A 114,183-nucleotide genomic window follows, 5' to 3' on the forward strand; every position below is an offset into this window, starting at 1 on the left:
GTGGGTGCGCTGCTGATGTCGTTGTTCCTCGCGCGATTTGCCGTGGAGCGCAACGTCGGGCGGGTGATGTTCACCGCCGTGGGCATCTTCGGTGTGGCAACCATCGCCTTCGGCCTGTCGACCTCGTTCTGGTTTTCCCTGGCGGTGCTAGTGGTATTGGGCGCGGCAGACATGATCAGCATGGTGATCCGCGCCTCGTTCGTTCAACTGGAAACTCCGGACGAAATGCGCGGCCGGGTCAGCGCCGTGAACGGGCTGTTCATCGGTGCTTCGAACCAGTTGGGCGAGTTCGAATCGGGCCTGACTGCCCATTGGTTCGGCACCGTGCCAGCCGTGGTCATGGGCGGGATCGGCACGCTGGTGGTGACCGGGGTGTGGGTCAAACTGTTCCCGACCCTGGCCAGCCGCGATCGCATGCACGTGGCTAAAGATGAAGAGAAGGAAGAAGCGAAAGCCTGAAGCAGGCTAAACCAACAACTCCCCCGCCACCGCCGCACGTGTGGCTTTTCCGCAGAGCTGTTCCACCAGCGCCAGGGCAAACGCCAATGCGCCAGCCGAACCCTGGGCGGTGATGCAATTGCCGTCGACCACTACCGGTTGATCGACGAAGTTACAGCCCGACAGTTGATGGCTGGCCGAAGGCAGGCAGGTCATGCGCCGTTGACGCAATACGCCAAAGGCTTGCAGCGCCACGGCGGGCGCTTCGGCAATGCCGGCGTACAGGCGACCGGCCGCCGCCTGATCCTTGATCAATTGTTGCAGGGGTTGATGTGCTGCCAGGTGCTGCGAACCCACCGCACCACCGGGCAAGGCAATCAGGTCGAACGGTTGCGCCAGCAAGTCCACCAGCATCGCATCGGACGTCAGCCGAGTGCCGCGAGCGCAGGTGAGCATGCGCCGTCCTTCGATACTGGCCACCACCACTTCTATCTTGGCGCGGCGCAGTACGTCGATCAGGGTCACGGTTTGCAGGTCATCGGTGCCCTCGGCGAGGGCAATCAAGGCTCTAAAGGTCATCAGGATATGTCCAGAGAATGATCTTTTAAGCGTAGTCAGCTTTCCTGACCCTTGTTCAAGACCTGCGGCTACTGGATGTAAAGCTGCGTCGACATCGTATTGCCGGGGGCGTTGATCGAGGTATTGCTGAAAGTCAGCGTGCCTTCCTGCTTGCCCGCCAGATCAAGGGCATACAAATAGCCGACGGTTTTTTCCCCGGGGGTGCAACTGGTCAGGTTGCCGTTCTTGAACGCGCAGACCGGTGTACGGGTGCCGTTCACTTCAAAACCGTCCAGGGCGACATGGGCCTCGCGTCCATAACCCACCTCCAGCACGTACACCGTGATGTTCGGGCCACTGTGATCACAGCGCGTTCGGGTTTGCCCTTCGTCGATGTTCTCGACACCACAGGACGGCGACGCAACTTTGAGTACTTTCAATTGCGTCAGTGGCGGAGCCGATGCCGCCGTGGCCGTTTGTGCCCCGAGCAGCAGCGCCATCAATACGCCGAACACGCTAAACAGACGCCTTTTCATGCAAGACCCATCCACCCCAAAAAACCAGCGCGCAGTATGGCGCACTTGGCTTTGTCGCAAAACATCGACGACGATCACTGCCATAAGCAGCCATATTCCCAAGCTACTGGTATGATGCGCGGCTTTTTCCGGCCCACAGTAATTTCCAGGCGCGTTCTGCTGCCTGTGCTTTGCTGTTGAGGTCGATACATTCACGGCGCCCGGCGCGCCACGGGGAGCAGACATGCTGGAAAGGCTGTTTCAACTCAAGGCACACAACACCAACGTGCGGACCGAGATTCTGGCGGGCGTCACGACCTTTTTGGCCATGGCCTACATTCTGTTCGTCAACCCGAGCATCCTCGGCGAGACCGGCATGGACAAGGGCGCAGTGTTTGTCGCCACCTGCCTGGCTGCCGCCATCGGCTCCACGGTCATGGGCCTGATCGCCAACTACCCGATCGCCCTCGCACCGGGCATGGGCTTGAACGCCTTCTTTACCTACACCGTGGTCCTGCACATGGGCCATACCTGGCAAGTGGCGCTGGGCGCGGTGTTCATCTCGGCGGTGTGTTTCTTCCTGCTGTCGATCTTCCGTATCCGTGAATGGATCATCAACAGCATCCCGCTGCCGCTGCGCTCGGCGATTGCCGCCGGCATCGGCCTGTTCCTGGCGCTGATCGCCCTGCACAACGCCGGTATCGTGGTCAGCAACCAAGCGACCATGGTCGGCCTCGGCGACCTGAAACAACCGGCCCCGATCCTGGCCACCCTTGGCTTTGCCTTGATCGTCGCGCTTGAAGCCCTGGCCGTGCGCGGTGCGGTGCTGATCGGCATTCTGGTGGTGACCATCGTTTCGATCGTCATGGGTTTCACCCCGTTCGGTGGCGTGATGTCGATGCCTCCGTCGCTGGCGCCGACCTTCCTGCAACTGGATATCAAAGGTGCACTGGACATCGGTCTGGTCAGCGTGATCTTCGCCTTCCTGTTCGTCGACCTGTTCGATAACTCCGGCACCCTGATCGGCGTCGCCAAGCGCGCCGGGCTGATGGGCAAGGACGGTCACATGCCGAAAATGGGCCGCGCCCTGATCGCCGACAGCACCGCCGCCATGGCCGGTTCCCTGCTGGGCACCTCGACCACCACCAGCTACATCGAGTCCGCCGCCGGCGTCAGTGCCGGTGGCCGCACCGGCCTGACCGCCGTCGTAGTGGCGATCCTGTTCCTGCTCGCGCTGTTCTTCTCGCCCCTGGCCGCCAGCGTTCCTGCCTTCGCCACCGCGCCGGCCCTGCTGTTCGTCGCCGTACTGATGACATCCGGCCTGGCCGAAATAGACTGGGACGACATTACCGTCGCCGCGCCGGTGGTAATCACCGCGCTGGCAATGCCGTTCACTTACTCCATCGCCAATGGCATCGCCTTCGGTTTCATTGCCTGGACCGCCATCAAGCTGATGTCCGGTCGTGGCCGTGAGCTGAACCCGGCGCTGGTGATCCTGTCGATTCTGTTCGTGATCAAGCTGGGTTGGTTCAACGCATGACTTTTGATTCCCAGGCCTATGCCGTTCAGCTCGAAGAAAAGGTCACGCGTTTGCGTGACCTGCTGGCCCCGTTCGATGCACCGGAGCCAGCCGTTTTCGATTCGCCGCTGAAAAACTTCCGCCTGCGCGCCGAGTTCCGCCTGTGGCGCGAGGCCGGTGAGCGTCACTACGCGATGTTTTCCCAGGAAGACAAACGCACGCCAATCCTGATCGAAGAGTTCCCGATCGCCAGCTTGCGCATCAACCAATTGATGCCGCAGCTCAAGGCAGCCTGGCAAGCCAGCGCCCCCCTGAGCCACAAGCTGTTCCAGGTGGAGTTCCTGACCACCCTGGCCGGCGACGCGATGATCACCCTGTGCTATCACCGCCCGCTGGACGAGCACTGGCATGCGGCAGCGTCGAAACTGGCGACGGACCTGAACGTCAGCATCATCGGCCGCTCCAAGGGCAAACGCGAAGTCATCGGTCACGATTACGTGGTCGAGAAGCTGGAAGTCGGCGGCCGCACCTTCAGCTATCGCCAGCCCGAAGGCGCGTTCACCCAGCCCAACGGCACGGTGAACCAGAAGATGCTCAACTGGGCATACGATGCGCTTGGCGATCGCTCTGATGATTTGCTGGAGCTGTATTGCGGCAACGGCAACTTCACCCTGCCGCTCGCCACCCGCGTGCGTAAAGTGCTGGCCACCGAAATCAGCAAGACATCGGTCAACGCAGCCTTGAGCAATCTCAGCGAAAACGCAGTGGATAACGTCACCCTGGTGCGTTTGTCCGCCGAAGAACTGACCGAAGCCCTGAACGAAGTGCGTCCGTTCCGGCGCTTGCACGGCATCGATCTCAAGAGCTACGAGTTCGGCAGCGTGTTCGTCGACCCGCCCCGCGCCGGCATGGACCCGGACACCTGCGAGCTGACCCGGCGCTTCGACAACATCCTGTACATCTCCTGCAATCCGGAGACCCTGGCAGCCAACATCGCCCAACTGCACGACACCCACCGCATCACCCGATGCGCGATGTTCGACCAGTTCCCGTGGACCCATCACATGGAATCCGGGGTGATGCTGACCCGGCGTTGATGGCGCCTGCCAGGCACAAAAAAGCCGTCTTCACGACGGCTTTTTTGTGGGTACCGGCAAGACAACATCGACCTTGCGCGGGCGCCCGCCTTTCTTGCCATTGACCCGCGCGGCTTCAGACTTTGCGGCACTGCTCTGGCGACCATTGCGCGAAGCGACGAGCGAGGCCGCCATGGCCATCAGCGGCTTGCTCGCAGAAATCATCCCGGCGATAGATACATGCAGGTCCTTGCCTTCATGGCACAGGGCAGTACCCGCGAAGCCTACAGTCAGACTGGCGAAGTCCCCGCCCTCAAAATCATAGCACTCCACGTACCCGCCTCCACATGCGCATGTGGCGGACAATGCTCGTCTCGCAACATGATCACTACCGACAGTCCTTTGTCATTGCATACCTTCATGCCAACCCATCCGTTAGGTTAATGAATCCGGGGATTCGAAGTCCTTTGGAGAATCCGACCGCTGGCATTGGCAGTCGAATCATTTCTTCCGTTCTCAGGCTAGCGTCCTGGCGTTATCCGGCCCTGCGGAACACCGCGCGCAATGGCAAGAAATCCTTTCATTACCGCGCTGGCACCTGATAAATACTGATCCAGCTCCTTCATCTGATCCCCGGTGTCATCAATCATGCAGCGACAATTCGACGATCTTCAGTTGGGCAGCATTGAGCTGTTTTGCCTGGCGGCCGAGTCCGGTAGCTTCACCGCTGCCGCACTGGTGGCTGGGGTAACGCCGGCAGCAGTGAGCCGTTCGGTGTCGCGCATGGAAGAACGCCTGGGCGTGCGTCTGTTTGCGCGCACCACGCGCAGTGTGAAGCTGACCGACAGTGGTCGCCGCTACTACGAAGAATGTCGCCAGGCCCTGGCACAACTGGTCGAAGCCCAGCGCGAGGTCATGGGCCAGCAGCAAGTGCCGTCCGGTACCTTGCGCATCAGTATTCCGACCACCTACGCGCATCATCGAATCCTGCCCCTGTTGCCCGAATTTCGGGCGCGTTTTCCGGCGGTGAAGGTCGAGTCGCATATCAGCAATCGCAACATCGATTTCGTCGGCGAAGGCTACGACATGGCGATTCGGGTGCGAGCCATCCCGGATTCCGGCCTGATCGCCCGACAATTGGAGGATGCAGCTCTGGTGATGATCGCCAGCCCTGACTACCTGAAACGGGCCGGCACTCCGCAGACCCTCGACGACCTCGAACACCACGAATGCATTCAGTACGAACTGCCCAGCAGCGGCCGGCGCATTGCCTGGTTGTTCAACGATGAAGGCGCGCCCCGCGAGATTCTGGCCGAGGGTAACCTCAGTTGTTCCGATGATGTACTGGGCGGAGTGACGCTGGCCAAACACGGGGCGGGGTTGTTTCAGACCTATCGTTTTATCGTTGAAAAGGAACTGGCCGACGGCTCGCTCGTGGAAGTGCTCAAGCCCTATGGCGGACGCTCGCGGCCATTCACGCTGCTATACCCGCAAAGTCGCCACATACCGTTGCGCCTGAGGGCGTTCATCGATTTTCTGGTGGAGCATTTGCCGCGCTGACCAGCGAAAGTGTCCGATCACCGCCCACAAACCGCCAGCGTGTCTGCACTTCAATTGACCGAATTAACCAGTTAGTACAATTTATCTCCACAGGCCGAAAACCTCGGCCGATTCCAAAAATAATAAGTGGAGAGATTCCAATGTCCCCTATCGTTCTGGTGCTCAACGGCCCGAACCTGAACCTGCTCGGCACTCGTGAACCAGCGACTTACGGCCACGAAACCCTGGCAGACATTTCGGCCCTGTGCGCACGTGCCGCCGAAGAGTTCGGCCTGGCAGTGGAGTTTCGCCAGACCAACCATGAAGGCGAACTGCTCGACTGGATTCACGCCGCCCGTGGCCGCTGTGCAGGGATCTTGATCAACCCGGCTGCGTGGACCCACACCTCTGTCGCCATTCGCGATGCCCTGGTCGCCAGCGAACTGCCGGTGATCGAAGTCCACCTGTCCAACGTCCATGCCCGCGAGCCCTTCCGCCACCACTCGTTCGTTTCCGCCATCGCGACTGCCGTGATGGCCGGTTTCGGCAGTCATGGCTATCGCCTGGCACTGGAACACTTCAGCCAACGTTTGAAGGGGTGATCGCCGTGACTCAGAACCACGTGGTACTGGCCGGGCTGATCGGCGCCGGCATCCAGGCTTCCCGCACGCCGGCGCTGCACGAGCACGAAGGCGATGCCCAAGGGCTGCGCTACCTGTATCGCCTGATTGATCTTGATCAGTTGAAACTCGACAGCAATGCCCTGCCCGACCTGTTGATGGCTGCCGAGCGCATGCACTTCACCGGGCTGAACGTCACGTTTCCATGCAAGCAGGCGATCATCCCGTTGCTCGACGAACTCTCACCGGAGGCCCGCGGTATCGGCGCGGTCAACACGGTGGTGCTCAAGGATGGCAAACGCATCGGCCACAACACCGATTGCCTGGGCTTTGCCGAGGGTTTTCGCCGGGGTTTGAAGGGCGTTGCCGTTGAGCGCGTCGTACAGATGGGCGCTGGCGGCGCAGGTGCGGCGGTGGCCCACGCGTTGTTGAGCGAAGGCGTACAACAGTTGAGCATTTTCGATGTGGACATCCGCCGCGCCCAGGATCTGGCCGACAACCTCAATCAGCATTTCGATGCCGGTCGTGCGGTGGCCGGGTATGACCTGCCCAGTGCCATGGCCCAGGCTGACGGCCTGGTGAACACCACACCGATGGGCATGAAAAAACTGCCGGGCATGCCAGTGCCGGTCGAGTTGCTGCGGGCCCAATTGTGGGTGGCGGAGATCGTTTACTTCCCGCTGGAAACCGAACTGCTGCGCAACGCCCGCGCCCTCGGCTGCCGGACGCTGGACGGCGGCAACATGGCGGTGTTTCAGGCGGTGAAGGCGTTCGAGTTGTTCAGCGGCGTGGTGCCGGATGCCCAGCGGATGCTTGAGCATTTCCAGAGCATGAATGACTGAATCGGCAAATTTGCCGATTCGTAGGAGCCGGCTTGCTGGCGAAACAGGCGATGCGGTGTATCAGGCAGGCCGCCATCGCTGGCAAGCCAGCTCCTACAAGGTGTTTGTATCAGGCCTGCAGGTAACGCAACACCGACTCGCAAATCATCTCGCGATGACGCTGCTTTATGCGCTCGTCCGGCAGGTCGATCTGAAAAATCTCACCAAATGTGTGGCGGTTCGAGACGCGATAGAAGCAGAACGAACTGATCAACAGATGCACATCCAGCGGATCAAGACCGGTACGGAACAGCCCCTGCTCGGCGCCGCGACGCAGAATCTCGCCCAGTGAATCGAGGATAGTGTTGTTCATCGCCTTGATCGCATCGGAACGCTTCACGTACTCGGCGTTGTGAATGTTCTCGATACTGACGATGCGCACGAAATCGACGTTGCGATCATGGTGATCGAAGGTGAACTCCACCAGGCGCCGAATGGCTTCGACTGGCGCCAGCTCTGCCAGGTGCAGGCGATTTTCGGTATTGCGGATATCGCCGTAGAGTTTTTCCAGCACCTCGACGTAGAGCTGCTCCTTACTGCCGAAGTAGTAATAGATCATGCGCTTTGAGGTGTGGATGCGCTCGGCGATGGCATCGACACGAGCACCGGAAAGCCCCTGCTGGACGAATTCGACAATCGCCTCCTGCAGGATGTTCTCGCGGGTCTTTTCCGGGTTGTTCTTGCGACTCTTACGCGGCTCGACACTAGGTTCTACGGAGGCTGCGGGGAGTTCTGAGGTCATTGTCATTGCGGGCTCACGGCCATCACTGCACAGGCTGGCGATTATGGGCCGCGCGACACGGTGAGGGAACCCGCGCGACCCACGTTTAATCCCGCGTTTACGAATTTCCTACAACTTCGCCTGACGCAAAGCGCCGCTGCGGGATTTGGCCATGGCCGCCAGACGCACCGCGACGTTGGCCGCGCCATAGCCGGCATAACCGTTTTTACGCTGGATGATCTCGAAGAAGAATCGCCCCTCGAACGGTTCGGTGTACACATGAAACAGCTCACCGCCCTGGGCGTCGCGGTCGTACAACACGTTGTAGTAGGCCAGTTCGCTGAGGAACTCGTCGTCAAAGTCGAACCGCGCCGCCAGGTCATCATAGTAGTTGAGCGGGATATCCAGCAGCGGTACACCTGCCTCTTTCGCACGGCTGACCTGGGCAAAGATGTCATCGCAATCAAACGCGATGTGATGCACACCGGAGCCGCGATAACTCGACAGCGCGTGTGAAATCGCGGTGTTGCGGTTCTCGGAAATGTTCAGCGGCAGGCGGATCGAACTGTCGCGGCTGCGCAAGGCGCGGCTCTTCACCAGACCATAAGGATCCGGCAGCACGACTTCATCGTCCGCCTCGAAATCCAGCAGGCTCTTATAGAACAGCACCCAGCTGTCGAGGCTGTCGGCCGGCAGCGCCATGGCCATGTGGTCGATGCGCTTGAGGCCACCACTGACTGGCGCATCCGCCAGCAGATTGAAGTCGGTGCCGTAGACGTCGGCATCCTGGTCCACCAGATAAATCAGGCTGCCATCCGGCGCACGCACGGCGGCGAGTTCCAATTCATTGGGGCCCACCAGCCCGCGATAGGGCTGGCCCTTGTAGGCCACGGCACGGGCCAATGCGCTCGCGCTGTCCTTGACCCGCACGGCGGTGGCGCACAACGAAGGGCCGTGGGCTTCGAAAAAGCTGTGGCCGAAGGAGTAAGGCTCTGAGTTGAGGATCAGGTTGATGTCACCCTGGCGCAGCAGGCTGACGCTCTTGGACCGATGCTGCCCGGCCTTGACGAAGCCCAGCCGCTCCAGCCAGTGGGAGAGCTTGGCGCCGAGGCTCTCGTCCACGGCGAATTCGAGAAACTCGATGCCGTTGTACTCGCTGGCCTTGGGGGTTTCGAACAGAATCTCAGGGTTGGCCGCAGGCTTGGCTTCCTGGGCCAGACGCTCGCGGGTTTTCTCCTCCAGGTACAACAACGAACGCAAACCATCGGCGGCGTTGGCCCGTGGCGGCGCGGCGCGGAAGCCGTCGTTGAAGATCTCCAGCGACAATGGCCCGGTGTACCCGCTCTTGATGATCGGCGCGAGGAACCCCGGCAAATCGAATTCGCCTTGCCCAGGGAAGCAGCGAAAATGCCGGCTCCACTCCAGCACGTCCATGGCCAGGATCGGCGCGTCGGCCATTTGCACGAAGAAAATCTTGTCCCCGGGAATCTCGGCGATAGCACTCGGGTCGCCCTTGAGCGACAAGGTGTGAAAGCTGTCCAGCAGCACGCCCAGGCTTGGGTGATCGGCCTGACGCACGATGTTCCACACCTGTTGATAAGTGTTCACATGCCGGCCCCAGGCCAGCGCTTCGTAACCGACGCGCAGGCCGCGTGCCCCGGCGTGCTCAGCCAGCAGGCGCAGATCGTCGACCAGAATCTGTTCATCACCGATGGACTCGGCCGAGGCGTTGCTGCACACCAGCACCAGGTCAGTGCCCAGTTCCTGCATCAGGTCGAACTTGCGCTCGGCGCGTTCCAGGTTGCGCGACAGGCGATCGCGACGGCAGCCTTCGAAATCGCGGAAGGGTTGAAACAGGGTGATGGCGATCCCGAGATCGGCGCACATCTGTTTAATTTCCCGTGGACTGCCGTCGTAGTAGAGAAGATCGTTCTCGAAAATCTCGACGCCGTCGAAACCGGCGGCGGCAATGGCTTCGAGTTTTTCCGGCAGGGTACCGCTCAAGGATACGGTGGCAATGGAACGCTGCATATTTCGACTCCCGGTGGTGGAGGCAATCTTGTTAGGGACATCGCACGCTTTTTGTAGGAGCCCGGCGTGCCGGCGATGGCGACTTCGCGGACGCCATCGCCGGCACGCCGGGCTCCTACAGGGATCGCGTTTAGCTTTGAGTGAATTATTGGCTGCGCGATCCCGCACAGCAATTTAAAGTGTACTACCCAGTTAGTTTTGCGTGCGATTATCGAACACAATGGCCGATAGCGAATTGACGATTTTTTGTTCACTGCGCAACATCAACACCACATTGGGTCCGGTCTTGAAATCGTCGGCCCCGGTTAAGAAGACCCAGAACACCACATAAAAATTTCAAAAAACGGGTATACGCTCATGCGCTCATTCAACGCCCTGCTCGCTCGCTCCACCGTCATTACGCCTTGCCTGGCGTCCATCCGAACCTCGCGCACCGCTGGCACAACCGTGCCGCTCGCTGAATAACCCGTCAGCCGACGAACACAGCCGATCAGCCCTTTCGCGCACGCCGCGACAGACCGATTGATCACGCGCCCTTGAAATCACGACGAGCCCCGCTTGTCAGTCATTGAACGGATGGCACACATGATTCCTTCCCAAAGCTCACGCATGGCTCCGGCCATGAACGCCACCGCTGGCGGCATCGGCGACAAGATTCGCGGCGCCATGGCAGTCGGCAAAACCCGTTGGGGCATGCTGGCGCTGGTGTTTTTCGCCACCACCCTTAACTACATCGACCGCGCCGCCCTGGGCGTGATGCAGCCCATCCTGGCCAAGGAAATGAGCTGGACGGCGATGGACTACGCCAACATCAACTTCTGGTTCCAGGTCGGCTACGCCATCGGTTTCGTATTGCAGGGCCGGTTGATCGACCGGGTCGGCGTCAAGCGCGTGTTCTTCTGCGCCGTGCTGCTCTGGAGCCTGGCGACCGGCGCCCATGGCCTGGCCACTTCGGCGGTTGGCTTCATGGTCTGCCGCTTCATCCTCGGCCTGACCGAAGCCGCCAACTACCCGGCCTGCGTGAAAACCACGCGCCTGTGGTTCCCGGCCGGCGAGCGCGCCGTAGCCACCGGTATCTTTAACGCCGGCACCAACGTCGGTGCGATGTTCACCCCGATGCTGCTGCCACTGATCTTGCACGTCTGGGGCTGGCAGGCCGCGTTCCTGTGCATGTCGGCACTGGGCGCGATCTGGCTGCTGTTCTGGGGCCTGAAGTACTTCAACCCGGAAGACCACCCGAGCGTCAAACAGTCGGAACTGGACTACATCCAGAACGAAGTCGAACCGGAACAAACCCGCGTACCCTTCTCGAAAATCCTGCGCATGCGCGGCACCTGGGCCTTCGCCCTCGCCTACTCGATCACCGCGCCGGTGTTCTGGTTCTACCTGTATTGGCTGCCGCCGTTCCTCAACCAGCAATACAACCTGGGCATCAACGTCACCCAGATGGGTATCCCGTTGATCATCATCTACCTCACTGCCGACTTCGGTAGCGTTGGCGGCGGCATCCTCTCCTCGTTCCTGATCGGTCGCGGCGTCAACCCGATCAAGGCGCGACTGATGTCCATGTTCCTGTTCGCCTGCTGCATCATCGGCGTGATCATGGCGGCCGGCTCCAGCAACCTGTGGGTCGCGGTGTTCGCCATCTCCCTGGCCATCGGCGCACACCAGGCCTGGACCGCGAACATCTGGAGCCTGGTGATGGACTACACGCCCAAGCACATGATGAGCACGGTGTTCGGCTTCGGCGGCATGTGTGCGGCGATTGGCGGGATGTTCATGACCCAGTTGGTCGGCCACATCCTGACCGTCACCAACAACAATTACACGGTGCTGTTCACCCTGATTCCGGCGATGTACTTCATCGCGCTGACCTGGATGTACTTCATGGCACCGCGCAAGATTCCGCAAATAGCAGACTGATGTTCCCTCGGCGCAGGCCCGATCCCGGGCCTGCGCTTTTTTTTTTGGTTCCTTCACTGGCTTGGCGGCCACTTCCTTTTCGACTCGGACGCGGTCTCCTGTAGGGGCTGGCTTGTCAGCGATAGTCGTTAACGATGACGCGTGTGAACTGGATAAACGCGGCGCACTTGAGTCCATCGCCAGCAAGCTGGCTCCTACAGTTTGACGTTCACATCATTTCGACTCGGACGCGGTCTCCTGTAGGGGCTGGCTTGTCAGCGATAGTCGTTAACGATAACGCGTGTGAACTGGATAAACGCGGCGCACTGGAGTCCATCGCCAGCAAGCTGGCTCCTACAGTTTGACGTTCACATCATTTCGACCAGGACGCGGTCCCTTGTAGGAGCTGGCTTGCCAGCGATAGTCGTTAACGATAACGCGTATGAACCGGATAAACGCGGCGCACTGGAGTCCATCGCCAGCAAGCTGGCTCCTACAGTTTGACGCTCACACCATTTCGACCAGGACGCGGTCCCTTGTAGGAGCTGGCTTGCCAGCGATAGTCGTTAACGATAACGCGTGTGGACTGGATAAACGCGGCGCACTGGAGTCCATCGCCAGCAAGCCGGCTCCTACAGTTTGACGTTCACATCATTTCGACCAGGACGCGGTCTCCTGTAGGAGCTGGCTTGCCAGCGATGGTCGTTAACGATGACGCGTATGAACCGGATAAACGCGGCGCACTGGAGTCCATCGCCAGCAAGCCGGTTCCTACAGTTTGGCGTTCACACCATTTCGATCAGGACGCGGTCCCTTGTAGGAGCTGGCTTGCCAGCGATGGTCGTTAACGATGACGCGTATGAACCGGATAAACGCGGCGCACTGGAGTCCATCGCCAGCAAGCTGGCTCCTACAATTTCCCAGGACTTCCTGATGAACCTTTGCGGCTTTGCTGCCAGGCCGCGGCCAATCCGCTACAGCAGATCACGGCAATGCCGACGACGGTGGTCAGTGTCGGCGTATGGGAAAACAGCAGCCAGCCAAGCAGACCGGCGAAGATAATCTGGCAATAGCTGAACGGTGCCAGCAGTGCCGGTGCCGCGAGGCGGAAAGCCTGGGTCAGGAACAGGTGAGCCGTCATCCCGCAGGCCCCCAGCGCCAGCATCATCGCGCCATGCACCAGGTTCGGCGTCTGCCAGAAGAACGGCACCAGCGCACTCATCACCAGCGTATTGCACAAGCCTGCGAAGAAGTTGCTGGTGGTCGGGCTGTCGATCTCGCTGAGCTTGCGCGTCAGCAGTTGATAGAAGCAGAAAAACAGTGCCGAGCAAAACGGCAGCAACACCGCCGGGGTAAACAGGTCTCCCCCGGGGTGAACGATGATCAGCACCCCGACAAAACCACAAATCACCGCCAGCCACTGCCCCCGTGTCACGCGCTCGCCAAGCAGCGGCACCGACAGCGCGGTGACCAGTACCGGTGCGAGGAAGTTGACCGACGTGGCCTCGGCCAGCGGGATGTACATCAACCCCGTGGTGAAAAACAGACTGGTGCCCAGCAGGCACAGCGCCCGGATCAGCTGCAGTAACGGCCGTTTAGTACGCAGCACCCCCAGCCCGGATTGCGGCAGGAAAATCCCGGCCATCAGCAAGGTGTGAACCACGTAACGCGCCCAGACCACCATGACAATGGGATAGAAACCGGAAAGGTATTTGGAAAAGGCGTCGTGACTGGAAAACAGGAAGGTTGCGACAACGATCAGCAGGATCCCTTTGAAGGGCTGATTGACGCCGGAAAGCGGGGTGCTGACGGTCATTGGGTTTCCTTACTTGAAGTCAAAAGCATCACATGTAGGAGCGAGCTTGCTCGCGATGGTCGTCAACGATGATGATGTCCGCCTGGACAAACACGGCGCCCTCACGTCCATCGCGAGCAAGTTCGCTCCTACAAGCGATAGGTGCGCAGCACCGATTACAGCCGCGCCAACAATTCCATGGTTTTATCCAAAGCCATCTGCGCCCGATCCAATCCACTCACACCCTGCTCCAGCAACTGCACGGTGGGAATCTCCAGGCTCAACGGAATGTCAGCCGGCAAACCGCGCAACAACCCCGGCAGATCACAATCGCCATCGCCGGGAAAACGCCGCTCGTTACGCGCCTGACGCAAGATCTCCGCCATATCGGTAGGCCGTGGTCCTGCGACATCACACAACTGTGCATACCGTAACCGTGAAGGCGCAACCTTGGCCAGATCTTCCAGGCGCGAGCCCGAACGATCGAAGTGGAAAGCATCCACCAGCACGGCGCCGTTTCCACGTCCGGCGTTTTCCACGATACGCGTGGCTTGTTGGAGATTGCGCGCATCGGTCCAGGGCATGAACTCCAGATGCGGGTGCAGCCCAAAGACTGCCGCCAGATCACAGAGCTCGGCAAAATGCTCTGTCAGCCGCTGTTCGTCAGGATCGTTACCGGCCACCAACAATTCACTGGCGCCGAACTCGGCACCCACCGCCAGGATTTTCTCGAAATCGGCGACGACGGTTTCCGGCTTGAGCCGCAGGATCTCGACGTCCAGCACCCCAATACCGGTATCGCGCAGACGCGCCAGGGTCTGGCGCCGCAATTCGCGGTCGGCTACCAGGGCAAAATGGTGCTCTTCAGGGGTTGCCGGCACCAGACGCAAGCCGACATGGCTGTAACCGGCCCGCGCGGCGACCTCGACCATATCGGGCGGTGACAACTCCAGCACGGTCAGGCTGGCCAGGGAGAAGATACGCTCGCTCATGCTCAACCCTCGATCAAGGATGGCGCGCAGGCACGCCCGGTTTCGGCGGCTTCGCGAATGGCTTCGATCAGCGCCAACGTACGCGCGGCATCGGCGGCGCTCACCAGCGGCTCGACCTCCCGGCGTGCAACACGCACGAAGTGCTGCAACTGTAGACGCAGGGCTTCTTCGGTGCCGAAACGTTCCTGGGTTGCCAACAACGGTTGATGCCATCCACCATCCGCCTCCGTGTACTGCCAGCGTTTGAGTTGCGGAATGCTCAGCGCTCCGCCTGTTCCAGCCAGCAAATAGCACGGTTGCTCAGGGTGTTGCGGATACACCGGATTCTCCCCCGAATCCAGCTCCCAGCTCCAGGGTGCCGCCACCGCATCGGACCCGGTCAAACTGCCCAGCGCGCCGTTGTCGAACTGCAGCAACACCGCCGCGCAATCTTCGTTGGCAAACCCGCGCATGGCGTTGCTGGTAATGGCTTGAACCTGACGCACCTCGCCGCACAAATGCCGCAACAGATCGAGGTCGTGGATCAGGTTGGTCAACAACATCCCGGCACCGGCCTCGCGGCGCCAGGGTGTTTCAAAATAGCTGTCGGGCTTGCGCAACTGCCAGAGCGCCGTGACCGTGGTCAATCGACCCAATGCGCCGCTGTGGACAAGTTCGTGGGCGCGGACGATCAGCGGATTGTGGCGACGGTGATGTCCGACCAGTACCGGAACGCCGCTCGCCTTTGAGGCCGCCACCAGTTCCCTGGCTTCATCCAGGTGCACGCCCACCGGCTTCTCCAGCAGTACCGGCACGCCGGCCGCGAGGCAATCGAGGGCCGTGCTGACGTGCAGAGTGTTCGGATTGGCGACGATGACGGCGTCCGGCTTCGCCTGCTCCAACATCTGACGATGATCGGCGAAATGCGCCACACCCCATTCAGCCGCAAGACTGGCCGCCTGTGGCCCGGGATCGGCCACGGCGCACAAGGTCGCTTCGGTCATGGATTGCAGATGCTGATAATGCTGCTGGCCCATGCTGCCAGCACCGATCAATGCGATGCGAAGGGGCGAATTCAAGATGCGGTCCTCTTGTGAATGTTATTGGAGCGATGAATTCCAATAATTTAGAACCTGGTTCCAGATTCTTACACAGACCTATCCTGAAAGTGTTCGAACAGCGCACAGCTTCTCAAGCTGAACGCTGTTCAAAGTGTGGGAGCAACTGTCATCACCATGACACTCCGCCATCGCTGGCAAGCCAGCTCCTACAGGGGACTGCAGCGAGGCACAAATCCCGGGGTCGCCCGCTCCCACAAGGGATTTCGGCGCTTTTAGTTGAACAACTCCGACGCCAGACTTGCCGCCGACAACTCCTCGGTAAACGCCAACAACAACGGCGCCAGTTCATGCAACCTCGCCCCCGGCATCCGCGCGCTCGGCCCGGCGATGCTGAGCACGCCGATCACCCGCCCATCGGCGGGATGGCGCACCACCGCCGCAATCGCCGAAGTGCCGACCGCCGAGCTCTCCTCGACCCAGGCGTAGCCCTGCTCCCGCGCCAGACGCAGGCGTTCAAGCAATTCGATGTTCGAGCGCGGTGCGTTCGGTCCCACATGCTCCGGCACCTGCGCGCCCTGCCGTTCCACCAGCGACAAGGCTTCGGCATCGCTCATGCACGCCAGCCATGCATGCCCCGAGGCGGTATAAAACAAGGGCGCATCGCGGCCCATGTCCGGGTCGTAGCGCAGACCCGAGCGCGCGCCCTGGGACTTCGCGATCCAGGTCTGACGCTCGCCGTCGATCACACCCAGGCGTACCAGTTCGCCAGTTTCCTGAGCCAGGCGATCAAGCACCGGCTGCACGATATCGGCACCGCTGCTCGACAGGTAGCGGAAGCCCATCGCCACCAGTTTGGTCGAGAGGTGATAACGCAAATTCTCCGGATTCTGCCGCACGTAACCGAGGCGGATCAGCTCGGCCAGCAGGCGATGGGTCGCGCTCTTGGGGATATCCAGCTGCTCCGCCAGAGTCTGCATCGGCAGGCCACGGGGATCGCTGGTGAGGCTTTCGAGCACACTGAAAACACGTTCGATCTGACTGCCGGCCATGGTCGCTTCCACGCAAAATTTGCTCGATTCTAGAAGACATCTGATCGAATGCGAAATCTGGAACTGATCGTTCGATAACCGCCCGCTTTACGCCGTCCAGACTTGTCCGACCTCACCTGCCTCTTATATTTTCTGGAACCAGATTCCAAAACAATAAAACGCCGGAGTTCAAACAATGCCAGCCCAAGCGCACGTTCTTCCCGACATCGACTGCGATGTACTGATCGTTGGCTCCGGTGCGGCGGGACTGTCGGCAGCCGTGACCGCCGCGTGGCACGGACTGAAAGTCATAGTGGTGGAAAAGGACCCGGTGTTCGGCGGTGCCACGGCCTGGTCCGGTGGCTGGGCCTGGGTGCCGTGCAACCCGTTGGCCCGGCGCGCGGGCATCGTCGAAGACGTTGAACGGCCGCGCACTTATTTGGAACACGAACTGGGCGAGCGCTTTGATCCGGCGATGATCGACGCTTTCCTGGAGGCCGGCCCGCGGATGGTGTCGTTCTTCGAACAGTGCACCTCGCTGCAATTCGCCGACGGTAACGCCATTGCCGACATTCATGGCGACACTCCCGGGGCAGGCACCGGTGGACGCTCGGTGATTGCCGCCCCTTACGACGCACGAAAAGTCGGCAAGCTGCTCATGCGTCTGCGCAAAACCATGCGGGAAACTTCGTTCATGGGCATGCCGATCATGGCGGGGGCGGATCTCACGGCATTCCTCAACCTGACTCGTTCGCTGTCGGCGGCCTGGCACGTCACGCGGCGTTTCAGCCGTCACTTGTTCGACCTCGCCGTGCATGGCCGGGCGATGCAACTGGTCAACGGCGTGGCGTTGGTGGCACGCCTGGCAAAATCCGCCGACGACCTCGGCGTGCTGCTCTGGGAGTCTGCCCCCGTGACCCGCTTGCTGCGTGAGAACGATCAAGTGCGAGGTGCCGTGGTCAACACCGCCAAAGGCTCGGTGCGCATCCATGCACGCAAGGCCGTGGTGCTCGCCGCGGGTGGTTTCGCCAATGACATCGCGCGCCGCAAGGCACTGTTCCCCCGCACACCGACCGGGCATGAGCATCTGGCCTTGCCGCCCCTCGGCGTTTGCGGCGATGGTCTGCGCCTGGGCGAAAGTGCCGGTGCCAGGGTCAATACCGACATGGCGTCCGCCGTCGCCTGGGCGCCGGTATCCCAAGTGCCGCACAGCGACGGCAGCTCGGGACACTTCCCGCACATCATCGAGCGTGGCAAACCAGGCATCATCGGTGTGCTGAGCAACGGCCAGCGCTTCGTCAATGAAGCCAACGGCTACTACGACTACGTCACGGCCATGGTCGCCGCCGCCCCGCCGGGTGAAGAAGTAGCATCGTGGCTGATCTGCACCCATGGCTTTCAGCGTCGATATGGCCTGGGCATCTCTCGGCCATTTCCGGTGCCGCTGTCATCCTTCATCCGCAGCGGCTATCTGAAAACCGGCAATACCCTTGAGGAATTGGCGGCAGCCTGCGGCATCGATCCGGTTGGCTTGCGCACCACCCTATCGGACTACAACCACCACGCGCGCAACGGCGAGGATCCGCAGTTCGGTCGTGGTTCCACGCCCTACAACCGCAAGCAGGGTGACGCACTGCAACGACCCAACCCCTGCGTCGCGCCAATCGAACAAGGCCCGTTCTATGCCGTGAAAGTCCAGCCGGGCTGCTTCGGCACCTTCGCCGGGCTCAAGGTCAACCAACATGCCCAGGTCCTGGATGGCGCGGCGCAACCCATCGCTGGCCTGTACGCGGCGGGCGGCGACATGGCCAGCATCATGGGCGGCCACTACCCCGCTGGCGGCATCAATCTTGGCCCGGCGCTGACCTTCGGCTACATCGCCGCGCGCCATATCGCAGGCGTTACTGCTTATGAAAAGGAGATCGACCATGCAGCACATCGTTAACGCACAGGGTTTGAACATGCCGAAACTCGGCCTCGGTACCTGGCCAATGCTCGGCGAGGAATGTACCCGTGCCGTGGAGCAGGCGCTGGCCCTGGGTTACCGGCATATCGACACGGCAGCGGCCTACGACAACGAAGACGCTGTCGGACAGGCGCTGGCGAACAGTCCGACACCCCGTGAGCAGATCCATGTCACGACCAAAGTCTGGTGGGACCAACTGCACCCCGACGCCATGCGCCATTCCATGGACCGCAGCCTCAAAGCCCTGCGCAGCGAATACGTCGACCTGTTCATGCTCCATTGGCCAACCACCGATTGGGATTTGCCGCGCACCCTCGACACCCTGGTGTCATTCAAGGAACAAGGCCTGGCGCGCAACATTGGCGTGGCGAATTTTCCGCTGCCCTTGTTGCGCAAAGTCATTGCGGAACTGGGGACGCCGCTGTCGGCGATCCAGGTCGAGTACCACGTGCTGCTCGGACAAAACGCCCTGCTCGACTACGCCCGTCAACACGATATGGCGCTGACGGCCTACACGCCGCTGGCACGCAACAAGGTGTCGCAGATTCCAGCCATCCAGCAGATCGCCGCGAAACACGGCGTACTGCCGACCCAGGTGGCGCTCAAATGGCTGCTCGATCAACCCAACGTGGCCGCGATCCCAAAGGCCAGCAGCGAGTCCAATCAACTGGCCAACCTCGCGGCGCTGGATGTGCGACTGGATGACGAAGACCGTGCCTTGATCGCCAGCCTGTCCAAACGCGAGCGTCAGGTCAGCCCTGACTTTGCGCCGGTGTGGGATGCATTCGACGAGTAATTCGCAAGACCGGCGATCGTCCTCAGGATAAAAACCCATCGCCTGACGGAATTCGATGGGTTATCCGTGTTCAATACAAGCCTGAATAGTTTTTCGGCAGCCCTTCCCGGGCTGCCGGGAATCAACCTGTGCGCGAGAAAAAGACGGACGACCGGACTGGCGCCACTCCCACTTGGCAGCAACACTCATCGCACCGCTCTTTACCCGGAACAGAAGAGGATTCCCACATGCTATGGAAAAAAGGCCGACGCAGCGACAACGTGGTCGATGCACGTGGTGATGATGTTGGCGGCGGTGGCGGTGGTATGCGCTTCGGTGGTGGCAAGGGCCTGAGCCTGACGGCGATCCTTTTGATCGTCGGTATCGGCTGGATCACCGGCCAGGATCCGCTGCAAATCCTCGGACAACTGACCGGGCAAATGGGCCAACAGTCGGCGCCTGCTACCAACCAGAGTCGCCAGGCACCACCGGCCAATGATGAGAGCGCGGAGTTCGTGCGTTCGATCCTCGGCGACACCGAGGACACCTGGGGTACGATTTTCCAGCAGGCCGGCCGCCAATACAAAGACCCGACCCTGGTGCTGTTCAGCAACCGCGTGAATTCGGCCTGCGGTCTGGCCACCTCGGCAACTGGCCCCTTCTATTGCCCGGCCGACCAGAAAGTCTACCTGGACATGGCGTTCTTCCAAGAGATGTCCCAACGCTTTTCCGCTGCCGGCGACTTCGCCCAGGCCTACGTGATCGCTCACGAAGTCGGACACCATGTGCAGACCCTGCTCGGGGTTTCCGCGAAAATTCAGGCCGCGCGCCAACAAGGCCGGCAGATGGAAGGCGACGGCGGTTTGCTGGTTCGTCAGGAACTGCAAGCCGATTGCCTGGCCGGCGTCTGGGCCAACAATGCGCAGAAGCGCCTGAACTGGCTGGAACCGGGCGACATCGAAGAAGCACTGAATGCAGCGAACGCCATCGGCGACGATCGTTTGCAGCAACAGGGTCAGGGTCGCGTGGTCCCGGACTCATTCACACACGGTACGTCGGCGCAACGGGTGCGCTGGTTCAAAACCGGTTTCGCCCAAGGCCAGGTAAGCCAGTGCGATACCTTTGCGACGAAAAATCTGTAAATGAAGAAGTGGTTGTTGGTTGTTCTGTTTACTTGTGCAACGTCCCAGGCCGCCGAGCACGGGGTCAAGGAACTCAGTTCCGGGCGCCTGCTGTTGAAATCAGGTGAAATTGCGGTGGGCATCAGCCCCGCCCCGGAAAAAATCGAGCGAGTACTGATCCTCATCCATGGGCGCCTGCGCAATGCGCAAACTTATCTGCAAAGCGGCGAACACGCCGCCGAACTGGCCGGACAGAGCGCGACGACACTGGTGATTGCCCCGCAGTTCCTCAATGAAACCGATGTTGCGGTGCATCCGGTGGCCGACACGGTTTTGCGCTGGCAAGGCAATGAATGGATGGCCGGAGGCGAATCTACAGCACCGTTTCGGCTGAGTTCCTACGCCGCGCTCGACGAAATCATCGCCCGCCTGGGTGACCGCCAGCAGTTTCCGCAGGTGAAGCAAATCGTCATCGCCGGGCACTCCGGCGGCGCACAGATGGTTCAGCGCTATGCCGTGCTCGGCCACGCGCAGTCAGGCCTCGATGCGGCTGGCGTACAGGTGCGCTACGTGATCGCCAACCCGTCCTCCTACGCCTATTTCGATGAGCGTCGTCCCGTGGCGTTCAGCCACGCCGGGTGCCCGGATTTCAATCGCTGGAAGTACGGGTTGACGGATTTACCCGCCTACGCTGAAGGGCAAACCGCCACGCAGTTGCAGGAAAGTTACCTCAAGCGTGAAATCGTTTATCTACTGGGGCAGCAGGACATCGACCCAAACCATCCGGCGCTGGACAAGAGCTGTGAGGCCAGGGCGCAAGGGCCGTATCGATTGGCCCGCGGGCGTTTTTACTTTGATTACCTGAAACGGCTGCAACCCCAAGGCTTGAATCAGCAGCTGATTGAAGTGCCCGGGGTCGGGCATAACGGCGACGGGATGTTCACCTCGCCGGAGGGACAGAAGGCTTTGTTTGGGCCGTAGGTTTTGCGCTGTCTGATCTGACGCCATCGCGGGCAAGCCCGCTCCCACAGGGTTCTCGGCAGTACACAACGTTTGTGTTCACTGAAAATAACTGTAGGAGCTGGCTTGCCAGCGATGAGGCCATCAAGCCAACAGCATCTGCCGCAACTCGACACAATCGGCCGCATGCCAATCGGTCAGTTCCGGCCAAGGATTATCCGGCAGATTCACCAGCACGGTGCGTGCCCCCGCTGCCCGCCCGCAATCGAGATCGAAACGGTAGTCGCCAACCATCACCATCTCGCTCGCCGGCACCTTCCACGCCTCAGCCAGTTTCAGCAATCCGCCCGGATGCGGTTTGGGCGGTGCATCATCGCGGCCCAACACATCTTCCAGTGCAAAGCAGTCGGCCAGGCCAATGGCCTCCAGCGTGACATGCGCCAGCTCCCGCGCATTACGCGTCAGAATGCCCAGGCGATAACCGCGCCCGGCCAGCTCGCGCACCAGTTCCACCGCGCCCGGCGCCGGTTTCGACCCGAGGGCCAGGTCCCGCTCGTGCTCCAGCAACCACGCATGTTTGGCAGCGGCTTCATCGGCCGGCAGTGCGGCAAGATGATTCAGGATGTCGTGTTCGGCAGGGATCGCCAACGCCACGCGAATCGCCGCGAAGTCGTGCACGGCCACCGTCAGGGTGCCGTCCATGTCGAACACCCAGTGGCGCACTTCGGCCAGGCTCACGCCCAATCCTTGCGGTGACGGATCAAGCCTTCCTGGGTGACCGAGGCCACCAGTTGCCCGCCACGATTGAACACACTGCCCCGGGAGAATCCGCGGGAATTGCCGGCCCACGGGCTGTCCATCGCGTAGAGCAACCAGTCATCGGCACGCAGATCCTGATGGAACCACAGTGCGTGATCGAGGCTGGCCACCTGCATGTCCTTGTTCCACACCGTTTTGCCATGGGGCTGCATCGACGTGACCAGCAGGCCGAAATCCGAGGCATAGGCCAACAGATACTTGTGCAGTGCCGGCGAGTCAGCCAGGGCACCGTCGGCGCGGAACCAGACGTACTTGACCGGGTCGGACGGCAGCGGGTTGTAGGGATCTTTCTCGGTGATCGGACGGAATTCGATCGGTTTCGGGCACAGCAGCTTTTCGCGCATTTTCTCGGGAATCAGGTGCGCGCGTTGCTGGGTGATTTCCAGCTCCGAGGGCAGATTTTCCGGGCCGACCACGACCGGCATTTCGCTCTGATGCTGGAAGCCTTCCTCGTCGTACTGGAACGAGGCGCTGCACGTGAAGATCGGGTGACCCTTCTGGATCGCGGTGACCCGGCGCGTGCTGAAACTGCCCCCGTCACGTACCCGGTCAACCTGATACACCACCGGCAACCCGGCATCGCCCGGACGCAGGAAGTAGCCGTGCATCGAATGCACATGACGCGCCTCTTCAACCGTCTGACTGGCCGCCGACAGCGACTGACCGAGCACCTGGCCACCGAACAGCTGACGAAAGCCCAAGTCCTGGCTGCGGCCACGGAACAGGTTTTCTTCGATCGGTTCCAGGGTCAGCAGGTCGACCAGATCATCCAACACTTGGCTCATTCAGACTCTCCTCACACAACACATTGCCGTGCAGCCTTGGCTGCGACGGTCGATTCAGTTTCCCGCCAGGGCCATCATGGGGCCATTGTAAACGTCCGTGCCAGCTTATCCATGCAAGGTTTGCAGCCATTGTTCGCGGCTGATGCGATACAGAACATGCCGACGCAACGGATGTTTGGCTTCGAGTCGCGGGTGATCGAAGTCATCCGCCGGATCATGGTGCATGCCGATGGCCTGCATGACTTTCTCTGACGGCAGGTTGGTTTGCGCCGTGAAGGCCACGACCTCTTTCAGCGGCAAGCGGTCGAACCCGCAGCGCAGAGCGGTCCATGCCGCTTCACTGGCATAACCGAGGCCCCAATGCTCGCGGGCCAGGCGCCAGCCGATTTCCGTGGCGGGGGTGAAAGGCGCATCGAACCCGACCACGCCGAGCCCGGTAAAGCCGATGAACTGGCCAGTGTCTTTTCGCTGCAAGGCCCAGAGACCATAACCATGCTCGGCGAAATGACCACGGATTCGGCCGATCAATGATGCGCTTTCCAGCCGGCTCAACGGTGCCGGGAAGTAGCGCATCACCTGCGGATCGGCACACATCGCGGCAAAGTCCGACAAGTCCTCATCGCGCCATTGCCGCAACAGCAGTCGTGCACTTTCAAGCTCCAGTATTGGCTCCATCGTGCCCCGCCCCTCCATTTCAATGTCGCCAGTCTACAACGCTGGTAGGATCCGTCTCTCATTCCCGTCTGAAATCATCATGCCGCTGCCGCTGATTTATCACGAAGACTACAGTCCCGAGTTTCCGGCGGATCACCGCTTCCCGATGGACAAGTTCCGCTTGTTGCGTGACCACCTGGTGGACAGCGGCCTGACCCGCGACGCCGACTTGCTGCGTCCGCAGCTGTGCCCCGCGGACATTCTCGCCCTCGCCCATGACCCTTCGTATATCGAACGCTACATGAGTGGCGAATTGTCCCGCGAAGACCAGCGCCGCCTCGGCCTGCCTTGGAGCGAAGCCCTGGCCCGGCGTACGGTGCGGGCGGTCGGCGGCTCGTTGCTGGCGGCCGAACAGGCGCTGGAGCATGGTCTGGCCTGTCACTTGGCTGGCGGTACCCATCATGCGCACTACGACTACCCGGCCGGGTTCTGTATCTTCAATGACCTGGCGGTGATCAGCCATTACCTGCTGGAAAGCGGCCGGGTGAACCGGGTGCTGATCTTCGATTGCGACGTGCATCAGGGCGACGGGACTGCACGAATTCTGCACAACACCCCGGAAGCAGTGACCGTTTCCCTGCACTGCGAAAAGAATTTTCCCGCACGCAAGGCCGAAAGCGACTGGGACATCCCGCTGCCAAACGGCATGGGCGATGCCGATTACCTGAAGGTGGTGGACGATGCGCTCAACTACCTGCTGCCGCTCTACCAACCGGACCTGGTGTTGTATGACGCCGGGGTCGATGTGCATAAGGACGACGCCCTGGGTTATCTGAAGCTGACAGACGAAGGCGTCGCCGCCCGCGATGAAAGCGTGATGCGCCATTGCCTGGGCCGCGACATTCCGGTGGTCGGGGTGATCGGCGGCGGCTACAGCAAGGACCGCCAGGCCCTGGCCCGCCGTCACGGCATCCTCCATCACAGCGCGCAGCGCGTCTGGCAGTCATCAGGTTGTCACTGAGCTGTGGATGCTTTACCCACAATGCCTGTGGAGCTGCCTGTGGATAACCTGAGTGAAAGGGACTACAGGCCACGCCGCATATAGGCTACAGAGTGGTGGTTGTTTTTTAACCAACCGTCGAATTCACCAACGATCCCTGTAGGAGCGAGCCCGCTCGCGAAAAACGCAACGTCGCCGCTGGGCACCTGGTTTCCCGCGTAATCGTTCAAGACCATCGCGAGCAGGCTCGCTCCTACAGGGGTCTGGGCTGGTAGAATGCCCGGCTTCATTCGCCAAAACCGCAGCGCTTCCCATGACCCGATCTTCGACCGCCTCCCCTTCCCACGTCGCCATCATCGGCGGCGGCCCTGCCGGTCTGATGGCGGCCGAAGTGTTGAGCCTGGCCGGGATCAAGGTCGACCTGTACGACGGCATGCCTTCGGTCGGACGAAAATTCCTCCTGGCCGGCGTTGGCGGCATGAATATCACCCACTCCGAAGCCTACCCGGCGTTTCTCTCGCGCTACGCCGAGCGCGCCCCGCAGATCGCCCCTCTGCTGCGCGGCTTCGGTGCAGAAGCGCTGTGCCAATGGATTCACGAGCTAGGCATCGATACCTTCGTCGGCAGTTCCGGCCGGGTGTTCCCCACCGACATGAAAGCCGCGCCGCTGCTACGCGCCTGGCTCAAGCGCCTGCGTGACAGCGGCGTAGTTATCCACACCCGCCACCGCTGGCTCGGCTGGGACGAGCGCGGCGGTTTGCGCATCGACAGCCCGGAAGGCGAGAAAACCGTTCAGGCCGACGCCACCCTGCTCGCCCTCGGTGGCGGCAGTTGGTCGCGCCTGGGCTCGGACGGTGCATGGATGCTGCCACTGGAGCAGCACGGCGTAGGACTGGCGCCGTTGCAACCGAGCAATTGCGGCTTCGAGGTGCAGGCCTGGAGCGAGTTGATGGTCAACAAATTCGCCGGCGCGCCGCTGAAAAACATCGCCATTGGCCTTAACGACGACGTTCCGCGACTCGGCGAATGTGTGATCACTGCTACCGGGATCGAGGGCAGTTTGATCTATGCCCTGTCGGCACCCATCCGCGAAGCAATCAACCGACACGGTTCGGCAACGATTCATCTGGACCTGCTGCCCGGCCGGCCTGTGGATAAAGTTCAGGCGGCGTTGAGCAAGCCCCGGGGATCGCGCTCCATGGCCAAGCACCTGCACAGCCAGTTGGGTATCGATGGGGTAAAAGCGGCGCTATTGCGTGAGCTGACCAGCGCCGACTGCTTTGCCGACATGGCCTTGCTGGCCCACGCGATCAAGGCATTGCCACTGACACTGGTGCAAACCCGTCCACTGGATGAGGCTATCAGCAGCGCTGGTGGTGTGTTGTTCGAAGCAATGGATGAGCGCTTGATGCTCAAGCAAATGCCTGGCGTGTTCTGCGCGGGAGAGATGCTGGACTGGGAAGCGCCGACCGGCGGCTATCTGCTCACCGCGTGTTTCGCCAGTGGGCGAGCGGCGGGGTTGGGGATGGTGGAATGGTTGAGGCGCCAGGTTTAAAGACCGAGGCGCGCCCTTCCCGAGCAGGCTCGCTTGTATGTTTAGACTTGAAGGGGTGGGTGGGACTAAAGCTCGTCATCTGACTCTGACCAGTACAGACCGTGGGAGACTTCGTCCCACCCCTTCACCTAATGCGCCGATAAGGAATGCATCGGCTCGGACCGACGATAGAAACAAGCCAGCGCAACGGTGAACCCCAACAAGTCTTTAAACCCTAGCTCGGAGGGTGGGCCATGACAATCCTTGATTCTCAGGTGGTCGTTGGTGTGGATGTGGCGAAGGACGAGATTGTTATCTATCGATCCGACCTGGAACGAACCCGAAATGTCGCGAACAAGCGATCAGCCCTGAAGCAATGGCTCAAGACGCTACCTGCGAACAGCGCTATCGCGCTTGAAGCGACCAATATCTATCACCTTGATACAACGGAAATAGCCCATGAAATGGGCCATGACGTTTATGTCATCGATGGCTGTCGCCTCAACAAATACCGCGACGGAATAGGCATGAGGGCGAAAACAGATGCCTTGGATGCCGAACTGCTGGCGCGTTACTTGAGCAGGGAGTCCGACAGACTGAGGATCTGGAGTCCTCCGCCGAAGGCTTACACCCAACTCAAAAGCCTGCTTCGTCGCCGGGCTCAGTTGGTCCGGGGCTGTGTCGCACTCAAGCAAAGCTGGAAAAACGAACCCCTGCTCAAAGAACAGTTCAAGCAGCTTCTGGCCGCCATTGCCCAGTTCGAAAAAACGATTCAGAAAACACTCAAGGAGATTGCTGAGGACGCCGGGATGCAGGATCAGGTGAAGCGCTGCCAGGCCGTCGAGGGTGTCGGGCTCCTGACAGCCACAGCAGCGGCCACAGCGTTTTTGCGTGGAAAATTTGCTAACAGCGACGAATACGTGGCCTTCCTCGGCATGGATCCGCGGGTGAGGCAGTCAGGACAAAAGGATCAAAGGCGTCGACTCTCCAAGCGAGGAGACTCGGAGTTCCGGCGCCTGTTTCACAACAGCGCCATGGCCGCCAGCCGTTCGCCGATCTGGAAACCGTACTACGAGAGTTATCTGGCCAGAGGCCTAAAAGGTACTCAAGCCTTGGTTATCCTGGCACGCAAGCTGGCCAGAGTGATGTTCGCGTTGATGAAAAACCAAAGTGAATACAAGCCTAATTCTATGCTTGGGGGTTCCCCCCAAACATAGAATCTCCCACATTGATCTTCTGTGAACACAGAATTTGTGAACGACACAGATCCAGTGTGGGAGCCTGCTCGCGAAGGCAGTTTGGCCTGCGCTACTGCTGTTAAGGCTTGCGCTTACGCGGCCCGGTATTGAACACCGGCACCTTGCGCACTGGCTTGATCGAAGGCTCCGCCGGCGCAACCTCTCCGCTATCTACCCACTTACCAAGATTACGCTTGCCGCCACCACCGGAAGCCTTGGGCTTCTTCGGTTTTTTTGGCTTCTTGATCACCTGACCACTGGCATCGGTATCCGGCACCCGGTGCTCTGGCTCGAAGTCCGGCTCGCTCTGCCGCTTCAGGGTCTGGCGAGTCAGCATCTCGATAGCCGACAGCAGATTCACTTCATCGGCGCAGACCAGGGAAATCGCCTCGCCCGTCGAACCTGCGCGACCGGTACGACCGATACGGTGGATGTAGTCCTCGGCGACGATCGGCAAGTCGAAGTTGACCACCAATGGCAGGTCTTCGATGTCCAGGCCTCGGGCCGCCACGTCGGTGGCGACCAGAATCTGCACTTCACTCGCCTTGAAGCGGTCCAGTGCACGCTGACGGGTCGCCTGGGGCTTGTCGCCGTGGATACCGTCGGCATTGATGCCCAGGCCCTGGAGTTTTTCCACCAGCGCGTCCACGCCATTACGGGTCTTGGCGAACACCAGCACCTGCTTCCACTTGCCCTTGCGCATCAGGTGCACGAACAGCTCCGGCTTGCGCTTCTTGTCCACCGTCACGATCCACTGCTTGACGGTATTGGCAGCGACGTTGCGCGGGCTGACTTCAATGCTCAGCGGGTCATTGAGCATCTGCCCGGCCAGCAGGCGGATGTCATCGGAGAAGGTCGCGGAGAACAGCAGCGTCTGACGTTTCTTCGGCAGCGCGCGGTAAATGTTCGCCAGCTCCTCGGAAAAGCCCAGGTCGAGCATGCGGTCGGCTTCGTCCAGCACCAGGGTTTGCAGCTGATTGAACTTCAGTGCGTTCTGGCGGAACAGGTCGAGCAAGCGGCCCGGAGTCGCTACCAACAAGTCGACGCCACTGCGCAGCTTCATCATTTGCGGGTTGATGCTGACGCCGCCGTACACCGCGTAAGTGCGCAACGGCAGGTTTTCGGCGTATTGGCGCACGGCTTCGTGAACCTGCTCGGCCAGCTCGCGGGTCGGCACCAGGATCAGTGCACGAACCGAGTTGGCGGTGACTTTCGGCCCTTCCATGGCCAGCAGTTGCAACAGCGGCAGGGCGAAACCGGCGGTCTTGCCGGTGCCGGTCTGGGCCGCGGCCATCAGGTCACGACCGGCCAGCACTGCCGGAATGGCTTGCGCCTGAACCGGCGTCGGAGTCTGGTAGCCGAGCGTCTCAAGGGAGCGCAGCAAGGGTTCGATCAGGCCAAGGGTGGCGAAAGTCATGGGAGTACCGTAGGAAAATTCAGCGCGGTTGTGCGAAACAAGAGTGCAATGGCGCGCAGTTTACCCTAATTCACACGGGATTCTGTCGGCACCACCGTCGGCACTACCTTATCCACTGGCTGCTGCGGCTTACGACGCCACTGTGGCAAACCAATCAACACCACGGCGCTGATGATCACGGCCATCGCCAGGGCTTCTTCGATGCCAATGGTCTCGCCGACGAAAACGATCCCCAGCAACACCGCCACCGCCGGGTTGACGTAGGCATAACTGGTGGCCGCGGCTGGACGCACGTGCTTCAACAGGTACATGTAGGCGTTGAAGGCGATGATCGAACCGAACACAGTCAGATACGCCAGAGCCGCCCAGCCTTCGATCGGCGGCATTTTCTCCAGATGTTCACCGCTCACCGCACTGGCGATCAGCAGCACCACACCCCCCACCAGCATTTCCACGGCACTGGCCATAGCCCCTTGAGGCAACGGCAGGTGTTTGCTCCACACCGAGCCGAAGGCCCAGGTCGCCGCCGCGAACACCAGCAGTGCCGCGCCCAATGGGCTCGACTGCAGGTTGGAACCAAGGTTGAGCATGGCAATGCCGATCAGCCCGAGAACAATCCCGGCCCATTCGAGACGGGTATTACGCGCACCCCAGAAATATCCACAGAGCAAGGTAAACAGCGGCACCGTCGCCACTGCCAATGCGGCGACCCCGGAAGCCACGCCCGTGTGCTCGGCGACACTGACCGCGCCATTACCACAGGCGAGCAGCAACACGCCGATGACCCCGGCAGCTTTCCACTGTGCCCAGGTCGGCGCCGGCGCCCCACGCCAGCGCAGGAAGGCGTACATCAAGGTCCCGGCAATGACGAAGCGGATGCCGGCAAGCAGCAGCGGCGGCCAATACTCCACGCCGATGCGGATCACCAGGTAGGTCGAGCCCCAAATCACATACAACGCGAAAAAGGCTGCGATCAACGGTAAGGGAAAACGACGGAGGCCAGGCATGGGGAGCAGCTCGCAGGCAAGACAAGTGAACGGCTATTCTAGAAAGGCCAACGGCAGAAAATAAGTTACAAAACCTGTTTATCGCACCGGTACACTTTTCAAAACACGGAGATTCTTGCGATAAACCATGTTTTCGAAAGCCAGTCATTTTCAGGAGTCACCCCATGGACAAATACGACCGCATGCTGCTCAGCGCCCTGCTGGAAAACGGTCGCGCGTCCTACGCGGACCTGGCGCGCAAGGTTAACCTGTCTGCCCCGGCGGTGGCCGAGCGCGTGGCCAAGCTCGAATCCAGCGGCGTGATCACCGGCTATCAGGCAAAGGTCGACATGGCCAAGCTCGGCTTGCCCATCCAGTGCGTGATCGAACTGCGCCTGAACCAGCACGGCAACCAGAAAGCCTACGACGATCTGATCAAAATCCCGCAATTGACTGAATGCCATCGGGTGACCGGCGATCCCTGCGTGATCATGCAAGCAGCGGTGGGCTCGATGCCGGAGCTGGAGGAGCTGATCAACCGGATTGCCACGTTCGGGTTCAGCAAGACCTCGATTGTGTTGTCGAGTGCGATAGAGAAGCGGGTGCCGTTGGGGCACATTGAGGGGAATGGCAAGCTTTGATCGAACGCGGAACCTGTAGGAGCGAGCCTGCTCGCGATGATCGCCAACGATATCGCGGGAAACCTGACACCCCGCACTGTTCTCGGGTTCATCGCGAGCGGGCTCGCTCCTACAGGGATTGGCGGAGCTCTTAGAACCCGCGATAGCGCTTGAGGTGCTCGCCCACTTTCGCCGCAGGGACCTTCTGCAACTTGCACAACAGGTCATGGGACAGCTCGCGCAAGCCGTGCTTCTGGCGCAGCTCTTCGGCCAGGTGCGCCGTCAGGTTGGCCGCCATCTCGGCATCGGCCATGGCCCGGTGGGCCTTGCCGGTGTGGGGCAAGTTGGCAAACGTGGTGAGCGTGCCGAGTTTGTGGTTCGGCGCGGCGGGCATCAGGCGGCGGGCCAGTAACAACGAGCAGGCAAAGTTCTGCAGGCGGGTGCGTTTGATTCGCCCCAGCTCAAAGTCCCAGAACTTCTGGTCGAATGCGGCGTTGTGCGCCAGCAGTGGCGTGGTGCCGACGAATTCATTGACCTCGTTCATCACCTGCTCTGCCGACGGGGCGGTGCGCAGCATGGCGTTGCTGATGCCGGTGAGTTGTTCGATGAAGGCAGGGACGCGTACGCCGGCGTTCATCAGGCTCTGGTAACGCTCGACGATGCGCCCCTGTTCAAGAATCACCACGGCAATTTCCGTGGCCCGACAGCTGCTGCTCGGGGAGATCCCGGTGGTTTCAAAGTCGATGACTGCGATGCGTTCCAAACCTGGTTGAACTCCGTAAAAATCAATTCTTGAGCAGCAACGCGCCTTCGATCGGCACGTAGCGGCTGGCGGCGCGGATCAGCGAGTTGGCCGTGAGCCCCGGCACGCCGTAGGCCACCGCCTGTACGCCGTGTTTACTGATGATGCGCTCGAGCAGCATGTCGAAATCGCCATCACCGGAGGCCAGTACGATTTCATCGACATGGTCGGCGGCGTCCATGATGTCCAGGGTGATGCCCACGTCCCAGTCGCCCTTGGCCGAACCATCGCTGCGCTGGATGTACGGCTTGAGCTTCACGGTGAAACCGAGGTTGCGCAGGATCTGCTGGAACTGCTGCTGCTTGCTGTCACCACGGTCGATGGCATAGGCATAGGCTTCGACGATCTCGCCCTGTTTACTGATGTCAGCCCACAGCGCGGCGTAGTTGAAGTGGCAACCATAAGCCTGACGCACGGTGTAGTAGAGGTTTTGGACGTCGGCGAACACTGCGATTTTTTTCACCGGTTTTCCTCAAGGCTGAACCAGGCCCCAGGCCCGAAAAGTCGCCCAGTATGCCAGCCCAGAGGATTGTTCCGCGAATAATCGGCTATGTGGCGAGGGAGCTTGCTCCCGTTGGACTGCGTAGCAGGCCCTTTGGGTTCTAAAGCAAGGGGGCTGCTTCGCACCCCAGCGGGAGCAAGCTCCCTCGCCACAGAGGGGTCAGACGTAGGAATCGTCGTCGCCGCCGAAGAGCGAGTCATCGCTGTAGTCAGCGTCGCTGAACCCGCCCTGATCGTTGCTGTAGGCGTCGTTACCAGCCATGCGCTGGTCATCGCCCCAGCCATTGTTGCCCTGGTCGTTGACCTGGGCCGGCTCTTCCTTGATGACTTCGACGACTTCCGGTTGCTGATTGTGATGGAACAGGCTGCTGATGCCTTGAGCCAGCATCACGCCACCTGCCACGCCGGCGGCGGTTTTCAGCGCGCCACCGAGGAAACTGCTGCCGGCCGCTGCCGGAGCCTGTTGCTGCGGAGCATAGCCCTGCTGTGGAAAGTTTTGCTGCGGGGCACCGAAGTTTGGCTGAGGCGCTTGCGCACCAAACGACGAGCGCCCCGGCTCGCGCCAGCCGCCGCTCGATGGCGGTGCGCTCTGGGTGGGTGCCGGTTGTGGATCACGGGAGGCGCCGCCAAAGATACTCGACAAAAAGCCACCGCTACTCGGTGCCGGAGCCGGGGTCGCCTGAGCCTTGGCCTGTTGCAGTTCGGCCTGCAACTGCTGGACTTGCCGGGTCAATTGCTGGTTCTGTTCATCGAGGCTCTTGATCGCCGCCTCTTGCACCAGAATTGCCTGGGTCATGAAATAACCTGCCGCCGGCTGGCGCGCCAGGTGTTCCTTGATCCGCGCCTCGGCCAAGGCGTCGCGCGGGGCTGAGTCCGTTTCGGCCTGTTGCAGCCGGGAAAACAGTCCATCGATCAGGGTTTGTTCTTCGCTGTTCATGGCGACCTCATAGATTGCCGGGAGAAATCGTTGCCCTTTTCCACGGAGGATAAGGGGCCCGACCTTAATGGATGCTGAAACAGGATGTTTCAATGGCCTTTACCGAACGTTTACGTTTGCGTCCCCCGGCGCTTGATCGGTTAAAGTGAACCACTGCTTCCAACCTGCGATACCAACTGATGAATCCGTTAGATGTCCTGCGTGACTCGCTGTACTTCTTCAAGCGCAATCTGGGCCAGATCGTGCAGCTGTGCCTGCCGCTGGTGATGCTTGAGGCGCTGTTGCAACAAGTGGTCGACCACTCCACGGAGCCGGACAGTTTCCCCGGCATCAGCGTGATTGTCGGCCTGCTGGTTTACCCGCTGTACACCGGCGCGCTGATTCTGTTTCTCGACGCCCGCAGCCGGGGCGAGTCGCCGCGTAACCGCGACCTGCTGGCGATGGCCGCGAGCCTGTGGCCACGCTTCGCCCTGCTCACAGCGCTCAATACCGTGCTGATTCTGCTGGGCCTGTCGCTGTACTTCTTGCCGGGCATCTACCTGATGGTCACCCTGGCGTTTGGCGAATACCTGTTGGTGTTGCGCGGCCTGGCGCCGCTGGCAGCCATGAAGGAAAGCCTGCGCATGACCAAAGGTCACTTCCTGCGCATCCTGCTGTGCATTCTGTGTGTGATGGGGCCGCTGTGGCTGCTCAAGGGCGCTACCCTGGCGGTGTATCCGGAACCGCAAAACCCGGTGATCTCGCTGCTGATCGACAGCGCGCACAGTTTCCTGCAGCTGTTTACCAGCGTGGTGCTGTTCCGCTTGTTCATGCTGATCAATCCGCAGCCTGAGAGAAATGACAACTCGCTCTGACCTTGGGCGCGACCATCGCTCTCGGGTATGCTCGGGAACAATTTTGTAACGCTAATAAGCCGAGCCATGACCCGTCTACTGCGCCACACCTTGCTAGGCCTGCTGATCGCCATCGGCCTGATCGCCGTGATGATCTACAGCCTGACCTGGCGCCCCGACGCCAAAGAAGTTTTACCCATCAGTTGCAGTGACCAGGCACCCACCCTGGTCCCGGGACAGGCGCTGAAGGTGATGACCTGGAACGTCCAGTACCTGGCCGGCAAGCGTTACGTTTTCTGGAATGACCTCGCCGCCGGTGCCGACGAACGCCCCACAGCGGAAGACATGGCCTTCAGCCTCGACGAAGTGGCGCGGGTGATTCGCGACGAACAACCGGACATCGTGCTGTTGCAGGAACTGGACGACAGCGCCAAGGCCAGCGATTACCAGCACCAGTTCAAACTGCTGCAAGAACGGCTCGCCGACTTGTATCCCTGTAGCACCAGCGCCTTCGACTGGAAGGCCGACTTCGTACCGAACCCGCACATCTTTGGCAGCGTCGGCCGGCAACTGGCAACCCTGAGCCGTTACCAGATCGAACATGCCGAACGCTGGCAACTGCCTGTCGCCTCGGGCAATCCGGTCAGCCGCCAATTCAAACCCAGAGACGCCTTGCTGGTGAGCTATTTGCCGTTGAGTGATGGCGGGCAGATCGCAGTGCTCAATACCCATCTGGACCGCGCCACCCAAGCCGACAATGACTTGCAAAGCCAGATGAACGCCGTAGCCAGCGCCCTCGATAAATTCGAAAGCCGTGGCACGCCGTGGTTGATCGGCGGAGATTTCAACCTGTTGCCGCTAGGCCAGTATCGACGCTTGCCCGACGCGCAACGCACGCCCTATTCCGCCGACAGCCCGTTGCACATCTTGTGGGACAAGTACCCGATGATCCCGACCAACAACGAAGCCAGTGGTATCGACCGCGAACGCTGGCTAACCCACTACCCGAACGATCCCGGGCTGAACGGCCCGGACCGGACCGTTGACTACCTGTTCTACAGCCCGCGGATCAAACGAGTCGAGGCGATGGTGCGGCAGGATGATACGTTGCGCATCTCCGATCACCTGCCGGTGATTGCCCGGTTTCTGCTGCCGGCTGCGCCCTGATTCCCAATCAACACAAAACCTTGTAGGAGCTGGCTTGCCAGCGATGACGTAGTGTCAGTCGACATCATTGTTGAATGAAAAATCGCCATCGCTGGCTAGCCAGCGCCTACAGGGAATGTACATTTGCGAATTAATGCACCTCTTCCAGATCATCATGCAGCAACCCGAAGATCTCGCGTTTCATCTCGATGAATGAGCGCTCCATGACCATGTCCAGGTTGCGTGGGCGCTCGATCGGCACATCGAGGATTTGCTTGATCCGCCCTGGCCTGGCGCCCATGACGTAGACCCGGTCGCCGAGCAGAATCGCCTCGTCGATGTCGTGGGTCACGAACAATACGGTCTTCTTGCTGTTGCCCCAGACCCGCAGCAACAACTGCTGCATTTGCAGGCGCGTCTGGCTGTCGAGGGCGCCGAAGGGTTCGTCCATCAGCAGAATCTGCGGGTCATTGGCCAGCGCGCGGGCAATGGCGACACGTTGCATCATGCCGCCGGACAACTGCTTGGCGTAGTTGTCGGCAAAGCCGCTCAGGCCCACTTCGTTGACGTAGTAATCGACGATATCCTTGCGCTCCGCCGCCGGCATGCCCCGCCGCTTGAGGCCAAACTCGACGTTCTGCCGCACGGTCAGCCACGGGAACAGCGTGTAGCTCTGGAACACCATGCCGCGATCCGCACCGGGGCCTTCCACCTGTTTGCCACCGACGTAAATCTCTCCTGACGTCGGCTCGGCCAGGCCGGCGGTGAGGTACAACAGGCTCGACTTGCCGCAGCCCGATGGTCCCACCAGCACAGCGAATTGCTGGTCAGGCACCTCGAACGACACCTCCTGCAACGCGGTAAAGGTTCCGCCATCGGGCTTCTTGTAACGCAGGCTGACCTTGTCCACTTGCAGCCGTGGCGCGTTCACCGGGGCAGTCTGAGGGGCGACAAAACGATGAGTGGCGGCGGTTACTGAGCCCATGCGGTAATCCTCAGGCGTAGGAAACGGAACAGTTGATCGGTGACCAGGCCCAGCAGGCCGATGATCGCGATGGCGAGGAAAATCACGTCCACCTGGAAGCCACGCATGGCCTTGAGGCTCAGGTAACCCAGGCCACTGGAAGCGGCGACCAGTTCAGCCACCACCAGGTAAGTCCAGGCCCAGCCCATGGTCACGCGCAGGGTGTCGAGTACGCCTGGCAGCGACGCCGGGGCGATCACATGCAAGACCGCGTCACGGCGATTCGAACCGAGGGTATAGGAGGCGTTGATCAGGTCCTTGGAGATGCCTTTGGACACGTCCGCGATCATCACCAGTTGCTGGAAAAACACGCCGAAGATGATCACCGATACACGCTGCTCCAGACCGATGCCGATCCACAGGATGAACAACGGTACGAACGAGGTCACCGGCAAATAGCGGATGAAGTTGACCATTGGCTCCAGGAACGCCTGGACGATGCGGAAGCTGCCCATCAACAGTCCCAGCGGCACGGCCACCAGGGACGACACGATGAAACCGACCATCACCACTTCGACGCTGGCCCACACATGCTGGCCGAGGGTGCCGTCGCGACCCAGGCGCACGGCAGCCTCGACCACCGCGCCCGGCGTCGGCAGGAACATGCCTGGTACCACGCCGCCGTAAGACAAGCCGGCCCACAGGCCGACCAACAGCACCCAGGCCAACCCGCTCGCGCTCCAGATCACCGAGACCGGCAAACCGGTCTTGGGCGTGATGCAGCGGCTCAGCCATGAATTGCGCTTGAACATGCAGCCTCCTAGAGCGGGGTTACGAAACGGTTGTCGATAAGGTCGTCGTTGCTGACGTTGTAGGGTTTGCCTTGCAGCTCACTGGCGGTCTCGTTGGCCAGTTTGATCAGCGGTGCGCTATCACCCGGCTTGCCCGGCGCGCCCAACAGTTTTTCGCTCATGGCTTGATCGTAGAAGCGCACGCCCTGGGCGGCCGCTTCGAGCTCTTTCGGATCGGCCAGATAGCCGCCTACACCTTTGGCCATGATTTTGTAGGCTTCCTGTGGGTGGTCCTTGGTGTACTGCACGGCTTTATACAAACCGGCCACCAGGGCCTTGACGTCTTCCGGCTGTTTTTCGATCACGCTGCAGTTCAGTGCGACCACGTCGACGATCACCCCCGGTGTGCTGCTGCTGTCGATCAGCACCTTGCCCTGCTGCTTGTCGCGAACCATCGACAGGTGCGGTTCCCAGGTCACAGCGGCCGGTACGCGGCCGGCAATGAACGCGGTGGCAGCGTCGTCAGCCGTCATGTTCTGCACGGTGATATCGCTCATTTTCATGCCGTTCTTTTTCAGCAGATACGACAACCAGAACTGCGAGGTCGAGCCTTCGTTCACCGCCACGGCCTGGCCCTTGAGCTCTTGCAGGCTCTTGACGTCCTTGCCGACCAGCACACCGTCGCCACCATGGCTATCGTCCAGCGCGGCCACGGCCTTGAAGCAGAATTGCGGACGGTACTTGAGTACCTCGTCGATGGTCGACGCCGAGCCGGACAATTCACCGGACGCTTGTGCGGCCATGTACATCGCCGCTTCTTCGACCACCGGTAATTCGACGGTCAAACCGTTTTCCTTGAAGTAGCCAAGGTCCTGGGCCAGGTACAGGGTGCCGTAGCCGACCCAGGTGGTATGACCGATGGACAGGGTGCCGGCCTGGGCGCTGGTGGCGACCGTCGCGGCGATGGCGGTGACCGCCAGTGGATGGGCAACGCGTGTAAGCAAGGACTTGATCATGGAGCACTCCCAAAGCTGTTGATTTAGTTTTGTCATGGGCAGTACGGCGAGCCCTGAATCGGCTGCAACCTGTGGTCTCTCGGGGACCCTTCGGCGGGCAGCGTTCGGCGGGCTGGCGAGATCGATGTTGGCCCAAGGGCGGGATTAGGAAAATGAGGAAATATGTCGATGCGAACGATGAAAAAACTCGTTAGCGCGCACCGCGAAAGGGCGCTGCGGGCGGGGATGCCCGAGGTGGGTGCAAGACCAGGGAAATGTGTTGAATGTGCAATAGCTATCGCGGGCAAGCCCGCTCCCACAGGGATTTTCTCTGAACACAATATTTGTGAACAACAGAGATACTGTGGGAGCGGGCTTGCCCGCGATGAGGCCCGAGAGAACGCTACACGATCAGAGCCGGCCGTATTCCTGCGCCGTACGATCCATCGCCTTCAACGTCTTGGCGATCAACTCGTCAACCTCTTCACGACTGGCAATCAATGCCGGCGCCATGATGATCCGCCCCAATGTCGAGCGCACGATCACGCCCTCCTCGAAACCAATCGTACGGCAGCGCCACGCGATATCGTTCTCGTTGGCAAAACGCTTGCGGCTGGTTTTGTCTTCGGCCAGTTGCAGCGCCGCGACCATGCCGGTGCCCTGGATATCACCCACCAACGGGTGCTTGCCGAACACTTCGCGCAGGCACTGTTGCAGGTACGGACCGATGTCATCCTTGACCCGCGTCACCACGCCTTCGTCACGCAGCGCCTTGAGGTTGGCAATCGCCACCGCCGCCGCCACCGGGTGCCCGGAATAGGTCAGGCCGTGGGCAAACACACCGCCCTGCTCCACCAGCACCGAGGCCATTTTCTTCGACAGGATCAAGCCGCCCATAGGGATGTAGCCCGAGGTCAGGCCCTTGGCGATGGACAGGGTGTCCGGCTCGAAACCGAAGTACTCGTGGGCAAACCATTCGCCGGTTCGACCGAAGCCGCCGATCACTTCATCGGCACACAGCAGCACATCGTATTTGCGGCAGATGCGCTGGATTTCCGGCCAGTAGCTTTCTGGCGGGAAGATCATGCCGCCGGCGCCCTGGAACGGTTCGGCGATGAAACCTGCGACCTTGTCCGCGCCCAGTTCGAGAATTTTCGCTTCCAGCTGTTGCGCTGCACGCAGGCCGAATTCGGCTGGCGTCAGGTTGCCCTCGTGAGCGAAGAAGTACGGCTCGTCGATGTGTTCGATGTCCGGAATCATGCCGCCCATTTCGTGCATGAATTTCATGCCGCCCAGCGCCGTCGCGGCCAGGGTCGAACCGTGGTAACCGTTCCAGCGGCCGATCATGATTTTCTTCTCGGGCTTGCCGAGTACCTGCCAGTAACGACGCACCGTGCGGATCAACACCTCGTTGGCTTCAGAGCCTGAGTTGGTGTAGATCGCGTGGCTGTAGTGCCCCGGCAGCAGGCTGAACAGCAACTCGGACAGCTCGATCACCTGCGGGTGGGTGGTGTGGAAAAACATGTTGTAGTACGGCAACTGCTCCAACTGCTGGCTTGCCGCGAGGGCCAGGTCCTTGCGTCCGTAACCGAGGTTGGTGCACCACAGCCCGGACATGCCGTCGAGGTAGCGGCGGCCATCGTTATCCCACAGGTGCAGGCGCTCGCCACGGACCATCACCCGTGGCCCTTCGTCGTTGAGGGCTTTCTGATCGACGAACGCATGGATGTGGTGCGCAGCGTCGGCGGCCTGGTAGTCGCGGGTTTCACGTGGTGTGGTCATCGCCGTTTCTCCGTTTTGTTATCAGCGCAATTGAAACCAGGTGGTCTTCAACTGGGTGTATTTATCGAATGAGTGCAGGGACAGGTCGCGGCCGAAACCCGACTGCTTGCCACCGCCAAAAGGGACGGTCACGTCCAGCGCATCGACGCTGTTGACCGACACCGTTCCAGCCCGCAATTGTCGCGCCACACGGTGAGCGCGGTTGAGGTCGTCGGTCCACAGTGACGCCGCCAGACCGTAGACGCTGTCGTTGGCCAATTGCAAGGCGTGGGCCTCGTCGTCAAACGCCGTGACGGCCAGCACCGGGCCGAAGACTTCATCGCGAAACAGCGGCATGTCCGGAGTCACGCCAGTGAAAATCGTCGGCTGGATGAAGTTGTCCGAGCCATTGAAAATCGCCTGCCGACCGCCACAGACCTTGGTCGCACCTTGCTGTTCAGCCTGCTGGATGAACTTCATGATGCGCGCGGTCTGACGGCTGTCGACGATGGCCCCAGCGGCGCTCGACGGGTCCAGCGGATCGCCCGGCAACCAGCGTTCGGCCTGGGCCTTGAGGCGTTCGACGAACTCGTCATGGATTGAGCGCTGCACCAGCAACCGCGAGTTGGCCGAGCACACTTCGCCCTGATTGAAGAAGATACCGAATGCGGCTTTCTGCGCGGCCAGATCCAGGTCCTGGCAATCGGCGAACACCAGATTGGCGCTCTTGCCGCCGCACTCCAGCCACACCTGCTTGAGGTTCGACTGGGCCGAGTACTGCATGAAATATTTGCCGACTTCGGTGGAGCCGGTGAACACCAGGCAATCGACGTCCGGGTGCAGGCCGAGGGCCTTGCCAGTTTGCTCGCCGAGGCCCGGCAACACGTTCAACACCCCGGCAGGCACGCCGGCTTCAAGCGCCAGCTCTGCCAGGCGCAGGGCGGAAAACGGCGACTGCTCGGCCGGCTTGAGGATCACCGAGTTACCGGCGGCCAGGGCTGGGGCGAGTTTCCACGCGGCCATGTCCAGCGGGAAGTTCCACGGCACCACGGCCGCCACCACACCGAGGGCTTCGCGGGTAATGGTCGCCAGCACGTTCTGCGCACTCGGTGCGACCTGGTCGTAGAGCTTGTCGAGGCTCTCGGCGTACCAGCGAAAGACCCCGGCAGCGCCCGGCACGTCGATGTTGTAGGCGTCCGCGACGGGCTTGCCCATGTTCAGCGAGTCGAGCAGTGCCAGCTCTTCACGGTTTTCGAGGATCAAGTCGGCCAGGCGTAACAGCACTTGCTTGCGTTCGGTCGGTGAGCGCGCAGCCCAGGTGCCTGCCTCGTAGACCTGCCGCGCATTGCGCACCGCCTCGTTCACGTCTTCTTCGCCGCAGGCGGCAACGTTGGCCAGGCATTGCCCGGTAGCAGGGTTGATCGCGGCGAAAATCTGCCCCGACTGCGCCGCGCGGCGCTGGCCGTCAATCACGGCCTGATCGGGAAACCGCAGGGAAGCGGCCTTGCGTTGCCAATACTCAAGCTCGAACACGTTCAGATGCTCCGTTGGACATTCTTGTGTATTGGATAGTCGCTCAGGCCCGAGCGGTGGAAAACCAGTAAAAATGTGTTCGCAGGCCAAGAAAAAACTACGTAGCCAATCTCCCTTCTGGCGCAGCATGTGGTTATTGTTCAACCACAACAAATCGCTACCCGAGCGGATAGGGGTGGCGCGCAAATTGCCTGGATGCCTGATCTGTTCTCCCCCCGAGGTTTGCTGTGGCTGCCTACAATCTGCGTCAACTGAAATACTTCATCACCACCGTCGAGTGCGGCAGCGTCGCCGAGGCCTCGCGCAAGCTGTACATCGCCCAGCCTTCGATCTCCACGGCCATCAAAGGGCTGGAAGACAGTTTCGGCGTGCAACTGCTGATCCGCCATCACGCCCAGGGCGTGTCATTGACCCCCAGCGGCGCCCGCTTCTATCGCAAGGCCCAGGAACTGCTGCGCATGGCCAAGGAGTTCGAGCAGAACGCCCTGGCCGACAACGATGTGGTGTCCGGGCAGATCGATATCGGCTGTTTCGAAACCGTCGCGCCGCTGTACCTGCCGCAATTGATTGCGGGATTTTCGGCGTTGTACCCGGGGGTGGAAATCCGCATCCGTGACGGCGAGCAACAAGAGTTGGTGCAGGGCCTGACCTCCGGCGCCTTCGATCTGGCGATTCTCTACGAGCACGACCTCGACGGCACCATCCAGACCGAACCACTGATGCCGGCGCAACGACCGTACGCGCTATTACCAGCGGATCACCGCTTCGCACAGCAGGCGCAAGTGTCGCTGCGGGACCTGTACCTGGAGCCGATGATTCTTCTGGACGTGCAGCCGAGCCGCACCTACTTCGTCAGCCTGTTCGATGAGCTGGGCCTGACCCCACGCATCGCCTTCAGCTCGCCATCCATCGAGATGGTGCGCGGCATGGTTGGCCAGGGGTTCGGGTTCTCGATCCTGGTGACCAAGCCGCATTCGGAGTGCACCTACGACGGGCAAAAAGTGGTGTGCGTGGACATTGCCGAAGACGTCACCGGCTCCGGGTTGGTGGCGGCATGGCTCAAACGCGGGCAGTTGACCAAACCGGCGCAGTTGTTTGCGGACTATTGCCGCGAACAACTCACGGCGAAATCCGAAACCTCGCACCCTCCCCTGTAGGAGCCTGGCTTGCCAGCGATGAGGTCCTTGAGACGTATATCGGCCTTGATGCCGCCATCGCTGGCAAGCCAGCTCCTACAAGGGAATGTGTGCAATGTGATATCGGCGCCGGGAACCGTTGAATCATTTACGGGGTTTGACCCGCGCAGTCGCCTCGGCCACCAACGGATCATCCGGCCAGTAATGCTTCGGATAACGCCCCTTCAAATCCTTCTTCACCTCGGCGTAGGTGCTGCGCCAGAAGTTCGCCAAGTCCTGGGTCACCTGCACCGGCCGCCGTGCAGGGGATAGCAGATGCAGCTTGACCACTTGTCGGCCCCCGGCAATGCGCGGGGTCTCGGCCAGGCCAAACAACTCCTGCAAGCGCACTGCCAGGATCGGCGGTTGTTCGCTGTAATCCAGACGAATCGACGAACCCGACGGTACGCTCAAATGATGCGGCGCCAGTTCGTCCAGCCGCTGCGGCAGCGGCCACGGAAGCAGGTTGTGGACGATGCTCGACAGGTCCAGATTGGCAAAGTGGCTGAGTCGCGAAACCTTGCCCAGATAGGGCATCAACCAGTGCTCCAGACGCTTGAGCAACGCCGCATCGCTGACATCCGGCCACTCGCTCTCGCCCTTGCCGGCCAAGTCCAGTTGACGCAACAAGGCGACCCGCGCCTGCCACTGACGCAGCTCCGGGGTCCACGGCAACAGTTCCAGGCCTTTGCGCCGCACCAGGTTCACCAGCGCCTGGCTGCGGGCGGTTTCGTCGAGGCCGGTCAGCGGCTCACGACTGAGGATCAGTTCACCGACCTTGCGCTGACGCTCGGCCCGCAGCACGCCCTCGCGTTCATCCCAATCCAGTTGATCGACGCAGCGCACCTGCTCGGCCAGCACTGAATCGAAGAGCGCCGGATCGAAGTCCGTCGCCAGATAAATCCGCTCTTCACGCTGGCCCTGACGACTGCCCAGATCGGCGATCACCAACCATGGTTGTTTCATCAGGCTGTCGGCCTCGGCGAACAGGGCGGCACGACCGTTGGCCAAGCGATACTCCGCACCACCGGCACGCCGTTGTTGGGCGACCCGGTCGGGATAGGCCAGCGCCAGCAACGCGCCGAGCCAGCGCGGATGATCCGGATCGCTGACCGGTGCCGAGGCTTTGCCGCGCAGGTATCCACGATATTGCCGCGCCAGTTGCCGCGCACGCTGCACGCCCCCCTGAGCACCCCGTGCGGCGCGTTCTTCGCCAGACAGCAACACCAATCGACTGTGCAAATCCGCCCCGCCGCCGCGCAAGATATCGCGCTCGCCGAGCAGTGCCGCGACGTCGCAGGCCATGTCGGCCAGACCCAGTGCCTGGCCGCGCAACAGCAAGTGTGCGATGCGTGGATGCGCCGGCAGCTCGGCCATGGCCTGACCGTGGCGAGTCAATGCTTCCCCCTCCAGAGCCCCCAGGCGTTCGAGCAGGTCCTGGGCCTGTGCATAAGCGGCGGCCGGCGGCACGTCGAGCCACACCAGTTGCCCGGGCGTCACGCCCCAACGCCCCAGCTGCAAGGCCAGCCCGGCGAGGTCCGCCGAAAGGATTTCCGCACTGCCATAGGCCGCCAGTTGCTCGTGCTGGTCCTGGGACCACAAGCGATAACACACGCCCGGTTCCAGGCGCCCGGCCCGGCCCGCGCGCTGGGTGGCGCTGGCCTTGGAAATGCGCTGGGTGTCGAGACGGGTCATGCCGCTGCCGGGGTCGAAACGCGGCACCCGCGCCAGCCCGGCATCGATCACCACGCGCACGCCGTTGATGGTCAAACTGGTTTCGGCGATGTTGGTGGCCAGCACCACTTTGCGCTTGCCCGCCGGTGCCGGATCGATTGCCGCACGTTGCGCAGCCAGGTCCAGTTCACCGTGCAACGGACAGAGCAGAACCTGTGGGTTGTCGCCCAATGCATCGGCCAGTTGCTGATGCACGCGGCGAATCTCCGCTTGCCCCGGCAGAAACACCAGCACGCTGCCGGTCTCGTCGTTCAAAGCTTCGAGGATGGTCTGCACCAGGCGCGGCTCGATGAATTCACCGGTCTGGAACGGCCGGCCCCAGCGCATCGCCACCGGGAACATGCGCCCTTCGCTGCGCAGGATCGGCGCATCGTCGAGCAACCCGGCCAAGCGTTCGCCTTCGAGCGTGGCGGACATCAAGAGGATTTTCAGCGGCTGATCGTCACGGAACAGTTCGCGGCCATTGAGGCTCAGGGCCAGCGCCAGATCAGCATCGAGGCTACGTTCGTGGAATTCGTCGAAGATCAACAGGCCTACGCCGTCCAGCGCCGGGTCATCCTGCAGGCGCCGGGTGAGGATGCCTTCGGTGACCACTTCGATGCGGGTGTTGGGGCCGACCTTGCTGTCGAGACGGATGCGATAGCCCACGGTTTCGCCGACCTTCTCCCCCAGCTCACTGGCCAAACGTTCCGCTGCTGCGCGTGCGGCCAACCGGCGAGGTTCGAGCATCAGGATGGTCTGCCCGGCCAGCCACGGCTCGTTGAGCAAGGCCAAGGGTACGCGGGTGGTTTTACCGGCGCCGGGCGGCGCTTCGAGCACGGCCTCGTGGCGTGTAGCGAGGGCTTCACGCAGGGCGGGTAAAACTTCATCGATCGGCAAAGAAATCATGCTGGCTCCAAAACAGAGGCGCGAGTATAACGGCGAACTGTTTGACGTAGTCTGGACTCAAACCAGTAACGTACTTGGCGTACTACCCAGGAGATTTCATATGCGTGCTCCCTTTCGCCTGATTGGCGGTGTTCTGGTTGCAACCTTGCTGACTCAAGTGACCGCCTGCGGTTCGATCTTCTACCCCGATCGCCGTGGCCAGATCGAAGGCAAGATCGACCCGGCCATCGCTGTGCTCGACGCCGTCGGCCTGCTGTTCTACATCATCCCCGGCCTGATCGCGTTTGCCGTGGACTTCGCCACCGGCGCAATTTACTTCGAGCCGGGCAAGACCGCCCAGGTCGACCCGCAAAAACTCAAGGACGCCATCGGCCCCGACGGCAAAGTCGATAACCGCAAGTTGCAGACTATTCTGGAAAGCGAACTGGGCCGCAGCTTCCCGCTGGACGATCCACGCCTGATCCAGAGCAAAGGCAGCGCCCAACAACTGGCGATGTTCGGCCTGCAACCGGCCGCGTAATCCCTGCACGCTAAAGGACTCTTCAAGGAACGATGGCCCCTATGACCTCCAGCTCCGAACACGCCCGCCTGCTGCGGCTGGCGACCCGTGCCTCGGTGGCAGTGGCGTGCACATTGATCGTCGCCAAAGCCATCGCCTGGTGGCTGAGCGGCTCGGTGAGCATGCTCGCCGGGCTCACCGACTCTACACTCGACGGCGTCACCTCATTGCTCAACCTGTTGGCGGTGCATTACGCCCTGCGCCCCGCCGACGATGATCATCGCTACGGACACGGCAAGGCCGAGTCATTGGCGGGCATGGCTCAGGCGTTGTTCATTGGTGGCAGTGCGGTGCTGATCGCGTTGCAGGCCTACGATCGGTTGCAGCATCCCGAGCCCGTGGGCGCGCCGTGGATCAGCATCGGTGTGATTGTGTTCTCGCTCGCGCTGACCTTGGCGTTGTTGATGTTTCAGCATCGAGTGGTCAAGGCCACCGGCTCCAACGCGGTACGCGCCGACTCCCTGCACTACCGCTCGGACATGCTGCTCAACGGCAGCATTCTGATCGCGCTGGTGTTGGCCGGGTTTGGACTGCATCAGGTCGACCCCTGGTTCGGTCTGGGGATCGCTGCCTACATTCTCTGGAGCGCGGTGCAGATCGCCCGGGAGAGTTTTGCGGTATTGATGGATGAAGAACTGCCACCGGATGTCAGCCAGCACATGCTGGAATTGGCATGCAGCGTGCCCGGCGTATTGGGTGCCCATGACCTGCGCACGCGGATCTCCGGCAACCAATGGTTTGTGCAGTTGCATCTGGAGCTGCCGGGGGAGCTGACGCTATCCGTTGCCCATGGCATCAGCGACCAAGCGGCCGCCGCCATTCATAGTGCCTACCCGCGCGCCGAAGTGCTGGTGCACGCCGACCCGCAGGAAGTGGTGAAGGCCGCCCGGGCTCAGTAATTCACCTGATAACCGCGACTGCTCAGGCAACTGCCCTGGGCCTGTCGGTATGCTTGCACCACCGACGGGTCTGGCTGGTAGGTGGCGGTGCGTGGATCGAAACCACTTTGCTGCACCGCGTACTGATAACACTCGTAGCCATCCCGACTGACCTGCTCCGGCGACTGACCGTTGGCCGGATACGCCTCCACGTCATAGCCATTACTGGCGGCCGGTGGTTGAGATTGCGTTTGGTCAACCGGCGGCTCGACCACGACGTAATCCTGAGTGTTCTCCTGGTAGGCGTAATACGAACCGGCCGCGAGGAACAACAGCGCCCCGCCGATCCACACCTGCTGCGCGTAATCGGGCAGGTAACTGACGCGAATCCCGCGTGGTGGCTCTACCACTTCATAACGCGGCCCCAGCGGGCGATACCAGTAACCACCGGAATAGAAGTAATCCATGCCACGGTAAGGCACGCGGAAGTTACGCTCGGGGAAGCGGTCGATCACCTGGCCGGGGCGATACCTGGGGCCTGGCCCCCAACCGTTACCGTGTCCACTCGGGCGCCCCTCCCAGTGATTGTCATTGGTCGGTGCACCGATATAGCCGTTCGAGCGCTGATTGTAATTGTTGCGATACGGCTGGTCCTGGTAGTAACCGCGCTGCGGCGGCTGGGTCTGGCGCACGGTGTCGGGACGGGGCTGGATCGGCATGTCAGTGGCTGGCGCCTGCGGCGGTGGAGGTGGCGAGCGAACCCGGCTGTTGAAGTCCGGCACTGGAGGGTTCTGCCACTGGCCATTGTTCTGATGCTGATTCTGGCCGTTGTGCTCGTACTGGCGGTTGTCGTTGTTTTGCGCACGTGGCTGGTTTTGTGGTGGGGTGTTTTGCGGACGCGACTGGTTCTGCGGCGGGGCGTTTTGCGCACGTGGCTGGTTCTGTGGCGGGGCGTTTTGCGGACGTGGCTGGTTGTTGCCGCCATGACCCTGATTGCCACCCTGATTGCCACCCTGGCCATGCTGCCCGCCATCATGCCCACGGTTTTGCGGCTCATCGGCCATCGTTTGCGCAGTGACACTGACACACAGCAAACCAACACCGGCCAAACGCCAGATGCGCGATTTCATGCTTTTCCTCATTGCGGGTTAGGGCCTGTACATAAGACTGGGAAAGCGCTGGCCGGTTCTGCTACAGGTTATCAGTCACGCAACTTATTTATTGAGGCCTGGGGGTCAAATTCCACGCAAGAAAAAGGGGAGACCCGTCGGCCTCCCCTTGAGAACTTCGTCCTGGCTCGACGCTTTTGACGTCGGCTCACCTCACGCCGTCTTCTGGACAGTGTGTAGCTCGGGGGCCGGCACATCCCCGGTGGGGGTGGCGACCGCGGCGGGCCTGATTGGGCGGGCCGCACTGGACTGTTTGTCCGAGCAGTGATTCTGGTGATAAGAATAGGCCGGGAGCGCTGGCAGAGGATTGCGAAGATTGCTTAATTAAACATCACTTGCGCAATTTTTAACCCAAGATACATAATCCTCCGCAATTGTTACGACAAAGGACCGCTTGATGAGCAAGCTCGACCGTTACGACCTGAGTATTTTGGCGGAATTGCAGCGCGACGCACGCATCTCCAACCAGGAGTTGGCCGAGCGCATCGGCCTGTCGCCTTCGCCGTGCTCGCGACGGGTCAAGCAACTGGAGGACGACGGCTACATTTCCCGTCAGGTCGCCCTGCTCGACCGCAAAATGCTCGGCCTGAGCCTGACGGCCTATGTGCTGATCGGCATGGACCGTCACACGCCGGAGCGTTTCGAGAATTTTGAACAGGCCATTCGCACCTTGCCGCAAGTACTGGAATGCAGCCTGGTGACCGGTATGGATGCCGACTATCAACTCAAGGTCGTGGTGCCGGACATGGATCACTACCAGAAACTGCTGCTGGGACATCTGACGCGGATTGAAGGTGTCACCAGCGTGCGGTCGAGCTTTGTGCTGAATCAGGTGCTCAACAGCACTGAGCTGCCGTTGACGCATCTGCGCAGCTGATTGTGGCGAGGGGGCTTGCCCCCGTTCGGCTGCGCAGCAGTCGCAAACTCAGCAAATGCGGTGTGTCAGGTGTAACCTGCTTGCAGATTTTAGGGCTGCTACGCACCCCAACGGGGGCAAGCCCCCTCGCCACAGGTGCGACACACCGACGCAGGTCAATACAGCACGAAGCCTGCGAGGCGTATACTCCCCGCGCCCTTTTAGCCTCGCCCGCGCTGGAGATGTTCGATGGATCCTGCAGTTTTTGAAGAATGGATGATGACCGGTCTGGTCACGATCCTGATCATTTTCATGGGTTTCATCGTCTGGGATTTGGCGAAGAAGTCCAAGGCCGGACGCTTCGGCTCGTTCATTCTGTTCTTCGTGCTGGGCCTGGGCGTGGCGGCGTTCATCATCAAGAGCGTGGTGATCGGCCTGATCGAATCCGGCGCCTTATAAGCGCGCCAGCACTTCTTTCCACTGGCCCTGATCGAGCCCTTCGATCGTCCAGTCACCGATTCTGACCCGCACCAGGCGCAAGGTCGGCAAACCGACCGCAGCGGTCATGCGCCGCACCTGGCGGTTGCGCCCTTCACGAATCACCAACTCCAGCCAACTGGTCGGCACGCTTTTGCGAAAACGCACGGGCGGATTGCGCGGCCACAGCTCGGGTTCGTCCAGTTGCCGCGCCTCGGCAGGCAAGGTCATGCCGTCATTCAATTCAACGCCGTCACGCAAGCGCTGCAATTGCTCGGCACTCGGCTCGCCTTCGACCTGCACCCAATAGGTCTTGGCCAGCTTGTGTTTCGGGTCGGCGATCCGCGCCTGAAGCTGACCGTCGTTGGTCAAGAGCAACAAGCCTTCGCTGTCGCGGTCCAGCCGTCCAGCCGGATAGATTCCAGGAACGTCGATGTAATCCTTGAGCGTCGCGCGCCCTTCGCCGTCGCTGAATTGCGTCAGCACATCGAAGGGTTTGTTGAACAGGATCAGCTTCGGCTCGCTCGGTGGTGCCTTGGCGACACGGCGTGGGGCAGTTGAAGGAGGTTTCGCGCCGGGGCGGCGGGAAACGGGGCGTTGAGGACGGGACATGGCGAAGTGAACATCTAGCGATCAGGGCTGCTAATGCTAGTGCCCTGACCGCCAAATGACCATGAGAACAATCAGCGGAACGGCGGCTCGTCGAAGCTACGCAGTTTGCGCGAGTGCAGCGAGTTGAGCTCGGTGCGCAACAGATCCACCGCCTCGATACCGATCTTCAAATGCTGGCTGACCGCGCGTTCATAGAAGGCGTTGGCCGAACCCGGCAACTTGATTTCGCTGTGCAGCGGTTTGTCCGAGACGCACAGCAACGTGCCGTACGGCACCCGCAAACGATAACCTTGCGCTGCGATGGTGCCGCTTTCCATGTCCACTGCCACGGCGCGAGACAGGTTGATCAGCGGCCGTTCCTGGGCCCAGCGCAATTCCCAGTTACGGTCGTCGTAGGTCAGCACAGTGCCGGTGCGCAGGCGTTTCTTCAGCTCGTCGCCCTTCTCGCCGGTGATGTTTGCCGCCGCTTGCTGCAAGGCCATCTGCACTTCGGCCAAGGCCGGAATCGGGATGTTCGGCGGCACCACCCGGTCGAGAATGCCGTCGCGACGCATGTAGGCGTGGGCCAGCACGTAATCGCCGATCGTCTGCGACTGACGCAAGCCACCGCAGTGACCGATCATCAGCCAGCAATGCGGGCGCAGCACGGCCAGGTGGTCAGTGATGTTCTTGGCGTTGGACGGGCCGACGCCGATGTTGACCAACGTCACGCCGTGGCCGTCGCTGGCGATCAGGTGATAGGCCGGCATCTGGTAGCGGTGCCAGACCACCCCGGCGGCAATCGCCGAGGCTTCGCCGTGATCCATGCTCTTGTCGATGATCACGTTGCCCGGCAGCACCATGCGCACAAAACGCGGATCGCTGCGCAATTGCTCCAGGCCGTGGACGATGAACTGGTCGACGTAGCGGTGGTAGTTGGTCAGCAGGATCCACGGCTGCACATGACGCCAGTCGCTGCCGGTGTAATGCACCAGTCGGCGCAGGGAGAAATCCACCCGCGCGGCATCGAACAGTGCCAGGGGCAGCGGATCGGTGTTTTCCCAATCGTACAGACCGTCGGCAATGCCATCGGTCGCGGCCGACAGGTCAGTACTCGGGAACACCCGCGCCAGCACGGCAGCGGTGACGCCGGAACCGGCCAGTTCATCGCCCTGCTCGACCACATACGGATACGGAATGTTCTGCTCGCTGACACCGACTTCCACGGTCACGGTGAAGTCGTGCATCAGCGGAACTAGCTGCTCCAGCAGGTATTTACGAAAAGCCGATGGATGGGTGACGGTGACGCTGTAGGTGCCCGGCAACTGGACCTTGGCATAGGCACGGGTGGTCTGCGGAACTTCGCCGTGGCAAAGGTAGGTCAGGCGCAGTTCGGGATAACGGAACAATGCCCGTTGCTCGGCATCAGGCTCGACGCGGTCCTTGAGGTAGCGCTTGAGCGCCTGACTCAGCGCGGTGGTTGCACGATTGTGCAAGAGTGCAAGCCGATCCACGGCTTGCTCGGCGGTTTGAACGACAATAAAAGCTTCGGTCACGATCAGCATCCTGTGTTCTGACTTGCAGACCTTCATCTTGCCTGCATCGTCGCGTCACGGGAACAGTGGCATTGACTGTGTACAGAGAACAATTGTGGGAGCGGTGCTGGGTCAATCGTGATCAGAAGCCTTGAGGAGTCGACCGGGCGACAATGGCTTCTACATCCAGACCACGCGGCAATGCGCCGTACACTCGGCCACCGTCCTCCAGACGACTGGCGATGAAGGCATCACTGACCACCGAATTCCCCGCCTCCAGCAACAACTTGGCCTGCAGCCCTAGGGCAATGTCTTCAGTCAGTTGGCGGGCGCGATACTGAATGTCACTGGTGTCCTTGAACGCCGCCTGTATTTGATGGATGTGTGCTGCCAGACGCTTGTCGCCATGACCATCGCCTAACTCGCTGAACAGCGCATCAAGCACGCCCGGCTCTTTAGACAGGGCACGCAGCACGTCGAGGCATTGCACGTTGCCAGAACCTTCCCACGTCGAATTCACCGGCGCCTCGCGGTAAAGCCGCGGCAGGATGCTTTCCTCGACATAACCCGCGCCGCCCATGCATTCGGCCGCTTCGTTGATCATGGCCGGCGCCCGCTTGCAGATCCAGTACTTGCCCACCGCTGTCACCAGACGGGCGAATTTGGCTTCCTGCGAATCGTCCAGATGATCCAGCGCTCGGCCCATGCGCAGGCTCAAGGCCAGTGCTGCTTCGCTTTCCAGCGCCAGATCCGCCAGCACGTTCTGCATCAGCGGCTGTTCGCTGAGCAGCTTGCCGCCCACCGAACGGTGAGCACAGTGATGGCTGGCCTGAGTCAGCGCCTGACGCATCAGCGAACTGGAACCGACCATGCAATCGAAGCGAGTCATGGCGACCATCTCGATGATCGTCGGAACGCCACGTCCCTCTTCACCGATCATCCACGCCAGTGCGCCCCGGAACTCCACCTCGCTGGAAGCGTTGGAGCAATTGCCGAGCTTGTTCTTCAGGCGCTGGATATAGAACTGGTTGCGTGTGTCGTCCGGGCGGTGGCGCGGCAACAGGAAACAGGTCAGCCCCTTGTCGGTCTGTGCCAGTGTCAGGAAGGCGTCGCACATCGGTGCCGAACAAAACCATTTGTGCCCCACCAGCTCATAGGCCTGGCCCGGGCCGCTGGCACCGACCGGATAGGCCTTGGAGGTATTGGCCCGCACATCGGTGCCGCCCTGCTTCTCGGTCATGGCCATGCCGATGGTGACCCCGGCCTTGTGGGCCATGCCGACGTTGCGCGAGTCGTATTCGGTGGCGAGGATTTTCGGCAGCCATTTTTCCGCCAGGTTCGGTTGCAGGCGCATGGCCGGAACGCTGGCGAAGGTCATGGTCAACGGACAGCCACTGCCGGCTTCGGCCTGGCTATGCAGATACGTCATCGAAGCGCGGGCCACATGGGCGCCATCCTGCGGGTGCGCCCAGGGCAGCGAGGTCAAGCCATGCTCGACCGCCGTGCGCATCAATTGGTGATAAGCCGGATGAAATTCCACCAGATCGATACGATGACCAAAGCGGTCATGGCTGTTGAACACCGGCTTGTTCTGATTGGCCAGGAACCCGGCTTCCATCAACGGGCCACCGGCCAGCGCGCCGTAGGCGTCGATCCGCGATTCGGCCCAACCGGCCCCGAAGCGCCGCGACCACTCCTGCAACGGCAAGTCGATGCGGTACAGGTTGGCGCCGTCCAGTGACGGTGGCTGGTTGGTGACTTCGTGGGTTTCGGCGAACTGATGCAGGTTCATGACGGGGCTCCTTTGGTCGGCCAAGGGATTTCAGTTAAGCACCGCCCCTCGGTCGAACAAAGTGTCATATACGCCTAACTGTCGGCGCTTTCGCCCTGTTGCGGGCAGAGCACACGGCGGTAGAGCGCGGCCTGCAAGTCTTCGAATTTCACCGGTTTGCTCAAGTTATCAATCAGCGCGCCGGTCGGGCAGCGTTCTCGGTCACCGCTCAGGGCGATCATGAACAACGGCAGCTCGGCATAGCCCGGCAACGCACGAATCCGGCAGCACAGCGACTCACCGTCCTGTAGCGGCAACTGACAATCGACCAGCACCGCGTCAAACACTTCACGTTGCAAGAGATCGAGCGCGACATCGGCGCTGTCAGCCGTGCGCACGCGGAAACCCAGCTTGAGCAACATGCCGCGCATCACCAACTGGCTGATGCTGTTGCCATCGACCAACAGCACGGCACAATCCTGAGGCAAGCGCAGGCGCGGAAAATCCCTGGTCATCAATGGCGTCACCGGACGTTCGGCCACCGGCAGCCCGACTTCCACATCCAGCTGAAACCGGCTGCCACGTCCTGGCTCGGAGCGATGCGTCAGGCGTCCGCCGAGCAATTCGACCAACTGTCGGCAAATCGCCAGGCCAACGCCCAGGCCACCGTATTCACGAGTCATCGAGCTATCGAGCTGGAAGAACCGCTGATACATCGTGGCCTCCCCCAAATCGGTGAAGCCGATGCCGGTGTCGATCACCGCGAAGGTCAAAGCCAGCCGATCGGGCTCGATGGTCTTGCCGGTCACCCGCAAGGCCAGGCCGCCGACCTTGGTGAACTTGATCGCGTTATCCAGCAGACATTCCAGGCATTGCGCGATCTTGACGTTGTCACCCTGCAAACGATCCGGCACACCCGATGCGATGTCGACCTTGAAGTCCAGCGACTTGCTCGATGCATTGCCCTCGAACTGCGTGTGCAACGCCTCGACCATGCCGCGCAAGCTGAAGGTGTCGGCCGAGGCCTTGAGCTTGCCGGCCTGCAATTCGGTGAGGGTCAGGATGCCGTTGACCATGCGCATCATGTCCCGCGCCGACCCCGAAGCCGTCTGCTGATACTGTTCAAGCTCCGCGTCCATTTCGACCGTCTGCATCAGCTCAAGCGAACCAATCACACCGTTCATGGGTGTGCGCAGTTCGTGAGTCAGGGTGGCCAGGAATTCGTCCTTGAGCTTGTTACTGCGAGCCAGTTGCTGGTTGAGCACTTCAAGTTTCTGGCTGGCGTCGAACAGGGTTTGCGCCTGCTGCTCGCGCATGGCGTTGATGCGGTCGGCCAGCGCCAGGGACAGCAACGCCACTTCGATGGCCGAGCCGATCTGACTGGAATACATGGTCAGGAACACGTTCGGCAGGTAGCCCAGTACCATCAGCGTATTGACGATGCCGCCGAGCAAGAACGCCGACCAGGCAATGATGAAATACCGCGCCACCCGCAGGCCCCGCAGCCAGGCAAAGATCCCGGCGGCAAAAATCACCACGGTGAACGTCAGCGCCAGGGCCGTGGCCAGGCGCAAGGCCAGGGCGTAACTGGTCATCAACGACAGGCCGACCACCAACGCACCGAAGGCAACCAGCGCCAGCAACAAGCGGTCGAGCCAGCGACTGTGGGTAGCCATTTGCAGAAAACTGCGGGCGAACTGACTGCCGAACAACCCCGCACAGCCGATGAAAAACGGCGTCGCGGCGTTGGCCCACCAGGGATTGTCCGGCCAGAAATACTGCACGGCCGCACCGTTTACCGACAGCTGATACAAGCCGAACGAGGCGATATAGAAGATGTAATAGAGGTAACTGGTGTCACGCACGCTGAGGTAGATGAACAGGTTGTAGACCAGCATCCCCAACAGCACGCCGTAAATCAGCCCCAGTACGTAGAGGCGTACGGGCTGCGCTTCGAGGTAGGCGGTGCTTGACCACAAGGTGACCGGTGCCTGGATCGAGCCTTCGCTTTGCAAGCGCAGGAATACAGTTTCGGCCTGGTCAGGTTTGAACGTCAGGTCGAACAAATAGTTGTTCTGACGAATCTCGCGGCTGGCGAACGGCAAGGCATCGCCAGTCTGCCTGACCAACTGATAGTTGCCGGCCGCATCGGGCAAATAGAGATCGAGATGATCGAGGGGCGGATAGGCCAGCTCCAGCAACCAGGTTCGTTGCGCCGCAGGGTTGCCCGGTCGGTAATGCAGGTCGATTTTCAGCCAGAACACCGAACGCGAGTACCCGGCGTTGAGCGTGTCTTTATGGTGCGGTTTGAAGTTGCCGGCCGCCGCTTGCGCACGGATATCCGCGATGGTCGCCTGACCACCTGCATCCTCGTAGACCTGCAGGGTTCGGCCCAAGGGGAGGCTTTGAGTGAACTCATCGAACTCGACGGCGTTTGCCAGGAGGGGCAAACACAACAGCAACATCAACAAATAGCGCATTGAAGCCCCAGCGTGGCCTGTCCGGTTCTGTCAGGAAGCCCCCCATTCCTTTTGAGCAGACGTAAACCGGTATCACCTGTTATTGGTTTGGATCCACTCTAGCATAGCCGTTGATGGCCATTAAACACCATTGAAATATTTCACGAAAAGGCTCTAGGACGGGCGTTTCAGAGCAATAAACAGAAGGTACTCTGTGGTTGACAAGTCACTGTGGCGAGGGGGCTTGCCCCCGTTCGGCTGCGAAGCAGTCGTAAAACCAACCGACTCGATGAACCAGGCAGGTTATTGGGGGCCGCTTCGCGACCCAACGGGGGCAAGCCCCCTCGCCACAATGTATCGACCAACCGCACCACTACAACACCCGAAAAACAGGTTTGGTGGTAAGCTCGCGCACCATGAATATCTACAGCTCTCGCCCCGTTGTCCTCTGTCTCTCCGGCCACGACCCAAGTGGTGGCGCCGGCTTGCAGGCAGATATCGAAGCCCTGCTCGCTCAGGGTTGCCATGCGGCTCCAGCCGTCACTGCCCTGACCGTGCAAGACACCGTCAATGTCACGGACTTCCGCGTCCTCGACCGTGAGTGGGTACTGGCCCAGGCCAATGCCGTGCTCAACGACTCCGAAGTCGCTGCGGTCAAACTGGGCATGCTCGGTTCCCTGGAAATGGTCGACACCGTTGTCGAACTGCTTTCGGCGCACCCGCATTTGCCAGTGGTCTGCGACCCGGTACTGCGCGCTGGCGGCGGCGGACGCCTGGGCAAGGACGAAGTCGGCTACGCCATGCGCGAACGCCTGCTGCCTCTGTCGATCATTGCGACCCCCAACCTTCCCGAAGCCCGGATCCTCGCCGAACTGCCTGAAGGCACCGCGGACGAGTGCGCTGAAAAACTCCTGCCGTTCGTCAAACACCTGCTGATCACCGGTGGCCATGGCGACGAAACCGAAATCCACAATCGCCTGTACAGCCGCGACGGCCTGCGCGAAACCTATACCTGCCAGCGCTTGCCCGGCAGTTATCACGGTTCCGGTTGCACCCTGGCCAGCGCGCTGGCCGGTCGTCTGGCCCAGGGCGAAAACCTCGCCAGTGCCGTACAGACCGCGCTTAACTACACGTGGCGCACCCTGCGCGATGCCGAGCAGTTGGGCAAAGGCCAGTTTGTGCCGCGCCGTTTGCCACTGGATTTCTGTTCGTAACTTCTATTTGTAATGCGGTGAGGCTTGTCCGATGAAACTACGTGGCCTGTACGCCATTACCGACAGCCATTTGCTGGACGGCAAGTTGCTCAAGTACGTGGAGGCGGCGCTGGAAGGCGGCGTCACCTTGCTGCAATACCGTGACAAGAGCAGTGACGACGCCCGCCGCTTGCGTGAGGCCGAAGCCTTGCGCGAGCTGTGCGAACGCTACAAGACGCAGTTGATCATCAACGACGACGCCGAGTTGGCGGCACGCCTGAACGTGGGCGTGCACCTGGGCCAGACCGACGGCCCGCTGACTCCGGCCCGTGCACTGCTGGGGCGTCAGGCGATCATCGGTTCAACCTGCCACGCGCAGCTCGAACTGGCCGAACAGGCTGCCAAAGAAGGCGCCAGCTACGTCGCCTTCGGTCGTTTCTTCAATTCGAACACCAAGCCCGGCGCACCGACCTGCAGCCTCGAACTGCTCGATCAGGCCCGCAAGCAGTTGCACTTGCCGATCTGCGCAATCGGCGGCATCACCCTGGACAACGCCGCCCCGCTGGTGGCCCACGGCGTCGATCTGCTGGCAGTGGTGCATGGCCTGTTTGGCGCTGAGAGTACGGCCGAAGTGACCCGTCGTGCCCGCGCCTTCAACGAATTGTTTTCTATTTAAGTCGCTTAAAATCTGATTTGAGAGCCCGATCATGTCTCGTTCCGAAACGCTGTTTGCCAATGCCCAGAAACACATTCCCGGTGGCGTGAACTCGCCGGTTCGCGCGTTCAAGAGCGTCGGCGGCACGCCGTTGTTCTTCAAGCACGCCGAAGGCGCCTACGTCACCGACGAAGACGACAAGCGTTATGTGGATTACGTCGGTTCCTGGGGCCCGATGATCCTCGGCCACAGCCACCCGGACGTGCTGGACGCCGTGCGCAAGCAGCTTGAACACGGCCTGTCCTACGGCGCCCCGACCGAGATGGAAACGCAGATGGCCGACCTGGTCTGCTCGCTCGTGCCGTCGATGGAAATGGTGCGCATGGTCAGCTCCGGCACCGAGGCGACCATGAGCGCCATCCGCCTGGCCCGTGGTTTCACCGGCCGCGACAGCATCATCAAGTTCGAAGGCTGTTACCACGGTCACTCCGACAGCCTGCTGGTCAAGGCCGGTTCCGGCGCACTGACCCAAGGCGTGCCGAGCTCGGCCGGCGTGCCGGCCGCATTCGCCAAACACACCCTGACCCTGCCCTTCAACGACATCGATGCCGTTGAAGCCATGCTCGCCGAAGTCGGCCAGGACGTCGCCTGCATCATCGTCGAGCCAGTGGCCGGCAACATGAACTGCGTGCCACCGGCACCGGGTTTCCTCGAAGGCCTGCGGACCCTGTGCGACAAGCACGGCGTAGTGCTGATTTTCGACGAAGTGATGACCGGTTTCCGTGTCGCCCTCGGCGGAGCCCAGGCGTACTACGGCGTGACGCCGGACCTGACCACCTTCGGCAAGATCATCGGTGGCGGCATGCCGGTCGGCTGCTTCGGCGGCAAGCGTGAAATCATGCAGCGTATCGCTCCGCTGGGCCCCGTCTACCAGGCTGGCACACTGTCGGGTAATCCGCTGGCGATGGCCGCCGGCCTGACCACCCTGCGCCTGATCAGCCGCCCGGGCTTCCACGCCGAACTGACCGACTACACGACCCGCCTGCTCGACGGCCTGCAACAGCGCGCCGATGCGGCCGGCATTCCGTTCGTGACCACCCAGGCCGGTGGCATGTTCGGCCTGTACTTCAGCGGTGCCGACGACATCGTCACCTTCGATGACGTCATGGCCAGCGACGCTGCCCTGTTCGGTCGCTTCTTCCACCTGATGCTGGAAGGCGGCGTGTACCTGGCACCGAGCGCTTTCGAAGCCGGTTTCACTTCGATCGCTCATGGCGAAACCGAACTGAAACTGACCCTGGACGCCGCCGAGCGCGCCTTCGCTGCCTTGAAATAACGCTGTAGCGCTGACGTTGGCCATTGCCGGCGTCAGCTTTCACCTACACGCCCGCCTGTATTCCTACAGTTTCAGCAAAAATCCTCCGCAAAACCGGTGATATATTTCCCGCGCAGCAGAAAAACGAGTAAAGACTTTGTAAGGTTGGCCCTGCTTATTTCATAATGCGCGCTTATTGGATCCCCTCGATGGGTCCGCGCGCCCTTCAGAGGTAAGTCGATTCCCATGAACCGCACCGGCCGCACCCTTGCACTGGGCTGCCTGTTGCTTCTTCAGCCCCTGCTCGCGCACGCACAAGCAGGCGGCAACTCGTTGTTGATCCCAGCGATGGGTCGCTGCACCCTCAATACCCAGCCGCAAGACCTGGAACAAGCGCTCGCCGCCTGCCAGAAAGCGTCGGATGAAGGGGATGCACAAGCGCAATACGAGTTGGGTGAGTTCTACTACGAAGGCAAAAACGCGCCGCGCGACCTCAATCAAGCCCTGAGCTACTTCGAAAAGGCCTCGCTGCAAGGCCACGCCCAGGCACAATTCAAGTTAGGCACCATGTTCTTCCACGGCGAAGGCGTGCCGGCCAATAACGTTCAGGCGTATATCCTGCTGAAGATGGCGGCGGTCAACGGCGCCGAAGATGCACTGGACACCGCTGACGAAGTCACCGAAAAAATGCCCCGCGAAGAACTCGAAGTCGCCACCCAGGTGCTCGGGCAAATTTTCCGTAAATACCTGATGGAATTGCAAAGCGCCGATGGGCGTACGCCGTTCGCGCCATTGCCCTGATGCTTGCTTCGTGGCTGATGCCGCCATCGCTGGCAAGCCAGCTCCTACAAATCTACGCGGACCTGTAGGAACTGGCTTGCCAGCGATAGGATCAACTAGGTCTGAACCTTACTTCTCAGGCATTGGCATCGGAAACGGCATTACATTGCCGACCGCGCCGCGGGCTTCGCTGATTTTCGGTGTGCCCAGACGCTCGACTTCATCGATACGCACGATCGAATGCATCGGCACAAAACTGCGCACCACGCCTTCGAACTGAGCCTTGAGCTTTTCTTCGCTCGGATCGACGACCACTTGCGTGCGCTCGCCAAAGACGAACTCTTCCACTTCCAGAAAGCCCCACAGATCACTTTGATAGATCTGCTTGGCGTACATTTCGAACACCTGGCCCTGGTTGAGGAAAATCACCTTGTAGATTGGAGCTTCACGTTTGGTCATGGTGGGCGGGTAACACATCGGGGTAAAAATGAGGGCGCAAACTATAGCACAGCCGTCGGACGCGCAATGGTAGGAACCACGGGACATGTTCCCTATAATGCGCGGTTCTTTGAATCACGTGATGACTCTTTCCATGGCCAAGAAGCTTTACATCGAAACCCACGGTTGCCAGATGAACGAGTACGACAGCTCGCGCATGGTCGATCTGCTGGGCGAACATCAGGCCCTGGAAGTCACCGCACGCGCTGAAGACGCCGACGTGATCCTGCTCAACACCTGCTCGATCCGCGAGCGTGCCCAGGACCGCGTCTACTCCCAACTCGGCCGCTGGCGCGAACTGAAGCTGGCCAACCCGGACATGGTGATCGCCGTCGGTGGCTGCGTGGCCAGTCAGGAAGGCGCGGCCATTCGCGATCGTGCGCCGTACGTCGACGTAGTCTTCGGCCCGCAAACCCTGCACCGCCTGCCGGAAATGATCGACGCCGCGCGCATCAGCAAGCTGCCGCAAGTCGACGTCTCGTTCCCGGAAATCGAAAAATTCGACCATTTGCCCGAGCCCCGCATCGATGGCCCGAGCGCTTACGTGTCGGTCATGGAAGGTTGCAGCAAGTACTGCACGTTTTGCGTGGTGCCCTACACCCGCGGCGAAGAAGTCAGCCGCCCGTTCGACGACGTGATTGCCGAGATCATGCACCTGGCCGAACACGGCGTGCGCGAAGTGACGCTGCTGGGGCAGAACGTCAACGGCTATCGCGGCCTGACCCATGACGGGCGCCTGGCCGACCTGGCCGAGCTGATTCGCGTGGTCGCCGCGGTCGACGGCATCGACCGCATCCGCTACACCACGTCGCATCCGCTGGAGTTTTCGGACAGCCTGATCCAGGCCCACGCCGACGTGCCGGAGCTGGTCAAGCACCTGCACTTGCCGGTGCAGTCTGGCTCGGACCGCATTCTCGCCGCAATGAAGCGCAATCACACAGCGCTGGAATACAAATCCAAACTGCGCAAGCTGCGCGCCGCCGTGCCAGGGATCTGCATCAGCTCGGACTTCATCGTCGGCTTCCCGGGCGAGACCGAGAAAGACTTCGAGCAGACCATGAAGCTGATTGCCGACGTCGGCTTCGACTTCTCCTACTCGTTCGTCTACAGCCAGCGTCCGGGCACTCCGGCCGCCGACCTGGCCGATGACACACCGGAAGAGCTGAAAAAAGAGCGCCTGAATGCCCTGCAGCATCGCCTGAACCAGCAAGGTTTCGAGATCAGCCGACAAATGGTCGGCTCGATCCAGCGGATCCTGGTGACCGATTACTCGAAAAAAGACCCGGGCGAACTGCAAGGCCGGACCGAGAATAACCGTATCGTCAACTTCCGCTGCGACAATCCGACCCTGATCGGCCAGTTCGCGGATGTGCACATCGATGCCGCGCAGCCGCACTCGCTGCGGGGTTCGCTGATCCAGTAACCCCGTACCCCCCTTGTGGGAGCGGGCTTTTGTGGCGAGGGGGCTTGCCCCCGTTGGATCGCGAAGCGGTCCTGGTATTTTGCGACTGCTTCGCAGTCGAACGGGGGCAAGCCCCCTCGCCACAGTTTAAGTGCCAAATTTCTGCATCTTATTTAAGAGCTTTCCCACCCACGCCACTGGCGTTATCCTTGATTTCATCTCAATTGCCCCAGGGCGGCTAAATACGACCTTGAACGCACCCATAGAACCACATCGTTTTATTCTCGAGCCTTTTGAAGCTCGCCGCTTCGCCAATCTGTGCGGGCAATTCGACGAGCATTTGCGCTTGATCGAACAGCGCCTGACCATCGAGATCCGCAATCGCGGCAATCAGTTCGAGCTGATCGGCGAACCCAAACACACCACCTCCGCGGAAAACCTCCTGCGCCGCCTGTACCGGGAAACCAAGGGTACCGAGCTGTCGCCGGACATGGTGCACCTGTTCCTGCAGGAATCGGCCGTCGAGCAGCTGGACAACCACTCCCCCGCCGAACCGTCCGTGGCCCTGCGCACCAAGAAAGGCATGATTCGCCCCCGCGGCTTGAATCAGCTGCGTTACGTCAAGGAAATCCTCGGTAACGACATCAACTTCGGCATCGGCCCGGCCGGTACCGGCAAGACCTATCTGGCCGTGGCTTGCGCGGTGGATGCGCTGGAGCGCGAGCAGATCCGCCGCATCCTGCTGGTGCGTCCGGCGGTCGAAGCGGGTGAAAAACTCGGCTTCCTGCCCGGCGACCTCTCGCAAAAGATCGACCCGTATCTGCGCCCGCTCTACGACGCACTCTACGAGATGCTCGGCTTCGAATACGTCGCCAAGCTGATCGAGCGCCAGGTGATCGAAGTCGCGCCACTGGCCTACATGCGCGGCCGGACGCTGAACAACAGCTTCATCATTCTCGACGAAAGCCAGAACACCACGGTCGAGCAGATGAAGATGTTCCTGACCCGGATTGGCTTCGGCTCCACGGCCGTCATCACCGGGGACATCACCCAGGTTGACCTGCCACGCGGCACCAAGTCCGGCCTGCACCATGTGATTGAAGTGCTCAAGGATGTACCGGGTATCAGCTTCACCCACTTCCAGCCCAAGGACGTCGTACGCCATCCGTTGGTGCAGCGCATCGTTGAAGCCTACGAGCGCTTCGAAACCAAAGCGGCCGACGATGCAGCCGCCAAGGATAGCCGCCGCGATGCTTGAGCTTGACCTGCAAATCGCCACCCAAGCCCCCGCCCCCAGCGAAGCCGAGTTCCGCCAGTGGTGCGAACTGGCTTTGCGCCAGCGCACCGCCGATTCGGAGATGACCATTCGCCTGGTCGACGAAGCCGAAGGACGCGAGCTGAACCACACCTGGCGGCAAAAGGATTACGCAACTAACGTCTTGTCATTCCCGGCCGATGTGCCGGATGAGTTCCTCGACATACCGCTGCTGGGCGATCTGGTGATCTGCGTGGCCGTGGTCGAGCGCGAAGCCGCTGAACAGGGCAAGGCACTCAAGGCCCATTGGGCACACCTGGTGATTCACGGCTGCTTGCATCTGCTCGGTTACGACCATATTGATGACGACGAAGCCGAAGAGATGGAAGCACTGGAACGAACGTTGCTTGCAGAACTGGGCTTTCCCGATCCGTACGCGGACGACGAAACCGATTTATCCCCTACCAAAACAACAAAGGATTCAGAGTAATCGCTATGAGCGAAGATCGATCGAGCAATGGGCAGAAGTCATGGCTGGGTAAGCTCACCCAGGCTTTTGCCCACGAGCCGAAAAACCGTCAGGAGCTGCTGGAGCTGCTGCGCGATGCACACCAGAACAAACTGTTGGACAGCGAAGCGCTGGCCATCGTCGAAGGCGCCATCCAGGTGGCTGACTTGCAGGTCCGGGACATCATGGTCCCGCGCTCGCAAATGGTCAGCATCAAGGCGAACCAGACACCTCGCGAGTTCCTGCCTGCCGTGGTCGACTCGGCCCACTCCCGCTACCCGGTAATCGGCGAAAGCCACGATGACGTGATGGGCGTGCTGCTGGCCAAGGACTTGCTGCCGTTGATCCTCAAGGAGAACGGCGACAGCTTCAACATCAAGGACCTGCTGCGTCCGGCCACCTTCGTACCGGAATCCAAGCGCCTTAACGTGCTGCTGCGCGAGTTCCGCGCCAACCACAACCACATGGCCATCGTCATCGACGAGTACGGCGGCGTGGCAGGTCTGGTGACCATCGAAGACGTGCTGGAACAGATCGTCGGCGACATCGAAGACGAACACGACGTCGAAGAAGACAGCTATATCAAACCGTTGCCAAGCGGTGATTTCCTGATCAAGGCTCTGACACCGATCGAGAACTTCAACGAGTTCTTCGACAGCGAATTCTCCGACGACGAGTTCGACACCGTTGGCGGCCTGGTGATGAGCGCGTTCGGGCATTTGCCAAAACGCAATGAAATCACTGAAATCGGCCCATACCGTTTCCGCATCCTGAACGCCGACAGCCGTCGGATTCACTTGCTTCGCCTGACGCCCATTGCTCGCTAAGGATTGAAATGCGCTGGACAACCCGCCCCGGCTGGCCCGGTAACCTGCTGGCCGTGGCGGCCGGTGCAATCACCACCCTGGCCCTGGCGCCGTTCGATATCTGGCCACTGGCACTGCTCGCCGTCGGCCTGTTCTATGCCGGTTTGCGTGAGCTGAGCCCACGCCAGGCGCTGGGTCGTGGCTGGTGTTTCGGGTTCGGCCTGTTCGGTGCCGGTACCAGCTGGATCTACTACAGCATTCACCACTTCGGCGGCGCATCAGTACTGCTGGCCGGTTTCCTGATGCTGCTCTTCACGGCGGCGATTGCCTGGTTCTTTGCCCTGCCTGCGTGGATATGGGCGCGCTGGCTGCGCCGCAATGAAGCGCCGCTGGCCGATGCTCTCGCCTTCGCGGCGCTGTGGGTCGGCCAGGAAGCATTCCGTGGCTGGTTCCTGACAGGTTTCCCGTGGCTGTACTCCGGTTACAGCCAGCTCGATGGCCCGCTGGCCGGACTCGCCCCCCTCGGCGGAATGTGGCTGATTTCCTTCACCCTGGCCCTGACAGCGGCGTTGATCTACAACGGCTTGCGCCTGGTTCGCACGGGGCGCAAAGGCTTTATCGCTGCCGGCGTATTGCTGCTGGTCGGCCCATGGTTGGTCGGCATGGCGCTCAAGCACCACGCCTGGACCAGCCCGTCGGGCCCGGCACTGAGCGTTGCCGCCATTCAGGGCAACATCGAACAAAGCATGAAGTGGGACCCGGCGCAGCTCAATTCGCAGCTGGCGCTGTACCGTGACATGAGCTTCAGCTCCAAGCGCGTCGATCTACTTATCTGGCCGGAAACGGCGATCCCGGTGCTCAAGGAGTCCGCCGAGGGCTATCTGAGCATGATGGGCAACTTCGCGGCCGAACGTAAATCGGCTTTGATTACCGGTGTCCCGGTCCGCATGGAGGTGCGCCATGAGAAGCGTTTCTTCAATGGCATCACCGTTACCGGTGAGGGCGACGGCACCTATCTGAAGCAAAAACTGGTGCCATTTGGTGAATATGTCCCCTTGCAGGACATGTTGCGCGGGCTGATCGCCTTCTTCGACCTGCCAATGTCGGACTTCGCTCGCGGCCCGGCTGACCAGCCGTTACTGCAAGCCAAGGGCTATCAGATCGCTCCGTTCATTTGCTATGAAGTGGTTTATCCGGAGTTCGCCGCCAGCCTTGCCGCCCGCAGCGACCTGCTGCTGACCATCAGCAACGACACCTGGTTCGGCACCTCAATCGGGCCGCTGCAACACCTGCAGATGGCGCAGATGCGCGCGCTGGAAGCTGGACGCTGGATGATCCGCGCCACCAACAACGGCGTATCCGGCCTGATCAACCCGTTCGGTCAGATTACCGATCAGATCCCGCAGTTCGAACGCGGCATCCTGTATGGCGAAGTGGTGCCAATGCACAACCTGACGCCGTACCTGCAATGGCGTTCGTGGCCATTGCTCATTCTCTGCGTGTTGTTGTTTGGCTGGGCGCTGATTGCAAGCCGGATGGCTAAAACCGTCTGAACTGACACCGCATCAAACCTGTAGGAGCCGGCTTGCCGGCGAAAGCTATGGTCGCCGTGACATCGCTTTCGCTGGCAAGCCAGCTCCTACAGGGCGTGGATAACCAATCGGTTATCGGTAAAACAACGAATAGCCGACCTGCCCCACCGCCTCGTTCATCAATTGCCCGTTCTGCCAGATCGCCTTGAACTCCGGCATCCAGCCACCCAGTGGCCGCGCGTTGTCGCCACTCAAAAACCCTACCGGCGCCGGAACCACCTCAAAGCCGGCCTTGCGGAAACTCCAGACCGCTCGTGACATATGCCAGGCCTGAGTCACGAGCACCACACGCTTGATGCCCTGTGGCAGCAACACCTCAGCGCTGAACTGCGCATTTTCCCAGGTCGTGCGGCTACGCCCCTCTTGCCAGCGCACGGTCACGCCAAAATCGTCACGCAAGGAGTCCGCCATCATCTGCGCCTCGCTGGGTGGCGAACCGTAATGCAAGCCGCCGCTGGTCAGTACTGGCAGGCCGGAAGCCTTGGCCAGCCGCGCGGCATAGCGCTGGCGTTCCAGACCGACACCCGTGGGCTGGTCGGCCCCCCAGGCCCGATCACCGCGCTCGCGTCCGGAGCCGAGGACAACAATGGCGTCTGCGCGCTGCCCCAGGACTGCCCATTCATCGCGTACCAACGGTGGCTCCCGCTCAAGCAGACCGGCACTCCACTGCACCACCACTGGCAGGCTCATCAGCCAGAAGCCACCCAGGCCCAGCGCAAAGCACGCACCGGCAAGTCTTGGCCTTGAACGACGCAACCACCAGGCAAGCAAAAGCAGCAGCAATAGAATGCCGGGTGGCAAAAGAAGTTGTTTTACGAAGTAGCGAAATGGCATCGAGCATCTCCCGGAGATGCCCGAAGCCTAAGTGGGTTGGCGTGATGCGACAATCAATACGGAAGGGCTATGCTTCAAAAATGTATGGAGCATGGCTCTGTTGCCCTATTTGAACTGCAAAGACCGGACCTTTACCGCGTCTCTGCCGGGAACCTTGTCCTTGAGCCAGATGATCTTGGCCGAACGTGGTGCGTCGAGTTGCTTTACCGCCTCAGACAAGCATCCGTGTGTCTCACGTTCACTGCGATCCAGATACGCCTTGACCAGTGCAAACTCTGCGGGGCTCAGGCCGCGCAGTTCCAGCTCCAGAGGGCGTTCGTCGCGCAACCGGCTAGCGGTTTTTGCCGCGTCCAGGGCCAAGGCCAAACGATCGATCAGCCTTTCGTACAGCTCCGGTTTTGTAGCTTTTTGCTGTGACTCAACCATCCCTCACCTCATTGGAAGATAAGACCTACTCCCCAGTTAGAGCTTAGCTTCCATGAACAAACCGGCTGAACGCCGCGACCAACGGCCCTCGCAGCGGTTTTTGCAGGACGTGCGGCAGTAATCAGGGTTTCCCTCGGTAGAGCGCGGTCATGTATGCTACGGCGCTTCCTGTAACTCCACTTCCAGCTCGGCTGGGCATCGAAAACGCCAATGTGGCGTGATCCGCGTCCAGCGTTGCATTGAAGAGGATTAGGCCACCCCTATTCAGTTCAAAAGTAGCCATGCACGAACAATATCAGCCCCGTGAAATCGAAGCCGCCGCCCAGTCGTTCTGGGACGAGCAAAAGTCCTTTGAAGTCAGTGAACAGCCAGGCAAGGAGACTTACTACTGCCTGTCGATGTTCCCTTACCCCAGCGGCAAGCTACACATGGGGCACGTGCGCAACTACACCATCGGCGACGTGATCTCCCGCTACCAGCGCATGCAAGGCAAGAACGTTCTGCAACCCATGGGTTGGGACGCCTTCGGCATGCCGGCGGAAAACGCCGCGATGAAGAACAACGTAGCGCCCGCCAAGTGGACCTACGAAAACATCGCCTACATGAAATCCCAGCTGCGCAGCCTGGGCCTGGCGGTGGACTGGTCGCGCGAAGTGACCACCTGCAAGCCCGATTACTACCGCTGGGAACAATGGCTGTTCACCCGCCTGTTCGAAAAAGGTGTGATCTACAAAAAAAGCGGCACCGTGAACTGGGACCCGGTCGACCAGACCGTTCTGGCCAACGAGCAAGTGATCGACGGCCGTGGCTGGCGTTCCGGCGCGCTGATCGAAAAGCGCGAAATCCCGATGTACTACTTCAAGATCACCGCCTACGCGGATGAGTTGCTGGAGAGCCTCGACGAACTGACTGGCTGGCCTGAACAGGTCAAGACCATGCAGCGCAACTGGATCGGTAAATCCCGCGGCATGGAAGTGCAGTTCCCGTACAACGTCGATTCCATCGGCGAAGCCGGTGCGCTGAAAGTCTTCACCACCCGTCCGGACACCCTGATGGGCGCGACCTACGTCGCGGTCGCTGCCGAGCACCACCTGGCTACTCTGGCGGCGCAAAACAACCCCGAGCTGCAAGCGTTCATCGCTGAATGCAAGGGCGGCAGCGTGGCCGAAGCCGACGTCGCCACCCAGGAGAAAAAAGGCCTCCCGACCGGCCTGTTCGTCGAGCACCCGCTGACCGGCGAAAAACTGCCGGTATGGGTCGCCAACTATGTGCTGATGCACTACGGCGACGGCGCGGTGATGGCGGTTCCGGCCCACGACGAGCGCGATTTCGAATTCGCCCACAAGTACAACCTGCCGGTCAAATCGGTCGTGCGCACCAGCTCCGGCGATAGCAATCCGGCGCCATGGCAAGACGCCTACGGCGAGCACGGTACGCTGATCAATTCCGGCGAGTTCGATGGCCTCGACTTCGCGGGCGCCTTCGACGCCATCGAAGTTGCGCTGATCAAGAAAGAACTGGGCGCCTCGCGTACCCAGTTCCGCCTGCGCGACTGGGGCATCAGCCGTCAACGCTACTGGGGCTGCCCGATCCCGATCATTCACTGCAACACTTGCGGTGACGTACCGGTACCGGAAGATCAACTGCCAGTCGTACTGCCGGAAGACGTCGTACCCGATGGTGCCGGTTCGCCGCTGGCGCGCATGCCCGAGTTCTACGAGTGCAGCTGCCCGAAATGCGGTGCGCCTGCCAAGCGTGAAACCGACACCATGGACACCTTCGTCGAGTCCTCGTGGTACTACGCCCGTTACGCCTCTCCGCACTTTGAAGGCGGTCTGGTAGAAAAATCGGCGGCCGACCACTGGCTGCCGGTGGATCAGTACATCGGCGGTATCGAACACGCGATCCTGCACCTGCTCTACGCGCGCTTCTTCCACAAGCTGATGCGCGACGAAGGCCTGGTGAGCTCCAACGAGCCGTTCAAGAACCTGCTGACCCAGGGCATGGTGATCGCCGAGACTTACTACCGTCGAGAAGCCAATGGCGCCTACACCTGGTTCAACCCGGCGGATGTCGAGCTTGAGCGTGACGGCAAAGCCAAGGTTATCAGCGCCAAATTGAAATCTGACGGCCTGCCGGTGGAAATCGGTGGCACCGAGAAGATGGCCAAGTCGAAGAACAACGGTGTTGACCCACAATCGATGATTGATCAGTTCGGCGCCGATACCTGCCGCCTGTTCATGATGTTCGCCTCGCCACCTGACATGAGCGCGGAATGGTCCGACTCCGGCGTAGAGGGTTCACACCGTTTCCTCAAGCGCGTCTGGCGTCTGGCGCAAGCGCACGTCACTCAGGGCCTGCCGGGCAAACTGGACGTAGCCAGCCTGAACGACGAGCAGAAAGCCGTTCGCCGCTCGATCCACCTGGCCATCAAGCAGGCCAGCCAGGACGTCGGCCAGAACCACAAATTCAACACCGCCATCGCCCAGGTGATGACGCTGATGAACGTGCTGGAAAAAGCCGCGCAAGGCACCGAGCAGGATCGCGCACTGGTTCACGAAGGCCTGGAAACCGTGACTCTGCTGCTGGCTCCGATCACGCCGCACATCAGCCATGAACTGTGGAATCAACTGGGTCACGCTGATCCTGTGATCGACGCCGTTTGGCCGGTGCAGGACGACAGCGCACTGGTGCAGGACAACCTGACGCTCGTCATCCAGGTCAACGGCAAGCTGCGTGGCCAGATCGAAATGCCGGCCAGCGCCAGCCGCGAAGAAGTCGAAGCAGCCGCCCGAGCCAACGAAAACGTGCTGCGTTTCGTCGACGGTCTGACCATTCGTAAAGTGATCGTAGTGCCCGGGAAACTGGTCAATATCGTCGCCAGCTAATTGGATCAGGCGCCAGGTGAGCCTGGCGCCGAATAAAACCTTTCGGGCCGCTTGATCGGCCCACATGGTTTCAAGGGGAGCAACAAGATGATCAAACGCAATTTGCTGGTGATGGGCCTCGCGGTTCTGCTGAGTGCCTGCGGTTTCCAGCTGCGTGGCACCGGCACCAACGAACTGGCGATCAAGGAACTCGACCTGAGCGCCCGTAACGCCTACGGCCCAACCGTGACCCAACTGCGTCAGGTACTGGAAGGCAGCGGCGTCAAGGTCTATACCGGTGCACCTTACAAGCTGATCCTGACCAATGAACAGGAAAGCCAGCGCATCCTCAGCTACGCAGGTGCCGGTCGTGCTGGCGAGTACCAGGTCACCACCGTGCTGAACTACGACATCCGTGGTCGCGGTGATCTGCCACTGTTGAGCGACAAGCTTGAAGTGCAGAAAATCTATATGCACGACGGCAACAACCTGGTGGGCTCCGATCAGGAAGCTGCAACGGCCCGGGAAGAAGGCCGCCGAGAGATGGTTCAACGCATGATGCTGCGCCTGGAACAACTGAGCCCGGCCCAACTGGATCAGTTGCAGCAGACTGCCGAAGCCAAGGCCAAGGCTGACGCCGCGGCACTGGAAGCGGCACAAAAGGCTGAAGCGGAAACCCCGCGTCAGTCGCCTATCGAACTGCCGCAGCAGTAAGACTTACGGGGCGCCCAGGCGCCCCGTTCGCCCTCTCTTATGAAGCTCGCCCCCGCCCAACTCGCCAAACACCTGCAAGGTGCCCTCGCGCCGGTCTACATCATCAGCGGCGATGATCCGTTGTTGTGCCAGGAAGCAGCCGACGCTGTTCGCGCCGCCGCCCGTCAGCAAGGATTTGATGAGCGCCAGGTGTTTGCCGCCGACGCCAGTTTCGACTGGGGCACGCTGCTGCAAGCCGGTGCCAGCATGTCGCTGTTCGCTGAAAAGCGCCTGCTGGAGTTGCGCCTGCCTTCCGGCAAACCCGGTGACAAAGGTGCCGCCGCGCTAATCGAATACTGCTCGCGCCCGGCCGAAGACACCGTGCTGCTGATCAGCTTGCCGAAACTTGATGGCAGCGCGCAGAAAACCAAGTGGGGCAAGGCGCTGGTCGAAGGGCCGCAAACCCAGTTCGTGCAGATCTGGCCAGTCGATGTCGGCCAGTTGCCCAGCTGGATCCGCCAGCGCCTGTCCCAGGCCGGTCTTTCCGCCAGCCAGGACGCCGTTGAACTGATCGCTGCACGGGTCGAGGGCAATTTGCTGGCCGCCGCCCAGGAAATCGAAAAGCTCAAACTGATGGCCGAAGGGGGTCAGATCACCGTCGAAACCGTGCAGGCGGCGGTGGCTGACAGTGCTCGCTTCGACGTGTTTGGCCTGACCGATGCGGTACTCAACGGTGAAGCGGCCCACGCGCTGCGCATGCTCGAAGGCTTGCGTGGCGAAGGCGTCGAACCGCCGGTGATTCTCTGGGCCCTGGCCCGGGAGCTGCGCCTGCTGGCCAATATTTCGCTGCAATACAGTCAGGGGACGCCGCTGGACAAGGCCTTCAGCCAAGCCAAACCCCCGATCTGGGACAAACGCAAACCGTTGATGAGCAAAGCCCTGCAACGCTACTCGGCACAACGCTGGGCGCAACTGCTGCTGGAAGCGCAACGCATCGACGCGCAGATCAAGGGCCAGGCTGCGGGTTCGCCATGGATGAGTTTGAGCCGGTTGACGTTGTTGATGGCCGGGCAGAGATTGTCGCTACCTGCCGAGTAAGGCTTTCTGTGGCGAGGGGGCTTGCCCCCGTTGGGGCGCGAAGCGCCCCCATAATCGATATACACGGCATTTCAGATAAACCGCGTATATCGATTTTACGACGGCTTCGCCGCCGAGCGGGGGCAAGCCCCCCTCGCCACAGAAACCACATCGTTATCAAGATCAATGAAAGCTCCTACACAATGTAGGGACTAGACAGTCCCCCAACTTCGGCCGATGATTCGCCTCGCAAAAACCACTCACTTGCGAGCAATCATCATGAGCAAAAAGCCGTCGAAACACGGCCCCAACAAGGCCAAATCCATCATCGCCCAGCCATTGTTCCGCAGCCGCCAGGAACGCCCGGCCAAGGGCAAAGGCAGTTACCGCCGCGAAGCCTTCCAGTCTGACAACTGGGAGGCTTCTTACTTTCTGGCTGCGTAAAGCAGAACACCCCTTCGACATGTTAAGGTCTGTACCTGATTCGTACTCCCTGGACCCGTGCATGCCCTTTTGTCTTCCCCGTCGTTGGCACCTACGCCAATTGATCGCTGCCTCCAGCCTTGTTTTGCTTGTCGCCTGTGCGGAAAAACCGACCGCAGCCGACGCTCAGCCGCTTCAGACGCTTCCTGTCGCCACCGCCCCGGCGGTTGTTCCGCCTGTGGTTCCGACGGGTGAGAACCTCGACATCCAGCCAACCCAGACCTTTGCCGAATGGCAGGCAGGCTTCCGCAAGGATGCCCTGGCCGCCGGTATCCGCGCTGATCTGTTCGACCGCGCCTTCGCCAATGTCAGCTTCGACCCCAGTGTGATTCGTGCCGATCGCAGCCAACCGGAATTCGCAAAACCGGTGTGGGAATACCTCGATGGCGCCCTGTCACCGCTGCGGGTACGCAAAGGCCAGTCGCTGGTCAACCAGTACGCCGACATCCTGCAAAGCATCGAGCAGCGTTACGGCGTTGATCGTCAGGCGCTGGTGGCCGTCTGGGGCATGGAAAGCAACTTTGGCCAGTTCCAGGGCAGCAAGTCGGTGATCAACTCGCTGGCGACCCTGGCCTACGAAGGTCGTCGCCCCGGTTTCGCCCACGCGCAATTGATTGCCGCCCTGCAAATCCTGCAACAAGGCGATATCGAGCCCGAAAAGATGCTCGGTTCCTGGGCCGGCGCCATGGGCCAGACCCAGTTCATCCCGACCACCTACAACACCCATGCGGTGGACTTCGATGGTGACGGACGTCGCGATATCTGGGGCAGCTCGGCCGATGCCTTGGCCTCGACCGCGCATTATCTGCAAAGCTCCGGCTGGCAGAGAGGTCAGCCGTGGGGCTTTGAAGTCCAGCTGCCGAGCGGGTTCGACTACGTGCTGGCCGACGGCACGATTCGCAAGAGCGTCGCCGAATGGCGACAACTGGGGGTTATCCTGCCCAACGGTGGCCAGGTCCCGGCCGGCTCGGAGCAACTGTCCGCCGCCCTGCTGCTGCCGGCCGGTTACCGCGGCCCGGCGTTCCTGGTGCTCGACAACTTCCGGGCAATCCTCAAGTACAACAACTCGTCATCCTATGCCCTGGGGGTGAGCCTGTTGTCCGAACGCTTCAATGGCGCGGGCTTGATCAGCGGCTCATGGCCAAAGGATGACCTGCCTCTGAGCCGTACTGAGCGGATCGAACTGCAAAACCTGTTGAGTGCGCAAAACTATGACGCCGGCACCGCCGACGGGATCATTGGCGCCAACACCCGCAAGGCGATCCGCAGCGCCCAGCAGTCGTTTGGCTGGCCGGCGGATGGCTATCCGACGCACAAGTTGCTCGAAGGGTTGCGTAACCGCTAAAAGCTTCGCAAGCAGGCTCGCTCCCACATTCGACCGTATTCCTATGGAGGAACCCGGTCACCTGTGGGAGCGAGCCTGCTTGCGAAGACTGACTATCAGGCGAAAAAGATCTAGCGCCTGACTACCACATCCTGCTCCAACATCAATTCCTGATTCCCGGCATCCAGCCTGACCAGCGCCCCCATCGGCAATGTCAGGTTCGGATCGCAGTGCCCACTGCGCCACCCGGACAACACCGGAATCCGCAAAGGTTCGAAGGTCTGCTTGAGCAATCGCTCCAGCGCCGATACATCAACCCCCGCCACATCCCCGACCAACACTCCGTGCAGTTTGTGCAGCGTGCCTGCCAGCCGCAGATGGGTCAGCAGCCGGTCGATGCGATACAGCGGCTCGTTGATGTCCTCGATCAACAGAATGACACCCTCGGCGTCAATTTCGTAAGGCGTGCCCATGGTTGCGGCAATCATGGCCAGATTGCCCCCCAACAGGCGCCCATGGGCCACGCCCGGCTCGACGGTGGTCAACGGGTAGGCAACCGGATGCGTCATCACTGTGCCAGCCCCCACCTGCCCTCTCAGCATGCTGAAGAAGGAAGACTCCGTAGGTATTTGCTTGTCACCCAGCAGGTCGGCATTGAGCAGCGGACCATGAAATGTCACGAAGCCGGCATAGCGACTGATCGCCAAATGCAGGGCAGTGATGTCGCTGTAGCCGATGAATGGCTTGGCGTTATCGCGCAGCAACTGGAAATCGATGCGATCGAGCAGCCGGGGCGTGCCGTAACCACCGCGCAGACAGATGATGGCATCGACATCACGATCCGCGAACGCAGCGTGCAGGTCATTGAGCCGCACGTCGTCGCTGCCGGCCAGGTACCCGTCTTTCTCGTAGACCCCGGGAAACACTTTCAGTGAATAACCCCGGGCACGCATCCATTGCACCGCCTTGTCGGTGTCCAGCGGCGCGGGACCGGCGGGTGCAATAACGCCGATCATGCCTTCCGACGGCAGTGCCGGGACAGGAGCGTGAGGGCAAAGGGTGTGGGTCGGTCGAGCGGTCATCCGTGAATCTCCCTGCGTGAAATCTTCAGCACACAGTAGTCAGGAACGAGGACAAACTGAAGACTTTCAGTCGCCCCGCAGGTTGCAGGAACAAGCGGCCAATACCGTAGGCCAGGCAAAAAAACGCCCGCAAGGCAGAATACCGTGCGGGCGTTTTTCATATCATTGCGCAGATCAGGACGACATCAGCTCGGCCTTGACCAGCTTGGCCTGCTCGTCGGCGTGGTACGAGGAGCGTACCAGTGGACCGGAAGCGACGTTCTTGAAGCCCATTTTATAACCTTCCTCGGCGAACCAGGCGAAGGTGTCCGGGTGCACGAAGCGCTGCACCGGCAAGTGGCTGCGGGATGGCTGCAGGTACTGGCCGAGGGTCAGCATGTCGATGTCGTGCTCGCGCATGCGCTTCATGACTTCGATGACTTCTTCGTCGGTCTCGCCCAGGCCCAGCATCAGGCCGGACTTGGTCGGAATGTGCGGCATCATCTGCTTGAAGCGTTGCAGCAGGGTCAGCGACCACTGGTAGTCCGAACCCGGGCGCGCAGCCTTGTACAGGCGCGGCACGGTTTCCAGGTTGTGGTTGAACACATCCGGCGGCTCGGCAGCAGTGATTTCCAGGGCGATGTCCATGCGACCACGGTAGTCCGGGACCAGGGTTTCGAGCTGCACGTTCGGCGACAGCTTGCGGATTTCGCGAATGCAGTCGGCGAAGTGCTGGGCACCGCCGTCACGCAGGTCATCGCGGTCCACCGAGGTGATCACCACGTACTTCAGGCGCAGATCGGCGATGGCGATAGCCAGGCTTTCCGGTTCGTTGACATCCAATGGCTTCGGACGGCCGTGGCCGACGTCGCAGAAGGGGCAACGTCGGGTGCAGATGTCACCCATGATCATGAAGGTCGCGGTGCCACCGGAGAAGCATTCGCCCAGGTTCGGGCAGGACGCTTCTTCGCACACGCTGTGCAGCTTGTGTTTGCGCAGCAGGGCCTTGATGCGGTCGACTTCCGGCGAAACCGGGATGCGTACGCGAATCCAGTCTGGCTTCTTCGGCAGTTCGGTGGTCGGAATGATCTTCACCGGGATGCGTGCAACCTTCTCGGCGCCGCGCAGCTTGACGCCGGCTTCAACCTTGGGACGCGGGGCCGGGCGCTCGGTGACATCAAGCGTCGGGATCATGGTTTGCACTGCATCAGTAGTCATATCAGTCGATTCCGCCCGTGAGGGTCGTCTGCTCAGCATAGTCGAGGTGTTTGACGAGCTGCGCGCGCAGCCGGGCACTTACCTCGGCAAATTCAATCGATCCTGCGTGATCGCTCAGCTGGGTCATCGCCAGCCCGGCGTAGCCGCAGGGATTAATCCGTCGAAACGGTTCCAGGTTCATGTCCACGTTCAAGGCCAGGCCATGAAAGGAACAACCATGGCGGATCCGCAGACCCAGGGAGGCGATTTTCGCCCCGTCGACATAGACACCCGGTGCATCGGGCTTGGCCGCAGCGGTCACGCCATAGCTGGCAAGCAGCTCGATGAGGCACGACTCCATGCGGGTCACCAGATCACGTACGCCAAAACCCAGCTTGCGCACGTCCAGCAGCAGGTAGACCACCAGTTGGCCAGGGCCGTGGTAAGTCACCTGACCACCGCGATCGACCTGCACCACCGGAATATCGCCCGGCAACAACAAGTGCTCGGCCTTACCGGCCTGACCCTGGGTGAACACTGGCGGGTGCTCGACCAGCCAGATTTCGTCGGCGGCATTGCTGCCACGTTCGTTGGTGAAGCGCTGCATGGCATGCCAGACCGGCTCATAAGCCATCTGGCCGAGCTCGCGAAAGCCCAGCGTGCCGGACATCACAGCACCATGTGCACGAAACCGGTAGCCCGCAGAAAGCTGTTGATGTTGTACAGCTGATCCTGATCGGTCGCGACTATGTGCAACTGAATGGTGGTGTATTTGCCGTTGCTGCTTTGACGCTCATCGACACGTTCATCGTTGATGGTTGCGTATTTTTTGACGATTTCGATGATCTTGTCTTTGTTGCCAGCACCCGTATCGCAGATCACCTTAACCGGATAATCAACCTGGGGAAATTCGATCTTTGGCGCCTTTACTTCGGTATCGGTCATGGCGTAACGGCCTCGTAAGCGTAAGCCGTGGCGACGGCAAAACCCCGCGCCGGATCAGCACGGGGCCTTGCAGGAGCACACTATCAGTTGAACAAGCCGTAGAAGAATAGACGGATGCTATCCCACATGCGACGGAAGATACCACCCTCTTCGACGCCGTCCAGAGCGATCAGGTCGGCGCTGTGCACCACCTTGTCGTCCAGTTTGACTTCGACCTTGCCGATCACGTCGCCCTTGGCGATTGGCGCAACCAGTTGCGGGTTCATGGTCATGCTGGCGGCGAGCTTTTTCAGCTGGCCTTTGGGCAGGGTCATGGTCAGGTCTTCAGCCAGACCGGCCTTGACCTGGTTGGTGGCGCCTTTCCAGACAGGAGCCTGAGCCAGCTCGGCGCCTTTCTGATAGAAAGTCTGGGTTTCGAAGAAGCGGAAACCGTAGGTCAGCAGCTTCTGGGTCTCGGCGGCGCGAGCCACTTCGCTGTTGGTACCGAATACCACGGCGATCAGGCGCATGCCATCACGCACAGCCGAAGACACCATGCAGTAGCCAGCTTCGTCGGTGTGGCCGGTTTTCAGACCGTCGACGGTCTTGTCGCGCCACAGCAGCAGGTTGCGGTTCGGTTGCTTGATGCCGTTCCAGAAGAACTCTTTCTGCGAGTAGATCGCGTAGTGAGCCGGGTCTTCGTGGATGATCGCGCGAGCCAGCACAGCCATGTCGTGAGCCGACGAGTAGTGCTCAGGGTTCGGTAGGCCGGTCGGGTTCATGAAGTGGCTATTGGTCATGCCCAGGTCGCCAACGGTTTTGTTCATCATGTCGGCGAAAGCGTCTTCGCTGCCGGCGATGTGCTCGGAGAGCGCGACGCTGGCGTCGTTACCCGACTGGATGATGATGCCGTGCAGCAGGTCGCTGACGGTGACCTGCGAGCCGACCTTGATGAACATCCGCGAACCACCGGTACGCCAGGCATTTTCGCTGACGGTCACCGGATCGTTTTCGCCGATCTGGCCACGACGGATTTCCAGGGTCGCGATGTACGCGGTCATCAGCTTGGTCAGGCTGGCCGGTGGCAGACGCTGGTCACCATTGTTCTCGACCAGCACGTTGCCGCTGCTGGCATCCATGAGCACATAGGCCTTGGCGGCCAATTGCGGTGGCGACGGCATCATCTCGACCGCGAACGCGGCAGGTGAGAGGAGCAGCGGGACTAGCAGGAACAGGCGTTTGGCAAAGGTGGTGATGTTCATCCGTCTCTCGAAATCGCTAATGGAAACTGTCCTATCGGACAAAACTAATCAAATAACCTTCTAACGGGTTATCGCGTGTTCAGTTGCTCACTCCAGCCACCCTTCGCCGGGCTTTTGTTCTTCGACGAGCCAACAACCTGGTTCATCCCCCAAAACCGCAGACGAACCGTCAATCAAGTTCTACGTATTACTCAGTCACAACGCTCGGCGAGCCGAGATTGGCCAGGCGCACGCTGTTCTGCACCTGCTGGATTTCACCCGGCGATCCGATCGGGCCCAGGCGAACCCGATGCAGGGTCTGCTGATTGCGCACGATCGAGCTGATGAACACCGGAGCGCTCACCATCCCGCTGAGCTTCGATCTCAGGAGTTCTGCAGCGTCCGGGTTGGCGAACGCGCCCACCTGCAGATACTGGCCAGAGGCTGGTACAGAAGCGTTTTTTTTTGCATCGAGCTGCACCGGCACCACCGCGGCGGCGTGTTGCTGCGGCGGCGGTGTCCATTGCTCGACGGTGCCGGCCGAGGCCGTGATCACCGGGGCGCTATTCTGCGCGACTTGCGGCTCGTTGAGCATCAAAGGCGCCGGACGGCCTTTGGCCGCCCAATACGCTTGTGGATCGATGCCTTCGACCTTGACCCGCGCGGTGCCGATTTCGGCATAACCGAGCTTCTTGGCGGCGGCGTAGGACAAGTCGATGATCCGGTCCGAGTAGAACGGACCGCGGTCGTTGACTCGCAGGATCACGCTCTTGTTGTTGTCCAGGTTGGTCACCCGAACGTAACTCGGCAGTGGCAATGTCTTGTGCGCGGCACTCATGCCGTACAGGTCATACACCTCGCCGTTGGCGGTGTTCTGACCGTGGAACTTGGTGCCGTACCAGGACGCCGTGCCCGACTGCACGTAGGTCTTGGATTCTTGCAGCGGGAAGTAAGTCTTGCCCAGCACGGAGTACGGGCTGGCCTTGTACGGACCGGTATGCAGGGTCGGCGTGGCATCAGGGATGCGCGAAACGTCGACGTCCCACCATGGCGCGCCATCCTTGTGGGCGCGGTTGATGTCCAGCCCTGGCGTCGAGCGTACGGCGGTAGTGGTCTTCTGGGTCGGTGCGCGGCTGGTCGAACAACTGGCGACCAGCATTGCCAGCGCGGCGAATGCCATCAGCTTCAGGGGTTTATTGATAGGCATTGCCTGCATTACTTGACGCCCCGTGCTTGGACCAGCTGTTCAGACAATTGATGTACGGCCATTGCGTACATCACGCTGCGGTTATAACGCGTGATCGCATAAAAATTCTTCAGGCCCATCCAGTACTCGGGGCCATTATCGCCTTCCAGGCGGAAAGCAGTAACCGGCATATCATCGCGCAGCGCATCATGACTTGACCACCCCAGGGCTCGCAACTCCCCGACGGTTTTCGTCGGTTCGATTCCTGTGGTCAACCCCTCGTCGACCTGACCGCCACGGACATCGGCGCGACTGACCACCGGCTCGCCGGCGACCCAGCCATGACGCTTGAAGTAACTGGCGACACTACCAATGGCATCGTCCGGGTTGGTCCATATGTTGATATGGCCATCACCGTCGAAATCCACCGCATAGGCGCGGAAACTGCTCGGCATGAATTGCGGCAATCCCATTGCTCCTGCATAGGAGCCTTTGAGCGTCAACGGATCGACCTGCTCCTCGCGGGCCAGCAACAGGAACTCACGCAACTCCTTGCGGAAAAACTCGGCACGGGGAGGATAGTCGAAACCCAGGGTCGACAAGGCATCGATCACCCGGAAATTTCCGGTATTACGGCCGAAAAAGGTTTCAACGCCGATGATCGAGACAATCACTTGGGCCGGAACGCCGTATTCCTGCTCGGCGCGAGCCAACACTGCTTCGTGCTGACGCCAGAAATCCACACCCCGGGCTATGCGCGCATCGGTGATGAACATCGGGCGATATTCGCTCCACTGCTTGACCCGTTCGGCGGGTTTCGAGATGGCGTCCAGAATCGACTGCTTGCGCTCGGCTTCGCGGAACACGCCCATCAACTGTTCACCGGCGAAACCGTAGTCGCGGGTCATTTCACCGACGAATTCGGCCACCTGGGGCGAGCCTTCGTAGTCGCCGGCCAACGCTTCCTGCATGGTGCCAAGGATGCTTACCAGGCCGACCCATGGCGCATATCGAGTCGCCCAGCCACGCATTACTTGCATTGAAAATTTCACCTTATTCAAACCTGCGCGATCCACTTGCGATGGGTATGGATCGACATCAAAACCCCAAACGCTGACAACAGCGTCACCAGCGAAGTTCCTCCGTAGCTAATGAACGGCAACGGCACCCCCACCACCGGCAACAGGCCACTGACCATACCGATGTTGACGAAAACATAAACAAAAAACGTCATGGTCAGGCTGCCCGCGAGCAACTTTCCGAACAATGTCTGCGCCTGGGCGGTGATCACCAGGCCGCGGCCAATCAATAGCAGGTAGATCAGCAACAGTGCACAGATCCCCACCAGGCCGAACTCTTCACCCATTACGGCAATGATGAAGTCGGTATGGCTTTCCGGCAGGAAGTCCAGGTGGGACTGGGTGCCCAGCAACCAACCCTTGCCGAACACACCGCCGGAGCCGATGGCCGCCTTGGATTGGATGATGTTCCAGCCCGTACCGAGCGGATCGCTTTCCGGGTCGAGGAACGTCAGGATTCGCTGCTTCTGGTAGTCGTGCATGATGAAGAACCACATGGCAATCGCCACGGGCACGGCGGCGGCCAGCACACTGAGAATCCAGCGCCAGCGCAGCCCCCCCATGAACAGCACGAAAGCGCCGCCGGCCAGGATCAGCAGCGAAGTGCCGAGGTCCGGTTGCCGCACGATCAGAATGAACGGCACGCCGATCAGCATCAGGCTCACGCCCACATGCTTGAGCTGGGGTGGCAAGGTGCGCTTGGACAAATACCAGGCAATCGTCGCCGGCATCAGGATCTTCATGAATTCCGAGGGCTGGAAGCGCACCACGCCGGGAATGTTGATCCAGCGGGTGGCACCCATGGCGTTGTGGCCCATGATGTCCACCACCAGCAACAGCATGACTCCGACCACATAGCCCAGCGGTACCCAGCGCGCCATGAAACGTGGCTCGAACTGGGCGATGACGATCATCGACACCAGGCCGATGCCAAACGACGTGGCCTGTTTGGTCAGCAGGTCCCAGCTCTTGCCACTGGCCGAATACAACACGAACAGACTGCCGGCGGCCAGGGTCAGCAGCAGGATCAGCAGCGGCCCGTCGATGTGCAAGCGTTGCAGCAGCGTCGCGCGACGACGCATCACATCCTCACTGGAGAGCATGCGATCAAAATTATTCATCACGGGCCGTGGCCTCCGCGCTAGTAGGGCTGGCGTATTCGGCTTTTAGGTGACCGTTCTGGTCGAGCAACCAGGCGTCCATGATCTGACGCACCACTGGCGCGGCGACGCCGGAGCCGGACTCACCATTCTCGACCATCACCGACACCACGATCTGCGGATCGTCAGCCGGGGCGAAGCCCACGAACAAGGCGTGGTCGCGATGGCGTTCCTGAACCTTGGAGCGGTCGTACTTCTCGCCCTGCTTGATCGCGACCACCTGGGCCGTACCACTCTTGCCGGCGATGCGGTACTGGGCACCGATCGCAGCCTTGCGTGCCGTACCGCGGGCGCCGTGCATCACCTGCTGCATGCCGTGGTTGACCTTGGTCCAGTCAGACGGATCACGCAGGATGATGTCCGGCATCGGGTTCTGATCTACCGGTTTCTCGCCTTCGATGGTCTTGGCCAGGTGCGGACGATTCCAGATGCCTTTGTTGGCCACCAGCGCCGTGGCCTGGGCCAGTTGCAGGGGGGTCGACTGCATGTAGCCCTGACCGATCCCGAGAATCAGCGTTTCGCCCGGGAACCATGCCTGGCGGCGGGTCGCGCGCTTCCATTCGCGGGTCGGCATCAGACCCGGCGACTCCTCGAACATGTCCAGGGAAACCTTCTGACCGATACCGAATTTGGACAGGTACGACGACAACCGATCGATCCCCAGCTTGTGGGCAAGGTCATAGAAGTACGTGTCGTTGGAACGCATGATCGCCGTGTCGAGGTCGACAAAACCATCGCCGGTGCGGTTCCAGTTGCGGTACTTGTGATCGTAGTTGGGCAGCATGTAGTAGCCAGGGTCGAACACCCGGGTCGAGGCAGTCACCACGCCCGAATCCAGACCGGCAATCGCCACAGCAGGCTTGATGGTCGAGCCCGGCGGGTACAGACCGCGCAGTACGCGGTTGAACAGCGGCCGGTCGATGGAGTCGCGCAGCTCGGAATAGGCCTTGGAGCTGATGCCGGTGACGAACAGGTTCGGATCGAAGCTCGGCTGACTGACCATCGCCAGCACCTCGCCGGTTTTCGGGTTCAGGGCCACCACCGCACCACGACGACCGCCGAGCGCGGCTTCGGCGGCTTCCTGCAATTTGATGTCCAGACTCAGGACGATGTCTTTGCCGGAAACCGGTTCGGTGCGCTTGAGCACCCTCAATACACGGCCCCGAGCGTTGGTCTCGACCTCCTCGTAACCCACCTGACCATGCAGCTCCGGCTCATAGAAGCGCTCGATGCCGGTTTTGCCGATTTGATGGGTGCCGCTATAGCTGACCGGGTCCAGAGATTTGAGCTCTTTCTCGTTGATCCGCCCCATATAGCCCACCGAGTGCGCAAAATGCGCGCCCTGGGGGTAGTGACGAACCAGTTGCGCGACCACTTCCACGCCCGGCAGGCGGAACTGGTTCACGGCGATCCGGGCGATCTGCTCCTCGGTCAGCTCAAACAGGATCGGCACCGGCTCGAACGGCCGACGCCCTTGGCGCATGCGCTTCTCGAAGATCACCCGGTCCTCGGGTGTCAATTCCAGCACTTCGACGATCACGTCGAGCACCTGCTGCCAGTCGCCTGATCGCTCGCGGGTCATGCTCAGGCTGAAACTCGGCCGGTTATCGGCAATCACCACGCCGTTGCGGTCGAAAATCAGGCCACGGGTCGGCGGAATCGGCTGCACATGGACGCGGTTGTTTTCCGACAGGGTCGAGTGGTACTCGTACTGGATCACCTGCAGGAAATACAGGCGCGCGATCAGCACGCCAATCAGCGCCACCACTGCAATAGCCCCGAACACGACGCGGCCACGCACCAGACGGGCGTCTTTTTCGTGGTCCTTGATGCGGATCGGCTGGGACATGAGGGCAGAACTACTTGTGGTAAGGGTGACCGGACAGCACGGTCCAGGCACGGTACAACTGTTCGCCGATCAGAATCCGCACCAGCGGGTGCGGCAAGGTCAGCGGCGACAACGACCAGCGCTGGTCAGCCCGGGCACAGACTTCCGGCGCCAGTCCTTCGGGGCCACCGACCATGAAGTTGACCGTGCGCGAATCCAGCCGCCAGCGATCGAGTTCGACCGCCAGTTGCTCGGTACTCCAGGGCTTGCCATGGACTTCGAGTGTGACAATCCGCTCGTTCGGCCCGACTTTTGCCAGCATGGCTTCGCCTTCCTGACGGATGAAACGAGCCACGTCGGCGTTCTTGCCACGGGTATTGAGCGGTATTTCCACCAGTTCCAGCGCCAGCTCGGACGGAAGACGCTTGGCATATTCATGCCAGCCTTCTTCCACCCATTTGGGCATGCGTGAACCGACGGCGATCAGTCGCAGTCGCACAGCGGTCCCTTATTCCTGGTCTTTGTTGAGCTTGTTGAAGTGCTCGTGACCAACTTCAGGGCTGTGGTGTTTGCCATCGGCCGCACGGCTCTGCTCGGCACCTTTCCACAGGCGCTCCAGGTCGTAGAACTGACGGGCGTTGGAGGTCATCATGTGGACGATCACGTCGTCCATGTCCAGCAGCACCCAGTCGCTGTCGCCCTTGCCTTCCTCACCCAGCGGCTTGATGCCCAGGGCTTTGACCGCTTCGCGCACCTTGTCCAGCATCGCGCCGATCTGGCGGTTGGAGGTACCGGTGGCGATGATCATGTAGTCAGTGATGCTCTGCTTGTCGCGAACATCGATTACCAGTACGTCCTGGGCCTTGACGTCTTCCAGGGCGGCTACGGCGATCTTGACCAGCTCATCACCTTTAGGTGGCTCGGCGGCGAGTACTTTTTCCGGCAGTGGGGCACTCTTGAATGTGCCTTTGCGTTTTACTTTGCTTTCGTTGTTGCTCGTCATATAAAACTCGTTTTGCTCGTTTGTTCGGGCGCTTCAATACACGTTGTTGCCACGTGCCTTGAGGCACTCCTATTCAGTTCGACGCACGGTAGAGCCCGTGCGCATCGATGTAGGCCAGGACCGCGTCGGGCACCAGGAAACGTACCGACTTACCGCTGGCCAGCAGTTGACGGATCTGGGTGGCGGATACCGCGAGCGGCGTCTGCCAGACGAATGCAATCTGTCCGCTCGGCCCGTTGAGGGCCAGCGGGTCGCTCACCGAGCGCGCTGCCAGCAGGTTGCGCAAGGCATCCGGCGGTTCGCTGTCGGCATCCGGGCGTTGCAACACCAGGATATGGCAATGCTGGAGCAACTCTTCCCAGCGGTGCCAAGTGGGCAGGCCGCAAAAAGCGTCCCAGCCCAAAAGCAGAAAAACCTGGTCGGATACGGCCAGTTCGGCGCGCATCAGTTCCAGGGTATCAATGGTGTAGGACGGTTTGTCCCGCTGCAATTCGCGGGCGTCCACCACCAACGGCGCCACACCGGCCACCGCGCACTCGACCATCGCCAGACGGTCTTTTGCCGACACCTGCGGCTTGTCCCGATGAGGCGGCCTGGCACTGGGTGTCAGTCGCAGCTCATCGAGCGCCAATGTTTCGGCAACCTCCAGCGCACCGCGCAAATGGCCGATGTGCACCGGGTCGAACGTTCCGCCCAGCACACCAATCCGGCGAGGGACTGGCTCGCTGACGGTGACCGGGGCTGACAGGTCGAAGTCGCCCAAGTCAGGCCGGCTCCTGTCCGCGCAACTGCCCGTCACCGACCACGATGTACTTCTCGCAGGTCAGTCCTTCGAGGCCCACCGGGCCGCGGGCGTGCAGCTTATCAGTAGAAATGCCGATCTCGGCACCCAATCCGTATTCGAAACCATCGGCGAAGCATGTCGGGGTATTGATCATCACCGACGAGGAGTCGACTTCAGCCACGAAACGCCGGGTGTCGCCCTGGTGTTCGCTGACAATCGAATCCGTGTGATGGGAGCCGTAATGATTGATGTGCTCGATGGCCTGGCTCAGTCCGTCGACCACACGGATCGAAAGAATCGCCGCCAGGTACTCGGTGCTCCAGTCTTGCTCGGTGGCCGGCACGGCATCGATGATTGCCCGGGTACGCTCGCAACCGCGCAGCTCGACGCCTTTTTCGCGGAACTGGGCGGCCATCGACGGCAGGAATTCCTTGGCAATGGTTTGATCGACCAGCAATGTTTCCATGGCACCGCAGATGCCATAACGGTAAGTCTTGGCGTTGAACGCGATGCGCTGCGCCTTGGCCAGGTCGGCGTGCTCACTCACATAAACGTGGCAAATGCCGTCCAGGTGCTTGATCACCGGTACGCGGGCATCACGACTGACGCGTTCGATCAGGCCACGGCCGCCGCGCGGCACGATGACGTCGACGTATTCAGGCATGGTGATCAGCGCGCCGACGGCCGCGCGATCGGTGGTTTCGACCACTTGCACCACGGCGGCTGGCAGATCGGCCTCGGCCAGGCCGCGCTGGATGCAGGCGGAGATGGCACGATTGGAGTGAATGGCTTCGGAACCGCCACGCAGGATGGTCGCGTTACCGGACTTCAGGCACAGGCTCGCGGCATCGATGGTCACGTTTGGCCGCGACTCGTAGATGATTCCGATCACGCCCAGCGGCACCCGCATCTTGCCGACCTGAATACCGGACGGACGGAAACTCATGTCACGGATCGCCCCGACCGGGTCCGGCAGGGCCGCCACCTGACGCAGGCCGACGATCATGCCGTCGATACGCGCCGGAGTCAGTGCCAGGCGCTCAAGCAGGGCAGGCTCAAGACCATTGGCGCGCCCGGCGGCCAAGTCCAGTTCATTGGCCGCCGCCAGCTCGGCGCGGGCAGCGTCCAGCGCATTGGCGGCGGCCTGCAGGGCGCGGTTTTTCTGCGCGGTGCTGGCGCGGCCGATTACGCGGGAAGCTTCACGGGCAGCGCGACCCAAGCGGGTCATGTAGTCAAGAACGGACTCAGTCATGGTCTGGAGTGGTCTTTGATAAGGTCTTGGTAAAGAGTAAAGCGGCAGATTATAGCTGTCGCGTCCCGGGACTAACAGCGGTGACGGGCGGATGGTCGAAATGGAGGGGTATTTACCGACGTTCAGCCGGGATTAAGCTGCAAATTGTTATCATCACGACTCATTCAGCCCTGATAAACGCCGATCATCATGTCCAACCTGACTGCTCGAGCGTCCGCTGTGAGCCTGCCCACGGGTCTCCCGGACGATTTTTTCGACCGCGACGCGCAAATTCTGGCCCGGGAATTACTGGGAAAAGTCATCCGTCATCGAGTTGGCGACCTGTGGCTCAGCGCCCGGATCATCGAGACCGAAGCCTATTACTGCGCAGAAAAAGGCAGCCATGCGTCCCTGGGCTACACAGAAAAGCGTAAGGCTTTGTTTCTGGATGGCGGCCACATCTATATGTATTACGCCCGGGGTGGCGATTCCCTTAATTTCAGCGCCCAAGGGCCTGGTAACGCCGTACTGATCAAATCTGCGTACCCGTGGGTCGATGAATTGAGCGGACCGGCCAGCCTGGCACAGATGCTTTTGAACAATCCCGACGCCCAGGGCCACCCTCGCCCATCACAAAGACTCTGCGCCGGACAAACCCTGCTGTGCAAGGCGCTGGGCCTGAAAGTACCGGTATGGGACGCCAAGCGCTTCGATCATGAGGTGCTGCTGGTAGAACACGTCGGCCAGACGCCCACCCACATCATCCAGACCACGCGCCTGGGCATCCCCCACGGGCGCGATGAACACCTGATGTACCGCTTTGTCGATGCTGCCTATGCGGCTTATTGCACGCGCAACCCGCTACGACGGGGCCAGGTCGAAGGTCGTGATTATTTTGTGCTGCCCTGAAATTGACTGAGACTTGATGCAAACAGAAATCCCCTGTGGGTGCAGACTTGCCCGCTCCCACAGGGGTCAGTGGCGCATTCAAAGTTGCACTTATCCCCTGGAAGCAATTGAACATTAGATGGAGTGGTTTTTATGGGCCAATGGCTCGATAGCGTGACCGGCTGGTTGACGGTCAACCCGCAATGGCTGGCGGCGGCAATATTTCTGGTGGCTTTTGTCGAATGCCTGGCGATTGCCGGCCTGATCGTCCCCGGCACGGTTTTGCTGTTTACCGTTGCGGTACTGGCCGGCAGCGGTGCGTTGCCGCTCAGTGAAACCTTGCTGCTGGGCTTCCTCGCCGGTGTGTTGGGCGACGTGGTTTCGTATTTCCTTGGACGGCACTTTCATCAGAACATCCGGCGCCTGCCCGGTTTGCGCCATCACCCGGAATGGATTGCCGGGGCCGAGGCCTATTTCCAGCGTTATGGCATCGCCAGCCTGCTGGTCGGGCGATTTATCGGGCCATTGCGGCCGATGCTGCCGATGGTCGCTGGCATGTGCGACATGCCTTTCCCACGGTTCATCGCGGTCAGTCTGCTGGCCGGTGCGGGGTGGTCGGTGGCCTACCTGTTGCCCGGCTGGGCTACCGGCGCGGCGATTCGCTTGCCGCTACCCGAAGGCTTCTGGCTTGAGGCAGGAATCGTTGCCGGCAGTATTGCCGTGATGGTCGGACTGAGCGCCACCAGTAGCCTGCGCCAGCATCGCCGGGCTACATCGATAATCGCCGGCATGAGCTTTCTCCTTCTGGCGGGGTTGTTCATCGGCTATCCGTACCTGAGCGCCCTTGATCAAGGTTTGATGACCCTGGTCCAGGAACATCGCAGCCCGATGCTCGATGAGGTGGCGGTGGTCTTCACGCTGATCGGCGAATTCCGCAACATGCTGTTGTTCAGCACACTACTGACCGGTTTGCTGCTGCTGATGCGTCAATGGCGCCCGGCGATTTTCGCCGCAAGCACACTGCTCTTCACCGCATTGGCGAACACCGCGACCAAACAGTTCTTTGCCCGCGTGCGCCCCGAAGTGCTGAGCGATCCGCTGACCAGCTACAGCATGCCTAGCGGCCACGCGTCGGGTTCTTTTGCACTGTTCCTGACCCTCGCCGTACTGGCGGGCCGCGGACAGCCGCCGCGGATGCGTCTGACCTGGCTATTGGTGGGCTGCCTGCCAGCGATGGCTATTGCGCTATCGCGGGTATACCTCGGCGCGCATTGGCCGACCGATGTCATGGCCGGCGCGATGCTGGCGGCCTGTGTCTGTGCGGCCAGCCTGTGGCTAATCCAGCGCAAGGAACCGCTCAACGCCTTGCCACCCAGGGTCTGGTGGCTGGTGTTGCCGGCGTTGCTGGCATTGTTCGGTTTCTTTGTGTTGCGCCATTTGCCGCATACGATGTTGCGGTATGCGTATTAAAGATTAAAAGGTCGCAGCGCTCGGCGGCAAGGAACCGCCCAACGCCCTGCCGCCAAAAGTCTGGTGGCTGGTGTTGCCGGCGCTCGTGGAATTGTTTGGGGTCTTGGTGTTGCGGTAGGCGTATCTGGTGAGTGGTTGCACATTGATTCGCCCCACAAAAGCCCCCGACTCATCAGTCGAGGGCTTCAGTCTCAGGGACTTAGTGGGAGCTCCACTGACGCTTACGCATTTCCACAATCAATGCATCAGCCAACTGGCAGGCAATTTCAGCGGTGCCTTCAAAAGAACTATTAAGACTGGCATGTTTCAGCAGGTAGCCTGCCGCAGCGGCTTCCCAGGCAGAGCGTTCGTGTAAATAGATAGTCATTGCGTTAAATCCTTCTAATGAATTCGCCCACGTCATGTGGACGGCCACAAATTAAATAATCCACAGATTCTCAGCAATGCTGGCAAACCAGCCGATGTTTTGCCGAATGCTGCTCAGGCAAACAACTCTCCCTGCAACTCATCCAACAACGCCTGGATCGCATCCAGTCGTTGTTGCGGATCATCAAGTTGAAGCAAGTCGATCTTGTCTACTTCGGCAAAAGGCAGCAGGTACGCCAACTGATTGGCCAGCGATTGTTGCCCGGTCGCCTCAGTGCCCATGTTCAACGCTTCGACCATCGGGTGCTCCGCCAAGGCCTTGAGCAATGCCACCAGGTCGGCATCCTCATCCTGCAGTGGCTGTTCCGGTTCGTCTTCCAGCCACTCGACCTCGGCGACAGTCAACTGATCGCGCTGGACTTGCGTTCGTAATACATGGAAACGCCGCCCGCCCTGAACCCGAATCCCCAGCAGACCGTTGTCCTGTTGCTTGAAATCGGTGATCAGCGCTTCACAGCCCACCAGCGCGTAGCCGGCCGGAGCGATCCCGACCTCTTCACCCTCGAGGATGCATACCACGCCGAAACCACCGCCCTGCTTCATGCAGCGGCCGATCATGTCCAGATAGCGCGCTTCGAAGATCTGCAAGTCGAGGATGCAACCTGGGAACAGCACTGTGTTCAACGGAAAAAGCGGCAGACTCATAGACATTTCCTTACACCACCATCGACACCGCCAGCGGCAGGAAAACCGCCGTGGCCACACCCATCAGGCTCATCGCCAGCGCCGCGAAGGCGCCGCACTCTTCACTTTCCTGCAACGCCACCGACGTACCGACCGCGTGAGCCGTCATACCCAGTGCCATGCCCCTGGCTTCCGGGCTATGCACGCCGAGACGGGTCAAAAGGGCCGGACCAAAAATCGCCCCGATCACGCCGGTAATCAAGACAAACACCGCTGCCAGCGCCGCGACCCCGCCGATCTGCTCGGCCACCAGCATGGCGATCGGCGAAGTAACCGACTTCGGCGCCATGGTCATCAGAATCATGTGCTCGGCACCGAACGACCAGCCCAGCAGCACGCCCATCCCCGTGGCCACCACCCCACCTATCACCAGCGTAGTAAATATCGGCCAGAACAACTGCCGAATCCGTCGCAGGTTGAGATAGAGCGGCACCGCCAGCGCGACAGTGGCCGGCCCGAGCAGGATGCTAAGGATCTCGGTGCTCTTGCGGTACTCGGCGTAGGTCAGGCCGCAGCCCACCAGCACGCCGATCACCAGCATCATGGAGACAAGCACCGGCTGCAAAAAGATCCAGCGGGTTTTCTCGAATGCCGCAAGAACGAGTTGATAGGCGCCAAGGGTAATGCCAATACCGAACAACGGATGGTGAATCACCGACGCCCAGGCGCCGTGCCAGTCGAAGATCATTGGTTGTCCTCGGAGTGAGCGTGGCGCTTGACCATGCGCTGCATCAGCACCCCGGCGAAGGCCATTGAAAGCAGGAGCGACAACACCAGCGCACCGACAATCGCCCAGAAATCCGCCGCAATGTCAGCGGCATAGACCATCACGCCCACGGCTGGAGGCACCAGCAACAGTGGCAGGTAGCGCAACAGGCTGCTGGCAGCCAGGTTCAGCGGCTCGCCGACCTGTCCGCGACAGATGAGGTACACCAGCAACAGCAGCAACCCCACAATCGGCCCCGGCAGCACCGGCAAAAACAAATGATTGATCGCAGTGCCGAGCAATTGGAACAGCACCAGCCACGTCAGCCCCCGTAACAACATCAAAGATCTCCCGCAATATCCGTCACCCGCATTGGCCAAGCATTATAAGCATGCTCATGCTATAGACCGGCATTCGCCAAAAGCATGGTCAGTTGACCTGAGCGTTTGGCCATGTTGATCTAAAGTGGTAAGCCGGGAGGTCAAATCCCCCCAACTCAAAACTATAAAACCGATGAACCCAAGGAGAGTCTCAATGCCCTATGTTCCAGTTGCAGAGCTCAAAGATTATGTCGGCAAGGAACTTGGACGTTCCGAATGGCTCACCATCGATCAGGACCGCATCAACCTGTTCGCCGAAGCCACAGGGGACTTTCAGTTCATCCACGTCGACCCGGTCAAGGCCGCGCAAACGCCATTTGGCAGCACTATCGCTCACGGTTTTCTGTCGTTGTCACTGATCCCGAAATTGATGGAAGACATCCTCGTCATGCCCGAAGGCTTGAAAATGGTGGTCAACTACGGCCTCGACAGCGTGCGTTTCATTCAACCGGTCAAGGTCAATTCGCGGGTGCGGCTGAAGGTCGACCTGACCGAAGTCATCGAGAAAAAACCTGGTCAATGGCTGCTCAAGGCTACCACCACCCTGGAAATCGAAGGTTCGGACAAACCGGCGTACATCGCCGAACCCCTGTCCCTGTGCTTCGTATAACCCTTCCCGGATGCGAAGCAGCTCCTGCTGTTTCGCGCCTTCTTGCGGTACCTCGCCCTATATAAGGACACATAGCTGCGGCATACTCCCTCGCCTAATTGCCCGGAATCCGCTATGCGCCCACTTGCACTCATTGCCTTGACCCTGATGCTCACCGCTTGCGGCGACGGCGAATCGCTTTTGCCCCCCGATGCACGCCTGCCGGACGGCGGACGTTATCGCGGTGACCTGGTCAATGGCTTGCTGCAAGGCAAAGGGCGCATCGACTACCCGAACGGCAGCTGGTACGCCGGCGAATTCGACAAGGGCCAGTGGCAGGGCCAGGGCGAATGGCATGGCAGCAACGGCGAAGTCTATCGCGGGCAGTTCAATCAGGGACTGTTCGACGGCCAAGGCGCGCTGACCACCAACGGCAACAGCTACAGCGGCGGCTTCAAGGCTGGCCGGCGCAACGGCGAAGGCACTCTCAAAGAAAACGGCATGAGCTATCGCGGCGAGTTCAAGGCCGATCAATACGCCGGCCTGGGTCGCCTCGAACTCGAAGACGGTAGCTCCTATCAGGGCCAGTTCGCCCACGGCAAACCCAATGGCGAAGGCCAGCGCGGCGACGGCAACGGCAATCAGTTCACCGGACACTTCGTCGACGGCCAGCTGGAGGGAAACGGCACGTTCAACAGCGCCGAAGGCGACATCTATGTCGGCAGCTTCAAGAACAACCAACTGCACGGCAAGGGCCGCTACGAAAACTCGGATGGCGATGTCTGGCTGGGCCAGTTCAAGGAAGGTTCGCTGAACGGCAAGGGCGAGCTGATCGGCACCGACGGCAGCCACTACATCGGCCAGTTCAACGACTGGCGCTTTTCCGGGCAGGGCCGGCTGAACCTGGCCGACGGCAGTTTTTACACCGGCCAGTTCGACAACGACAGTTACCAGGGCCGCGGCACGCTGGTGTTGACCGACGGCACCGTCCTCAGCGGCACCTGGATCAACGGCCAGCGCGTGCGCGACGCCGAGGGCAAATTGTTGCCAGACACATTGGAGCTCGGCTTGCTGGCACAGGGGCGCCTGCTCGATGCAGCGCTGACCAACATTCCGCCCTCGACCCCGGCGGTGGAGTTGTATTCGTTGACCCTGGGCGGTGATGGCAAGCAAAGCGTGTTTCTTCGCGAGTCCGACTACGTCGCCAATATGCTATCCACCCGTTTCGGCGCCTTTGGCCAGATCCGCCTGGTGAACCATCGTGACCACCTCGCCGACCGCCCGATGGCTACCCGGGAAAACCTGCGCCGCGCCGTCCTGACGCTGGCCGAACGCAGCGGTCCGGAAGACCTGATCTTCATCTACCTGACCAGTCATGGCACCAGCGAACACGAACTGGTGCTGGACCAGCCGCGCATGGAACTGGCCGATCTGCCAGCAGACGAATTGGCCGCGGTTCTCGCCCCGCTGAAAAACCGCGACAAGGTCATCGTGATCTCGTCTTGCTACTCCGGCGGTTTCATCCCCGCCCTCAAGGACGAACGAACCCTGATCATGACGGCCTCACGGGCCGACCGGGTGTCCTTCGGCTGCTCGGAGGAAGCCAACTTCACCTACTTCGGCGACGCCCTGTTCGTCCAGGCCCTGAACCAGACCGATGACCTGGAGCAGGCTTTCAAACTGGCCAAGGCCACTGTCGCCGAGCGTGAGCTGGCGGACGGTTTCGAAGCGTCCGAACCTCAGATCTGGGCACCGAAAACCGTCCTCTCGCATTGGCAACTACTGCGCAAACAACAGGCACGAAAGGCACTGCAAAGTGCATCTATGCAAAGCAAGGACGCAAACAGCAACTAAGCTGAACAGTATCAAGGGAGAAACACTATGTACTTGACGCCTCAGCATGTGCTGCTCGCCGGAGCCACCGGTTTGACGGGTGAACATCTGCTTGATCGCTTGCTTAACGAGCCAACGATTACCCGGGTTTTGGCCCCCTCACGCCGGCCACTGGCCGAACATCCGCACCTGGAAAATCCGGTCGGCGACCCGACGACGTTCCTGCCACAACTGAACGGGCGAGTCGATATCGCCTATTGCTGCCTTGGCACCACGATCAAACAGGCAGGCTCCGAACAGGCATTTCGCGCGGTGGATCTGGACATGGTGGTGGCATTCGCCAAACGTGCCCGGGAAATGGGCGCACGGCATTTGATCGTGATCAGTGCTCTGGGAGCCGATCGGAGATCCTCGATTTTCTACAACCGGGTCAAAGGCGAAATGGAGCACGCATTGCGCGCACAGGACTGGCCGCAGTTGACCATCTGCCGGCCTTCACTGTTACTGGGCGAACGCACCGAACCGCGACTGGGCGAGAAAGTCGCCGGGCCGTTGTCTCGGCTGATCCCTGGCAAATACCACGGCATCGAAGCGTGCCAACTGGCCCGCGCGATGTGGCGTCTGGCGCTGGAAGAGCAGGATGGGGTCAGGATTGTCGAGTCGGATGAGCTGAGGAAGTTGGGCAAGTAAACCGCGGACCTGTGGCGAGGGGGCTTGCCCCCGTTGGGTCGCGAAACCGCCCTCTTCGTTTGTTCAGTAACACTGAGTCGCACCGGATTACGACTGCTGCGCAGCCGAACGGGGCGGTGCGGCGTTCCGACAAGCCCCCTCGCCACAAAAAGCGCACTACACCTACAACCCGCCCGTCGCCTGAAAACTCACCCCAATCACCGTCAGCAATGACAACGGCAACAACAGCGTGTCGAGCAACGCACTCGCCGGCAGATCTACGCCTGGGTAGCTCGGCGCTTCGGCACCGAAACGATCCTTGGCACAGCACCCGCCGTTCATCGCATACAAATCCAGGCGAGTCCCCGAATACACCACTGGCGCACCCGGCTTGGCCGCATCAAGAGTGCGTACCGTCGCGCACCCGGCCAATTGCAGCGCCAGCACTAACACCAGCAGCTTATTCATCGCTGGTCAGATGATGCTCGCCCCAACGCGGGAGCATGTCCTGAGGAATATTCAGCAGGTTGAGAATCCGTGCGACGACAAAATCGATCATGTCGTCGATGGTTTGCGGCTGATGATAAAAGCCCGGTGATGCCGGCAAGATTGTCACGCCCATGTTCGACAACTTGAGCATGTGCTCCAGGTGAATGCTCGAATACGGCGCCTCGCGAGGCACCACAATCAGCTGGCGACGCTCTTTGAGTGTCACGTCGGCGGCACGCTCGATCAAGTTGTTGCAGGCGCCGGTAGCGATGGCCGACAACGTGCCAGTAGAGCACGGCACCACCACCATCGCCGCTGGCGCGCCGGAGCCCGAAGCCACCGGCGACATCCAGTCTTCCTTGCCGTAGACCCGAATCTGCCCGGCGGCAGCGCCCGTGTATTCAGTGAGGAACGCCTGCATCATCTGCGGCTTGGGCGGCAGCGTGACGTCAGTTTCAGTAGCCATCACCAACTGCGCAGCCCTGGAAATCAGGAAGTGCACTTCACGATCGTCCCGCACCAGGCAGTCGAGCAGGCGCAAGCCGTACTGGGCGCCTGAAGCGCCGGTCATCGCCAAGGTGATGCGGTCCGGGCCGTTGTTCATTTGAGCGCCTCGGCCAGTTTGCCGTGCAGGCCGCCGAAGCCGCCATTGCTCATGATCACCACGTGAGTGCCGGGTTGGGCCTGGCTCTTCACGCGCTCGATGATGCCCTCAAGGGAATCGCTGACAATCGACGGCACAGTGCACAACGCCGCAGTCCCCGCCAGGTCCCAGCCGAGGTTGGCGGGTGCATACCAGATCACCTGATCGGCATCGACCACGCTTTCCGGCAAACCGTCGCGGTGCGCGCCGAGCTTCATGGAGTTGGAGCGCGGCTCGATGATTGCGATCAGCGGGGCATCGCCAATGCGTTTGCGCAGACCATCCAGCGTGGTGGCAATGGCGGTCGGGTGGTGAGCGAAGTCGTCATAAATGGTGATGCCACGAACTTCCGCGACTTTCTCCATCCGGCGCTTCACGCTTTTGAAAGCGCTCAACGCGGCGATGCCCATGGACGGCACCACACCGACGTGGCGTGCAGCGGCCAAGGTCGCCAGGGCATTGGCGACGTTGTGCTGACCCGTCATGTCCCACTCGACCACACCCTGGGCGATGCCTTCGAACATCACTTCGAACTTCGAGCCATCATCACTGAGCAACTTGACCTGCCACTGACCGCCGGCACCGGTGGTTTGTACTGGGGTCCAGCAACCCATTTCGATGACGCGCTGCAAGGCCGGCTCAGTGGTTGGATGAATCACCAGGCCTTCGCTCGGGATGGTCCGCACCAGATGGTGGAACTGTCGCTCGATCGCCGGCAGGTCCGGAAAAATGTCCGCGTGATCGAATTCGAGGTTGTTCAGGATTGCCGTGCGCGGGCGGTAATGTACGAACTTGGAACGCTTGTCGAAGAACGCACTGTCGTACTCGTCGGCTTCGATGACGAAGAACGGCGTATCGCCCAAGCGCGCCGACACCGAGAAATTTTGCGGCACGCCGCCGATCAGGAAGCCCGGGGCCATGCCCGCGTGCTCCAGGACCCAGGCCAGCATGCTGCTGGTGGTGGTCTTACCATGCGTACCGGCAACGGCCAGTACCCAGCGACCTTGCAGCACGTGATCAGCCAGCCATTGCGGGCCGGAAACGTAAGGCAGGCCTTTGTTCAGCACGTACTCCACCGCCGGATTGCCCCGGGACATGGCGTTGCCGATCACCACCAGATCGGGGGCCGGGTCGAGTTGCGCCGGGTCATAGCCCTGTGTCAGCTCGATGCCCTGGGCTTGCAGTTGAGTGCTCATCGGCGGATAGACGTTGGCATCGGAGCCCGTCACGTGATGGCCCAGTTCTTTGGCCAGAACTGCCATTGACCCCATGAAAGTGCCGCAGATACCAAGAATATGAATGTGCATAGTCGACCTCGTAAAACTTGGTCGCAGGTTAGCTTAGGGAGGGGAAAATCGCACCTGATGTTTCAATGGCGCTCAGCGCAGAACCTGTAGGAGCCGGCTTGCCGGCGAAGACAATCGCCAGACCGCCATCGCCGACAAGCCGGCTCCTACAGGTCGACGTAGAAATTACCGGGCAATCCCGTGCTTGCGCAGCTTCCTGTAAAGGGTATTTCGACTGACCCCCAACTGCTCCGCCGTATGTGTCATATGCCACCGCGTCTGCTCCAGCGTACTGAGCAACGCCAGCCGCTCGGCATCTTCCAGCGGATGCTCCGATGGCACGTCGATAGCCTGCGCCACTGCCGGCCTGGCCGAACGAATCATCGCCGGCAAGTCCTCCAGACCAATTTGCCCGTCCTCACACAGTGCTGCCAGCGTTCGCAGCACATTTCGCAACTGGCGTACGTTGCCTGGCCAGGCAAATCCCAACAAAGCCTCGCGTGCCGGCCCGTCGATCAACACCGTTTCTGCGCCCGCCTCTTCGGCCAGTAAAAAGTCGAGCAACTGCGATTTATCACTGCGATCGCGCAAAGCCGGCAGCGCGACTTCCAGCCCGTTGAGGCGGTAATACAAATCCTCGCGGAAGCTGCCGTCCTGCACGCGATCCAGCAAATTACGGTGGGTGGCGCTGATGATCCGCACGTTAACCGCTTCCGGCTCGCCACCGATCGGCACCACCTGCCGGTCCTCCAGCACCCTCAGCAATCGCGTCTGCAGGGCCAGTGGCATGTCACCGATTTCATCGAGGAACAACGTCCCGCCGTCGGCCTGTTGCAACTTGCCACGCATGCCTTCCTTGCGTGCGCCGGTGAAGCTGCCACCGCGATAACCGAACAACTCGCTTTCGATCAGGCTCTCGGGAATGGCTGCGCAATTGAGGGCAACGAAGGCGTTTTCCGCCCGCTGGCTGGCGTGATGCACCGCTTTGGCAAAGGCCTCCTTGCCGGACCCGGTTTCGCCGTTGATCAGCAACGGCACGTCGCGCTCATAGACGCGCAAGGCCTTGCGGAAGTCCGCCTGCAACGTCACATCATCCAGGCAAATGCCCGACAGCCGCGGCGCTGATGCAACCTTGGGAGCAGGCACCATCGGAATCGATAGTGGTCGCCGCGCCTCACCGCGCAACACCGCGAACAGCTTGCGACCATCACGGGTGCGCAACGGCCAACTGGCCTCGGCATTGATGCTTGCCCGCCCCAGCAATTCATCGAGCGAGCAATCGAAAAACGCTTCCACCGGTTTACCCAGCAACCCGCCGCGAATATGTCCCAGCAGGTTCAACGCACTCTGATTGACCGCGCAAATGCGCCCTTCTCCGTCGAACGCCAGCAACCCTTCGCTGAAAAAACCAACGGACTCGGCCTGCAAGTGAAAACGCAGCAACCATTGATTGTCGAAGCAGCGCAGGAAGTAGCAACTCTCGATCATCTTCGCCGACAGATTGACCAGCGCCATGGTGTGGAACTGGCTTTGCCGCGACACATCGCGCCGCGCCGACGACACGTCGAGCACCGCCAGCAATTCGCCATGGGGGTCGAAGACCGGGCTCGCCGAGCAGGTCAGGCCAGTGTGGCGGCCACGAAAGTGTTCGTCCTGATGGATGGTCAGCGATTGACGTTCCACCAGGCAGGTGCCGATGCCATTGGTGCCTTCGCAGGCCTCGCTCCAGTCGGCACCGAGCCAAAGGCCGGCGCGCTCGAAAATCTGTCGTTCGGCGGGCGCGGTGACGCAATTGAGGATCACGCCGCGGGCGTCGGTCAGCAATACCGCATGGCCGGCGCCGGAGAGTTGTTGATGCAGGCTGGTCATTTCATTGCCGGCGATGTGCAGCACTTGCTGCAAACGTTCGCGGCTTTCGAGGACGCGGCCATGTTCCAGCACCGTCGGCGCGATGCTCAGGGCCGGATCGAGGTGATAATCCTCAAGGCAGCGCAGCCAGGATCGGGCGATGGACGGATCACTGCCGGGACCCTGCAGGTGGGCTTTGCCCTGAGTAACGGTCAGAACCTGCTGGGCATGGCGACTCAAATGGTTGTCGTGCATTTCTTATTATTCTCCGCGGGGCTCGGCGTCCCGTGCATGAGGTGATGCCGAGCATCCTCCAGCCGGGCCCGCATTGCAATGCCTGCAAGACTACCCAGTCACAGGCTGTGCCAGAAGCGGTACAAAGTGTCACTGCTGCTGTACCGAAAGCGTCACAGGCGCACTCCATCCGTCCGACAAAAAATGCGCAAGGCCTTGATTTGACTGAGCTGCAACGCACTGGCCCGCCCCTTGCTCTACGCTTATAGCAAGCGCACATGCGCGACTCCCTATAAGCACAAAAGCAAGGAGAGACCACCATGCGTTACGCTCACCCCGGTACTGAAGGCGCTATCGTTTCGTTCAAAGCCAAATACGGTAACTACATCGGCGGCGAGTTCGTCGCGCCTGTCAAAGGTCAGTACTTCACCAATACCTCGCCAGTGAATGGCCAACCGATTGCCGAATTCCCCCGCTCCACGGCCGAAGACATCGATAAGGCCCTGGATGCCGCCCACGCCGCCGCCGACGCGTGGGGCGCTACTTCTGCGCAAGCCCGTTCGCTGGTGCTGCTGAAAATCGCCGACCGCATCGAACAGAACCTGGAATTGCTGGCGATCACCGAATCCTGGGACAACGGCAAGGCCGTGCGTGAAACCCTCAACGCCGACATCCCGCTGGCCGCCGACCACTTCCGCTACTTCGCCGGTTGCATCCGCGCCCAGGAAGGCAGCGCTGCCGAAATCGACGGCAACACCGTGGCCTATCACATCCATGAACCGCTGGGCGTGGTCGGGCAGATCATCCCGTGGAACTTCCCGATCCTGATGGCCGCGTGGAAACTCGCCCCGGCCCTGGCCGCCGGTAACTGCGTGGTGCTCAAGCCAGCCGAACAAACCCCGCTGGGCATCACCGTGCTGGTCGAGCTGATCGGCGACCTGCTGCCACCGGGCGTACTGAACATCGTGCAAGGTTTCGGCAAAGAAGCCGGCGAAGCGCTGGCCACCAGCAAGCGCATTGCCAAGATCGCTTTCACCGGCTCGACCCCGGTCGGTTCGCACATCATGAAATGCGCGGCCGAAAACATCATTCCGTCCACCGTGGAACTGGGCGGCAAATCGCCGAACATCTTCTTCGAAGACATCATGAAGGCCGAGCCGTCCTTCATCGAGAAAGCCGCTGAAGGCCTGGTGCTGGCATTCTTCAACCAGGGCGAAGTCTGCACCTGCCCATCCCGCGCCTTGGTGCAAGAGTCGATCTACGACGAATTCATGCAAGTGGTGATGAAGAAGGTCCTGCAAATCAAACGTGGCGACCCGCTGGACACCGACACCATGGTCGGCGCCCAGGCGTCCGAGCAGCAATTCGACAAAATCCTTTCGTACCTGGAAATCGCCAAGGGCGAAGGTGCCGAGCTGCTGACTGGCGGCAAGGTGGAAAAACTCGAGGGCAACCTGGCGAGCGGGTATTACATCCAGCCGACGCTGCTCAAGGGCACCAACAAGATGCGTGTGTTCCAGGAAGAAATCTTCGGCCCGGTGGTGAGCATCACCACCTTCAAGGACGAAGCCGAAGCCCTGGCCATCGCCAACGACACCGAGTTCGGCCTGGGCGCCGGCCTGTGGACCCGCGACATCAACCGCGCCTACCGCATGGGCCGCGCCATCAAGGCCGGTCGAGTGTGGACCAACTGCTACCACCTGTACCCGGCGCACGCCGCGTTCGGCGGGTACAAGAAGTCCGGCGTCGGTCGTGAAACCCACAAGATGATGCTCGACCACTATCAGCAGACCAAAAACCTGCTGGTGAGCTACGACATCAATCCGCTGGGCTTCTTTTAACCCCTCTTGAAATGAGGTGAGTCCATCGCTGGCAAGCCAGCTCCTACAGACCGCGTAAACCTGTAGGAGCCGACTTGCCGGCGATGACATCCAAAACGACACAACACCCAAGGCCTGGCCGCTCTGGCACGGGCCTTGCGTACCCGTCATTCAGGATTTTTACCCAACCCGTCGTACCCGAAAGTCCAAAAGATCGAACAATAAAAATTAGAGAGGACTTATGACTACTTCTTCCACACAGCTCAAACCCACACTCGGCACCCTGCATTTATGGGGCATTGCCGTCGGCCTGGTGATTTCCGGCGAGTACTTCGGCTGGAGTTATGGCTGGGGCACCGCAGGCACACTGGGCTTTCTCGTCACCGCGTTGATGGTGGCGACGATGTACACCTGCTTCATCTTCAGCTTCACCGAACTGACGACTGCGATTCCCCACGCTGGCGGGCCGTTTGCCTACAGCCGCCGGGCCTTTGGTGAGAAAGGCGGGTTGATCGCCGGCATCGCCACCCTGATCGAATTCGTCTTTGCACCACCGGCCATCGCCATGGCCATCGGCGCCTACCTGAACGTGCAATACCCGGAACTTGACCCGAAGATCGCCGCCGTTGGCGCCTATTTCGTGTTCATGGGCCTGAACATCCTCGGCGTCAGCATCGCCGCTACCTTCGAATTGGTGGTCACTGTACTGGCGGTCGCTGAACTGCTGGTGTTCATGGGCGTGGTCGCCCCGGGCTTCAGCTTCAGCAACTTCGTACTCAATGGCTGGTCTGGCGCCAATGAGTTCACGATGGGCTCGATTTCCGGAATTTTCGCCGCCATTCCCTTCGCGATCTGGTTCTTTCTTGCCATCGAAGGCGCAGCCATGGCCGCCGAAGAAGCCAAAGACCCGAAACGCACAATCCCCAGGGCCTACGTCAGCGGCATTCTGACCCTGGTGTTCCTGGCCATCGGCGTGATGGTGATGGCCGGCGGTGTCGGCGACTGGCGCCAGCTGTCGAACATCAACGATCCGTTGCCTCAGGCGATGAAAGCGGTGGTCGGCAATAATTCGACCTGGATGCACATGCTGGTATGGATTGGCCTGTTCGGTCTGGTGGCAAGTTTCCACGGGATCATTCTTGGCTATTCCCGGCAGTTCTTCGCCCTGGCTCGCGCCGGTTACCTGCCCAAAGGCCTGGCCAAGCTCTCGCGCTTCCAGACGCCGCACCGGGCGATTCTGGCCGGTGGTGTGATCGGTATTGCGGCCATCTACAGCGACGGGCTGGTCAACCTGCAAGGCATGACCCTGACGGCGGCAATGATCACCATGTCGGTATTCGGCGCCATCGTGATGTACATCATCAGTATGCTGAGCCTGTTCAAACTGCGTAAAACCGAACCGAACCTGGAACGCACCTTCCGCGCGCCGGGTTATCCGATCGTACCGGGGATCGCGCTGTTCCTGGCGGTGGTGTGCCTGGTGGCGATGGCTTGGTTCAACACCTTGATCGGCCTGATATTCCTCGGATTCATGGCTGCCGGTTACCTGTACTTCCAGCTGACCGCCAGGCAACGTTCCGAGGCACCGGCGGACGCTATGCTCGAAGGTATATGAATTGCACCGGTGCCGGGCCCGCTGCCCGGCGCCTGCATTATTGAAGTGCATGCAATTCCCTTGTGGGGGCGAGCCTGCTCGCGATGACGGAGTGTCAGGCGACTCATGTACCAATGACAGACCGCTTTCGCGAGCAGGCTCGCTCCCACAAGGGCCAGTGGCGTATTCAAGACTTGAACATAACAGGAGGACACCGCCCCATGGCCGTATTCGCCCATACCGTCGGCGCCCAGACTTACCGCTTCGACAGCCTCAAGGAAGTGATGGCCAAAGCCAGTCCGGCGCGCTCCGGAGATTTTCTGGCCGGCGTCGCCGCGCTCAACGATGGCGAGCGGGTGGCCGCACAGATGGCGTTGGCCGACACTCCGCTAAGCCACTTCCTGCAGGAAGCTCTGATCCCCTACGAATCCGATGAAGTCACCCGACTGATCATCGACACTCACGACAAACAGGCCTTCGCCGTCGTCAGCCATCTCACCGTCGGCGGCTTTCGCGACTGGCTGCTCAGTGATGCCGCCGACGAACAGGTCCTGCGCGCCCTGGCCCCCGGCCTCACCCCGGAAATGGCTGCCGCCGTCTCGAAGATCATGCGCGTGCAGGATCTGGTGCTGGTGGCGCAAAAAATCCGCGTGGTCACGCAGTTTCGCGGCACTCTGGGCCTGCGCGGGCGCTTATCCACACGTCTGCAACCGAACCACCCCACCGACGAACCAGCCGGCATCGCCGCGAGCATTCTCGACGGCCTGCTGCACGGCAATGGCGACGCAATGATCGGTATCAACCCGGCCACCGATAGCATCGCCTCGATTTGCGCGATGCTGGAGATGCTCGACGCGATCATCCAGCGCTACGAAATCCCGACCCAGGCTTGTGTGCTGACCCATGTCACCACATCGATCGAAGCGGTCAATCGCGGCGTTCCGCTGGACCTGGTGTTCCAGTCGATCGCCGGCACCGAAGCGGCCAACGCCAGTTTCGGCATCAACCTGAGTGTATTGAAGGAAGGCTATGACGCCGGTTTGAGTCTGAATCGCGGCACGCTGGGCCAGAACCTGATGTACTTCGAAACCGGCCAGGGCAGCGCCCTGTCGGCCAACGCCCACCATGGCGTCGATCAACAAACCTGCGAAACCCGCGCCTACGCCGTCGCGCGTCACTTCAACCCGTTTCTGGTCAACACCGTTGTCGGTTTCATCGGGCCGGAATACCTGTACAACGGCAAACAGATCATCCGCGCCGGCCTGGAAGACCACTTCTGCGGCAAGTTGCTCGGCGTGCCCATGGGTTGCGACATCTGCTACACCAACCATGCCGAGGCTGACCAGGACGATATGGACACCCTGCTGACCCTGCTGGGCGTCGCCGGGATCAACTTCATCATGGGCATCCCCGGTTCCGACGACATCATGCTCAATTACCAGACAACCTCGTTCCACGATGCGCTCTACGCCAGGCAGACCCTGGGGTTGAAGCCCGCACCGGAGTTCGAGCAGTGGCTGGCGAAAATGGGCATCTTCACCCAGGCGGACGGCCGGGTTCTGTTTGGCAGCAGCCTGCCGCCGGCCTTCCGCCAGGCCCTGGCGCAATTGGGATGAGTAATGACATGGATAAACTACCCTTCGACCCCCACAACCCATGGCTGGAACTGCGACGCCTGACACCGGCGCGAATTGCCCTGGGCCGAACCGGCACCAGCATTCCCACCCGCGCACAACTGGACTTCCAATACGCCCATGCCCAGGCGCGGGATGCGGTGCACTTGCCGTTCGATCACGCGGCACTCAACACACAACTGGCCGAACGCGGACACGAAAGCCTTTTGCTGCACAGCGCCGCGATCGACCGCAACAGTTACCTGCAACGCCCGGACCTGGGACGAAAGCTCAATGAGGCGTCGGCAAAGACCCTGCGTGAATACGCTTCGACGCATCCTGGCGGGGTCGATTTGGTCATCGTGATCGCCGACGGCCTGTCGGCACTGGCCGTTCATCGCCATACCCTGCCCTTTCTGGCACGCCTCGAAGAACAGATTGCGGCCGAAGGCTGGACTGTTGCGCCGGTGATATTGGTGGAACAGGGGCGCGTGGCAGTCGCGGACGAAATCGGTGAGTTGCTGGGTGCGAAAATGACCGTCATCCTCATCGGCGAACGCCCTGGACTCAGCTCCCCGGACAGCCTGGGTTTATATTTCACCTACAATCCCAAGGTCGGCCTTACCGATGCCTACCGTAATTGCATCTCCAACGTGCGGCTCGAAGGCCTGAGTTACGGCATGGCGGCACACCGTTTGCTGTATTTGATGCGCGAAGCCTGTCGACGGCAATTGTCAGGGGTCAATCTGAAGGATGAAGCACAGGTCCAGACACTGGAGGCGGACGCGGGAGCCGACATGAAAGGTAATTTCCTGCTCGGCCCGCCGAATGCCTGAACCGCTTCCGCATTGCACATTCGTACCAGTTTCAGGCAGGATCGTTGCGCGGCCGCCAAGGGTTTCCCATCGCCGTCAGAGACGTAAGACAGCCACTTGAAGACGAGACCTACCATGCGGATTATTCAAGCGACCCTCGAACACCTGGACCTGCTGGCCCCGTTGTTCGTCAAATATCGTGAGTTTTATGGTTCCCTGCCGTATCCGGACTCGTCCCGGGCGTTCCTCGAGAAACGCCTGCGTCGCAAGGAGTCGGTGATCTACCTGGCGCTGTCCGATGACGACAGCAACAAACTGATGGGTTTCTGCCAGCTGTACCCGAGCTTCTCCTCGCTTTCGCTCAAACGCGTGTGGATCCTCAACGATATTTATGTCGCCGAGGACGCCCGCCGCCAGTTGGTGGCCGACAACCTGATCCGTACCGCGAAAAAAATGGCCAAGGAAACCAATGCCGTGCGCATGCGTGTTTCCACCAGCAGCAACAATGAAATCGCGCAGAAAACCTACGAGTCCATCGGCTTCAAGGTAGACACCGAATTCAAGAACTATGTACTGCCGATCAGCGACGAACTCTAAATCAGCTGCACCCTGCTCGCGATGGCATCGACTGGACTACACTGGTCCAACGAGACGACGGCATCGCGAAGCAGGCTCGCTCCCACCTGTTCGTTATCAAACATCAGCCCTGTCGTGACATTCCCCGCTACAATCTCGACGCGATTTTCACCACTCGCCTCGTATAATCCCGATATTCCCGCTTGTAAGAAAAACTACCCCTATCTGTAGTCTTACGCCAAGTCATCCGCACAGGCCCGCTGAGTCGGGCCATTACCTCAGGTGCTATCCATGGATTTCAACCCGATCGACATTGTCCTGCATCTCGACGTCTACCTCGACATGCTTGTAGCCAACTACGGGGCATGGATCTACGCCATTCTGTTCATGGTTATCTTTTGTGAAACCGGCCTGGTGGTCATGCCCTTCCTTCCGGGCGACTCCCTGCTGTTCATCGCCGGCGCCGTGGCGGCCGGTGGCGGCATGGACCCGGTACTGCTCGGCGGCCTGCTGATGCTGGCGGCGATCCTGGGCGACAGTACCAACTACATCATCGGACGAACGGCGGGGGAAAAACTGTTCAGCAATCCGAACTCGAAGATCTTCCGGCGCGACTACCTGCAACAAACCCACGATTTCTACGACAAGCATGGCGGCAAAACCGTGACCCTGGCGCGCTTCCTGCCCATCATCCGTACCTTTGCGCCCTTCGTCGCCGGCGTGGGCAAAATGCCCTATCCGCGCTTCTTCGCCTTCAGTGTGCTGGGTACGATCCTGTGGGTCGGCGGCCTGGTGACGCTCGGTTACTTCTTTGGCAATGTGCCGTTCATCAAGAAAAACCTGTCGCTGCTGATTGTGGGCATCATCCTGCTCTCGCTGGTGCCGATGATCATTGGCATGGTGCGTAGCCGCCTTGCCGGTTCGAGCTCAAAAGCCGAATCGCGCTGACACGATGTGGTCTCTGAGCGCCTGGCGTCGCCAGCGCACCCTGGCCAAGCACCCGATTGCCGATGACATATGGCAACGGGTGCACCATCACCTGAGCTTTCTCGACGGCATCAGTGCCGCCGAAGACCAATGGCTGCGCGAAGCCTGCGTGCTGTTCCTCGAAGACAAGCACCTGACGGCCCTGCCCGGCGTCGAACTGCATCAGGAGCAACGCTTGCTGCTCGCGGCCCAGGCGCAACTGCCGCTGCTGCACCTCGGCGACCTGAACTGGTATCAGGGCTTCCACGAAATCATTCTCTACCCTGACGACTTCCTCAGCCCCCAGCGCCATCGCGATGCCAGTGGCGTCGAGCACGAATGGGACGGCGAGCACAGCGGTGAAGCCTGGCAGCAAGGCCCGATCATCCTCGCATGGCCGGGCGTGATGGCCAGTGGTGGCTGGGAAGGCTACAACCTGGTGATCCACGAACTGGCGCACAAACTCGACATGCTCAATGGCGTCGCCAACGGCCTGCCGCCGTTGCACCCTGACATGCGGGTCAGCGACTGGGCCAGCGTCATGCAAGAGGCCTACGACGACCTCGACCGGCAACTGGAGCGCAATCCCGATGCCGAAACGGCCATCGATCCCTATGCCGCCGAAAACCCTGCCGAGTTCTTCGCCGTCACCAGCGAGTACTTCTTCAGCGCCCCGGATTTGCTGCATGAGGCTTATCCACAGGTGTATCAACAGTTGAAGCTGTTCTATCGCCAGGACCCGCTGGCGAGGTTGAAGCAACTTCAGGCACATGACCCTGTCCATCAGGCACACCAGTAAGCGCCATACGACTTCTGGTACATGGCGTCGACCCAGGAATATGCCTATAATCGCCGCCACTTTTTGGTCAATCCGACCAATTGTTTTTGGTCAACTAACGGGGGCAACGCCCAATGAGCTACAGCAAGATTCCGGCTGGCAAAGACCTGCCGAACGACATCTACGTCGCGATCGAGATTCCGGCCAACCACGCGCCGATCAAATACGAAATCGACAAAGACAGCGATTGCCTGTTCGTTGACCGTTTCATGGCCACCCCAATGTTCTACCCGGCCAACTACGGTTACATCCCGAACACCCTGGCTGACGACGGTGATCCCCTCGACGTGCTGGTCGTGACCCCTTACCCGGTTGCTCCAGGTTCGGTAATCCGCGCTCGTCCGGTCGGCATCCTGAACATGACCGACGACGGCGGCGGCGATGCCAAAGTCATCGCAGTCCCACACGACAAGCTGTCCCAGCTGTACGTCGACGTGAAGGAATACACCGACCTGCCAGCACTGCTGATCCAGCAGATCGAGCACTTCTTCGCGAACTACAAAGATCTCGAAAAAGGCAAATGGGTGAAGATCGAAGGCTGGGCCGGCGCAGACGCCGCCCGCGACGCGATCACCAAGTCGGTTGCAGCCTATAAAGGTTAATAGCAGCCGCGAGCTTCAAGCGACAGGCTTCAAGAAAAACCCCGGTTGATCCGGGGTTTTTTGTGGGCGCTTGATAAGCGCGCTAAACATGACGTTTAGTCTTGCTCGAACTTGGTTTTTGCCTGTTTAAAATTCCTCAAGAACGCCTTACATCCGGTCGTAAATTTCCCGCTAAATTTGAACGAGGCGTTTATTCAAACCCTTACCAGCCGCCAGTAGACTCGCGTTCATGAAAAAGAACACTAGCGGCCCACGCTTCAAAGCGCTCCTCGAAGCAGCGAACATCACGACCACCGGATTTGCCGAATTTCTGGATACGGCTCCGCAAAATGTACATAACTGGTACACCCGCGGTGTGCCCGCCCATTGCATGGAAGAGGTCGCCAGAAAACTCTCCGTCAGCAGCGACTGGCTGAAAACCGGCGAAGGCTCGAAAGATGCCCAGCACCTGCGCCTGCTCGACGAGTCCGGCAACACCTTCGATGCCCAGACCATCCGTGGCGTCTACACCGTCATCGAGCCTGTCGACGTCGAATTGCCTCTGTACAAAGAAGCGGTCACCACCCCGGGCTCAAACAAAACCCACGTCATTGAAGACCCCAAGCAATCCATTCGCCTGCCCCGTAGTCACCTCGATTCCCTGGAAATCAACCACGCCGACGCCATCTGTGCCTTCATGAGCGGCAACAGCATGGGAGAGAAAATTGAAGACGGTTCGACCCTGGCGATTGACCGTGGCCTGACCCAGATTATCGATGGCGAGATCTACGCCATCGAACATGACGGCATGCTGCGCATCAAGTACCTGCACCGACTACCGGGCAACTCCCTGCGACTGCGCAGCCACAACCGTGCCGAGTACCCGGATGAAATCTTCAGGGCCGCACAAATCGAAGAGCAGAACATCAGAGTGCTGGGCTGGGTGTTCTGGTGGTCGACCCTGAACAAACGGCGGCCGGCGGTGCCATTTCTTTAAGCTCCCAGAACGCCCATCGGCCACCCACCCGGGTGGCCGAGCGGCTCTGCCCGGCACTTCCCGCTGGGAATTTGCGCCAAACCTGCGTATGCTGCGCCCCACATTTGCGCATCGACCCGCCTTGCGGCTCAGATGCACTGACCTGACAGATGACTTTCTCCCCAGGTCCCACAGCCGGACGCAAGATCCGGGTGTACGTTTTGAAGGCTGGCGCGGTTTACCAAAAATGATCCAAGCCAGTCCCCGAGAAGCCGGCCACAAGCCGGCTTTTTAATGCCTGAAAGAAAGCGATCTGCCCCGTACTTGAATTTGTCGCAGCACTGCTATCACTTTCCCCTCACGGATAACTAAACCCCTTCACCAACGTCAGCTCCCCGACCGCGCGCATCGGCACCAGGAACGTCTCCATCTTCTCGCTCGGCGTTCCTTCTTCGGTAATCACCGTAACCTGCGCGGTGGTCAGTGGTTGGACCGCGTCTTCCTGCCCTTCTTCATCACTGCTGTAGCCGCCGCCGAAGTAGTTCACATACACCAGATATTGCCCTTTGATCGGTGCGGGCATGGCGAAGATTTCCGGGCCGTAGCCGGTGGTGACGTCGACGTCGAGTGCCGCGCCGTTGGGCGCGACGCGGTCGCCGTACCAGATGTGCGCGCCGTCGGGGGTGATCAGGTGCAGGTCGAGGTCGGTGCCGTCGCTGTCCCACGCCAGCAATACGCGCAATTTGGCCGGAGTGGCGCCGCCGCTGCTGTTGAGGAACTGGGTGCGGTGACGTTGTTGGCCGTCAGGGCTGCGAACCTCGACGCTGTTGCTGCCGTTGGGGAATGAGAACGGGCGATCGAAGCGGCCAGCTGGATCGATTTTCAACGGCATGCTCACACCGTTGACGATCAGCCGGCCGGGTTCTGTCGATTTCGGCGTGGCATTGATCTGCCCACTGATGCGAGCGGTATTGGCCTGCCCTGCCGGGGTATTCACCGACGAGGCAGGGTAGTTGACGGTCTGCCGGAAGTTTTCCCCTTCACCCTCAGGCGCGCCAGTGCGCCAGCCGCCTGCGGGGGTGTCGAGTTTGGCGCTGTCAGTCGCCATCACCGATGGCAACGCCACCAGTGAACAGATAAACAGCAAGACCTGTGGATAACGGAGTTTCATGGTCTATTCCAGCAAGAGGTGGCGGGCGAGCCCTTCGATGTAGGTTTCGTCCTGACCATTGGGGTGTGCATCGAAGGCCAGGTGCAGGTATTCGTGGGTCAGGTCGAGGCGGTCTTGTAGCGTCAGCACACCGCGCACGTAGATGCGTTGGCGTTCGCGGTCGACATAGGGGCGGCCGAAGGCCAGACGGCATACGGCGAAGGTGCTGACTTCGCTGTAGCCGGTTTCGCTTTCAAGCTTTGGGCGCCAGCCGCGCCTTTGTTTCTGCAGCCAGTCTTGCGCGGCGGGTAACGCATCGCAGGACGCGACCGGGTTGTCCCAGCGACTGAGGCTGGCGCGTGGGTAGGCGTGCAGCAGGATGGCGTCGTAGCGCTGCCCGGCGCGGGCCTGTTCGACGGCGTGCTGCCAGGACAGTTTGTCCGGGCCGGGTTGATCGGAATGATAGGTGACGGTACTGCCGGCCAGCACCAGGTCGCTGGTCCACGCCGCGATGTTACGAGACTCGGGCGACGCCGGACGCGGTGCGACCCGCTGACGGCTGCTGCTGTCATCGATGCTCAGGCAATCGCCACTGCGCGTGGCGTTTTGCAGCAGGTACGTGCGGATGGACACGGCGAGGGCTTTGGCAGCCTCGACCGGTTCAGCACTGGCTTCGCGCTGAAGAACCCGGGCGACGTACTCCTCGCGATCCAGACGAGCCACGAGCTTGTGGTTCAGCAGAAACAGTTCGCCATCGCTGTGGATATCCAGCGCATTACCGTTGGCGAATTCAACACGATAATCACCCTGCAATGCTCCGGAAGTCACTGCGGTGCCCCCTGACAGCACGCGCCGAAGCGGATAGCGCGAGAACAGATCGACTTCTACGCACCTCCCCGCATCCACAGGCCATGCAACAGGAATCACCGCAGACAATGCCTGCGCGTAATCACGCAGTACCCGCTGACTCGTGCCACGTCCTCCGGCCCAAACCGGTGTACCGTCCGCCGTCCAACCGGCAAACCCGCCCTGACGCGAGGTTGCATCCTGATCCGCCAGCCAGCTCCAGGTCTTCACTCGCAGACGGCTGCCGAGTTCGCCGACAACATGGCCATCGGCGGCATTGAGCATCACATCGAGCAATACACGTCGGGCTTGGTCCTGCGCCGGCAGCACCGAAAGCACCTTCAATAACTGCGCCACCGAAACCCTTGTGGCCGGTTGCAACAACGGTAATTCCAGCAACCATTGCGGCGCCTGCCGCGCTTGCCAAAAGGTTCGCCAATCGGCATCGCTGATACCCAGCCGTACCGGCTCAAAGTACAAACCACACGATTTCACCAATGCCTGATCACGCTCGATCTTGCCGCCCGCCGTGCAGCAATAAACCTCTTCCTTCGACTGGCCGCGGCACTCATAAGCCGGCTCTTGGGCACCGGTATCCACCAGCCAGGCATAGACGAACAACTTCCACACACTGCCCAAGGGTGTCTGCAAAGTCTGCGGCAGTGGCTCGCGGGCGATCACTTGAGTTCGGCTCAACGACAATAAATCGCCTTTGAAGGCCAGGCGCAGTGGTTCGTCCTGCGCCGTCGCCAGCGCAGGGATCAAACACAGCAACCAAGCCATCAGCAGCTTGTGCACGTCAGTGAACCGTGACCTGGCCAAGGGCTGCCTTTTGCTCCAGTGCCTGATGCTGCGGCGCATAAACCTGAGTGAAACGCACCGGCGGCAAGTTGAACTGCCCCTTCTGCGAGAAACGCACCAGGTGCCGCAGGCGCAATTCGCCACTCAAGGCATCGACCGGAACCGCATAAGCCATTTGCCCCGGCTCGAATCGCGCCTTCTCCAGCGCCGTCGGCTCGGTGCCGGCCTTGCCCATGAGCTTGATGCCCCAGGTTGTACGCTCGACATCGGCACCGGGTGGCAGCGGCACTTCCAGCAGGCCATAGCGCAGTGGCTTGGCGGCTTTGCTGGTGACGATCACTTCATCGAGATAGAGGTTGTCGCTGGACAGCGGCGCGTTACCGACCGCTTCGAGTTTGAAGGTGAAGGCTTCATCCCCCGGCACCAGTCGCGACAGGCGACGAGTGATGGTCACGGCCATCGGTTCGACCGCCGGTTGCTGGCTGCGGTAGCTCAATGCCGCGCGCAGCGGACGCTCTTGCACCCCGGTCAGCGTCAATACCGTCGGCACTGGCGCAGGCCCCTGCCACGTCCAATACATCTCACCAGAAACCCCGTACCGCTTCTTCCAGCCTTCACCCGGTGCCAACGCGATAGTGGGCGATGCCTGCTCGATGCTGCGTTGCAGCCAGGTGAGCGCCAACGCACGCTCCAGGGTCGATTGCTGCGGCAATAGACGTTGCAACAACGCTTGAGCGTGAGCCGGATCGAAAGGTTGCAGCGACAGGTTCAGCGCTTCGGCAAACGGCTGGGAACTGACCGCCAGACGTTGCTGCGCATCGACCCGTTGCCGATTGAACGCGTCCGGCAAAGCGACCTTTGCTTGCCTGGCCAGCGATGCCGTCAGCACTCGTGCGGCAGCCAGCCCCAAGGCTGAATCCGGATCGCCCATGACAAGGCTGTCTTCACCGTCTTCCATCAGGTTCGCGGCAGTGCCCTCGCCCGCTTTCGCCAGGTCATCCATCAAGCCACTGAGCAAGGTGTTGACCGGCAACTGCATCTGTTTGGCGAACGACAGGATCAGCGCCCGCTGCAACAGCGGCGTGTTCTTCGCCTGCTTGGCGTAGACCTCCAGCACCCGCTGCCAATGCTCCGGCGGCAGGCTCAGTTCCAGCACCTGGCTGGCGTGCCAGTCGGCGTAATAGGCGTAGGCCGTGAGGAACGCATCCGGCTCGCCGTCCATGCCCCACCAGGTGAAGCTCGCCGAAGGGCCAGCCATTTGTACCAGGCGCAGACGACTGTTTTGCATGATCAGGCGCAAGCGATCGCGGATCTGCGGATTCGCCGCCAGCGTCGGATAGGCGATGCTCAATGGCAGCAGGCGACTGGCGGTTTGCTCGACGCCACCGTAGGGGTAGCTCAACAGATCATCGAGGGCCGAACGGAACAACGCTTGCGGACTGTCATCCAGGCGCAGGCGAATATCGGTCGCGTCTGCCGGCAGAGTCAGCGGTGTATCGCCGCTGCTCACATCGAGACTCTGCGATTGCGTCACCTGCCAGCCTTCACCGGTCGCGCTCAGGTGCACCGTCACCGCATCAGCGGTTTTGCCGTCCTGCACCAGCTCGGCGCTCCACTCGCCATTGGCCAGTTCAAACGCCGGCAACGGGATGTAGTTGATGCCGCTGTTCAGGGTCACCGGCACGCGCTGTTCGTTGCCGGCGAAATGGGTCACCAGTTCGGCCTTGACCGGTTTCTCGGCCTGGCTGAAGGCGAACACGCCGAGGTCCGGTTTGTCACCAACGCGGAATCGGCTCGGGCCGCTCCACTTCAGGTACAGCGGTTTTTCCGAGCGTATGAATAGCTTCTTCTGTCCGACCTGACCGTCATCGGCGATAGCCCTGGCGGTGATGCGCCAGCGGGTCAGGGAGTCCGGCATCTTGAAGGTGAAGCGGGTTTTGCCGTTGGCATCGGTCAGCAACTCTGGTTGCCACGCTGCCGTGTCGACGTCCTCGCGACGCGGCCGCTCCAGCACCTTCACGCCACGCTCACTGCGATTGGCTTTGCCCGGTGCACCGGGGCTGCCTGGCAAGGCGACGTCATAACTGATGAACGACAAACTGGCACTGGTGCGCACGTTGTTGCGCCGTGGGTGATAGAAGAACTGGTCGATGCTCGGCGCCACTTCCGGTTGCAGGGCGTAGACCATTTCATCGACCACGCTGACCGTCAGGTGCGCGGGAATCGCTTTGCCGGCGAACTGCGTGGTCAGGTCCACCGAGACCGTTTCACCCGGCTGGTAGGTGTCTTTATCGGTGGCGATGGCCACGTCGATCTGTGGCGTTACGACCTTGATGCCAGCGTTCTGAAAACTGTACTGACCGCCCTTGGTGTACAGCACCGAGAAGGTCAGGTTCGGCGCGAAACCGTCCTTCACCGGGATGCGCGCGCGGTATTGGGTATCGCTGAGTTTTTCCAGCTTCAGCCAGTCAGCGCCCTTGGAAAGTAACGCAGTGGCTTCGACCTTGTCGCGCTCCAGAGACAGCAGCGCATCGCTGACCGGCTCGGGGAAAGTGATCAGTGCCAGCGCTTCATCGCCGGTGATGTACTCGGGCTTGTCGAGGACGATTTCCACCGTGCCGGGTACGGCTTTGACACCTTCGCCCGTGACCGAATGACCGGTGGCGCCAACCACCCGGCCATGGTCATCCTTGAGCGTCAGGTTGTAGGTGCCCGGCCGATCGAAGGCCAGGGTGAAACCTTTGTCGGTAGCCGCGAGCTTGCCCTCGCCGGTGCTCTGGTCTTCCAGACGTACCCAGTCGTAACTGCCAGGAGAAACCGCTTCGGCCTGCTCGCCTTCGCGGGTGTAGCTGAAGGCAACCTTGTCACCCACCGCACTGAAGCGTCGGGGCGCACTCAATCGGAAATTCGCCGCGCCGCGGTCGATGAGGATTTCCTTGGTGGTCTTCACCCGATACGCCGCACCGTCGCTGGCGAACACGGTCAGCATGTAGCGACTCGGTTTGTCGGCGGCCGGCAAGTCGAGGGACGCGTTGCCCTTGGCGTCGGTGGTCAATTCGGTACTGGTCAGCTCCACCGGAAATTGCCCGAGGTATTGCAGTTCGTTATCGACCATCGACAGCTGTTGGGCACGCAGGCTCAGGCTCAATTTGGCATTGGCCACCGGTTTGCCGTCCGGGTACAGCAATACCAGGCTGCCCTTGACCGGCTCGCCGGTGCGGTAGTCCTGCTTGGCCAGGTTGAGGGAAATCTCGAAGTGCGGCTTGATGTACTCAGCGACGCGGAAGGCGCTGCTGTAAGCCTGATCCTTGTAGCTCAAACGCAGTTCATAGCCACCGGCCACGGCGTTGTCCGGCAACTGGAATCGGCCTTGAGTGCCAGCCTTGGAGTCGAGTTTCAGATCAAGGGATTGCAGCGCCGTGCCGGTCGCATCGAGCACAGTCACGCTGACGTCGGCAGCGCTTGGCTGCACCGAGTCCCGCGCGTTCTTGAATTCACGTCCGACGATTTTCAGCGACACCCAATCTCCTGGCCGATACAACGGCCGGTCGGTGAAGGCATAGAGTTTGGTGTCGTAGATTTCGCTGTCGTAGTAGAAGTTTTCCGAGACGAAAACCCCGCCTTCTTCGTCCTCGCCAATCACGAACGAACGCTCGGGACTGACGTGTTTCAGGCGCAGCAAACCATCGGTATCGGTGGCGCCGCTGCTCATCACGCCGAGGCCATCGGTCCACAGCACATTGACCTTCGGCACCGAGCTCCCTTCGTGTTTGCGCGCGGCCCACACCAGCAACTCGTCACCTGCAATCTTGCTCACTGCCACGGTGTTGGAGACGAACACCATGGTGGTCGCGCGGTACTTGCCAATCAGCGCTTCCACCAGATAAAGACCCGGTTTGAGATTGCCCAACGGGATGTACACGTTGCCCGGCGCGACACTGACGAACTCACTGGAAGACCCGGCCAGGTTCACCCCGGCAGGTGGCTGGATCGGCTTGGCCTGCCACAACGGATAACGGAACTGGCTGACCACCGGCAAACCCGGTATCAGCGCGAATTGCGGCTGCGCATCGTAGGGCGTTGGCGCGGCCATCGCGTTGCCCATCTTCAGCTCAGGCACTTCTTCGGTGACTTGTTTACGCGACTCGTAGGAAAACGCCCGCTGCATCACCCGA

At 60.8% G+C, this 114,183-nt stretch carries 104 protein-coding genes and 2 pseudogenes (2 of these 106 cut by a window edge); 50 read left to right on the forward strand and 56 right to left on the reverse strand.

The annotated features are described in order from the left end of the window. A protein-coding gene (locus tag B0D71_RS21235; protein ID WP_033063569.1) for an MFS transporter crosses the window boundary here: on the forward strand, positions 1-459 show its 3' end. The gene continues 792 nt to the left of window position 1, outside the view; 459 of the gene's 1,251 nt are visible here — the last part of the coding sequence; its start codon lies off the left edge, out of view; its stop codon occupies positions 457-459. A gap of 6 nt (positions 460-465) precedes the next feature. On the opposite strand, the gene B0D71_RS21240 is transcribed toward B0D71_RS21235, so the two are convergent. Beyond that, positions 466-1,017: a DJ-1 family glyoxalase III gene (locus tag B0D71_RS21240; RefSeq protein WP_103396488.1), complete on the reverse strand. Its 552-nt coding sequence runs from the start codon at positions 1,015-1,017 to the stop codon at positions 466-468. Between the two features lie 68 nt (positions 1,018-1,085). Continuing rightward, a complete protein-coding gene (locus B0D71_RS21245) occupies positions 1,086-1,532 on the reverse strand; it encodes a DUF4879 domain-containing protein (protein ID WP_103396489.1) in 447 nt (148 codons plus the stop codon). Between the two features lie 223 nt (positions 1,533-1,755). Between B0D71_RS21245 and B0D71_RS21250 the strand changes: the two genes are divergently transcribed. Both B0D71_RS21250 and trmA read left to right on the forward strand, forming a co-directional pair. Further along, positions 1,756-3,051 carry an NCS2 family permease gene (locus B0D71_RS21250; protein WP_103396490.1) on the forward strand — a complete coding sequence of 432 codons (1,296 nt, stop codon included), beginning with the start codon at positions 1,756-1,758 and terminating at the stop codon, positions 3,049-3,051. Further along, positions 3,048-4,127: a tRNA (uridine(54)-C5)-methyltransferase TrmA gene (trmA, locus tag B0D71_RS21255; RefSeq protein ID WP_103396491.1), complete on the forward strand. Its 1,080-nt coding sequence runs from the start codon at positions 3,048-3,050 to the stop codon at positions 4,125-4,127. Before B0D71_RS21250 ends, trmA begins: the two co-directional genes overlap by 4 nt. 30 nt (positions 4,128-4,157) lie before the next feature. On the opposite strand, the pseudogene B0D71_RS21260 reads toward trmA, so the two are convergent. Together B0D71_RS21260 and B0D71_RS31910 are read right to left on the reverse strand one after the other, a co-directional pair. After that, a pseudogene (locus B0D71_RS21260) lies at positions 4,158-4,442 on the reverse strand (hypothetical protein); the annotation flags it as partial. Beyond that, positions 4,430-4,528 (reverse strand): annotated as a pseudogene (locus B0D71_RS31910) (DUF4160 domain-containing protein); the annotation flags it as partial. The pseudogenes B0D71_RS31910 and B0D71_RS21260, both read right to left, overlap by 13 nt. A 226-nt stretch (positions 4,529-4,754) precedes the next feature. On the opposite strand from B0D71_RS31910, the gene B0D71_RS21270 reads away from it, so the two are divergent. The 3 genes from B0D71_RS21270 (at position 4,755) to B0D71_RS21280 (ending at position 7,107) form a co-directional block, all read left to right on the forward strand. Further along, positions 4,755-5,666, forward strand: coding sequence for a LysR family transcriptional regulator (locus tag B0D71_RS21270; protein WP_103396492.1), 912 nt, complete (start codon positions 4,755-4,757; stop codon positions 5,664-5,666). A 140-nt stretch (positions 5,667-5,806) separates the two neighbouring features. Continuing rightward, on the forward strand, positions 5,807-6,247 hold the full coding sequence (aroQ, locus tag B0D71_RS21275) for a type II 3-dehydroquinate dehydratase (RefSeq protein ID WP_103396493.1): 441 nt from the start codon (positions 5,807-5,809) through the stop codon (positions 6,245-6,247). 5 nt (positions 6,248-6,252) lie between these two features. Continuing rightward, positions 6,253-7,107, forward strand: a complete 855-nt coding sequence (locus B0D71_RS21280; protein WP_103396594.1) for a shikimate dehydrogenase — start codon at positions 6,253-6,255, stop codon at positions 7,105-7,107. A gap of 109 nt (positions 7,108-7,216) precedes the next feature. On the opposite strand, the gene B0D71_RS21285 is transcribed toward B0D71_RS21280, so the two are convergent. Together B0D71_RS21285 and quiC are read right to left on the reverse strand one after the other, a co-directional pair. Then, positions 7,217-7,894 (reverse strand): TetR/AcrR family transcriptional regulator, encoded by a 678-nt coding sequence (locus tag B0D71_RS21285; RefSeq protein ID WP_103396494.1) that lies wholly within the window; start codon positions 7,892-7,894, stop codon positions 7,217-7,219. Between the two features lie 102 nt (positions 7,895-7,996). Further along, entirely contained in the window at positions 7,997-9,898 is a 1,902-nt protein-coding gene (gene quiC / locus B0D71_RS21290) for a 3-dehydroshikimate dehydratase QuiC (protein WP_103396495.1), read from the reverse strand. A gap of 585 nt (positions 9,899-10,483) precedes the next feature. Here quiC and B0D71_RS21295 point away from each other — a divergent pair. Further along, on the forward strand, positions 10,484-11,821 hold the full coding sequence (locus tag B0D71_RS21295) for an MFS transporter (RefSeq protein WP_103396496.1): 1,338 nt from the start codon (positions 10,484-10,486) through the stop codon (positions 11,819-11,821). A gap of 889 nt (positions 11,822-12,710) precedes the next feature. On the opposite strand, the gene B0D71_RS21305 is transcribed toward B0D71_RS21295, so the two are convergent. From B0D71_RS21305 to B0D71_RS21325, 4 genes are all read right to left on the reverse strand, one after another. Beyond that, entirely contained in the window at positions 12,711-13,616 is a 906-nt protein-coding gene (locus tag B0D71_RS21305; protein WP_103396498.1) for a DMT family transporter, read from the reverse strand. 155 nt (positions 13,617-13,771) lie between these two features. Further along, positions 13,772-14,587 (reverse strand): sugar phosphate isomerase/epimerase family protein, encoded by an 816-nt coding sequence (locus B0D71_RS21315; protein WP_103396499.1) that lies wholly within the window; start codon positions 14,585-14,587, stop codon positions 13,772-13,774. Between the two features lie 2 nt (positions 14,588-14,589). Then, positions 14,590-15,645 carry a Gfo/Idh/MocA family protein gene (locus B0D71_RS21320; protein ID WP_103396500.1) on the reverse strand — a complete coding sequence of 352 codons (1,056 nt, stop codon included), beginning with the start codon at positions 15,643-15,645 and terminating at the stop codon, positions 14,590-14,592. Between the two features lie 254 nt (positions 15,646-15,899). Further along, the gene (locus B0D71_RS21325) at positions 15,900-16,676 is read right to left on the reverse strand and encodes an IclR family transcriptional regulator (protein ID WP_103396501.1); all 777 of its coding nucleotides are present in this window, start codon (positions 16,674-16,676) and stop codon (positions 15,900-15,902) included. A 175-nt stretch (positions 16,677-16,851) separates the two neighbouring features. Here B0D71_RS21325 and B0D71_RS21330 point away from each other — a divergent pair, with 175 nt between their 5' ends. The 4 genes from B0D71_RS21330 to B0D71_RS21345 all read left to right on the forward strand — a co-directional run bounded on the left by B0D71_RS21330 (position 16,852) and on the right by B0D71_RS21345 (position 21,498). After that, positions 16,852-18,600 (forward strand): FAD-dependent oxidoreductase, encoded by a 1,749-nt coding sequence (locus B0D71_RS21330; RefSeq protein ID WP_103396502.1) that lies wholly within the window; start codon positions 16,852-16,854, stop codon positions 18,598-18,600. Then, the gene (locus tag B0D71_RS21335) at positions 18,584-19,417 is read left to right on the forward strand and encodes an aldo/keto reductase (RefSeq protein ID WP_103396503.1); all 834 of its coding nucleotides are present in this window, start codon (positions 18,584-18,586) and stop codon (positions 19,415-19,417) included. Before B0D71_RS21330 ends, B0D71_RS21335 begins: the two co-directional genes overlap by 17 nt. Before the next feature lie 227 nt (positions 19,418-19,644). Next, positions 19,645-20,538: a KPN_02809 family neutral zinc metallopeptidase gene (ypfJ, locus tag B0D71_RS21340; RefSeq protein ID WP_103396504.1), complete on the forward strand. Its 894-nt coding sequence runs from the start codon at positions 19,645-19,647 to the stop codon at positions 20,536-20,538. Further along, a complete protein-coding gene (locus B0D71_RS21345; RefSeq protein ID WP_103396505.1) occupies positions 20,539-21,498 on the forward strand; it encodes an alpha/beta fold hydrolase in 960 nt (319 codons plus the stop codon). A gap of 123 nt (positions 21,499-21,621) precedes the next feature. On the opposite strand, the gene B0D71_RS21350 is transcribed toward B0D71_RS21345, so the two are convergent. The 3 genes from B0D71_RS21350 to B0D71_RS21360 form a co-directional block, all read right to left on the reverse strand. Continuing rightward, the gene (locus tag B0D71_RS21350) at positions 21,622-22,215 is read right to left on the reverse strand and encodes an HAD family hydrolase (RefSeq protein WP_103396506.1); all 594 of its coding nucleotides are present in this window, start codon (positions 22,213-22,215) and stop codon (positions 21,622-21,624) included. Beyond that, positions 22,212-23,081, reverse strand: a complete 870-nt coding sequence (gene tesB, locus B0D71_RS21355; RefSeq protein WP_103396507.1) for an acyl-CoA thioesterase II — start codon at positions 23,079-23,081, stop codon at positions 22,212-22,214. Before tesB ends, B0D71_RS21350 begins: the two co-directional genes overlap by 4 nt. A 105-nt stretch (positions 23,082-23,186) precedes the next feature. Continuing rightward, entirely contained in the window at positions 23,187-23,756 is a 570-nt protein-coding gene (locus B0D71_RS21360; protein WP_103396508.1) for a GNAT family N-acetyltransferase, read from the reverse strand. 79 nt (positions 23,757-23,835) lie between these two features. Here B0D71_RS21360 and B0D71_RS21365 point away from each other — a divergent pair, with 79 nt between their 5' ends. The 3 genes from B0D71_RS21365 (at position 23,836) to B0D71_RS21385 (ending at position 27,486) form a co-directional block, all read left to right on the forward strand. Continuing rightward, positions 23,836-24,756, forward strand: a complete 921-nt coding sequence (locus B0D71_RS21365) for a histone deacetylase family protein (protein ID WP_103396509.1) — start codon at positions 23,836-23,838, stop codon at positions 24,754-24,756. A 292-nt stretch (positions 24,757-25,048) separates the two neighbouring features. Further along, entirely contained in the window at positions 25,049-26,290 is a 1,242-nt protein-coding gene (locus tag B0D71_RS21375) for a TIGR03862 family flavoprotein (protein WP_103396511.1), read from the forward strand. A gap of 233 nt (positions 26,291-26,523) precedes the next feature. Continuing rightward, entirely contained in the window at positions 26,524-27,486 is a 963-nt protein-coding gene (locus B0D71_RS21385) for an IS110 family transposase (RefSeq protein WP_103393606.1), read from the forward strand. Between the two features lie 100 nt (positions 27,487-27,586). Here the strand turns inward: B0D71_RS21385 and B0D71_RS21390 are convergent, their stop codons facing one another. Together B0D71_RS21390 and yedA are read right to left on the reverse strand one after the other, a co-directional pair. After that, positions 27,587-28,924, reverse strand: a complete 1,338-nt coding sequence (locus tag B0D71_RS21390; protein WP_103396512.1) for an RNA helicase RhlE1 — start codon at positions 28,922-28,924, stop codon at positions 27,587-27,589. A gap of 65 nt (positions 28,925-28,989) precedes the next feature. Then, positions 28,990-29,931 (reverse strand): drug/metabolite exporter YedA, encoded by a 942-nt coding sequence (gene yedA, locus B0D71_RS21395; RefSeq protein ID WP_103396513.1) that lies wholly within the window; start codon positions 29,929-29,931, stop codon positions 28,990-28,992. 164 nt (positions 29,932-30,095) lie between these two features. On the opposite strand from yedA, the gene B0D71_RS21400 reads away from it, so the two are divergent. Next, positions 30,096-30,551, forward strand: a complete 456-nt coding sequence (locus B0D71_RS21400; RefSeq protein ID WP_103396514.1) for an Lrp/AsnC family transcriptional regulator — start codon at positions 30,096-30,098, stop codon at positions 30,549-30,551. A gap of 130 nt (positions 30,552-30,681) precedes the next feature. Here the strand turns inward: B0D71_RS21400 and B0D71_RS21405 are convergent, their stop codons facing one another. The 3 genes from B0D71_RS21405 to B0D71_RS21415 form a co-directional block, all read right to left on the reverse strand. Then, positions 30,682-31,293, reverse strand: a complete 612-nt coding sequence (locus B0D71_RS21405) for a 3'-5' exonuclease (protein ID WP_103396515.1) — start codon at positions 31,291-31,293, stop codon at positions 30,682-30,684. Positions 31,294-31,315: 22 nt separating this feature from the next. Beyond that, positions 31,316-31,795, reverse strand: coding sequence for a LabA-like NYN domain-containing protein (locus tag B0D71_RS21410; protein WP_007990686.1), 480 nt, complete (start codon positions 31,793-31,795; stop codon positions 31,316-31,318). A 198-nt stretch (positions 31,796-31,993) separates the two neighbouring features. Further along, positions 31,994-32,770 (reverse strand): DUF2076 domain-containing protein, encoded by a 777-nt coding sequence (locus B0D71_RS21415; protein WP_103396516.1) that lies wholly within the window; start codon positions 32,768-32,770, stop codon positions 31,994-31,996. A gap of 179 nt (positions 32,771-32,949) precedes the next feature. Here B0D71_RS21415 and B0D71_RS21420 point away from each other — a divergent pair, with 179 nt between their 5' ends. Together B0D71_RS21420 and B0D71_RS21425 are read left to right on the forward strand one after the other, a co-directional pair. Continuing rightward, complete coding sequence (locus B0D71_RS21420; RefSeq protein ID WP_103396517.1) at positions 32,950-33,624, forward strand: YciC family protein; 675 nt, start codon at positions 32,950-32,952, stop codon at positions 33,622-33,624. Between the two features lie 66 nt (positions 33,625-33,690). After that, the gene (locus tag B0D71_RS21425) at positions 33,691-34,770 is read left to right on the forward strand and encodes an endonuclease/exonuclease/phosphatase family protein (RefSeq protein WP_103396518.1); all 1,080 of its coding nucleotides are present in this window, start codon (positions 33,691-33,693) and stop codon (positions 34,768-34,770) included. 130 nt (positions 34,771-34,900) lie between these two features. Here the strand turns inward: B0D71_RS21425 and B0D71_RS21430 are convergent, their stop codons facing one another. The 5 genes from B0D71_RS21430 to B0D71_RS21450 form a co-directional block, all read right to left on the reverse strand. After that, positions 34,901-35,734: an ABC transporter ATP-binding protein gene (locus B0D71_RS21430; RefSeq protein WP_103396519.1), complete on the reverse strand. Its 834-nt coding sequence runs from the start codon at positions 35,732-35,734 to the stop codon at positions 34,901-34,903. Continuing rightward, on the reverse strand, positions 35,722-36,525 hold the full coding sequence (locus B0D71_RS21435; RefSeq protein ID WP_007975817.1) for an ABC transporter permease: 804 nt from the start codon (positions 36,523-36,525) through the stop codon (positions 35,722-35,724). Before B0D71_RS21435 ends, B0D71_RS21430 begins: the two co-directional genes overlap by 13 nt. An 8-nt stretch (positions 36,526-36,533) precedes the next feature. Further along, positions 36,534-37,520, reverse strand: coding sequence for an ABC transporter substrate-binding protein (locus B0D71_RS21440; protein ID WP_103396520.1), 987 nt, complete (start codon positions 37,518-37,520; stop codon positions 36,534-36,536). A gap of 390 nt (positions 37,521-37,910) precedes the next feature. Continuing rightward, positions 37,911-39,281, reverse strand: a complete 1,371-nt coding sequence (locus B0D71_RS21445) for an aspartate aminotransferase family protein (protein ID WP_103396521.1) — start codon at positions 39,279-39,281, stop codon at positions 37,911-37,913. A 21-nt stretch (positions 39,282-39,302) separates the two neighbouring features. Further along, entirely contained in the window at positions 39,303-40,793 is a 1,491-nt protein-coding gene (locus tag B0D71_RS21450; protein WP_103396522.1) for an aldehyde dehydrogenase, read from the reverse strand. A gap of 227 nt (positions 40,794-41,020) precedes the next feature. Here B0D71_RS21450 and B0D71_RS21455 point away from each other — a divergent pair, with 227 nt between their 5' ends. Then, on the forward strand, positions 41,021-41,950 hold the full coding sequence (locus B0D71_RS21455) for a LysR family transcriptional regulator (protein ID WP_103396523.1): 930 nt from the start codon (positions 41,021-41,023) through the stop codon (positions 41,948-41,950). 123 nt (positions 41,951-42,073) lie between these two features. Here B0D71_RS21455 and hrpB read toward each other — a convergent pair whose 3' ends face one another. After that, a complete protein-coding gene (hrpB, locus tag B0D71_RS21460) occupies positions 42,074-44,590 on the reverse strand; it encodes an ATP-dependent helicase HrpB (RefSeq protein ID WP_103396524.1) in 2,517 nt (838 codons plus the stop codon). Between the two features lie 100 nt (positions 44,591-44,690). Between hrpB and B0D71_RS21465 the strand changes: the two genes are divergently transcribed. Together B0D71_RS21465 and B0D71_RS21470 are read left to right on the forward strand one after the other, a co-directional pair. Beyond that, positions 44,691-45,110 carry a polyribonucleotide nucleotidyltransferase gene (locus tag B0D71_RS21465; protein ID WP_103396525.1) on the forward strand — a complete coding sequence of 140 codons (420 nt, stop codon included), beginning with the start codon at positions 44,691-44,693 and terminating at the stop codon, positions 45,108-45,110. A gap of 41 nt (positions 45,111-45,151) precedes the next feature. Further along, the gene (locus tag B0D71_RS21470) at positions 45,152-46,048 is read left to right on the forward strand and encodes a cation diffusion facilitator family transporter (RefSeq protein ID WP_103396526.1); all 897 of its coding nucleotides are present in this window, start codon (positions 45,152-45,154) and stop codon (positions 46,046-46,048) included. Here B0D71_RS21470 and B0D71_RS21475 read toward each other — a convergent pair. Then, positions 46,042-47,157 (reverse strand): DUF6515 family protein, encoded by a 1,116-nt coding sequence (locus B0D71_RS21475; RefSeq protein WP_103396527.1) that lies wholly within the window; start codon positions 47,155-47,157, stop codon positions 46,042-46,044. The two genes, B0D71_RS21470 and B0D71_RS21475, sit on opposite strands and share 7 nt — an antisense overlap. A 436-nt stretch (positions 47,158-47,593) precedes the next feature. Here B0D71_RS21475 and B0D71_RS21480 point away from each other — a divergent pair, with 436 nt between their 5' ends. Continuing rightward, positions 47,594-48,073 carry an Lrp/AsnC family transcriptional regulator gene (locus B0D71_RS21480; protein ID WP_056855781.1) on the forward strand — a complete coding sequence of 160 codons (480 nt, stop codon included), beginning with the start codon at positions 47,594-47,596 and terminating at the stop codon, positions 48,071-48,073. Between the two features lie 228 nt (positions 48,074-48,301). Continuing rightward, positions 48,302-48,511 (forward strand): DUF2788 domain-containing protein, encoded by a 210-nt coding sequence (locus B0D71_RS21485; protein WP_007975837.1) that lies wholly within the window; start codon positions 48,302-48,304, stop codon positions 48,509-48,511. Here B0D71_RS21485 and B0D71_RS21490 read toward each other — a convergent pair. From B0D71_RS21490 to B0D71_RS21505, 4 genes are all read right to left on the reverse strand, one after another. Beyond that, positions 48,506-49,141 (reverse strand): pseudouridine synthase, encoded by a 636-nt coding sequence (locus B0D71_RS21490; RefSeq protein ID WP_103396528.1) that lies wholly within the window; start codon positions 49,139-49,141, stop codon positions 48,506-48,508. The genes B0D71_RS21485 and B0D71_RS21490 overlap by 6 nt on opposite strands. A 71-nt stretch (positions 49,142-49,212) precedes the next feature. Next, positions 49,213-50,712 (reverse strand): AMP nucleosidase, encoded by a 1,500-nt coding sequence (gene amn / locus B0D71_RS21495; RefSeq protein WP_205886017.1) that lies wholly within the window; start codon positions 50,710-50,712, stop codon positions 49,213-49,215. Positions 50,713-50,797: 85 nt separating this feature from the next. Beyond that, positions 50,798-52,447, reverse strand: a complete 1,650-nt coding sequence (locus B0D71_RS21500) for an acyl-CoA dehydrogenase family protein (RefSeq protein ID WP_103396529.1) — start codon at positions 52,445-52,447, stop codon at positions 50,798-50,800. 74 nt (positions 52,448-52,521) lie between these two features. After that, positions 52,522-54,906: a hybrid sensor histidine kinase/response regulator gene (locus B0D71_RS21505; protein ID WP_103396530.1), complete on the reverse strand. Its 2,385-nt coding sequence runs from the start codon at positions 54,904-54,906 to the stop codon at positions 52,522-52,524. Between the two features lie 395 nt (positions 54,907-55,301). On the opposite strand from B0D71_RS21505, the gene B0D71_RS21510 reads away from it, so the two are divergent. The 4 genes from B0D71_RS21510 to B0D71_RS21525 all read left to right on the forward strand — a co-directional run bounded on the left by B0D71_RS21510 (position 55,302) and on the right by B0D71_RS21525 (position 58,849). Beyond that, positions 55,302-56,099, forward strand: a complete 798-nt coding sequence (locus B0D71_RS21510) for a hydroxymethylpyrimidine/phosphomethylpyrimidine kinase (RefSeq protein WP_008052407.1) — start codon at positions 55,302-55,304, stop codon at positions 56,097-56,099. A gap of 31 nt (positions 56,100-56,130) precedes the next feature. Then, positions 56,131-56,754, forward strand: coding sequence for a thiamine phosphate synthase (gene thiE, locus B0D71_RS21515; RefSeq protein WP_103396531.1), 624 nt, complete (start codon positions 56,131-56,133; stop codon positions 56,752-56,754). 31 nt (positions 56,755-56,785) lie between these two features. Further along, positions 56,786-58,069 carry a glutamate-1-semialdehyde 2,1-aminomutase gene (gene hemL / locus B0D71_RS21520; protein ID WP_103396532.1) on the forward strand — a complete coding sequence of 428 codons (1,284 nt, stop codon included), beginning with the start codon at positions 56,786-56,788 and terminating at the stop codon, positions 58,067-58,069. Between the two features lie 225 nt (positions 58,070-58,294). After that, positions 58,295-58,849, forward strand: a complete 555-nt coding sequence (locus B0D71_RS21525; RefSeq protein WP_103396533.1) for a tetratricopeptide repeat protein — start codon at positions 58,295-58,297, stop codon at positions 58,847-58,849. A gap of 108 nt (positions 58,850-58,957) precedes the next feature. On the opposite strand, the gene B0D71_RS21530 is transcribed toward B0D71_RS21525, so the two are convergent. Next, positions 58,958-59,287, reverse strand: coding sequence for a DUF1820 family protein (locus B0D71_RS21530; protein WP_003185742.1), 330 nt, complete (start codon positions 59,285-59,287; stop codon positions 58,958-58,960). Positions 59,288-59,420: 133 nt separating this feature from the next. Between B0D71_RS21530 and miaB the strand changes: the two genes are divergently transcribed. The 5 genes from miaB (at position 59,421) to lnt (ending at position 64,850) form a co-directional block, all read left to right on the forward strand. Next, positions 59,421-60,749 carry a tRNA (N6-isopentenyl adenosine(37)-C2)-methylthiotransferase MiaB gene (miaB, locus tag B0D71_RS21535; protein WP_165798743.1) on the forward strand — a complete coding sequence of 443 codons (1,329 nt, stop codon included), beginning with the start codon at positions 59,421-59,423 and terminating at the stop codon, positions 60,747-60,749. Positions 60,750-60,978: 229 nt separating this feature from the next. Beyond that, entirely contained in the window at positions 60,979-61,986 is a 1,008-nt protein-coding gene (locus B0D71_RS21540) for a PhoH family protein (protein ID WP_008022966.1), read from the forward strand. Further along, positions 61,979-62,473, forward strand: coding sequence for an rRNA maturation RNase YbeY (gene ybeY, locus B0D71_RS21545; RefSeq protein WP_103396535.1), 495 nt, complete (start codon positions 61,979-61,981; stop codon positions 62,471-62,473). Before B0D71_RS21540 ends, ybeY begins: the two co-directional genes overlap by 8 nt. Before the next feature lie 5 nt (positions 62,474-62,478). Next, entirely contained in the window at positions 62,479-63,318 is an 840-nt protein-coding gene (locus tag B0D71_RS21550) for an HlyC/CorC family transporter (RefSeq protein WP_007975860.1), read from the forward strand. Between the two features lie 8 nt (positions 63,319-63,326). Then, positions 63,327-64,850, forward strand: a complete 1,524-nt coding sequence (gene lnt / locus B0D71_RS21555; RefSeq protein ID WP_103396536.1) for an apolipoprotein N-acyltransferase — start codon at positions 63,327-63,329, stop codon at positions 64,848-64,850. 111 nt (positions 64,851-64,961) lie between these two features. On the opposite strand, the gene B0D71_RS21560 is transcribed toward lnt, so the two are convergent. Further along, positions 64,962-65,723 (reverse strand): YdcF family protein, encoded by a 762-nt coding sequence (locus tag B0D71_RS21560; RefSeq protein ID WP_103396537.1) that lies wholly within the window; start codon positions 65,721-65,723, stop codon positions 64,962-64,964. Between the two features lie 105 nt (positions 65,724-65,828). After that, entirely contained in the window at positions 65,829-66,149 is a 321-nt protein-coding gene (locus B0D71_RS21565) for a hypothetical protein (protein WP_103396538.1), read from the reverse strand. Between the two features lie 281 nt (positions 66,150-66,430). Here B0D71_RS21565 and leuS point away from each other — a divergent pair, with 281 nt between their 5' ends. The 5 genes from leuS (at position 66,431) to B0D71_RS21590 (ending at position 72,614) form a co-directional block, all read left to right on the forward strand. Beyond that, positions 66,431-69,037: a leucine--tRNA ligase gene (leuS, locus tag B0D71_RS21570; RefSeq protein ID WP_103396539.1), complete on the forward strand. Its 2,607-nt coding sequence runs from the start codon at positions 66,431-66,433 to the stop codon at positions 69,035-69,037. An 87-nt stretch (positions 69,038-69,124) separates the two neighbouring features. After that, the gene (locus B0D71_RS21575; RefSeq protein WP_103396596.1) at positions 69,125-69,730 is read left to right on the forward strand and encodes an LPS-assembly lipoprotein LptE; all 606 of its coding nucleotides are present in this window, start codon (positions 69,125-69,127) and stop codon (positions 69,728-69,730) included. A 39-nt stretch (positions 69,731-69,769) separates the two neighbouring features. Next, positions 69,770-70,807: a DNA polymerase III subunit delta gene (gene holA, locus B0D71_RS21580; RefSeq protein WP_103396540.1), complete on the forward strand. Its 1,038-nt coding sequence runs from the start codon at positions 69,770-69,772 to the stop codon at positions 70,805-70,807. A gap of 258 nt (positions 70,808-71,065) precedes the next feature. Beyond that, the gene (arfA, locus tag B0D71_RS21585; protein WP_007975872.1) at positions 71,066-71,230 is read left to right on the forward strand and encodes an alternative ribosome rescue factor ArfA; all 165 of its coding nucleotides are present in this window, start codon (positions 71,066-71,068) and stop codon (positions 71,228-71,230) included. Between the two features lie 61 nt (positions 71,231-71,291). Beyond that, a complete protein-coding gene (locus tag B0D71_RS21590; RefSeq protein ID WP_103396541.1) occupies positions 71,292-72,614 on the forward strand; it encodes a lytic murein transglycosylase in 1,323 nt (440 codons plus the stop codon). Positions 72,615-72,724: 110 nt separating this feature from the next. On the opposite strand, the gene B0D71_RS21595 is transcribed toward B0D71_RS21590, so the two are convergent. The 13 genes from B0D71_RS21595 to B0D71_RS21655 all read right to left on the reverse strand — a co-directional run bounded on the left by B0D71_RS21595 (position 72,725) and on the right by B0D71_RS21655 (position 85,308). Continuing rightward, entirely contained in the window at positions 72,725-73,675 is a 951-nt protein-coding gene (locus tag B0D71_RS21595; protein ID WP_103396542.1) for a S66 peptidase family protein, read from the reverse strand. A gap of 174 nt (positions 73,676-73,849) precedes the next feature. Next, positions 73,850-74,848, reverse strand: coding sequence for a lipoyl synthase (lipA, locus tag B0D71_RS21600; RefSeq protein ID WP_162130289.1), 999 nt, complete (start codon positions 74,846-74,848; stop codon positions 73,850-73,852). 25 nt (positions 74,849-74,873) lie between these two features. Continuing rightward, positions 74,874-75,521, reverse strand: a complete 648-nt coding sequence (lipB, locus tag B0D71_RS21605) for a lipoyl(octanoyl) transferase LipB (protein WP_103396543.1) — start codon at positions 75,519-75,521, stop codon at positions 74,874-74,876. Next, positions 75,521-75,796 carry a DUF493 domain-containing protein gene (locus tag B0D71_RS21610; RefSeq protein WP_103396544.1) on the reverse strand — a complete coding sequence of 92 codons (276 nt, stop codon included), beginning with the start codon at positions 75,794-75,796 and terminating at the stop codon, positions 75,521-75,523. The genes lipB and B0D71_RS21610 overlap by 1 nt, the downstream gene beginning before the upstream one ends. A gap of 83 nt (positions 75,797-75,879) precedes the next feature. Beyond that, positions 75,880-77,037 carry a D-alanyl-D-alanine carboxypeptidase family protein gene (locus tag B0D71_RS21615; RefSeq protein ID WP_103396545.1) on the reverse strand — a complete coding sequence of 386 codons (1,158 nt, stop codon included), beginning with the start codon at positions 77,035-77,037 and terminating at the stop codon, positions 75,880-75,882. Positions 77,038-77,224: 187 nt separating this feature from the next. After that, positions 77,225-78,232 carry a septal ring lytic transglycosylase RlpA family protein gene (locus tag B0D71_RS21620; protein WP_103396546.1) on the reverse strand — a complete coding sequence of 336 codons (1,008 nt, stop codon included), beginning with the start codon at positions 78,230-78,232 and terminating at the stop codon, positions 77,225-77,227. Continuing rightward, a complete protein-coding gene (mltB, locus tag B0D71_RS21625; RefSeq protein ID WP_103396547.1) occupies positions 78,232-79,242 on the reverse strand; it encodes a lytic murein transglycosylase B in 1,011 nt (336 codons plus the stop codon). Before mltB ends, B0D71_RS21620 begins: the two co-directional genes overlap by 1 nt. A gap of 17 nt (positions 79,243-79,259) precedes the next feature. Then, the gene (rodA, locus tag B0D71_RS21630; protein WP_103396597.1) at positions 79,260-80,363 is read right to left on the reverse strand and encodes a rod shape-determining protein RodA; all 1,104 of its coding nucleotides are present in this window, start codon (positions 80,361-80,363) and stop codon (positions 79,260-79,262) included. Positions 80,364-80,394: 31 nt separating this feature from the next. After that, the gene (gene mrdA, locus B0D71_RS21635; protein ID WP_103396548.1) at positions 80,395-82,290 is read right to left on the reverse strand and encodes a penicillin-binding protein 2; all 1,896 of its coding nucleotides are present in this window, start codon (positions 82,288-82,290) and stop codon (positions 80,395-80,397) included. Positions 82,291-82,300: 10 nt separating this feature from the next. Beyond that, positions 82,301-82,768: a 23S rRNA (pseudouridine(1915)-N(3))-methyltransferase RlmH gene (gene rlmH, locus B0D71_RS21640; protein WP_003185785.1), complete on the reverse strand. Its 468-nt coding sequence runs from the start codon at positions 82,766-82,768 to the stop codon at positions 82,301-82,303. Between the two features lie 9 nt (positions 82,769-82,777). Beyond that, positions 82,778-83,272 (reverse strand): ribosome silencing factor, encoded by a 495-nt coding sequence (rsfS, locus tag B0D71_RS21645; protein ID WP_007975896.1) that lies wholly within the window; start codon positions 83,270-83,272, stop codon positions 82,778-82,780. Between the two features lie 73 nt (positions 83,273-83,345). Further along, a complete protein-coding gene (gene nadD / locus B0D71_RS21650) occupies positions 83,346-84,035 on the reverse strand; it encodes a nicotinate-nucleotide adenylyltransferase (RefSeq protein ID WP_103396549.1) in 690 nt (229 codons plus the stop codon). 1 nt (position 84,036) lies between these two features. After that, on the reverse strand, positions 84,037-85,308 hold the full coding sequence (locus B0D71_RS21655) for a glutamate-5-semialdehyde dehydrogenase (RefSeq protein ID WP_103396550.1): 1,272 nt from the start codon (positions 85,306-85,308) through the stop codon (positions 84,037-84,039). A 189-nt stretch (positions 85,309-85,497) separates the two neighbouring features. Between B0D71_RS21655 and B0D71_RS21660 the strand changes: the two genes are divergently transcribed. Next, positions 85,498-86,196, forward strand: a complete 699-nt coding sequence (locus B0D71_RS21660) for a DNA-3-methyladenine glycosylase (RefSeq protein WP_103396551.1) — start codon at positions 85,498-85,500, stop codon at positions 86,194-86,196. 132 nt (positions 86,197-86,328) lie between these two features. Beyond that, complete coding sequence (locus tag B0D71_RS21665; RefSeq protein WP_103396552.1) at positions 86,329-87,645, forward strand: bifunctional DedA family/phosphatase PAP2 family protein; 1,317 nt, start codon at positions 86,329-86,331, stop codon at positions 87,643-87,645. 199 nt (positions 87,646-87,844) lie between these two features. On the opposite strand, the gene B0D71_RS31505 is transcribed toward B0D71_RS21665, so the two are convergent. From B0D71_RS31505 to B0D71_RS21680, 4 genes are all read right to left on the reverse strand, one after another. Next, positions 87,845-88,012, reverse strand: coding sequence for a hypothetical protein (locus tag B0D71_RS31505; protein ID WP_165798744.1), 168 nt, complete (start codon positions 88,010-88,012; stop codon positions 87,845-87,847). A 113-nt stretch (positions 88,013-88,125) separates the two neighbouring features. Next, the gene (locus B0D71_RS21670; protein WP_103396553.1) at positions 88,126-88,716 is read right to left on the reverse strand and encodes an LON peptidase substrate-binding domain-containing protein; all 591 of its coding nucleotides are present in this window, start codon (positions 88,714-88,716) and stop codon (positions 88,126-88,128) included. 10 nt (positions 88,717-88,726) lie between these two features. Continuing rightward, positions 88,727-89,443: an LrgB family protein gene (locus B0D71_RS21675; protein ID WP_103396554.1), complete on the reverse strand. Its 717-nt coding sequence runs from the start codon at positions 89,441-89,443 to the stop codon at positions 88,727-88,729. Continuing rightward, on the reverse strand, positions 89,440-89,802 hold the full coding sequence (locus B0D71_RS21680; protein ID WP_056728878.1) for a CidA/LrgA family protein: 363 nt from the start codon (positions 89,800-89,802) through the stop codon (positions 89,440-89,442). Before B0D71_RS21680 ends, B0D71_RS21675 begins: the two co-directional genes overlap by 4 nt. 193 nt (positions 89,803-89,995) lie before the next feature. On the opposite strand from B0D71_RS21680, the gene B0D71_RS21685 reads away from it, so the two are divergent. From B0D71_RS21685 to B0D71_RS21695, 3 genes are all read left to right on the forward strand, one after another. After that, entirely contained in the window at positions 89,996-90,451 is a 456-nt protein-coding gene (locus B0D71_RS21685) for a MaoC family dehydratase (protein WP_008001099.1), read from the forward strand. A 114-nt stretch (positions 90,452-90,565) separates the two neighbouring features. Next, positions 90,566-92,284 (forward strand): C13 family peptidase, encoded by a 1,719-nt coding sequence (locus tag B0D71_RS21690; RefSeq protein ID WP_103396555.1) that lies wholly within the window; start codon positions 90,566-90,568, stop codon positions 92,282-92,284. Positions 92,285-92,311: 27 nt separating this feature from the next. After that, entirely contained in the window at positions 92,312-92,953 is a 642-nt protein-coding gene (locus tag B0D71_RS21695; protein WP_103396556.1) for an oxidoreductase, read from the forward strand. A 162-nt stretch (positions 92,954-93,115) separates the two neighbouring features. On the opposite strand, the gene B0D71_RS21700 is transcribed toward B0D71_RS21695, so the two are convergent. The 4 genes from B0D71_RS21700 to B0D71_RS21715 form a co-directional block, all read right to left on the reverse strand. Beyond that, positions 93,116-93,400, reverse strand: coding sequence for a YceK/YidQ family lipoprotein (locus B0D71_RS21700; RefSeq protein WP_103396557.1), 285 nt, complete (start codon positions 93,398-93,400; stop codon positions 93,116-93,118). Next, a complete protein-coding gene (gene ubiX, locus B0D71_RS21705) occupies positions 93,393-94,025 on the reverse strand; it encodes a flavin prenyltransferase UbiX (RefSeq protein ID WP_103396558.1) in 633 nt (210 codons plus the stop codon). Before ubiX ends, B0D71_RS21700 begins: the two co-directional genes overlap by 8 nt. After that, positions 94,022-95,371 (reverse strand): UDP-N-acetylmuramate:L-alanyl-gamma-D-glutamyl-meso-diaminopimelate ligase, encoded by a 1,350-nt coding sequence (gene mpl, locus B0D71_RS21710; protein WP_103396559.1) that lies wholly within the window; start codon positions 95,369-95,371, stop codon positions 94,022-94,024. Before mpl ends, ubiX begins: the two co-directional genes overlap by 4 nt. Before the next feature lie 165 nt (positions 95,372-95,536). After that, the gene (locus B0D71_RS21715; RefSeq protein ID WP_103396560.1) at positions 95,537-97,453 is read right to left on the reverse strand and encodes a sigma-54-dependent Fis family transcriptional regulator; all 1,917 of its coding nucleotides are present in this window, start codon (positions 97,451-97,453) and stop codon (positions 95,537-95,539) included. Positions 97,454-97,752: 299 nt separating this feature from the next. Between B0D71_RS21715 and exaC the strand changes: the two genes are divergently transcribed. The 9 genes from exaC (at position 97,753) to B0D71_RS21760 (ending at position 107,232) form a co-directional block, all read left to right on the forward strand. Continuing rightward, complete coding sequence (gene exaC, locus B0D71_RS21720; RefSeq protein WP_095965731.1) at positions 97,753-99,273, forward strand: acetaldehyde dehydrogenase ExaC; 1,521 nt, start codon at positions 97,753-97,755, stop codon at positions 99,271-99,273. 220 nt (positions 99,274-99,493) lie between these two features. Further along, complete coding sequence (gene eat, locus B0D71_RS21725; protein WP_103396561.1) at positions 99,494-100,867, forward strand: ethanolamine permease; 1,374 nt, start codon at positions 99,494-99,496, stop codon at positions 100,865-100,867. Positions 100,868-101,067: 200 nt separating this feature from the next. Next, a complete protein-coding gene (locus B0D71_RS21730) occupies positions 101,068-102,462 on the forward strand; it encodes an ethanolamine ammonia-lyase subunit EutB (protein ID WP_103396562.1) in 1,395 nt (464 codons plus the stop codon). 8 nt (positions 102,463-102,470) lie between these two features. Then, positions 102,471-103,295: an ethanolamine ammonia-lyase subunit EutC gene (gene eutC, locus B0D71_RS21735; RefSeq protein ID WP_103396563.1), complete on the forward strand. Its 825-nt coding sequence runs from the start codon at positions 102,471-102,473 to the stop codon at positions 103,293-103,295. A 114-nt stretch (positions 103,296-103,409) separates the two neighbouring features. Next, positions 103,410-103,871, forward strand: coding sequence for a GNAT family N-acetyltransferase (locus B0D71_RS21740; RefSeq protein WP_103396564.1), 462 nt, complete (start codon positions 103,410-103,412; stop codon positions 103,869-103,871). 270 nt (positions 103,872-104,141) lie between these two features. Further along, complete coding sequence (locus B0D71_RS21745; RefSeq protein WP_095965734.1) at positions 104,142-104,798, forward strand: DedA family protein; 657 nt, start codon at positions 104,142-104,144, stop codon at positions 104,796-104,798. Positions 104,799-104,802: 4 nt separating this feature from the next. Beyond that, positions 104,803-105,615 carry a M90 family metallopeptidase gene (locus B0D71_RS21750; protein WP_103396565.1) on the forward strand — a complete coding sequence of 271 codons (813 nt, stop codon included), beginning with the start codon at positions 104,803-104,805 and terminating at the stop codon, positions 105,613-105,615. Positions 105,616-105,728: 113 nt separating this feature from the next. Then, positions 105,729-106,256 (forward strand): inorganic diphosphatase, encoded by a 528-nt coding sequence (gene ppa, locus B0D71_RS21755; RefSeq protein ID WP_007894323.1) that lies wholly within the window; start codon positions 105,729-105,731, stop codon positions 106,254-106,256. 229 nt (positions 106,257-106,485) lie between these two features. After that, positions 106,486-107,232: a LexA family transcriptional regulator gene (locus tag B0D71_RS21760; protein ID WP_103396566.1), complete on the forward strand. Its 747-nt coding sequence runs from the start codon at positions 106,486-106,488 to the stop codon at positions 107,230-107,232. Between the two features lie 337 nt (positions 107,233-107,569). Here B0D71_RS21760 and B0D71_RS21770 read toward each other — a convergent pair whose 3' ends face one another. The 3 genes in view from B0D71_RS21770 to B0D71_RS21780 are tightly spaced (at most 16 nt apart) and all read right to left on the reverse strand, a layout consistent with a single transcriptional unit that may run on beyond the window. Continuing rightward, positions 107,570-108,382: a YfaP family protein gene (locus B0D71_RS21770; RefSeq protein ID WP_103396568.1), complete on the reverse strand. Its 813-nt coding sequence runs from the start codon at positions 108,380-108,382 to the stop codon at positions 107,570-107,572. A gap of 3 nt (positions 108,383-108,385) precedes the next feature. Then, entirely contained in the window at positions 108,386-109,990 is a 1,605-nt protein-coding gene (locus B0D71_RS21775) for a DUF2300 domain-containing protein (RefSeq protein ID WP_420825144.1), read from the reverse strand. A 16-nt stretch (positions 109,991-110,006) separates the two neighbouring features. Then, positions 110,007-114,183, reverse strand: the 3' portion of a protein-coding gene (locus B0D71_RS21780) for an alpha-2-macroglobulin family protein (RefSeq protein WP_103396570.1). It continues 383 nt past the right edge of the window; 4,177 of the gene's 4,560 nt are visible here — the last part of the coding sequence; its start codon lies off the right edge, out of view; it ends in the stop codon at positions 110,007-110,009.

Source organism: Pseudomonas laurylsulfativorans, from assembly GCF_002906155.1.
Classification (GTDB): Bacteria; Pseudomonadota; Gammaproteobacteria; order Pseudomonadales; family Pseudomonadaceae; genus Aquipseudomonas; species Aquipseudomonas laurylsulfativorans.

What these genes read in the sequence shown, in the direction of transcription:
- B0D71_RS21240 (WP_103396488.1), bottom strand. Translation starts at nt 1,017, where the DNA reads ATGACCTTTAGAGCCTTGATTGCCCTCGCCGAGGGCACCGATGACCTG.
- B0D71_RS21245 (WP_103396489.1), bottom strand. Translation starts at nt 1,532, where the DNA reads ATGAAAAGGCGTCTGTTTAGCGTGTTCGGCGTATTGATGGCGCTGCTG.
- B0D71_RS21250 (WP_103396490.1), top strand. Translation starts at nt 1,756, where the DNA reads ATGCTGGAAAGGCTGTTTCAACTCAAGGCACACAACACCAACGTGCGG.
- trmA (WP_103396491.1), top strand. Translation starts at nt 3,048, where the DNA reads ATGACTTTTGATTCCCAGGCCTATGCCGTTCAGCTCGAAGAAAAGGTC.
- B0D71_RS21270 (WP_103396492.1), top strand. Translation starts at nt 4,755, where the DNA reads ATGCAGCGACAATTCGACGATCTTCAGTTGGGCAGCATTGAGCTGTTT.
- aroQ (WP_103396493.1), top strand. Translation starts at nt 5,807, where the DNA reads ATGTCCCCTATCGTTCTGGTGCTCAACGGCCCGAACCTGAACCTGCTC.
- B0D71_RS21285 (WP_103396494.1), bottom strand. Translation starts at nt 7,894, where the DNA reads ATGACAATGACCTCAGAACTCCCCGCAGCCTCCGTAGAACCTAGTGTC.
- quiC (WP_103396495.1), bottom strand. Translation starts at nt 9,898, where the DNA reads ATGCAGCGTTCCATTGCCACCGTATCCTTGAGCGGTACCCTGCCGGAA.
- B0D71_RS21295 (WP_103396496.1), top strand. Translation starts at nt 10,484, where the DNA reads ATGATTCCTTCCCAAAGCTCACGCATGGCTCCGGCCATGAACGCCACC.
- B0D71_RS21305 (WP_103396498.1), bottom strand. Translation starts at nt 13,616, where the DNA reads ATGACCGTCAGCACCCCGCTTTCCGGCGTCAATCAGCCCTTCAAAGGG.
- B0D71_RS21315 (WP_103396499.1), bottom strand. Translation starts at nt 14,587, where the DNA reads ATGAGCGAGCGTATCTTCTCCCTGGCCAGCCTGACCGTGCTGGAGTTG.
- B0D71_RS21325 (WP_103396501.1), bottom strand. Translation starts at nt 16,676, where the DNA reads ATGGCCGGCAGTCAGATCGAACGTGTTTTCAGTGTGCTCGAAAGCCTC.
- B0D71_RS21330 (WP_103396502.1), top strand. Translation starts at nt 16,852, where the DNA reads ATGCCAGCCCAAGCGCACGTTCTTCCCGACATCGACTGCGATGTACTG.
- B0D71_RS21335 (WP_103396503.1), top strand. Translation starts at nt 18,584, where the DNA reads ATGCAGCACATCGTTAACGCACAGGGTTTGAACATGCCGAAACTCGGC.
- ypfJ (WP_103396504.1), top strand. Translation starts at nt 19,645, where the DNA reads ATGCTATGGAAAAAAGGCCGACGCAGCGACAACGTGGTCGATGCACGT.
- B0D71_RS21345 (WP_103396505.1), top strand. Translation starts at nt 20,539, where the DNA reads ATGAAGAAGTGGTTGTTGGTTGTTCTGTTTACTTGTGCAACGTCCCAG.
- tesB (WP_103396507.1), bottom strand. Translation starts at nt 23,081, where the DNA reads ATGAGCCAAGTGTTGGATGATCTGGTCGACCTGCTGACCCTGGAACCG.
- B0D71_RS21360 (WP_103396508.1), bottom strand. Translation starts at nt 23,756, where the DNA reads ATGGAGCCAATACTGGAGCTTGAAAGTGCACGACTGCTGTTGCGGCAA.
- B0D71_RS21365 (WP_103396509.1), top strand. Translation starts at nt 23,836, where the DNA reads ATGCCGCTGCCGCTGATTTATCACGAAGACTACAGTCCCGAGTTTCCG.
- B0D71_RS21375 (WP_103396511.1), top strand. Translation starts at nt 25,049, where the DNA reads ATGACCCGATCTTCGACCGCCTCCCCTTCCCACGTCGCCATCATCGGC.
- B0D71_RS21385 (WP_103393606.1), top strand. Translation starts at nt 26,524, where the DNA reads ATGACAATCCTTGATTCTCAGGTGGTCGTTGGTGTGGATGTGGCGAAG.
- B0D71_RS21390 (WP_103396512.1), bottom strand. Translation starts at nt 28,924, where the DNA reads ATGACTTTCGCCACCCTTGGCCTGATCGAACCCTTGCTGCGCTCCCTT.
- yedA (WP_103396513.1), bottom strand. Translation starts at nt 29,931, where the DNA reads ATGCCTGGCCTCCGTCGTTTTCCCTTACCGTTGATCGCAGCCTTTTTC.
- B0D71_RS21400 (WP_103396514.1), top strand. Translation starts at nt 30,096, where the DNA reads ATGGACAAATACGACCGCATGCTGCTCAGCGCCCTGCTGGAAAACGGT.
- B0D71_RS21415 (WP_103396516.1), bottom strand. Translation starts at nt 32,770, where the DNA reads ATGAACAGCGAAGAACAAACCCTGATCGATGGACTGTTTTCCCGGCTG.
- B0D71_RS21420 (WP_103396517.1), top strand. Translation starts at nt 32,950, where the DNA reads ATGAATCCGTTAGATGTCCTGCGTGACTCGCTGTACTTCTTCAAGCGC.
- B0D71_RS21425 (WP_103396518.1), top strand. Translation starts at nt 33,691, where the DNA reads ATGACCCGTCTACTGCGCCACACCTTGCTAGGCCTGCTGATCGCCATC.
- B0D71_RS21430 (WP_103396519.1), bottom strand. Translation starts at nt 35,734, where the DNA reads ATGGGCTCAGTAACCGCCGCCACTCATCGTTTTGTCGCCCCTCAGACT.
- B0D71_RS21435 (WP_007975817.1), bottom strand. Translation starts at nt 36,525, where the DNA reads ATGTTCAAGCGCAATTCATGGCTGAGCCGCTGCATCACGCCCAAGACC.
- B0D71_RS21440 (WP_103396520.1), bottom strand. Translation starts at nt 37,520, where the DNA reads ATGATCAAGTCCTTGCTTACACGCGTTGCCCATCCACTGGCGGTCACC.
- B0D71_RS21445 (WP_103396521.1), bottom strand. Translation starts at nt 39,281, where the DNA reads ATGACCACACCACGTGAAACCCGCGACTACCAGGCCGCCGACGCTGCG.
- hrpB (WP_103396524.1), bottom strand. Translation starts at nt 44,590, where the DNA reads ATGATTTCTTTGCCGATCGATGAAGTTTTACCCGCCCTGCGTGAAGCC.
- B0D71_RS21465 (WP_103396525.1), top strand. Translation starts at nt 44,691, where the DNA reads ATGCGTGCTCCCTTTCGCCTGATTGGCGGTGTTCTGGTTGCAACCTTG.
- B0D71_RS21470 (WP_103396526.1), top strand. Translation starts at nt 45,152, where the DNA reads ATGACCTCCAGCTCCGAACACGCCCGCCTGCTGCGGCTGGCGACCCGT.
- B0D71_RS21475 (WP_103396527.1), bottom strand. Translation starts at nt 47,157, where the DNA reads ATGAAATCGCGCATCTGGCGTTTGGCCGGTGTTGGTTTGCTGTGTGTC.
- B0D71_RS21480 (WP_056855781.1), top strand. Translation starts at nt 47,594, where the DNA reads ATGAGCAAGCTCGACCGTTACGACCTGAGTATTTTGGCGGAATTGCAG.
- B0D71_RS21485 (WP_007975837.1), top strand. Translation starts at nt 48,302, where the DNA reads ATGGATCCTGCAGTTTTTGAAGAATGGATGATGACCGGTCTGGTCACG.
- B0D71_RS21490 (WP_103396528.1), bottom strand. Translation starts at nt 49,141, where the DNA reads ATGTCCCGTCCTCAACGCCCCGTTTCCCGCCGCCCCGGCGCGAAACCT.
- amn (WP_205886017.1), bottom strand. Translation starts at nt 50,712, where the DNA reads ATGAAGGTCTGCAAGTCAGAACACAGGATGCTGATCGTGACCGAAGCT.
- B0D71_RS21500 (WP_103396529.1), bottom strand. Translation starts at nt 52,447, where the DNA reads ATGAACCTGCATCAGTTCGCCGAAACCCACGAAGTCACCAACCAGCCA.
- B0D71_RS21505 (WP_103396530.1), bottom strand. Translation starts at nt 54,906, where the DNA reads ATGCGCTATTTGTTGATGTTGCTGTTGTGTTTGCCCCTCCTGGCAAAC.
- B0D71_RS21510 (WP_008052407.1), top strand. Translation starts at nt 55,302, where the DNA reads ATGAATATCTACAGCTCTCGCCCCGTTGTCCTCTGTCTCTCCGGCCAC.
- thiE (WP_103396531.1), top strand. Translation starts at nt 56,131, where the DNA reads ATGAAACTACGTGGCCTGTACGCCATTACCGACAGCCATTTGCTGGAC.
- hemL (WP_103396532.1), top strand. Translation starts at nt 56,786, where the DNA reads ATGTCTCGTTCCGAAACGCTGTTTGCCAATGCCCAGAAACACATTCCC.
- B0D71_RS21525 (WP_103396533.1), top strand. Translation starts at nt 58,295, where the DNA reads ATGAACCGCACCGGCCGCACCCTTGCACTGGGCTGCCTGTTGCTTCTT.
- B0D71_RS21530 (WP_003185742.1), bottom strand. Translation starts at nt 59,287, where the DNA reads ATGACCAAACGTGAAGCTCCAATCTACAAGGTGATTTTCCTCAACCAG.
- miaB (WP_165798743.1), top strand. Translation starts at nt 59,421, where the DNA reads ATGGCCAAGAAGCTTTACATCGAAACCCACGGTTGCCAGATGAACGAG.
- ybeY (WP_103396535.1), top strand. Translation starts at nt 61,979, where the DNA reads ATGCTTGAGCTTGACCTGCAAATCGCCACCCAAGCCCCCGCCCCCAGC.
- B0D71_RS21550 (WP_007975860.1), top strand. Translation starts at nt 62,479, where the DNA reads ATGAGCGAAGATCGATCGAGCAATGGGCAGAAGTCATGGCTGGGTAAG.
- lnt (WP_103396536.1), top strand. Translation starts at nt 63,327, where the DNA reads ATGCGCTGGACAACCCGCCCCGGCTGGCCCGGTAACCTGCTGGCCGTG.
- B0D71_RS21560 (WP_103396537.1), bottom strand. Translation starts at nt 65,723, where the DNA reads ATGCCATTTCGCTACTTCGTAAAACAACTTCTTTTGCCACCCGGCATT.
- B0D71_RS21565 (WP_103396538.1), bottom strand. Translation starts at nt 66,149, where the DNA reads ATGGTTGAGTCACAGCAAAAAGCTACAAAACCGGAGCTGTACGAAAGG.
- leuS (WP_103396539.1), top strand. Translation starts at nt 66,431, where the DNA reads ATGCACGAACAATATCAGCCCCGTGAAATCGAAGCCGCCGCCCAGTCG.
- B0D71_RS21575 (WP_103396596.1), top strand. Translation starts at nt 69,125, where the DNA reads ATGATCAAACGCAATTTGCTGGTGATGGGCCTCGCGGTTCTGCTGAGT.
- holA (WP_103396540.1), top strand. Translation starts at nt 69,770, where the DNA reads ATGAAGCTCGCCCCCGCCCAACTCGCCAAACACCTGCAAGGTGCCCTC.
- arfA (WP_007975872.1), top strand. Translation starts at nt 71,066, where the DNA reads ATGAGCAAAAAGCCGTCGAAACACGGCCCCAACAAGGCCAAATCCATC.
- B0D71_RS21590 (WP_103396541.1), top strand. Translation starts at nt 71,292, where the DNA reads ATGCCCTTTTGTCTTCCCCGTCGTTGGCACCTACGCCAATTGATCGCT.
- B0D71_RS21595 (WP_103396542.1), bottom strand. Translation starts at nt 73,675, where the DNA reads ATGACCGCTCGACCGACCCACACCCTTTGCCCTCACGCTCCTGTCCCG.
- lipA (WP_162130289.1), bottom strand. Translation starts at nt 74,848, where the DNA reads ATGATCCCGACGCTTGATGTCACCGAGCGCCCGGCCCCGCGTCCCAAG.
- lipB (WP_103396543.1), bottom strand. Translation starts at nt 75,521, where the DNA reads ATGTCCGGCACGCTGGGCTTTCGCGAGCTCGGCCAGATGGCTTATGAG.
- B0D71_RS21610 (WP_103396544.1), bottom strand. Translation starts at nt 75,796, where the DNA reads ATGACCGATACCGAAGTAAAGGCGCCAAAGATCGAATTTCCCCAGGTT.
- B0D71_RS21615 (WP_103396545.1), bottom strand. Translation starts at nt 77,037, where the DNA reads ATGAACATCACCACCTTTGCCAAACGCCTGTTCCTGCTAGTCCCGCTG.
- B0D71_RS21620 (WP_103396546.1), bottom strand. Translation starts at nt 78,232, where the DNA reads ATGCAGGCAATGCCTATCAATAAACCCCTGAAGCTGATGGCATTCGCC.
- mltB (WP_103396547.1), bottom strand. Translation starts at nt 79,242, where the DNA reads ATGCAAGTAATGCGTGGCTGGGCGACTCGATATGCGCCATGGGTCGGC.
- rodA (WP_103396597.1), bottom strand. Translation starts at nt 80,363, where the DNA reads ATGCGTCGTCGCGCGACGCTGCTGCAACGCTTGCACATCGACGGGCCG.
- mrdA (WP_103396548.1), bottom strand. Translation starts at nt 82,290, where the DNA reads ATGTCCCAGCCGATCCGCATCAAGGACCACGAAAAAGACGCCCGTCTG.
- rsfS (WP_007975896.1), bottom strand. Translation starts at nt 83,272, where the DNA reads ATGACGAGCAACAACGAAAGCAAAGTAAAACGCAAAGGCACATTCAAG.
- B0D71_RS21655 (WP_103396550.1), bottom strand. Translation starts at nt 85,308, where the DNA reads ATGACTGAGTCCGTTCTTGACTACATGACCCGCTTGGGTCGCGCTGCC.
- B0D71_RS21660 (WP_103396551.1), top strand. Translation starts at nt 85,498, where the DNA reads ATGTCCAACCTGACTGCTCGAGCGTCCGCTGTGAGCCTGCCCACGGGT.
- B0D71_RS21665 (WP_103396552.1), top strand. Translation starts at nt 86,329, where the DNA reads ATGGGCCAATGGCTCGATAGCGTGACCGGCTGGTTGACGGTCAACCCG.
- B0D71_RS31505 (WP_165798744.1), bottom strand. Translation starts at nt 88,012, where the DNA reads ATGACTATCTATTTACACGAACGCTCTGCCTGGGAAGCCGCTGCGGCA.
- B0D71_RS21670 (WP_103396553.1), bottom strand. Translation starts at nt 88,716, where the DNA reads ATGAGTCTGCCGCTTTTTCCGTTGAACACAGTGCTGTTCCCAGGTTGC.
- B0D71_RS21675 (WP_103396554.1), bottom strand. Translation starts at nt 89,443, where the DNA reads ATGATCTTCGACTGGCACGGCGCCTGGGCGTCGGTGATTCACCATCCG.
- B0D71_RS21680 (WP_056728878.1), bottom strand. Translation starts at nt 89,802, where the DNA reads ATGTTGTTACGGGGGCTGACGTGGCTGGTGCTGTTCCAATTGCTCGGC.
- B0D71_RS21685 (WP_008001099.1), top strand. Translation starts at nt 89,996, where the DNA reads ATGCCCTATGTTCCAGTTGCAGAGCTCAAAGATTATGTCGGCAAGGAA.
- B0D71_RS21690 (WP_103396555.1), top strand. Translation starts at nt 90,566, where the DNA reads ATGCGCCCACTTGCACTCATTGCCTTGACCCTGATGCTCACCGCTTGC.
- B0D71_RS21695 (WP_103396556.1), top strand. Translation starts at nt 92,312, where the DNA reads ATGTACTTGACGCCTCAGCATGTGCTGCTCGCCGGAGCCACCGGTTTG.
- B0D71_RS21700 (WP_103396557.1), bottom strand. Translation starts at nt 93,400, where the DNA reads ATGAATAAGCTGCTGGTGTTAGTGCTGGCGCTGCAATTGGCCGGGTGC.
- ubiX (WP_103396558.1), bottom strand. Translation starts at nt 94,025, where the DNA reads ATGAACAACGGCCCGGACCGCATCACCTTGGCGATGACCGGCGCTTCA.
- mpl (WP_103396559.1), bottom strand. Translation starts at nt 95,371, where the DNA reads ATGCACATTCATATTCTTGGTATCTGCGGCACTTTCATGGGGTCAATG.
- B0D71_RS21715 (WP_103396560.1), bottom strand. Translation starts at nt 97,453, where the DNA reads ATGCACGACAACCATTTGAGTCGCCATGCCCAGCAGGTTCTGACCGTT.
- exaC (WP_095965731.1), top strand. Translation starts at nt 97,753, where the DNA reads ATGCGTTACGCTCACCCCGGTACTGAAGGCGCTATCGTTTCGTTCAAA.
- eat (WP_103396561.1), top strand. Translation starts at nt 99,494, where the DNA reads ATGACTACTTCTTCCACACAGCTCAAACCCACACTCGGCACCCTGCAT.
- B0D71_RS21730 (WP_103396562.1), top strand. Translation starts at nt 101,068, where the DNA reads ATGGCCGTATTCGCCCATACCGTCGGCGCCCAGACTTACCGCTTCGAC.
- eutC (WP_103396563.1), top strand. Translation starts at nt 102,471, where the DNA reads ATGGATAAACTACCCTTCGACCCCCACAACCCATGGCTGGAACTGCGA.
- B0D71_RS21740 (WP_103396564.1), top strand. Translation starts at nt 103,410, where the DNA reads ATGCGGATTATTCAAGCGACCCTCGAACACCTGGACCTGCTGGCCCCG.
- B0D71_RS21745 (WP_095965734.1), top strand. Translation starts at nt 104,142, where the DNA reads ATGGATTTCAACCCGATCGACATTGTCCTGCATCTCGACGTCTACCTC.
- B0D71_RS21750 (WP_103396565.1), top strand. Translation starts at nt 104,803, where the DNA reads ATGTGGTCTCTGAGCGCCTGGCGTCGCCAGCGCACCCTGGCCAAGCAC.
- ppa (WP_007894323.1), top strand. Translation starts at nt 105,729, where the DNA reads ATGAGCTACAGCAAGATTCCGGCTGGCAAAGACCTGCCGAACGACATC.
- B0D71_RS21760 (WP_103396566.1), top strand. Translation starts at nt 106,486, where the DNA reads ATGAAAAAGAACACTAGCGGCCCACGCTTCAAAGCGCTCCTCGAAGCA.
- B0D71_RS21770 (WP_103396568.1), bottom strand. Translation starts at nt 108,382, where the DNA reads ATGAAACTCCGTTATCCACAGGTCTTGCTGTTTATCTGTTCACTGGTG.
- B0D71_RS21775 (WP_420825144.1), bottom strand. Translation starts at nt 109,990, where the DNA reads ATGGCTTGGTTGCTGTGTTTGATCCCTGCGCTGGCGACGGCGCAGGAC.